The organism is Ruegeria sp. AJ12 (genome assembly GCF_056536245.1).
Window position 1 is genome coordinate 338,188 of the sequence record NZ_JBQFJJ010000001.1, and the last position, 106,813, is coordinate 445,000.

The 106,813-nt window shown below is 57.2% G+C and carries 96 protein-coding genes and 2 tRNA genes (2 of these 98 running past the window's edge); 51 read left to right on the forward strand and 47 right to left on the reverse strand.

The genetic code is table 11. The annotated features are described in order from the left end of the window. A protein-coding gene (locus tag ACR3E0_RS01705; RefSeq protein WP_480475574.1) for an MFS transporter crosses the window boundary here: on the forward strand, positions 1 to 919 show its 3' portion. 323 nt of this gene lie to the left of the window's left edge; the window shows 919 of its 1,242 coding nt (coding positions 324-1,242); the start codon falls outside the window, past its left edge; it ends in the stop codon at positions 917 to 919. On the opposite strand, the gene hslV is transcribed toward ACR3E0_RS01705, so the two are convergent. After that, positions 916 to 1,467 (reverse strand): ATP-dependent protease subunit HslV, encoded by a 552-nt coding sequence (hslV, locus tag ACR3E0_RS01710; RefSeq protein WP_480475576.1) that lies wholly within the window; start codon positions 1,465 to 1,467, stop codon positions 916 to 918. The genes ACR3E0_RS01705 and hslV overlap by 4 nt on opposite strands. Before the next feature lie 197 nt (positions 1,468 to 1,664). Here hslV and ACR3E0_RS01715 point away from each other — a divergent pair, with 197 nt between their 5' ends. Next, on the forward strand, positions 1,665 to 1,859 hold the full coding sequence (locus ACR3E0_RS01715) for a DUF1127 domain-containing protein (RefSeq protein ID WP_480475578.1): 195 nt from the start codon (positions 1,665 to 1,667) through the stop codon (positions 1,857 to 1,859). A 268-nt stretch (positions 1,860 to 2,127) separates the two neighbouring features. Here the strand turns inward: ACR3E0_RS01715 and trxA are convergent, their stop codons facing one another. The 8 genes from trxA to regB form a co-directional block, all read right to left on the reverse strand. Continuing rightward, positions 2,128 to 2,448: a thioredoxin gene (trxA, locus tag ACR3E0_RS01720; protein WP_480475580.1), complete on the reverse strand. Its 321-nt coding sequence runs from the start codon at positions 2,446 to 2,448 to the stop codon at positions 2,128 to 2,130. 60 nt (positions 2,449 to 2,508) lie between these two features. Continuing rightward, positions 2,509 to 5,868 (reverse strand): double-strand break repair helicase AddA, encoded by a 3,360-nt coding sequence (gene addA / locus ACR3E0_RS01725; RefSeq protein WP_480475582.1) that lies wholly within the window; start codon positions 5,866 to 5,868, stop codon positions 2,509 to 2,511. Next, positions 5,865 to 8,789, reverse strand: a complete 2,925-nt coding sequence (gene addB / locus ACR3E0_RS01730; RefSeq protein WP_480475584.1) for a double-strand break repair protein AddB — start codon at positions 8,787 to 8,789, stop codon at positions 5,865 to 5,867. Before addB ends, addA begins: the two co-directional genes overlap by 4 nt. Next, complete coding sequence (locus tag ACR3E0_RS01735; RefSeq protein WP_480475586.1) at positions 8,782 to 9,468, reverse strand: nucleotidyltransferase family protein; 687 nt, start codon at positions 9,466 to 9,468, stop codon at positions 8,782 to 8,784. Before ACR3E0_RS01735 ends, addB begins: the two co-directional genes overlap by 8 nt. After that, a complete protein-coding gene (locus ACR3E0_RS01740) occupies positions 9,465 to 10,469 on the reverse strand; it encodes an aminoglycoside phosphotransferase family protein (protein WP_480475588.1) in 1,005 nt (334 codons plus the stop codon). Before ACR3E0_RS01740 ends, ACR3E0_RS01735 begins: the two co-directional genes overlap by 4 nt. Then, positions 10,466 to 10,939, reverse strand: a complete 474-nt coding sequence (gene tsaE / locus ACR3E0_RS01745) for a tRNA (adenosine(37)-N6)-threonylcarbamoyltransferase complex ATPase subunit type 1 TsaE (RefSeq protein WP_480475590.1) — start codon at positions 10,937 to 10,939, stop codon at positions 10,466 to 10,468. Before tsaE ends, ACR3E0_RS01740 begins: the two co-directional genes overlap by 4 nt. A gap of 41 nt (positions 10,940 to 10,980) precedes the next feature. Further along, positions 10,981 to 12,489: a PAS-domain containing protein gene (locus ACR3E0_RS01750; protein ID WP_480475592.1), complete on the reverse strand. Its 1,509-nt coding sequence runs from the start codon at positions 12,487 to 12,489 to the stop codon at positions 10,981 to 10,983. Between the two features lie 66 nt (positions 12,490 to 12,555). Continuing rightward, positions 12,556 to 13,953, reverse strand: a complete 1,398-nt coding sequence (gene regB, locus ACR3E0_RS01755) for a sensor histidine kinase RegB (protein ID WP_480475594.1) — start codon at positions 13,951 to 13,953, stop codon at positions 12,556 to 12,558. 92 nt (positions 13,954 to 14,045) lie between these two features. Here regB and ACR3E0_RS01760 point away from each other — a divergent pair, with 92 nt between their 5' ends. Together ACR3E0_RS01760 and ACR3E0_RS01765 are read left to right on the forward strand one after the other, a co-directional pair. After that, a complete protein-coding gene (locus ACR3E0_RS01760; protein WP_480475596.1) occupies positions 14,046 to 14,666 on the forward strand; it encodes an SCO family protein in 621 nt (206 codons plus the stop codon). An 87-nt stretch (positions 14,667 to 14,753) separates the two neighbouring features. Continuing rightward, complete coding sequence (locus ACR3E0_RS01765) at positions 14,754 to 15,308, forward strand: ActR/PrrA/RegA family redox response regulator transcription factor (protein ID WP_050604676.1); 555 nt, start codon at positions 14,754 to 14,756, stop codon at positions 15,306 to 15,308. 108 nt (positions 15,309 to 15,416) lie between these two features. Here the strand turns inward: ACR3E0_RS01765 and ACR3E0_RS01770 are convergent, their stop codons facing one another. Further along, complete coding sequence (locus tag ACR3E0_RS01770) at positions 15,417 to 16,280, reverse strand: LysR family transcriptional regulator (protein ID WP_480475598.1); 864 nt, start codon at positions 16,278 to 16,280, stop codon at positions 15,417 to 15,419. Between the two features lie 88 nt (positions 16,281 to 16,368). On the opposite strand from ACR3E0_RS01770, the gene ACR3E0_RS01775 reads away from it, so the two are divergent. Next, positions 16,369 to 17,127, forward strand: a complete 759-nt coding sequence (locus ACR3E0_RS01775; protein ID WP_480475600.1) for a sulfite exporter TauE/SafE family protein — start codon at positions 16,369 to 16,371, stop codon at positions 17,125 to 17,127. Positions 17,128 to 17,212: 85 nt separating this feature from the next. Here ACR3E0_RS01775 and ACR3E0_RS01780 read toward each other — a convergent pair whose 3' ends face one another. Continuing rightward, positions 17,213 to 17,806 (reverse strand): HD domain-containing protein, encoded by a 594-nt coding sequence (locus ACR3E0_RS01780; RefSeq protein WP_480475602.1) that lies wholly within the window; start codon positions 17,804 to 17,806, stop codon positions 17,213 to 17,215. A gap of 206 nt (positions 17,807 to 18,012) precedes the next feature. Between ACR3E0_RS01780 and ACR3E0_RS01785 the strand changes: the two genes are divergently transcribed. Both ACR3E0_RS01785 and ahcY read left to right on the forward strand, forming a co-directional pair. Beyond that, positions 18,013 to 18,327 (forward strand): hypothetical protein, encoded by a 315-nt coding sequence (locus ACR3E0_RS01785; protein ID WP_480475604.1) that lies wholly within the window; start codon positions 18,013 to 18,015, stop codon positions 18,325 to 18,327. A 102-nt stretch (positions 18,328 to 18,429) separates the two neighbouring features. Then, positions 18,430 to 19,818 (forward strand): adenosylhomocysteinase, encoded by a 1,389-nt coding sequence (gene ahcY, locus ACR3E0_RS01790; RefSeq protein ID WP_480475605.1) that lies wholly within the window; start codon positions 18,430 to 18,432, stop codon positions 19,816 to 19,818. A 67-nt stretch (positions 19,819 to 19,885) separates the two neighbouring features. Here ahcY and ACR3E0_RS01795 read toward each other — a convergent pair whose 3' ends face one another. Continuing rightward, positions 19,886 to 20,533, reverse strand: a complete 648-nt coding sequence (locus ACR3E0_RS01795; protein ID WP_480475607.1) for a DUF899 family protein — start codon at positions 20,531 to 20,533, stop codon at positions 19,886 to 19,888. A 203-nt stretch (positions 20,534 to 20,736) separates the two neighbouring features. Between ACR3E0_RS01795 and ACR3E0_RS01800 the strand changes: the two genes are divergently transcribed. Next, positions 20,737 to 21,078 carry a DUF2853 family protein gene (locus tag ACR3E0_RS01800; RefSeq protein WP_480475609.1) on the forward strand — a complete coding sequence of 114 codons (342 nt, stop codon included), beginning with the start codon at positions 20,737 to 20,739 and terminating at the stop codon, positions 21,076 to 21,078. Positions 21,079 to 21,411: 333 nt separating this feature from the next. Next, on the forward strand, positions 21,412 to 22,269 hold the full coding sequence (locus ACR3E0_RS01805; protein WP_480475611.1) for a hypothetical protein: 858 nt from the start codon (positions 21,412 to 21,414) through the stop codon (positions 22,267 to 22,269). An 18-nt stretch (positions 22,270 to 22,287) separates the two neighbouring features. Here ACR3E0_RS01805 and ACR3E0_RS01810 read toward each other — a convergent pair whose 3' ends face one another. From ACR3E0_RS01810 to tsaD, 4 genes are read right to left on the reverse strand one after another with little or no spacing between them, the layout of a single operon-like run. Beyond that, the gene (locus tag ACR3E0_RS01810; protein WP_480475613.1) at positions 22,288 to 22,710 is read right to left on the reverse strand and encodes an EVE domain-containing protein; all 423 of its coding nucleotides are present in this window, start codon (positions 22,708 to 22,710) and stop codon (positions 22,288 to 22,290) included. Continuing rightward, complete coding sequence (locus ACR3E0_RS01815; RefSeq protein WP_480475615.1) at positions 22,710 to 22,979, reverse strand: YciI family protein; 270 nt, start codon at positions 22,977 to 22,979, stop codon at positions 22,710 to 22,712. The genes ACR3E0_RS01810 and ACR3E0_RS01815 overlap by 1 nt, the downstream gene beginning before the upstream one ends. A 1-nt stretch (position 22,980) precedes the next feature. Then, positions 22,981 to 23,940, reverse strand: a complete 960-nt coding sequence (locus ACR3E0_RS01820) for an NAD(P)H-dependent glycerol-3-phosphate dehydrogenase (protein ID WP_480475617.1) — start codon at positions 23,938 to 23,940, stop codon at positions 22,981 to 22,983. Continuing rightward, positions 23,937 to 25,034, reverse strand: coding sequence for a tRNA (adenosine(37)-N6)-threonylcarbamoyltransferase complex transferase subunit TsaD (gene tsaD, locus ACR3E0_RS01825; protein ID WP_480475619.1), 1,098 nt, complete (start codon positions 25,032 to 25,034; stop codon positions 23,937 to 23,939). The genes ACR3E0_RS01820 and tsaD overlap by 4 nt, the downstream gene beginning before the upstream one ends. A 96-nt stretch (positions 25,035 to 25,130) precedes the next feature. Here tsaD and ACR3E0_RS01830 point away from each other — a divergent pair, with 96 nt between their 5' ends. From ACR3E0_RS01830 to ACR3E0_RS01880, 11 genes are all read left to right on the forward strand, one after another. Further along, positions 25,131 to 25,844, forward strand: coding sequence for a uroporphyrinogen-III synthase (locus tag ACR3E0_RS01830; RefSeq protein ID WP_480475621.1), 714 nt, complete (start codon positions 25,131 to 25,133; stop codon positions 25,842 to 25,844). Between the two features lie 54 nt (positions 25,845 to 25,898). Continuing rightward, positions 25,899 to 27,236, forward strand: coding sequence for a COG4223 family protein (locus ACR3E0_RS01835; RefSeq protein WP_480475623.1), 1,338 nt, complete (start codon positions 25,899 to 25,901; stop codon positions 27,234 to 27,236). A 10-nt stretch (positions 27,237 to 27,246) separates the two neighbouring features. After that, positions 27,247 to 28,734, forward strand: coding sequence for a heme biosynthesis HemY N-terminal domain-containing protein (locus tag ACR3E0_RS01840; RefSeq protein WP_480475625.1), 1,488 nt, complete (start codon positions 27,247 to 27,249; stop codon positions 28,732 to 28,734). A gap of 82 nt (positions 28,735 to 28,816) precedes the next feature. Further along, entirely contained in the window at positions 28,817 to 29,917 is a 1,101-nt protein-coding gene (locus tag ACR3E0_RS01845; RefSeq protein ID WP_480475627.1) for an MHYT domain-containing protein, read from the forward strand. 139 nt (positions 29,918 to 30,056) lie between these two features. Beyond that, entirely contained in the window at positions 30,057 to 30,890 is an 834-nt protein-coding gene (locus tag ACR3E0_RS01850; RefSeq protein ID WP_480475629.1) for an FAD binding domain-containing protein, read from the forward strand. Between the two features lie 14 nt (positions 30,891 to 30,904). Beyond that, on the forward strand, positions 30,905 to 31,399 hold the full coding sequence (locus ACR3E0_RS01855; RefSeq protein ID WP_480475631.1) for a (2Fe-2S)-binding protein: 495 nt from the start codon (positions 30,905 to 30,907) through the stop codon (positions 31,397 to 31,399). Continuing rightward, entirely contained in the window at positions 31,396 to 33,813 is a 2,418-nt protein-coding gene (locus ACR3E0_RS01860; RefSeq protein ID WP_480475633.1) for an aerobic carbon-monoxide dehydrogenase large subunit, read from the forward strand. The genes ACR3E0_RS01855 and ACR3E0_RS01860 overlap by 4 nt, the downstream gene beginning before the upstream one ends. 104 nt (positions 33,814 to 33,917) lie before the next feature. After that, complete coding sequence (locus ACR3E0_RS01865; RefSeq protein ID WP_480475635.1) at positions 33,918 to 34,784, forward strand: AAA family ATPase; 867 nt, start codon at positions 33,918 to 33,920, stop codon at positions 34,782 to 34,784. Continuing rightward, entirely contained in the window at positions 34,784 to 35,974 is a 1,191-nt protein-coding gene (locus ACR3E0_RS01870) for a vWA domain-containing protein (RefSeq protein ID WP_480475637.1), read from the forward strand. Before ACR3E0_RS01865 ends, ACR3E0_RS01870 begins: the two co-directional genes overlap by 1 nt. 12 nt (positions 35,975 to 35,986) lie before the next feature. Then, complete coding sequence (locus ACR3E0_RS01875) at positions 35,987 to 36,799, forward strand: XdhC family protein (RefSeq protein ID WP_480475639.1); 813 nt, start codon at positions 35,987 to 35,989, stop codon at positions 36,797 to 36,799. A 107-nt stretch (positions 36,800 to 36,906) separates the two neighbouring features. Beyond that, positions 36,907 to 37,359: an SRPBCC family protein gene (locus tag ACR3E0_RS01880; RefSeq protein WP_480475641.1), complete on the forward strand. Its 453-nt coding sequence runs from the start codon at positions 36,907 to 36,909 to the stop codon at positions 37,357 to 37,359. A 1,060-nt stretch (positions 37,360 to 38,419) separates the two neighbouring features. Here the strand turns inward: ACR3E0_RS01880 and ACR3E0_RS01885 are convergent. From ACR3E0_RS01885 to ACR3E0_RS01895, 3 genes are all read right to left on the reverse strand, one after another. Next, entirely contained in the window at positions 38,420 to 38,959 is a 540-nt protein-coding gene (locus tag ACR3E0_RS01885; RefSeq protein WP_480475643.1) for a DUF6653 family protein, read from the reverse strand. A gap of 5 nt (positions 38,960 to 38,964) precedes the next feature. Further along, positions 38,965 to 39,555: a TetR/AcrR family transcriptional regulator gene (locus ACR3E0_RS01890; protein WP_480475645.1), complete on the reverse strand. Its 591-nt coding sequence runs from the start codon at positions 39,553 to 39,555 to the stop codon at positions 38,965 to 38,967. Between the two features lie 506 nt (positions 39,556 to 40,061). Next, positions 40,062 to 40,817 (reverse strand): helix-turn-helix domain-containing protein, encoded by a 756-nt coding sequence (locus ACR3E0_RS01895; RefSeq protein ID WP_480475647.1) that lies wholly within the window; start codon positions 40,815 to 40,817, stop codon positions 40,062 to 40,064. A 122-nt stretch (positions 40,818 to 40,939) separates the two neighbouring features. On the opposite strand from ACR3E0_RS01895, the gene ACR3E0_RS01900 reads away from it, so the two are divergent. The 6 genes from ACR3E0_RS01900 to ACR3E0_RS01925 all read left to right on the forward strand — a co-directional run bounded on the left by ACR3E0_RS01900 (position 40,940) and on the right by ACR3E0_RS01925 (position 45,325). Beyond that, positions 40,940 to 41,326, forward strand: coding sequence for a PaaI family thioesterase (locus tag ACR3E0_RS01900; RefSeq protein ID WP_480475649.1), 387 nt, complete (start codon positions 40,940 to 40,942; stop codon positions 41,324 to 41,326). Between the two features lie 645 nt (positions 41,327 to 41,971). Beyond that, the gene (locus ACR3E0_RS01905) at positions 41,972 to 42,151 is read left to right on the forward strand and encodes a helix-turn-helix transcriptional regulator (protein ID WP_480475651.1); all 180 of its coding nucleotides are present in this window, start codon (positions 41,972 to 41,974) and stop codon (positions 42,149 to 42,151) included. A 158-nt stretch (positions 42,152 to 42,309) separates the two neighbouring features. Continuing rightward, positions 42,310 to 43,647, forward strand: coding sequence for an ImmA/IrrE family metallo-endopeptidase (locus ACR3E0_RS01910; RefSeq protein WP_480475653.1), 1,338 nt, complete (start codon positions 42,310 to 42,312; stop codon positions 43,645 to 43,647). After that, a complete protein-coding gene (locus tag ACR3E0_RS01915; protein WP_480475655.1) occupies positions 43,616 to 44,707 on the forward strand; it encodes a beta family protein in 1,092 nt (363 codons plus the stop codon). The genes ACR3E0_RS01910 and ACR3E0_RS01915 overlap by 32 nt, the downstream gene beginning before the upstream one ends. 73 nt (positions 44,708 to 44,780) lie before the next feature. Further along, positions 44,781 to 44,854: transfer RNA gene (locus ACR3E0_RS01920), tRNA-Gly, on the forward strand. 45 nt (positions 44,855 to 44,899) lie between these two features. Then, complete coding sequence (locus ACR3E0_RS01925) at positions 44,900 to 45,325, forward strand: hypothetical protein (protein ID WP_480475657.1); 426 nt, start codon at positions 44,900 to 44,902, stop codon at positions 45,323 to 45,325. Between the two features lie 301 nt (positions 45,326 to 45,626). Here the strand turns inward: ACR3E0_RS01925 and ACR3E0_RS01930 are convergent, their stop codons facing one another. From ACR3E0_RS01930 to ACR3E0_RS01960, 7 genes are all read right to left on the reverse strand, one after another. Continuing rightward, positions 45,627 to 46,814 carry an MBL fold metallo-hydrolase gene (locus ACR3E0_RS01930; protein ID WP_480475659.1) on the reverse strand — a complete coding sequence of 396 codons (1,188 nt, stop codon included), beginning with the start codon at positions 46,812 to 46,814 and terminating at the stop codon, positions 45,627 to 45,629. 216 nt (positions 46,815 to 47,030) lie between these two features. Next, positions 47,031 to 48,671 (reverse strand): M12 family metallopeptidase, encoded by a 1,641-nt coding sequence (locus tag ACR3E0_RS01935; RefSeq protein WP_480475661.1) that lies wholly within the window; start codon positions 48,669 to 48,671, stop codon positions 47,031 to 47,033. Between the two features lie 2 nt (positions 48,672 to 48,673). Further along, positions 48,674 to 51,097 (reverse strand): S8/S53 family peptidase, encoded by a 2,424-nt coding sequence (locus tag ACR3E0_RS01940; protein ID WP_480475663.1) that lies wholly within the window; start codon positions 51,095 to 51,097, stop codon positions 48,674 to 48,676. 466 nt (positions 51,098 to 51,563) lie between these two features. Further along, complete coding sequence (locus ACR3E0_RS01945; RefSeq protein WP_480475665.1) at positions 51,564 to 52,352, reverse strand: replication-relaxation family protein; 789 nt, start codon at positions 52,350 to 52,352, stop codon at positions 51,564 to 51,566. A 106-nt stretch (positions 52,353 to 52,458) separates the two neighbouring features. Beyond that, entirely contained in the window at positions 52,459 to 54,534 is a 2,076-nt protein-coding gene (locus ACR3E0_RS01950; protein WP_480475666.1) for a type IV secretory system conjugative DNA transfer family protein, read from the reverse strand. Further along, positions 54,534 to 55,022 (reverse strand): hypothetical protein, encoded by a 489-nt coding sequence (locus tag ACR3E0_RS01955; RefSeq protein ID WP_480475668.1) that lies wholly within the window; start codon positions 55,020 to 55,022, stop codon positions 54,534 to 54,536. Before ACR3E0_RS01955 ends, ACR3E0_RS01950 begins: the two co-directional genes overlap by 1 nt. Before the next feature lie 49 nt (positions 55,023 to 55,071). Then, on the reverse strand, positions 55,072 to 55,692 hold the full coding sequence (locus ACR3E0_RS01960; RefSeq protein ID WP_480475670.1) for a hypothetical protein: 621 nt from the start codon (positions 55,690 to 55,692) through the stop codon (positions 55,072 to 55,074). Between the two features lie 183 nt (positions 55,693 to 55,875). Between ACR3E0_RS01960 and ACR3E0_RS01965 the strand changes: the two genes are divergently transcribed. Then, entirely contained in the window at positions 55,876 to 56,184 is a 309-nt protein-coding gene (locus ACR3E0_RS01965; RefSeq protein WP_480475672.1) for an H-NS histone family protein, read from the forward strand. Positions 56,185 to 56,211: 27 nt separating this feature from the next. On the opposite strand, the gene ACR3E0_RS01970 is transcribed toward ACR3E0_RS01965, so the two are convergent. Then, a complete protein-coding gene (locus ACR3E0_RS01970) occupies positions 56,212 to 56,817 on the reverse strand; it encodes a tyrosine-type recombinase/integrase (RefSeq protein WP_480475674.1) in 606 nt (201 codons plus the stop codon). 242 nt (positions 56,818 to 57,059) lie between these two features. Between ACR3E0_RS01970 and ACR3E0_RS01975 the strand changes: the two genes are divergently transcribed. From ACR3E0_RS01975 to ACR3E0_RS01985, 3 genes are all read left to right on the forward strand, one after another. Next, positions 57,060 to 57,356 carry a hypothetical protein gene (locus tag ACR3E0_RS01975; RefSeq protein WP_480475676.1) on the forward strand — a complete coding sequence of 99 codons (297 nt, stop codon included), beginning with the start codon at positions 57,060 to 57,062 and terminating at the stop codon, positions 57,354 to 57,356. After that, positions 57,356 to 58,510 carry a hypothetical protein gene (locus tag ACR3E0_RS01980; protein WP_480475678.1) on the forward strand — a complete coding sequence of 385 codons (1,155 nt, stop codon included), beginning with the start codon at positions 57,356 to 57,358 and terminating at the stop codon, positions 58,508 to 58,510. Before ACR3E0_RS01975 ends, ACR3E0_RS01980 begins: the two co-directional genes overlap by 1 nt. A gap of 256 nt (positions 58,511 to 58,766) precedes the next feature. Next, positions 58,767 to 58,907: a hypothetical protein gene (locus ACR3E0_RS01985; RefSeq protein ID WP_480475680.1), complete on the forward strand. Its 141-nt coding sequence runs from the start codon at positions 58,767 to 58,769 to the stop codon at positions 58,905 to 58,907. Positions 58,908 to 59,000: 93 nt separating this feature from the next. Here the strand turns inward: ACR3E0_RS01985 and ACR3E0_RS01990 are convergent, their stop codons facing one another. The 4 genes from ACR3E0_RS01990 to ACR3E0_RS02005 all read right to left on the reverse strand — a co-directional run bounded on the left by ACR3E0_RS01990 (position 59,001) and on the right by ACR3E0_RS02005 (position 61,036). After that, complete coding sequence (locus tag ACR3E0_RS01990) at positions 59,001 to 59,429, reverse strand: hypothetical protein (protein WP_480475682.1); 429 nt, start codon at positions 59,427 to 59,429, stop codon at positions 59,001 to 59,003. A 46-nt stretch (positions 59,430 to 59,475) separates the two neighbouring features. Continuing rightward, positions 59,476 to 59,850 (reverse strand): helix-turn-helix transcriptional regulator, encoded by a 375-nt coding sequence (locus ACR3E0_RS01995; RefSeq protein WP_480475683.1) that lies wholly within the window; start codon positions 59,848 to 59,850, stop codon positions 59,476 to 59,478. 365 nt (positions 59,851 to 60,215) lie between these two features. Then, complete coding sequence (locus tag ACR3E0_RS02000) at positions 60,216 to 60,485, reverse strand: hypothetical protein (protein WP_480475685.1); 270 nt, start codon at positions 60,483 to 60,485, stop codon at positions 60,216 to 60,218. A gap of 20 nt (positions 60,486 to 60,505) precedes the next feature. Continuing rightward, positions 60,506 to 61,036 carry a DUF3768 domain-containing protein gene (locus ACR3E0_RS02005; protein ID WP_480475687.1) on the reverse strand — a complete coding sequence of 177 codons (531 nt, stop codon included), beginning with the start codon at positions 61,034 to 61,036 and terminating at the stop codon, positions 60,506 to 60,508. A gap of 339 nt (positions 61,037 to 61,375) precedes the next feature. Between ACR3E0_RS02005 and ACR3E0_RS02010 the strand changes: the two genes are divergently transcribed. Together ACR3E0_RS02010 and ACR3E0_RS02015 are read left to right on the forward strand one after the other, a co-directional pair. Continuing rightward, positions 61,376 to 64,309 carry a LysM peptidoglycan-binding domain-containing protein gene (locus tag ACR3E0_RS02010; RefSeq protein ID WP_480475689.1) on the forward strand — a complete coding sequence of 978 codons (2,934 nt, stop codon included), beginning with the start codon at positions 61,376 to 61,378 and terminating at the stop codon, positions 64,307 to 64,309. A 229-nt stretch (positions 64,310 to 64,538) separates the two neighbouring features. Next, a complete protein-coding gene (locus ACR3E0_RS02015) occupies positions 64,539 to 65,696 on the forward strand; it encodes a type IV secretory system conjugative DNA transfer family protein (protein ID WP_480475691.1) in 1,158 nt (385 codons plus the stop codon). Between the two features lie 30 nt (positions 65,697 to 65,726). On the opposite strand, the gene ACR3E0_RS02020 is transcribed toward ACR3E0_RS02015, so the two are convergent. Then, positions 65,727 to 66,484 (reverse strand): IS5 family transposase gene (locus ACR3E0_RS02020; RefSeq protein WP_480475693.1). Its coding sequence is split into 2 segments (ribosomal slippage): positions 65,727 to 66,163 and positions 66,163 to 66,484, totalling 759 coding nucleotides; the frame shifts between segments, so codons are not numbered across the junction. Positions 66,485 to 66,725: 241 nt separating this feature from the next. Between ACR3E0_RS02020 and ACR3E0_RS02025 the strand changes: the two genes are divergently transcribed. Further along, the gene (locus ACR3E0_RS02025; protein WP_480475695.1) at positions 66,726 to 68,285 is read left to right on the forward strand and encodes a recombinase family protein; all 1,560 of its coding nucleotides are present in this window, start codon (positions 66,726 to 66,728) and stop codon (positions 68,283 to 68,285) included. Here the strand turns inward: ACR3E0_RS02025 and ACR3E0_RS02030 are convergent. After that, positions 68,282 to 68,884 carry a hypothetical protein gene (locus ACR3E0_RS02030; protein ID WP_480475697.1) on the reverse strand — a complete coding sequence of 201 codons (603 nt, stop codon included), beginning with the start codon at positions 68,882 to 68,884 and terminating at the stop codon, positions 68,282 to 68,284. The two genes, ACR3E0_RS02025 and ACR3E0_RS02030, sit on opposite strands and share 4 nt — an antisense overlap. 1,265 nt (positions 68,885 to 70,149) lie before the next feature. Here ACR3E0_RS02030 and ACR3E0_RS02035 point away from each other — a divergent pair. Continuing rightward, the gene (locus tag ACR3E0_RS02035; protein WP_480475699.1) at positions 70,150 to 70,704 is read left to right on the forward strand and encodes a hypothetical protein; all 555 of its coding nucleotides are present in this window, start codon (positions 70,150 to 70,152) and stop codon (positions 70,702 to 70,704) included. A gap of 105 nt (positions 70,705 to 70,809) precedes the next feature. Here ACR3E0_RS02035 and ACR3E0_RS02040 read toward each other — a convergent pair whose 3' ends face one another. Together ACR3E0_RS02040 and ACR3E0_RS02045 are read right to left on the reverse strand one after the other, a co-directional pair. Next, positions 70,810 to 71,994 carry a tyrosine-type recombinase/integrase gene (locus tag ACR3E0_RS02040; RefSeq protein WP_480475701.1) on the reverse strand — a complete coding sequence of 395 codons (1,185 nt, stop codon included), beginning with the start codon at positions 71,992 to 71,994 and terminating at the stop codon, positions 70,810 to 70,812. A 166-nt stretch (positions 71,995 to 72,160) separates the two neighbouring features. Then, positions 72,161 to 72,247, reverse strand: a tRNA-Leu gene (locus tag ACR3E0_RS02045). Between the two features lie 208 nt (positions 72,248 to 72,455). Between ACR3E0_RS02045 and ACR3E0_RS02050 the strand changes: the two genes are divergently transcribed. Continuing rightward, entirely contained in the window at positions 72,456 to 73,439 is a 984-nt protein-coding gene (locus tag ACR3E0_RS02050) for a complex I NDUFA9 subunit family protein (RefSeq protein ID WP_480475703.1), read from the forward strand. Here ACR3E0_RS02050 and ACR3E0_RS02055 read toward each other — a convergent pair whose 3' ends face one another. Beyond that, positions 73,440 to 74,243 carry an undecaprenyl-diphosphate phosphatase gene (locus ACR3E0_RS02055; RefSeq protein WP_480475705.1) on the reverse strand — a complete coding sequence of 268 codons (804 nt, stop codon included), beginning with the start codon at positions 74,241 to 74,243 and terminating at the stop codon, positions 73,440 to 73,442. A 229-nt stretch (positions 74,244 to 74,472) separates the two neighbouring features. Between ACR3E0_RS02055 and ACR3E0_RS02060 the strand changes: the two genes are divergently transcribed. The 8 genes from ACR3E0_RS02060 (at position 74,473) to ACR3E0_RS02095 (ending at position 86,726) form a co-directional block, all read left to right on the forward strand. Next, a complete protein-coding gene (locus tag ACR3E0_RS02060; RefSeq protein ID WP_480475707.1) occupies positions 74,473 to 75,906 on the forward strand; it encodes an NAD(P)-dependent oxidoreductase in 1,434 nt (477 codons plus the stop codon). 30 nt (positions 75,907 to 75,936) lie between these two features. Further along, complete coding sequence (locus ACR3E0_RS02065) at positions 75,937 to 76,371, forward strand: GFA family protein (protein WP_480475709.1); 435 nt, start codon at positions 75,937 to 75,939, stop codon at positions 76,369 to 76,371. Then, entirely contained in the window at positions 76,368 to 80,900 is a 4,533-nt protein-coding gene (gene gltB / locus ACR3E0_RS02070; protein WP_480475711.1) for a glutamate synthase large subunit, read from the forward strand. Before ACR3E0_RS02065 ends, gltB begins: the two co-directional genes overlap by 4 nt. Before the next feature lie 184 nt (positions 80,901 to 81,084). Next, positions 81,085 to 82,038 carry a Hint domain-containing protein gene (locus ACR3E0_RS02075; RefSeq protein WP_480475713.1) on the forward strand — a complete coding sequence of 318 codons (954 nt, stop codon included), beginning with the start codon at positions 81,085 to 81,087 and terminating at the stop codon, positions 82,036 to 82,038. A 39-nt stretch (positions 82,039 to 82,077) separates the two neighbouring features. Then, entirely contained in the window at positions 82,078 to 82,812 is a 735-nt protein-coding gene (gene mtgA / locus ACR3E0_RS02080; RefSeq protein WP_480475715.1) for a monofunctional biosynthetic peptidoglycan transglycosylase, read from the forward strand. Between the two features lie 58 nt (positions 82,813 to 82,870). Next, positions 82,871 to 83,536: an FtsZ-binding protein FzlA gene (gene fzlA / locus ACR3E0_RS02085; RefSeq protein ID WP_480480916.1), complete on the forward strand. Its 666-nt coding sequence runs from the start codon at positions 82,871 to 82,873 to the stop codon at positions 83,534 to 83,536. A 76-nt stretch (positions 83,537 to 83,612) separates the two neighbouring features. Next, the gene (queG, locus tag ACR3E0_RS02090) at positions 83,613 to 84,674 is read left to right on the forward strand and encodes a tRNA epoxyqueuosine(34) reductase QueG (protein ID WP_480475717.1); all 1,062 of its coding nucleotides are present in this window, start codon (positions 83,613 to 83,615) and stop codon (positions 84,672 to 84,674) included. A gap of 48 nt (positions 84,675 to 84,722) precedes the next feature. Further along, complete coding sequence (locus ACR3E0_RS02095; protein ID WP_480475719.1) at positions 84,723 to 86,726, forward strand: hydantoinase/oxoprolinase family protein; 2,004 nt, start codon at positions 84,723 to 84,725, stop codon at positions 86,724 to 86,726. Positions 86,727 to 86,768: 42 nt separating this feature from the next. Here the strand turns inward: ACR3E0_RS02095 and msrA are convergent, their stop codons facing one another. Beyond that, positions 86,769 to 87,281 (reverse strand): peptide-methionine (S)-S-oxide reductase MsrA, encoded by a 513-nt coding sequence (msrA, locus tag ACR3E0_RS02100; protein WP_480475721.1) that lies wholly within the window; start codon positions 87,279 to 87,281, stop codon positions 86,769 to 86,771. Then, on the reverse strand, positions 87,281 to 87,727 hold the full coding sequence (gene msrB, locus ACR3E0_RS02105) for a peptide-methionine (R)-S-oxide reductase MsrB (protein ID WP_480475723.1): 447 nt from the start codon (positions 87,725 to 87,727) through the stop codon (positions 87,281 to 87,283). Before msrB ends, msrA begins: the two co-directional genes overlap by 1 nt. 147 nt (positions 87,728 to 87,874) lie before the next feature. Here msrB and ACR3E0_RS02110 point away from each other — a divergent pair, with 147 nt between their 5' ends. Next, positions 87,875 to 88,396 (forward strand): glutathione peroxidase, encoded by a 522-nt coding sequence (locus tag ACR3E0_RS02110; protein ID WP_480475725.1) that lies wholly within the window; start codon positions 87,875 to 87,877, stop codon positions 88,394 to 88,396. On the opposite strand, the gene ACR3E0_RS02115 is transcribed toward ACR3E0_RS02110, so the two are convergent. The 6 genes from ACR3E0_RS02115 to ACR3E0_RS02140 form a co-directional block, all read right to left on the reverse strand. After that, positions 88,372 to 89,259 (reverse strand): DMT family transporter, encoded by an 888-nt coding sequence (locus ACR3E0_RS02115; RefSeq protein WP_480475726.1) that lies wholly within the window; start codon positions 89,257 to 89,259, stop codon positions 88,372 to 88,374. The two genes, ACR3E0_RS02110 and ACR3E0_RS02115, sit on opposite strands and share 25 nt — an antisense overlap. A gap of 148 nt (positions 89,260 to 89,407) precedes the next feature. Beyond that, positions 89,408 to 90,307, reverse strand: coding sequence for a hypothetical protein (locus ACR3E0_RS02120; RefSeq protein ID WP_480475728.1), 900 nt, complete (start codon positions 90,305 to 90,307; stop codon positions 89,408 to 89,410). A gap of 247 nt (positions 90,308 to 90,554) precedes the next feature. Then, complete coding sequence (locus tag ACR3E0_RS02125; RefSeq protein ID WP_010442901.1) at positions 90,555 to 90,842, reverse strand: HU family DNA-binding protein; 288 nt, start codon at positions 90,840 to 90,842, stop codon at positions 90,555 to 90,557. 130 nt (positions 90,843 to 90,972) lie between these two features. Further along, positions 90,973 to 92,436: an AMP nucleosidase gene (locus ACR3E0_RS02130; protein WP_480475730.1), complete on the reverse strand. Its 1,464-nt coding sequence runs from the start codon at positions 92,434 to 92,436 to the stop codon at positions 90,973 to 90,975. After that, the gene (ade, locus tag ACR3E0_RS02135; RefSeq protein ID WP_480475732.1) at positions 92,433 to 94,235 is read right to left on the reverse strand and encodes an adenine deaminase; all 1,803 of its coding nucleotides are present in this window, start codon (positions 94,233 to 94,235) and stop codon (positions 92,433 to 92,435) included. The genes ACR3E0_RS02130 and ade overlap by 4 nt, the downstream gene beginning before the upstream one ends. A 188-nt stretch (positions 94,236 to 94,423) precedes the next feature. Continuing rightward, positions 94,424 to 95,299, reverse strand: coding sequence for a LysR family transcriptional regulator (locus ACR3E0_RS02140; RefSeq protein WP_480475734.1), 876 nt, complete (start codon positions 95,297 to 95,299; stop codon positions 94,424 to 94,426). Between the two features lie 108 nt (positions 95,300 to 95,407). On the opposite strand from ACR3E0_RS02140, the gene ACR3E0_RS02145 reads away from it, so the two are divergent. Both ACR3E0_RS02145 and ACR3E0_RS02150 read left to right on the forward strand, forming a co-directional pair. Further along, positions 95,408 to 96,163, forward strand: coding sequence for a class II aldolase and adducin N-terminal domain-containing protein (locus tag ACR3E0_RS02145; RefSeq protein WP_480475736.1), 756 nt, complete (start codon positions 95,408 to 95,410; stop codon positions 96,161 to 96,163). A gap of 20 nt (positions 96,164 to 96,183) precedes the next feature. Beyond that, entirely contained in the window at positions 96,184 to 97,173 is a 990-nt protein-coding gene (locus ACR3E0_RS02150; RefSeq protein ID WP_480475738.1) for a sterol desaturase family protein, read from the forward strand. Here the strand turns inward: ACR3E0_RS02150 and ACR3E0_RS02155 are convergent. Further along, positions 97,170 to 98,111 (reverse strand): GlxA family transcriptional regulator, encoded by a 942-nt coding sequence (locus tag ACR3E0_RS02155; protein WP_480475740.1) that lies wholly within the window; start codon positions 98,109 to 98,111, stop codon positions 97,170 to 97,172. The two genes, ACR3E0_RS02150 and ACR3E0_RS02155, sit on opposite strands and share 4 nt — an antisense overlap. 77 nt (positions 98,112 to 98,188) lie before the next feature. Here ACR3E0_RS02155 and ACR3E0_RS02160 point away from each other — a divergent pair, with 77 nt between their 5' ends. The 3 genes from ACR3E0_RS02160 to ACR3E0_RS02170 are packed head-to-tail and all read left to right on the forward strand — an operon-like array spanning position 98,189 to position 102,137. Further along, on the forward strand, positions 98,189 to 99,349 hold the full coding sequence (locus tag ACR3E0_RS02160) for an acyl-CoA dehydrogenase family protein (protein WP_480475742.1): 1,161 nt from the start codon (positions 98,189 to 98,191) through the stop codon (positions 99,347 to 99,349). After that, positions 99,346 to 101,361, forward strand: coding sequence for an acetate--CoA ligase family protein (locus tag ACR3E0_RS02165; RefSeq protein WP_480475744.1), 2,016 nt, complete (start codon positions 99,346 to 99,348; stop codon positions 101,359 to 101,361). Before ACR3E0_RS02160 ends, ACR3E0_RS02165 begins: the two co-directional genes overlap by 4 nt. Next, complete coding sequence (locus ACR3E0_RS02170) at positions 101,358 to 102,137, forward strand: carnitinyl-CoA dehydratase (RefSeq protein ID WP_480475746.1); 780 nt, start codon at positions 101,358 to 101,360, stop codon at positions 102,135 to 102,137. The genes ACR3E0_RS02165 and ACR3E0_RS02170 overlap by 4 nt, the downstream gene beginning before the upstream one ends. On the opposite strand, the gene ACR3E0_RS02175 is transcribed toward ACR3E0_RS02170, so the two are convergent. Continuing rightward, positions 102,134 to 102,766: a class I SAM-dependent DNA methyltransferase gene (locus tag ACR3E0_RS02175; RefSeq protein ID WP_480475748.1), complete on the reverse strand. Its 633-nt coding sequence runs from the start codon at positions 102,764 to 102,766 to the stop codon at positions 102,134 to 102,136. The two genes, ACR3E0_RS02170 and ACR3E0_RS02175, sit on opposite strands and share 4 nt — an antisense overlap. Positions 102,767 to 102,855: 89 nt before the next feature. Here ACR3E0_RS02175 and ACR3E0_RS02180 point away from each other — a divergent pair, with 89 nt between their 5' ends. Continuing rightward, positions 102,856 to 103,701, forward strand: a complete 846-nt coding sequence (locus ACR3E0_RS02180) for an SDR family oxidoreductase (protein WP_480475750.1) — start codon at positions 102,856 to 102,858, stop codon at positions 103,699 to 103,701. Positions 103,702 to 103,707: 6 nt separating this feature from the next. Here the strand turns inward: ACR3E0_RS02180 and ACR3E0_RS02185 are convergent, their stop codons facing one another. Then, positions 103,708 to 105,327 (reverse strand): GMC family oxidoreductase, encoded by a 1,620-nt coding sequence (locus ACR3E0_RS02185; RefSeq protein WP_480475752.1) that lies wholly within the window; start codon positions 105,325 to 105,327, stop codon positions 103,708 to 103,710. 442 nt (positions 105,328 to 105,769) lie between these two features. Here ACR3E0_RS02185 and katG point away from each other — a divergent pair, with 442 nt between their 5' ends. Continuing rightward, a protein-coding gene (gene katG, locus ACR3E0_RS02190; protein WP_480475754.1) for a catalase/peroxidase HPI crosses the window boundary here: on the forward strand, positions 105,770 to 106,813 show its 5' end (the start). 1,161 nt of this gene lie beyond the right edge of the window; the window shows 1,044 of its 2,205 coding nt (coding positions 1-1,044); its start codon is at positions 105,770 to 105,772; its stop codon lies beyond the right edge, outside the window.

A 106,813-nucleotide genomic window follows, 5' to 3' on the forward strand; every position in this document is an offset into this window, starting at 1 on the left:
TCTGATCATTGGCCGTTCGATCACCGGGTTCACCGCCGGCAATCAACCCATCGCGCAGGCGGCTATGATCGATGGGAGCACCGATGCCGCTGATCGCGATCGCAACATGGGCTACATCGTAACCGGCGTCAGCTTTGGTTTGGTGGGCGGCCCGATTATCGGGGCAGTTCTGTCTGACTCTGCCTTGCTGGGAAGCGCTGCAACCCTGAAAACGCCCTTCTACGGGGCCTTTGTTCTGGTCCTGATCGCGATCTTCCTGGTGATCGCGTTCTTTAAGGACACAAGGTCCGAGCGCGCGCCCTTTGTCTTCCGCCCGCGTGACATCACCGATAGTCTGATTGCGGTGCGCGGGCATCCGATGGTGCTGAAAATCATGCCGGTCTACGCTCTGTTCATGATCGCCAATGTGACGTTCTACGTGTTTGTCGACAACTTCCTGACCAGCGCCTTTGGCTACGGCGTGATCGGGGGCAGCGTGGCGATGGTGGTGATCGGCTTTGCTCTGGCCTTTTCCAGCACGTTCCTTGTCAAACCCGCGCAGGAGAAGTTCAGCAAGCATTCAATCATCTATACCTCGCTGGTGGTGATGGTGGTTTGCGGATTTGCCTTCGCCTTCAGCCCCAGCGGCGTGCTCAGCTATGTCCCGGTGTTCTTCTTCTACTTCTTTTTTGGTGTCTCCTACCCCACCCTGCTGGGCCTGTTCTCCTCATCCGTCAGCGAAGCGGATCAAGGCTGGGTCATGGGCGTCACGACCGCGGTCTTCTGCCTTGCGGGTGGCGTCATGTCTCTGATTGGCGGCGGATTGATGAGCATCGACATCCGCCTGCCCTACTACATCGTGATCATCACAGCGGCACTGGGCCTGATTGGAATGCACATGCGCTGGAAAGGCAAAGAGATCAAAGCGCTTTTGGCCTAAATCGATTCGACCGTCAGATTGCCGTTGGTGTAAACGCAGATGTCGGCGGCAATTGCCATGGATTGGCGGGCAACCTCTTCGGCGGATTTGTCACCATCCATCATTGCGCGCGCAGCGGCGAGGGCAAAGTTTCCGCCCGATCCGATGGCCGCCACATTATGTTCGGGTTCCAGTACATCCCCTGCCCCGGTGATCACGAGCAGGTCCTTGCCGTCGGTCACGATCAGCATCGCCTCGAGCTTTTGCAGGTATTTGTCGGTGCGCCAGTCCTTGGCCAGTTCGACCGACGCGCGCGCCAACTGGCCGGGCGTTGCCTCAAGCTTGGCTTCGAGCCGTTCAAGCAGCGTAAAGGCATCTGCGGTCGATCCGGCAAAGCCTGCGACGATCTCAAATCCGCCGGGGGACAGGCGGCGCACCTTGCGCGCGGTGCCTTTGATCACGGTCTGGCCCAGGCTGACCTGCCCGTCACCCGCGATGACGATCTGACCGCCCTTTTTGACGCCGATGATCGTCGTCCCGTGCCATCCGGGAAAATCGCTGTCTGCCATTCGGGCCTCCGTTCTTACCGGCGTTATATATGGGCCGCGCGCCGGTTCGGCGCAACCCGTTCTAAAACTGCACAAAAGATATGCACGGGACGCAATTCGGGGTTACCAGACCAGCAATTGTGAGTCCCCGGGTCCGGTACTATGTGAGGTTTACAACCGACAAGGGGTCGGCTGTTTCAAATCCAAGGACTGCGCAAATGGCAACCACTGCAAATATCCATGCGCCGCTCGGAGCAGCTACCATCCTGCACGTAGTGGACGCGTTTATCAAAACCTTCGACGATGCCGTCGTATGGAACGAAACCCGCAAAACCCGCAAGATCCTGTCGGGTCTGACAGACGCCCAGCTGGAAGATATCGGCCTGGTGCGCGCGGATATCGCAAAACTCTGATCCCACCCGGATCCACGATTTGGAACGGCCGCCCGGATTTCCGAGCGGCTTTTTCTTTGTCAGCGTTGCCGATGCCTGCCGCTCTGATCCGGTAGACACGCCTCGATGGCCGCAGTGGTCGCGGTCACGTATCGTTCACTCGAGTCTTGGTCGTGCGTGTTTCCTTGTAGACGGATTTGGTGTGTTACGGCCGTCCGAAAACTGCAACCGATCAAACAAAAAAGGCGCCCTGATCAGGACGCCCTTGGTTTCTTCGGTAGAACCCGGATCAGATCGACTCGTCAATCCAGCTCTGCAGGGCAGCCTTGGGTGCAGCACCGGCGCGGTTCGAAACCACCTGACCGTCCTTGAAGATGAACAGCGCCGGAATACCACGTACACCCATCGCGGCGGCGGCGTTGGGGTTACTGTCCACGTCAACCTTGGCGATCTTCAGTTTCCCGCCGTATTCGGTTGCCAGTTCTTCCAGTGCGGGGCCAATCTGCTTACAGGGTCCGCACCATTCGGCCCAGAAATCCACTACGACTGGGACATCCGAGTTCTTGACTTCGGCGTCAAATGTTTCGTCGGTGACGGCTACGGTCGACATTCTCTGTCTCCTGAATGAGATGCGCTTGGGAAGTGAACGTATGTGCGGCTGTGGGTGAGGTCAAGATATCTGGGTGTGGGCCAGCGCATCTGTCACAAGATCGTGTGGCAGCCACATCAGCTCGGCGGTTCGCGTCCACAAAATCGCAGTGCGAATGTCCCGGTCCGGATAGATCTGGGACAGCGCCTGCGCATAAGCTCCCATCTGCCGCAGCAGACCGTCCGGACAGGTTTCGGCCCGGTCTGGAACTGTCGCATTCGATTTGAAATCAATCACTTGTATGTCGGTATCCGTCACGATCAGGCGGTCAATGACGCCGTGCAGACGCTGCCCGTCCAGATCCGCCGACACAGGAACCTCAGCCAACGCGCCGGGGGCAAAAATGGGCTGCAAGTGCTCAACCGTCAGAACGCCGGATGCTTCTGCCAGCAATTCCTGCCGTTCCGCATCTTGCATGTCGGGTAGAACCCGAGCGCAAAGCTGCGGCCAGTCGCCGGGCTTTGCGTTAGGCAAATGTTCCAGCAGCAGATGCAAACGGGTGCCGCGTAGCTTGGCCACCTCTTCATCTTGTCCGGCATCGCCGGGCAAGGCTTTTGCCCCACCCAAGTCGGACGGGCTAATGGTCTCTGCGGTGGTCGCCGGTTCTTTTGCGGGGTGCCAAAAGTACTCCGGCAGATCCGCCACACCGCCCGACGGCTGTGGGCGCCCTTTCAACGGCAACCCATCCCAGTCACCGTGAGACAGCCGACGGACCTGTGATCCGGGCAGTTGCACGGCCCCTGCGCGGTCCATCGCAGCGTCGACCATCTGGTACCAACTGGACCCATCCGTGCCGACATCGCCCGCCGCCGCGACAATCAACCACTTTTCGGCCCGTGTTAGAGCCACATACAATAGGCGCAGCCGCTCATTCTCTTCCTTTTGACGCGCCTCGTCGCGGGCACTGGAAATCAGTCGCGGAGACGTATCCGACGGAACTTTCCACACAGGCACGCCGTCTGCCACCATGATTTCGGCATCGCGTGGTGCTTGTCGTTTGCCGGTATCCGGTAGGATGACGATGGGCGATTCCAGCCCTTTGGCACCATGCACGGTCATCACACGGATCATGTTGCCGACGCCGCTCATCTGCCGTTTGATTTCCAGGTCATCGGTCTGCATCCAGACCAGAAACCCGGTCAGACTGGGAATATCCGTCCGTTCATAGGCAAGGGCCTGGGACAGCAGCGCGTTGATCCCGTCTTCGGCCTCTGCTCCCAGCCGCCCAAGCAATTTGCGCCGCCCGTCATGGCGGGTGAGAACACGTTCGATCAGGTCGTACGGGCGCAGAAAGTCGATTTGTCCGCGCAAATCGTTCAACACGGCCAGTGTTTCAGGGAAGTCTTCGGCGCGCCTGCGCAGCGCTGCCCACAAGAACGGCTCATCCCGGCGGTGGGCCAGATCAAAAAGCTGCTGTTCAGACCACCCAAACAGCGGAGATTTCAGGGCGGTGGCCAGAGACAGGCTGTCCTCGGGTGTCGCCAGAAAACTCAGCAGGGCGGCAAGGTCTTTGACGGCCAGTTCCGCGCCCACTTTCAGGCGGTCGGCGCCTGCAATGGGAAGGCCCAGGGCTTTGCACGCCCGGATGATCTCGGCAAACAGATCGGAACGCCGCTGAACGAGGATCAGAAAGTCACCCGGCTGTATCTTGCGCCGCGCGAACCTGCCGGGCGTGTCTGTATCCTCCGGGATCGTCTCGCCCTGATCGATCATGGACTTGATGGATTGTGCGATTTGCTCAGCCAATATGACCGTGTGATGCCGGGCGCCCGGCCGGTCCACCGGGTCGGTCCAGTGGCCGTCCTCTGTGTCCTCGACCTTCTCAACCACGGGCCACAGATCGACCCGCCCGGGTAGGCCGTCTTTGAAAGCGATGTGAAGCGCTTCGTCCTGAAACCCGGCCTCGGCATGGTCTTCGAACAGAATATTCACCAACGAAAGGATCGCGCTTGAGGAACGAAAGGAATGCGCAAGCTCAGAAATCTCAAGCTTAGAGTCTGATTCTGCCAGTTTTCGCCCAAATTCAGCCTGCATCCGATCAAATGCCTGGGGGTCGGCCCCCTGAAAGGAATAGATCGACTGTTTCTTGTCACCGACGACGAAGATGGTGCGCTCAACATCCGAGCGGGCCCCCTGCCCGCTGGTGAATTCCCGGGCCAGCTTTTCGATCACATCCCATTGATCCGGGCTGGTATCCTGAGCTTCGTCGACCAGAATATGATCGATACCGCCATCCAGACGATACAGAACCCATTCCGCCACCGCCGGATCGTTCAGTACCTGACGGGCGCGCAGGATCAGATCGTCGAAATCGAGCCAACCGCGCAGCTGTTTGCGACGCTCATATTCAGGAAGAAAGGCGGCAGCAAAGCGGTGCAGTACCATGGTTTTCTGCGCAGCATGCAGGGCCAGCCGTTGTTCGCGCGCGGCCTCGATCCGCGTCATCAGCGCTTCGATCCGCGGCATCCGGTCAGCCAATGCGCCTTCGCGCAGGGCTTTGGTCGGGAAACCGCCGATCTTGGCGGAGAAGGGTTCTTGGGCAGCCTTGCCGGTCAACAACACGCTCTCCAACAGCGGCAAGGCGTTAATTCGGGCTTCTGCAAACCCGGCGAGCTTCACCGCCGCCTTGGCATTGTTGCCGCCGCTTTCGGTCAGCGCGGGCAGGATCGATTGCACCAACTCCACTTCATCACCCTGAAAGACCTGCGCGAGCAGGGCGTCCTCGTCAAATCCTTCGGGCAATCCAAAACGACGCCGCAGACTTGGCCCGTCCAAAGATTGCGCAAAACCGCCCCGCCTTTGCGTCACCGCTGCCGTCAGTTTTTCAAAGCCGGTGTCGGTGACAAACCCCGCCACATCCTCGATCAAACCGGCCTGTGGTCCTTCGGCAAAATCCTCGATGATCTCCTCACGCAGCAGGGCGGCGGCGCGGTCTTCCATCTCGGTAAATTGGGGGCTGACACCGGCCTCCAGAGGGAACCGGCGCAGCAGGGATGCGCAGAACGAGTGGATCGTCTGTATCTTCAACCCACCGGGCGTTTCGATTGCCCGGGCAAACAGCGTGCGCGCCTGAGCCAGATGTGTGGAGTCGATGACACCGGGTACGCCCAAGTCAGTCAGTTCGGCCAACAACTTATCGTCGTCCAGCATCGCCCATTCGCCAAGGCGTTTGAACAGCCGGTTCTGCATCTCACTGGCGGCGGCCTTGGTATAGGTCAGGCAGAGAATGTGCTGGGGCTGCACCCCGCCCAGCAGCAGGCGGGCCACTCGGTCGGTCAGAACCCGGGTTTTACCGGACCCCGCATTGGCAGCCAGCCAGGTCGAGGCATCCGGGCGCGCGGCCTGCACCTGCCGCTCGGTGGCATCGTTGCGCGGGCTCATGTCAGGTCCTCGGGATGGCTGTCGGCGGTGCGATCCCACTCGCCGAACCGGGCCAGGTGATCATAGTCGCCCTGATCGGTATCCTTATGCAACATACGGCGGGAGGAGAAGCCTTGATCAGGCTCTAAATAGGCTGAAAGGAGCTCCCTAAGTTCCGCCAACACCTTGTCGGTCGGTTCATCGGGCAACGGGGCCGCGACTTCCCTGTAGGTCCCGCCCATGCCGATAAACACCGCCTCTGCGACCATGGCCGGGTCGATCCCGTCCAAGCCGCCTTGTTCCGCCACGGCGGCTTCGATCAGCAGCTGTTTGTCGAACTTTGCCTGCTGGTTTTTGGTTGGTGGCGTGCCGGTTTTATAGTCGATGATCCGCAGGGCACCCCGGCTGTTCCGGTCAATCCGGTCCGCGCGACCGGTGATTGTGAAGTCAAGCGGGGTCAGTGCCAGGCGCATTGCCGCTTCGAACGCGACCGGTCCGCCGTCGTTGCGGCGCGTCATTTCAGCCCGCAGGAAATCATCCGCAATCCGGTCCAGACGCGCCAGCCACAGCTTGCGCGCCGTGGGCCATGCGACATGTTCCTCGAGCAATGTGTTGGCGCGTTTCAGAAAGTTTTCGCGGGTCAGCAGGGCGGCGTCGAGCACGCTGTCCTTGATAAACTGCTCTAGAACCTCGTGGATGACGATACCGCGCAGCCGGGCATCAGGCGCCTGTACCAGCGGGTCCAAGGGTTTCAGTCTTAACACGTATTTCGCATAGATCGCGTAGGGATCACGGATCAGCCGCTTGATGTCGGTCACGGTCAGTTGACGTGGCCGCGCCGCGATCGGCGGTCTTGGGGATGGGCGCTGGGCGGCATCAATTTCAGGCGCGTCCTCCAATGTCTGGGACCAGTTGAGCCAGTTCTGGCCGCGGGTTCGCATTGCGGTCAGCGCATCGGGGCCGCCTTGCTCCGGCAAGCCGCCGAGCAGATTTGTCAGGCGATTCAGCCAACGCGACGGAACGGTTTCCGCGTCGTCCGAGCGGGTGGCCCGTGTCAGCCAGACCTCGGGCGCGCCGATGGCCTGCTGGAAATCATGCGCAGACAGACCGATCCGGCGTTCCGGCAGCAACAGCCCGGCCTTGTCGCGCATCTGCCGGTTCAACCAGGGGTCCGGGGCGGGGGCTTCGGGCCAGCTGCCTTCGTTCAAGCCCCCCAGAATCAAAAGATCCGCGCCCTGAACGCGGGCCTCCAATGTGCCCCAGATCATGATATGCGGATGCGGCGCATCGCGATCGCGGACCTCTTCACCTGTCAGCAACGCGCCCAGCAGGTCCGAAAAATCAAGGGCCGTCATGACGCCGCCATGCTGCGCTTCGGCCTCGAGCGCTGTCATCACGGCCAATGCGCTTTGACCGGCATTCTTGTCCCAGAGTGTTCCGGGCTCACCTGTACTGCCGGTCGATATCGCCTCGGCCAGTGAACGCAGGGCCTCAACCCATTCGGCCAACGGACGTGCACCAGTAACCTGCCGGTCGCAAAACTGTGCGACCAGCCATTCAATCCATGCCTCGGGCGCATCCTTGCGGATTGCAAAGGTGGTCAGGCTGGCGGCGTCCGGAAAGGGGGGTCCGTTCCGGCGCAGATCCAGCTCCAGATCGCGGGTGTGGAGCAGATGGCTCCCGCGGTCTCCGCCATCGTGGCAGAGCGGGTGTTTGAGCAGCGTCAACAGCGCCTCGCCATCCAGCCGACGGGTGAAAAGCCCCGCGACATGACGCAAGAATCGGCCCGGAGGCGACAGTTGCAGCGGCAGACCAGCGCTGTCATCGGGCAGGATGTTCCACCGGTCCAATGCGGCGCTGACCTGCCGTGTCAGCATCCGGTCCGGTGTGATCAGAGCCGCGGTCTGCCCGGTCTCGGCGGCCTGCCGCAAGCGCAGCGCAATAGCCAGCGCCTCGGCCCTTGGAGACTGTGCCTCGATCAGGGTCAGATCCTGGGTCGCGCCGTGAAGATCGGTCAGGTCAGGCCCTTCGGTCATCCACGCGTCTGTTATGGGCGCTGGGCGTAAGGCTAATGAAACCAAACGGTTACGGGCCGGTGAGGGCGCCTGGTGATCCGTCCATGGTATAATCTGATCGGGTGCAAGCTCCAGCTCGCGCATCAGCTTGCGGAACCTGTATTGCGGGTGATCCTCGGATGTCAGAGCCTCATCCAGATTTTGCCACACGTGACTTGGTTGATCGAAATCGTATCCCGGCAGGACCAATGCCCCGTTCGGCAGCCGTGCAACCGCCTGCATCAACATCAGCGTTGTGCCGCGCGAGCCTGTTGAACCGGCCAGAATGACCGGGTGTTCTGGCGGGGTGACTTGCCAGCGGGCGATCAGGTTTTCGACCACATGCCGTTGCCGGGCCTGCACGTCCATGGCGCCAGCCTTGGTCCCGACGAAACGATCTGTGATGCCGATGAACGCCTGCGCGCGGGCCCAGTGTCCGGACATATCGCTGACATCCAGCTGGCGGATCGCGTCCGGAGACACACCTTCGCCCTGCATTTCATCCATCAAGGCAGCAAGGCTGTCGGACAGATCGAACAGCGATGATCGGGCCGCCAGATCGGGTTGCTGGTCGAGAAGCTTTGCGATCAGCTGCGTCAACTCCAGCCGACGGCGCAGCGGCGGGATGGCTGGCGGGATCTGTGCCAGATCGGCTGTCTCGCCGAGATCGGTGATCAGTGAGAGCCGGGGCAGCAGACACGGCGGTCCCTGATCGAACAGATCCCGCACACGTCTGGCCATCCGGCGGGTGTTGACCACCAGATGAACCCGCGCCAACGCCTCGGGTGGACCCGACACGCGGTCTCGCAAGCCCGCGACCAGAGCCTTGGGAAAATCCACGCCCGGTGGAACCGCAAAGACGCGAGGCAGGGCGGTTGGGTCAAACATCCGCCAACAACCCTTCGGCCAGCGCAATCCCCTCGGGCCTGCCGACATCGCACCACCGCCCGGGGTATTCCAACGCAAACAGGCGGCCCTGATCGTGCATGCGGTTCCAGAGCAGGTTCAGCGAAAACGCCTTTTCCGGAAACCTGCTCAAGCCGTCGGTCTTGAGGATTTGTGCCCCGCCATAAACAAGTCCGGGTCCCCGCGTGATCCGCCCGTTTTTGTCGGCGGTGAAATCGCCCGGCCCTGCGTGACCAAGGGTGCGATCTGTCGGGATGCACATCAACAGCGCATCCATTCGCTGTGGGCTCCAAGCGTCTTGAAGCAAAGTCAGAGGGTTGGGGCCCGCCCAGATCGCATCTGAATTCATCGTGAAAACCGGGTTGGACCCGAGCAGGGGGAGCGCCGCGCGCAGCCCGCCACCGGTTTCCAGAATGTCCGGTTCTTCCCGGGACACCACCACGCCCTTGGGGGCCAAATGTGCTTCCATCTGGTTAGCGCGGTAGTGCAGGTTGGCCACGACTTTCAGAGGGCCGTGCGCTTCGACATGCTCAAGCGCGTGGTCTATCAGCGGCTTTCCGGCCACGTTGATCAACGGCTTCGGCACATCCTTGGTCAGCGTGCCCATGCGGGTGCCAAACCCGGCTGCAAACAGCATGAGAGCGTCAGGCGACTGGGTCATGCCGCCCTCAGCTTCGCCAGGTTCTCTGGCGTGGGTTCGGGCAGGGCATCGCGCAACAGCTCTGCGACGGAAACCAGTGCTGGATGTTCCAGATCACGCATCAGATGCGTCCAGGCCGCCGGGATCAGATCGACGTAATGCGGCTTGCCGTAGTCGGTGGCCAGCCGTGCGAACCCACCCAGAATGCGCAGATTTCGCTGTGCGCCCAGCACGTTATATGCGGTGCGAAAGTCATGGTCGTCCATTCCGGCGGCTGTAAGGTAGCGGTCGATCATTTGCATTTCGATACCGACCGGAACAGCCCGACGCACATCCTGTAACAATGACATCAGATCATAGGCCGGGTGCCCCAGCATTGCTGATTGGAAGTCTAGCAACCCGACTCGTCGAACGCCGTCGCGGTCAGGCAACCAGATCAGGTTTTCGGCGTGATAGTCGCGTTGGATCACAACTTTCACGCCGGAAGTTTCGCGGTGCAGAAGGTCGGAGAACCGGTGCTCAAACCGATCGCGGGCATCCGTGTCGTATGATCCAGAGACACCCTGCGCGTATTTGGTGAATGACAGGGCGGACAGCTCGGTCATGAGGGCCGGATCATAGGATGGCAGTGACAAAGACGGCGCGTCATGCAGGTGTACCAGGACATCCGTGGCCGCCGCGTAGAGTTCGCGCTCCATGTCCGGGTGGCGCTGCAGAATGCGCGCAAACAGGTCATCGCCCAGATCCTCGAGCAACAGAAACCCGAACTCTGCGTCCTTGGCGTAAATCTCGGGCGCACTCAGGCCAATCGAACGCAGATATTGGGCCACGCGCACGAAAGGCTCGACATCCTCGCCTTTATCCGGCGGGGCGTCCATCAGAACAGCGGTGTGGCCGCTGGCCGGATCGGTCAGACGCTCATACCTGCGATTCGAGGCATCGCCGGCCAATGGCACGCGGGTCGCACCTGCCCAGGGCGTTTGTGCAATCAGGGCCTCGGCCAGCACCGTCCGGTTTGTCATGCAGCGTTCTCCAGTTTCCGCGCCCATTTCGGGTCGGACCAGGACAAGGTCAGGTGCCGGGTGTCCATCACGTCCGGGTCGGTCTGAAACCTCAAGGTCAATGCGGTTGCCGGGGCCAGCGGGCCCAGTTTATCGGGCCATTCCACCAGGCACAGTGCGCTGTCAAAGGCCTCAATCAGCCCCAGCTCTTCGATCTCCTCCGCCGAGCTGAGGCGGTAGAGATCGCAATGCCAGATTTCGCCCGCCGGTGTTTCATAGGCTTGCACCAGAGTGAAGGTTGGCGAAGGAACATCTTCGGGCTCCGCCATTCGCGATTGGATAAGGCTACGGGCAAAGTGCGTTTTTCCACTGCCGATCTTGCCGTCCAGCAGCAGGATATCTCCTGGCCCGAGGCGGTCGGCCAGACGCGCGGCAAACGCGGCGGTTTTCTCGGGGGACTCCAACGTGATCGTCAGGGGCGGCTTGGTCATGGCGCCACAATGGCCTTGCCTCCGGCCCGCTGCAACCCGGTTCAGGCGCTGATTTGCTGCATCCTTTCGGTGTCGACGGATTTCTTGTCCGCAGCAAACCTGACAATGGTCGCGCCGTTCTGCATTGGAGTGATCGTGCACTCCAAACAGGTGCCGTTGCGCATTTGAATATCCGCCGACCATTCGGTCCGGTCGTCCCGCATTTCCACAAAGTCGCGGATTTCACCCAAGACCGGCGTGGCCACGCAGTGTTCTTGCCATTTTCGCGTGACATCCATCACGGAATCGGCTTCGAACCCAACCTCATTCGCATCGGCCCACAACTGCTGGTAGGCATAGTTTGTCAGGGCCAGTGTCCCGTCATCCGAGAAAACGGCAATGGCATCGGCAAGCTTGTCCAGGATGGACTGCATCAGATCCATCTCTGACCGAAACCGACGGGTCAGGGTGATCTCGGCCGTTATGTCTTCGAACAGAAAAGCCACTGCGCCATCGGGATGGGGTCGGCCACTGACCGAATAAACCGAACCGGACGGCAGAGACCACGTCTCCTGATAGTTGCCGTCCTCAGCAGCCTCGAGCAGGTCGTTCATCTGACGGCGCCAACTGCGGTAGTTCTTGGGTTCGGGCATCATATGCTGATCCCGCAACTGGTCGAAAAAGCTGGACAGGCTGGGTCGGCAGCTCAGAAAATCAGGGGGCAGGGTGGTCAGATCAATGAGCGCGGGATTGAACAGGGCCAGTTGGCGATTGCGGTCGAATATCGCAAGCCCGATGGACAATTGGGCAAATGTCTTGGTCATCGTCTGAACGAATTTGCGCTGGGCCGTTTCGGCCTCAACGATGGCGTTGATGTCGGCCGCATAGCACAGACGGCCCTCTTCGCGCTCAATCTGTGTCAGGTCGAACCACAGCTTGTTGTGGCTGCCGTCAACGGCGACCGAGACGCGGGACTTTCCGCTCGGTCGCGCCTCGCCGTGGATCGCTGGAAACAGAGGGTCCGTCAGATCGGTATCCTGGCCCCGCGCCTTCCGGACCAGCGCGACATAGGCGGCATTGCACCACCGGACCCGTGTATTGTGATCGAGCAGCCACACCGGGTAGGGTGCCTGATCCATGGCAAGCCGGACGGGGTCATTCGGATCGCGCAAAACCGCGCTCGACGTTTTGGGCAATCCGCGCAGTTGAACGCGGACGATGCCGTCAATCCATTCACACAGCACTTCGCGCTCGACCGAACAGTCGATTGCGGACACGACCAGATTTCCATGATCGCGGATTGTTTCCGGCGTTTCAGGGAAAGTCGGGAAGTCCCGCTGCAGAAGACGCCGCAGATCGTCCCAGTTTCCAACGCATTCAAATCCTGCAAGCGCAATGTCAGAGTGGCTGATCAGCCGGTTTCCGTCGAACAGGAAAACGGCGTCGAACAGGGAAGAGGGTGAGAACAGACCGTATCCATCGTCGCGTCGTGCGCGCCGTGGTGCCAACCATTGAATCGCGAAGCAGCACGAAACCAGGCTGATCGCGGCCAGAATAATCCAGTCGGCCATATTCTACCCCATGCCTGAACGGAACTGGGCTAAACTATGCGGGTGATTGGTTAACGGTGTCTTAATCTACGCTTCGATGTGCTGATTGACGCCGGATGGCACCGGCGTATCGCCCTTTTGTGCGTCGATCAGGTTTCGCGGCCATGACACTCTGACAATTGCGCCCTTGGGTGCCGGGTGATCCGACAGATGTTGATACGGGTCCGAGCCATTGGCAAAGTCCAGCTCGGCGCCGCTGCGTTCCAGCAGGGTTTTGGCGATGAACAGACCCAAACCCATGCCTTCGTATTCCGGCCGCGTGCGCTGATCGGTTTCGGTGCGGCGTCGGCGCACAAAGGGATCCCCGATCCGGCCGATCATCTGCGATGGAAATCCGCGCCCGTCATCCATGATGATGATGGTGATCCGATCCGACGTCCATTCCGCCTCGACCCAGACATTCTCGCGGGCGAAATCCACCGCATTCTGGATCAGGTTGCGCAGACCGTGAATGATCTCGGGTTTTCGCAGGATCGACGGTTGTTGCACATCCCCGTCCTGACCCGGGCCTTCCGAAAAATTGACCGACTTGCCCCGGTCGACATGCGGTTCTGCGGCCTCGTGAACGACAGTCGACAGCGGTGCCTGCCGCAAATGCAGGTCATCTTTGCCGGCCCGGCCCATGTTGCGCAGAATGTCCCTGCACCGGTTGGCCTGTTCGCGGATCAGAGCGGCATCGTCTTTTAGATCGGGCCGGTCATCCAGCTCTTCGATCAGCTCCGAACTTGTCAGCTTGATCGTGGCCAGCGGCGTGCCCAGTTCATGCGCTGCAGCAGCGACAACGCCGCCCAGATCTGTCAGCTTCTGCTCGCGTGCCAGCGCCAAATAAGTTGCCGAAAGGGCCTCGGACATTGACTGGACCTCGGAGCTGACACGGTGCGAATAGGCGCCGATGAAGGCAATCGCGATGACAATTGCGGCCCAGTTCCCGAACAGCAGGATATCGGGGATCTCCAGCACCAGCCCGAGATCCGTGCGCAGCGGCAGGTGGAACTCTGCCAGCAGGGTCGTCAGCACAATCGCAACAGCACCAACGATCAAGGTCGAGCGCGTGCTCATGACGTTGGCCGAGATCGTCACCGGACCCACCAGCAGCAAGGCAAAGGGGTTGTTCAGCCCACCGGTGAGATACAGCAGAAACGCCAGTTGCAGCAGATCAAAGAGAATCATCAGGAAGTTCTCGAACTCGGTCAGGCGTTTGTTTCGGGGGAAAATGACGATTGCGGTCAGATTGCCAATCACCGACACGCCGATGGCCAGGTAGCACAGGCCCAGTTCCAGCTGCACGTGATAGGATTGCTGAGCCACGGTAATGGCGGTGAATTGACCGACAATGGCGACCCAGCGCAGAAAGATCAGCGTGCGCAACCGGATCCAGCTGCTGCGTTCCTGTCCGCGCCAAAAGGTGTGGTTGGAATCTGTCATTGGTCGATTATGTCCTATTGAACCGGTCCATCAAGTTGATAGGTGTCCCGGAGGAAACGATCAATAATCCCCTCTTTCTCAGGATGAGCGCCATGATCCGTGTTTATGCCATACTTGCAACTGTTGTTCTTGCCGTTGGACTTGGGGCCATGTGGCTGCTGACCGCGGGTGGCGGGTCGGATGACAAATACGCGCAATGCCGGTCGGGCCAGATTGCCGGCGGGTCGGCTGCGATTGGCGGGCCGTTTGAGTTGCTGAATGCGCAAGGCGAAACCGTCACGGACAAAGATGTGATCACGGAGCCGACGCTGGTCTATTTCGGCTACACCTTCTGCCCGGACGTGTGCCCGTTCGACATGTCCCGCAACGCCGAGGCCATCGACATTCTTGCGGAACGCGGTAAATCCGTAACGCCGCTTTTCATCTCGGTCGACCCGGATCGGGATACGCCCGAAGTGGTGGGCGACTATGCCTTTAACCTGCACGAGCGCATGATCGCGCTGACCGGAACACCTGAACAGGTCAGGGCGGCCAGCAAGGCCTACAAGACCTATTACAAGGCGCAGGACAAAAGCGATGAGTACTATCTGGTGGACCATTCCACCTTTACGTATCTGGTCACACCTGAAGAAGGGTTTCTGGAATTCTTCAAACGCGACGACACCGCCGAACAGATGGCGGACAAGGTCGGCTGCTTTCTGGACCAGGTCTAAAAAAGATACATCGGTTTGACGTTTACACCCGCGCTGCTATTACTCATGTGCAGGCCAAAAGGCATGAAATAGCAGAAAGACAAGACTATGGCGGACAGTTCTCAACTCGACATCGGCCCCGATAAATCGCTGCTGTTGGTGGATGATGACGAGCCGTTTCTGAGGCGTCTGGCCAAAGCGATGGAGAAACGCGGCTTCGAAGTTGAGACCGCAGGATCGGTCGCTGCAGGCCGCGCCATTTCAACCGCCAGACCGCCTGCGTACGCCGTGGTTGATCTGCGGCTGGAGGATGGCAATGGCCTGGACGTTGTCGAAGTGCTGCGCGAAAAACGCCCCGACAGCCGTGTGGTGGTGCTGACCGGGTACGGCGCGATTGCCACCGCCGTGGCAGCGGTCAAGATCGGTGCCACGGATTACCTGTCCAAACCTGCCGATGCCACGGACATCACCAACGCGCTGCTCGCCAAAGGCGACGAACTGCCCCCGCCACCGGAAAACCCCATGAGTGCGGACCGCGTGCGCTGGGAACACATCCAGCGGGTCTATGAGCTGTGTGACCGGAACGTGTCTGAGACCGCCCGTCGACTGAACATGCACCGCCGGACATTGCAGCGGATATTGGCAAAGCGCAGCCCGCGGTAAGGATCAGCGATTTGCACTCACTCTGAAATCGGGTTCTTTTCAGAGGATGCGTGTTATGTCTGCTAAGCGGGACTGAGCCGCCATTTGCTGCGATTGCCCTTGTGACTGCTATGGTTGTTGTCTGCAAGCCGCGTCGAGTTGCTGGATCAGCAATTTTTCTCCACTAAGACCCTCGCGTAAACCTTGGTAGGCGGAGAGTGCAACCGAAGAAAGTGCGGGAAGTTTCAACGCGTCCGCCGCAGGGATCAAGGGCGGCACAATTGTTTGAGTGGGCATGACGGTTAGGGCCAGCCCTGCCTGTACGAGCGATCTGACGCCAATCGGATGCGGGCTGAGATGGGACACTTGTCCGCGCAACCCGGCCAAATCCAACGCCCTCAACGCATAGTGCCTCAGGTCTCGGCCATCAGTGAGGAAGGCCAAGGGGATCGGTCCGTTCTGCGGCAATTCGAAAAAGGGAGAGGACACCCAGCTCAAACCCAATGAATGAACAAATCTACGCTGACTGTGACGGCCCTGATCCATCATGAAGGCAACATCAATCTCGCCTTCTTCAAGGCGTTGCAAAAGCCGGTCGCTGCGGTCGCATTGAATCTGAAGCTGAACATCCGGCCGTTGACGGGAAAACGCTCCAAGGACGTCAGCAACGATGGACATGGCCAGGGTGACGGTCGTTCCCAGTCGCAGTATTTGCCGTTCATTTGTCGTTTGCACCGTTTCAACTGCTTCTGCGGAAAGCGACAGGATACGGCGGACATAGACTAAAAACGCGTCTCCTTCCGGGGTCAGAAACATGCTCTGTCCCCGGCCACGCGATACCAGCCGCTGACCCAGTGTCGTTTCCAACTTCTTAATCTGCGCGCTGATGGCTGACTGAACTGTATGCTGCTTTTCAGCGACGGTGGTAAAGCTAAGCTCATCGGCCACCATGGCGAAAGTCTGCAGGGTGTTGAGGTCAATAGAAATCTTCATAAGTGATTTATGGAGTAATATAAGATCATTTCAAAGATTTAACTCCACGCGGTAGTCCTTTGGTCGATACCACCAACCTTGGAATGTTATGGACCACACGTTCGCATTTTACGCCGTCGCTGCATTTTCAATACTGCTGACAGGCCTTTCCAAAAGCGGTTTCGGCGGTGGATTGGGCGTCATGGCGGTTCCGATGATGTCGCTTTTTGTAACACCGCAATTCGCGGCGGCGGTGATGATGCCGATCTTGCTTGCAATGGATATCCTGATCGTCTGGCGCTATCGCCGGACTTGGAATCGCAGGATCATAGCCATCCTGCTTCCTGCGGCGCTGATGGGCCTCGTCATCGGAAGCATGACATTTCAATACGTCGAGGCTGACACCATTCGGCTTCTCATTGGGTTGTTGGCGGCCTTCTTCGTCTTGCAATTCCTCATCTCCCGACCTGACAAAGGCCGCCTTGAGACGTCCCCCAAGCCTGTTGTTTGGGGGTTGGCGGCTCTTTCAGGGTTCTCCAGTTTCATTGCCCATGCAGGTGGCCCCCCGGTGAAAGGCTATCTGTTGCGACAACAGCTGGAAAAATCATGGTTTGTCGGGACCAACACCATGTTCTTTTTCTCCCTGAACTTCCTGAAAACGCTTGCCTATGGTGCTACCGGAACGCTCTCCTTGGCCAGCCTTCAGACAAGTGCAGTTCTTTCCCCCACCCTCTTTGTAGGGGTGGTCCTGGGTGTACGCCTGCATAGATTCATTGACCAAAAAGTTTTCGTCAAAGCCGTCTATGCGTTCCTGACCCTGACAGCGACCAAACTCCTGTTTGACAGTGGTTCAGCTCTCTTATTTTGATACTGGGAAGCGATAACGGACCTTCGTTTGGACTGCGGAAACAGTCGAATTGGGCTCAGAGCGGCCATTAGGTCAATTTGGCATTCTATAACAATGCTATCAGCGCCTCATGCTTTGCCATATATGCCTCTCGCACCGCAACCGGCGGGCGCAACGCAATCTCCAACCCATCCAACACCGCGCGATCAGGTCTACCAAAGAACTTCGTCGCCTCGGCCTCGGAAAACCCCGCGATCTGCGTCGCCTCCATCCACGCGCTGATCTTGTCGGCCTTCTTGATCTGCCTTTTGACCGTTTTCGGTATCTCGGCGGGCAGGCCGAACCGGATGTGGATTGCTGCGGCAAGACGGTCATCCATTGCGCCATATCCCGGGCCAACTGCGGATTTGACGGGTGAGATCATGTCGCCGATCACATATTCCGGCGCATCGTGTAACAAGGCCGCAAGCCGCCATTTCACCGGGGCCTTTGGGGCAATCCGGCCAAAAAGTTCTTCGACCAGCAGGGAATGCTCGGCCACGGAATAGGCGAAATCACCGCGTGTCTGCCCGTTCCAGCGCGCCACAAATGCCAGTCCATGCGCAATATCTTCGATCTCGATATCCACCGGGGTCGGATCCAGCAGGTCCAGCCTGCGGCCGGACAGCATTCTCTGCCATGCTCTGGGTTGTGTTGCCATTATGCCATGCCTTGTGAAGTTGGACACTTTCATGCCGCGTTTTTATGGTAGGATGTACCTGTCTGGATCACTTGCTGCCAACTTTTTCTTGAGCATTCGTGCTTTGAACCGGCGCGTTTCGATCCCGACATAAAGAACTGAGGGGGGTGCATACTCCTCCCAGTGTGCCCCTCTCGAACCGAAACACGTATCGAAAGGAGCATGCTATGTTCAAACGTCTTTTCGCTATTGCCCTGACATTTGGAATGGCCGCAACCGCACCACCCGCCTTTGCCCAGAATTGTGCACAGCGCGAGCATGTGATCACAAAACTGCAGGACGGTTACTCGGAAGAGCTGGCCTTTGGCGGTTTGCAGAAAACACGCGGCGCGCAATCGGTCATGGAGGTCTGGACCTCAAAGGAAACGGGCAGTTACACCGTTCTGGTGACCCACGCGAACGGCATTAGCTGTATTGTCGCCGTTGGCACGGATTTTTTCGAAGCGATCCCCAAAATCAAAGCAGAGGGGACGCCCAGCTGATTTTGACGCCGGAATCCCTCGTTTCCCGCCATCCTCGTTGCCACCTGCCCCAAGGGATGCTAGGGGCAGCCCGGACTGTGATTTACCGGAGTGGAGCACCTGATGGCCGGGGACTATATCGTTAAGGACATTTCGCTGGCCGGGTTTGGCCGCAAGGAACTGGATATCGCCGAAACTGAAATGCCGGGCCTGATGGCCCTGCGCGCCGAATATGGCGAAACCAAGCCTTTGAACGGTGCGCGCATCGTCGGGTCGCTGCATATGACGATCCAGACCGCTGTCCTGATCGAGACGCTGGTCGCGCTGGGCGCGGATGTGCGCTGGGCGTCGTGCAACATCTTCTCGACTCAGGACCACGCCGCCGCCGCGATTGCCGAGGCAGGCATTCCGGTCTTCGCGATCAAGGGCCAGACTCTGGAAGAGCACTGGGACTACCTGGACAAATCCTTCCTGTTCGAAGACGGCCCCAACATGATCCTGGACGATGGCGGCGACGCAACGCTGTATATCCTGCTGGGCGCGCGGGCCGAAGCGGGCGAGGACATCATCCCGGTGCCGTCCTCGGAAGAGGAAGAGGTCATCAAGAAGCAGATCGCCAAGCGTATGGCGGCTTCGCCGGGCTGGTTCACCAAGATGCGTGACCAGATTCAGGGCGTGTCCGAGGAAACCACGACCGGTGTGAACCGCTTGTATCAGCTGGTGAAAGACGGCCATTTGCCGTTCCCGGCGATCAATGTGAATGACAGCGTTACCAAGTCCAAATTCGACAACAAATACGGCTGTAAGGAATCGCTGGTCGACGGCATCCGCCGCGCCACCGACACCATGCTGGCGGGTAAGGTCGCCGTGGTCTGCGGGTATGGTGACGTGGGCAAAGGCTCAGCCGCCTCGCTGCGCGGTGCCGGTGCCCGCGTGAAGGTGACCGAAGTTGATCCGATCTGTGCCCTGCAGGCCGCGATGGACGGGTTTGAGGTTGTGATTCTGGAAGACGTGGTCGATACCGCCGATATCTTCATCACCACCACCGGCAACAAGGACGTGATCCGCATCGAGCATATGCGCGCGATGAAGGACATGGCCATCGTTGGCAACATCGGTCATTTCGACAATGAAATCCAGGTGGCCAACCTGAAGAACCACAAGTGGACCAACATCAAGGAACAGGTGGATATGATCGAGCTGCCTTCGGGCAACCGCATCATCCTGCTGTCCGAGGGTCGCCTGCTGAACCTCGGTAACGCCACCGGCCACCCGTCTTTCGTGATGTCGGCGTCCTTTACCAACCAGGTTCTGGCGCAGATCGAACTGTTCACCAAGGGCGATGAGTACGAAAACAAGGTCTACATCCTGCCCAAGCATCTGGATGAGAAAGTGGCCCGGCTGCATCTGGACCGCATTGGCGTGAAACTGACCCAGATGGACAGCGAACAGGCCGCTTACATCGGTGTAAAGCCCGAAGGCCCATTCAAGCCCGAACACTATCGGTATTGATTTCCAACAAACTCAAAACACAAAACGGCGGCCGGATCGGTCGCCGTTTTGTGTTAGAATCTGTGGTTCAGCGGAGTGACGGAAAAAAGTCGCCCCGACCCTCAGGTGTGAAATCCAGCATGTTCCAGAGCGGCCAGGCCGCATCCATGTGCCGGGGATGCCAGTCGCTGGGTTCAAAGAACAGCTCGGAGCTCCAGAAATGGTGAATGCCGTCCTGATCCCGTTGAAAGACATTCAGAATGGGCAACTGGTTGCCATCCTCAGCTTCGGCCAGGTAGTCGCGTTGGTAAGTGGTCTGCAGGGCTGAGTAGAGCGGCAGATTATCCCAGCCCATGCGTTCTTTCAGATCACTCAGCTTTTCAGGTGTGTTCTCTGCCACGACAACAAAACCGATCTTTTGCGAAAGATGCGGGATCTGGCTGTTCAGACCATCGAGAAAAGCGGAACACATCGGGCACGGCAGGTCCGCGTTGGGGCCATACATAAGAGAATAAACCGCCAGCGTGTCATGGGATCCGAACAGGGATGACAGCCCTGCCGGTGCTCCATCCAAAGACTGAAACGCATAGTTCGTTGGAACGGTTCCCCCTTTGGGCAGCGCGCGTCGCATACTGGCAACATCTTCGATCTGGCTTCGCAGTTCCGCTTCTGCCGTCAGCAGCTTGTTGCGGGCGGTTCTGTAGGCGGGGCTTTCATTGGGCAGGGAAACGGGCATGGCAACCTCCTCAATCCATAATTTAACAATAGTGTTAAATAAAAGGATACAAAAAATCAACCGCAGTTCCGGCCGGCCTTTGCTTACGGGGAATGCTTGGAATTTTTCCCTTTGTCAGACGTTCTCTTCTGTTTAACCTGCCGGCACCTTTTCAGGCATTTGAGTAAAACGCAGCCAGAACTGCAAAAAAGGGAGAGTGTTTAATGGGAAAACGCGACGATTTGATCGCCAAGTATGCCGAGGATCTGAAGGGCAAATGCGGCATGGAACCCGATATGGACCTGCTGACCAAGGTCACGATCGGATGTGGACCGGCCATCTATGACGCAGATGCATCAACGGTCGCATCCAGTCAGGAAGGGGAACTTGAGACAGTGAAGAACAACTTCCTGATCAAGAAACTCGGCCTGTCGGACGGCCCCGAGCTGATGGCGGCGATCAACACAGCCATGGAAACCTATGGCATGTCTGAACGCAACAAGTACCGCGCCGTCGTGTATTACATGCTGACCAAACATTTTGGCAAAGAGTCGGTTTACGGCTGATCCCGATCCCGACTGTTGAACAGCGCCCGTCGAACCATCGGCGGGCGTTTTGCATTTGAGTTATAGTTTATAGACTTGGCGTTTGAACCGGCAGTCGATTGTCGGGTAACGTCTACCTGTGACCAGGACGGTCAGAACCGGGATATTCTATACGTGTGTGGTGAGTAGGGAGCACGCGGGGTAGGGAAGGTTCTGCATCGTCGGGGCCTTCCCTTTTCATTTCCGGACCTTCCGAAGTGCCGCACCGCGTATGCAAATGACTGCGGTAATTTGGGAAATAGACTAAAAAATGCTAACATCTTGTGGCTTTTACCACGGCAGGGGGACCGTATTATGTTCAGAAAGCCATTTGTTCCAGCCATTCTCGGGATCATCGTGGTTGGCGCCTGCGCCAATCTGATGTGGGTTGAGCCAAAGATCTACTTGCCGGGCGCAAACGAGATCGAAGTGGACGGGCTGGGTATCAATGGGCCCGTCGATGTTCTGCCAAGAGGGACCTCGGCGATTACAATTTCGCATGAGATCACCAATGCCGGCAGCAGTCCTGTTCCAGCGGGGTACCAGATCACCGAAACCGTCATTCAATGGGTCTTTCAGCGTAATATCACCAGCGTCGGTTGGAGCGAAGGCGACCCGGCGACCCATACAATCGTCGAGTTGACGCAAAGCGGGCCGGCCCTGGCCCCCGGCGAATCCGCGATCATTTCCTTTGGGCCGTTTGCGGTTGGCAGTTGCGGTCTGTTCGGGGAAACACTGGAATTGGACACCACAAATGTCGTCGTGGAATCCTCAAATCAGGACAATGAGGACAAGCACCTGTTCTTCGTGCCCAGCAATCAGGTCATCAACATCACGGCGAATACAATCAACGACGCCCTGTTTCACGAGGTTGGCCGTACACTCACCCATCAGTTTGTGATCGACTCGGGCGGGGCGGGCAACCAATGGCTCTATACAGGGTTTTCTTGGATCGCTACCGAAGGATCTTCGGCTGACGCGGTGCCGACCCCGACCCGGGGCGCACCTCAGGGGCCCGCACCCCAGACGATCAATATGTTCGTGACACCCAAGGATCACGATATTCCGCAGCTTGGGTTCGCACCCTCAGTAAAAGGCAAAGTCACGGCCATCTCGACCGACGGATGCGTGATCAAACAAAAGGTGGCCGAAGTTCTGATTGAGCATGGATGAGGCGGTGGTGACCGGTCACTAGTCCGCCTGCGTCTGACCCAGTCCGCAGATGACCCGCCACTCGGCATCGCCGACCGGTTGCACTGACAGCCGCGAGTTCTTGACCAGCACCATATCCGCCAGACGCTCGTCCGCCTTGATCTGGTCCAGCGTTACGGCGGTCGTGAATGGGCGCACGGCCTTGATATCCACGCATTCCCATCGCGCGTCATCGGTGGTGCTGTCGGGATGCGCCTCGGCGCACACCTCGACGATCCCGACAATCGCCTTGTCCTTTTGCGAATGATAGAAAAAGCCGCGATCTCCGATCGCCATCTGACGCATGAAGTTGCGCGCCTGATAGTTTCGGACGCCGTCCCATTCCTCACCTGCGTCACCCTTTGCAACCTGTTGATCCCAGCTCCAGGTCGACGGTTCGGATTTGAATAACCAGTATGCCATCAGCCAATGACCCTTTTCCACGGAATGAGTTCAACGGACTCGAATAGCCCGGCCATCGCATATGGATCATTCTCGGCCCAGGCCTGTGCCGCCGTCAAATCCTCGACGTCCAGTATGATCAGGGATCCTATCATCGTTTCGTCATTCAACAGAGGGCCTGCCTGCAGCACTGCGCCGGTTTCCTCGATATAGGCCAGATGGGCCGCGCGATTGTCCAAACGGGTTTGCAGGGCGCCATCCTTGTCGCGGGCGATCAGGGCGATCAGCATGTTATTCCTCCTTGAGCGGGCGATTGAGCAGCGATTGAATCGCCTCGGTCACACTGTAGGTGCCGCTGCTGAGTTTCGCCACCGTCGTACTGATCGGCATGTCCAGCCCTTCGGCGTCGGCGATGTCTGCGACGGCGCGCGCGGTGGCGACACCTTCGACCGTGGTGTCGGCGTCAAATTTCAGGTTCCGGCCCAATGCCAGACCAAACTGATAATTCCGTGACAGCTCTGATGAGCAGGTCAGGACCAGATCACCTAACCCGGACAGTCCCATAAGCGTCTCGGCGCGCGCGCCGCGCAAGGTTGCAAAGCGCTGCATTTCGGCAAATCCACGCGTGATCAATGCCGCTCGGGCGCTGTCCCCCAACCCTGCGCCGATGCAGGCGCCGCAGCCGATGGCCATCACATTCTTCAAGGCTCCACCAAGCTCGGCCCCAACCGTGTCGGTGGTGCGATACAGGCGCAAATTGGCGGTGGTCAGCTCTTTTTGCAGTTCCAGCCCCAGATAGGCGTCGGCACAGGCCAGCGTCAGGGCGGTGGGCAGGCCGCGCGCGATGTCATCGGCAAAACTGGGCCCGGTCAGAAGCGCGGGGCGCGCGTCGTCAACGGTCTGCTTGATGACCGAAATCGGACCCAATCCGGTCGACAGCTCGATCCCCTTGCAACAGGCCACCAGGGTTTTTCCCGCCAGCTGAGCTTCGTGCTCTGTCAAAGCTGCGCGCAGGTTTTGCATCGGCACGGCCACCAGAAGGATTTCTGCCTGACACGCCAGGCCGATATCGGATGTCGCCGTTATCGATGACGGCAGGCTCGCACCCGAAAGGCGCGGGTTTTCCCGCGTGTCCTGAATGTGTGCGGCCTGACCGGAATCCCTGGCCCACAAGGTCACGGACCCTTTGCCCGCCAACGAACTTGCCAAGGCGGTGCCGAATGCACCCGAGCCCAGAACCGAAACGCTCATGCCTTGGCGCCTTTCCTGCCGCCGCCCAGCATCGCGGGGCTGGTGCGATCCAGCGGCCAACGCGGACGGGCGACCAGATCAAGACCGTCCCTTGCTCCGGTGCGAAACCGTTCGATCCCGGCATAGGCGATCATGGCGGCATTGTCAGTGCACAAGTTCAGCGGGGGCGCGGTGAATCGGACGCCGAACTCTGCACAAACAGACTCTAAACCGGAACAAATAGCCGCATTTGCCGCCACGCCACCGGCGACGGCAATCACCGGGTCCGATGGGTTTTCCTGCAGATACAGCGCAATGGCCCGCCGCGTTTTCTCGGCCAGCGTGTCAACCACGGCCTGTTGAAACCCCGCGCACAGGTCGGCCCGGTCCTGACGGGTCAAACCGCCCTTTTCAGCGGCGATCTGATCGCGGGTCCGCATCAGCGCGGTCTTGAGGCCGGAGAAGGACAGATCGCAACCGGGGCGATCCAGCAGCGGACGGGGAAACCGGAACCTCTTTGAGTCTCCGGATCGGGCCTCGGCCTCAACGGACGGACCGCCGGGTTGTGTCAGGCCCAGCAGCCGTGAGGTCTTGTCAAAGGCCTCACCGGGTGCGTCGTCGATCGTACCCCCCAGCCGGGTGAAATCATCGGGACCGTGGGCGATCAGATACTGGCAATGCCCGCCAGAGACCAGCAACATAAGATATGGAAAGGCGACATCATCCGTCAGGCGCGGGGTCAGAGCATGCCCGGCCAGATGGTTGATGCCGATCAGGGGCAGGCCCGTTGCCGCGCTCAGCCCTTTCGCGCACATGACCCCCGACATCACCCCGCCAATCAGGCCGGGACCGGCGGTGACCGCAATGGCATCTATGTCGGACAGAGCCAGCCCTGCCGCGCCCAGTGCCTCGACCACGCAGATATCCAGCTTTTCCGCATGCGCGCGCGCGGCAATTTCGGGCACGACACCACCAAAGGCGCTGTGCAGTTCGGTCTGCCCGTACACGACGGACGACAGAATCTCGGCCTGCGCGCCCTCTGTCTGGCGCACAACTGCAGCTGCGGTATCGTCGCAGCTGCTTTCCAATCCCAGCACGGTAAGTGTTTGCACCATGGGTCTGATCCGTTGCATCATGACTGCCAAGCGGGGTATCACCCTGCGCGGACGCAAACAATCCCAAGGCCGAAGGCGCCGCCGTTGTATCTGTTGATGACCCGCCCGCGCGCCGCCTCGGAGAGGTTTGTGGCGCAGCTGCCGACCCGCACCATGTCCCGGGTCACCGTCATCCATTCTCCATTGCTCGACATCCGGCTGCTTGACGTGCAGGTGATCACCGGCGGTGTCCGGGGGCTGATCTTTTCCTCGGCAAATGCCGTGAACGCTGCAGCATCGCTGGGTGTGTCCCGTGAGTTGCCCGCCTATTGCGTCGGACCGGCAACAACCGGAACCGCAAAAGGATCCGGCTGGCAGGCGCAAATGGCAGGCGCAACAGCCGAGGAACTTGTCGCTGCTCTGATCCGGCTCCGACCCGAGGGTCCGCTGTTGCATTTGCGCGGAGAACACAGCCGTGGGGACGTGGCCGAACGGCTAACCGAACTGGGTGTGACGACGCGGGAACAGCCCGTGTATCAACAGCGACTTCTGCCGCTGAGTGATGAGGCGTCGCAGGCCGCCGTTGGGGAAATACCGGTTATCGCGCCAGTCTTTTCGCCACGCACCGCGCGACAATTTGCCGATGTCTGGACGGGCTCCGCACCGCTATGGCTGGCCGCAATAAGTGAGGCAACGGCCGAACCCCTTTATTCCTTGACCTATGAGCGATTGAAAATCGCCAAGGAACCGACGCCCAGGAAAATGCGGAAAGCCGTTAAAAAACTTGTGAAACATGCGATGCGGGTTGAGGGTGAGACAGGCGCGGATTAACTTGGCCACGCCCGTAATTCAGTTGTTTTTAGAATCGATAAGGGGAATGCGACGGTGGCTGGTAAGAAGAAATCCAATCAGGAACCGGTAAAAGACCCCAAATCGAACGATGCGGTCGAAGAGATCGTTGTTGACCGTGATGAGGGTTCCCCAGACACGTCCCTTGACCCGAAAGAGCTTGCAGAAGAGGTGACTTCCGAAGCCGAAGCCGAAGCCGAAGCCGAAGCCGAAGCCGAAGCCGAAGCCGAAGCCGAAGCCGAAGCCGAAGCCGAAGCCGAAGCCGAAGCCGAAGCCGAAGCCGAAGCCGAAGCCGAAGCCGAAGCCGAAGCCGAAGCCGAAGCCGAAGCCGAAGCCGAAGCCGAAGCCGAAGCCCCTCCCGTGCCGGAAGAACAAAAATCCGTTGAGCGCGTCGTCGAAAAGCGTGGCGGGTTTGTTCCCGCCCTGATCGGCGGGGTCATTGCGGCGGCCATCGGGTTTGTTGCCGGGCGCAGCGATCTGATTCCGACGGGTGCTCCGGACCCGTCCGAGGCGATTGCTGCACTTGAGGCAAAACTGACGGATCAATCTGACCAGATCGCAAACCTGTCCAAAACACTTTCGGACAACTCCGACGTCTCGGATCTGTCGGATCAGGTCAAGGCATTGGCGGACAAGCTCGCGCCGGTCGAAACCGATTTGACGTCGGTGAAATCCAGCGTCGACACCTTGTCGGGTCAGGTAAGTCCGTTGTCCGACCGGCTGTCCGCGCTGGAAAAGAACCCGATTGAGGCCAGTGTTTCCCCCGAAGCAACGGCTGCCTTTGAAGCCGAGCTGGAAAAGTTGCGCGACTCACTGGCTGCCCAGCGCAGCGAGGTCGAAAAAATGGTCGCGGACGCCCAGGCATTGGAGGCCAAGGCCTCAGCAGAAGCCCGGACGGCAACCAATGCCGCCATCCTGTCGCGCTTGCATGGCCAACTGGACGCCGGCCAGTCCTATCAGGAACTGGTGGATGAGTTGAAAGCTGGCGGAGTGGACATACCGGACGCGTTGTCAGCGCCTGCCGAAAACGGCGTGGAGACGCTGTCGTCTTTGCGCGCCTCTTTTGCTCCTGCCGCCCGGTCCGCACTGGCGGACGCGCGGGACGCGGACAAAGGCACAGGCGTGATCGCTTTCCTCCAACGTCAGACCGGCGCGCGGTCGGTGACGCCGCAGGACGGCGATGACCCGGACGCGATCCTGTCGCGTGCACAGGCGGCGCTGTCGGACGGGGATCTGTCAAAAGCGCTGAGTGAATTGAAATCCTTGCCCCAAGCGGCGCAGACCGCGATGGCCGAATGGGAGCAGGCGGCCCAAACGCGGGTGTCCGCCGTTGAGGCTGCCAATACGCTGGCTTCCAGCCTGAACTCGAACTGAAGGACCTGCCATGCTGTGGTCATTGTTTAAGATCCTTGTCTTTGTAGCGATTATTGGCCTGCTGGCCCTTGGGGCCCAGTTCCTGATGCAGACCAGCGGCGGCGTTCAGATCACGGTCGCCGGGACGGAATACACGCTGAGCCCGCTGCAATCCGTAATTGCGCTGGGCGTGCTGGTTTTTGCGGTATGGCTGTTTTTTAAGCTACTGAGCTTGCTGATCGCGACGCTGAAATTTCTCAACGGCGATGAAACAGCGCTGTCGCGGTATTTCGACCGCAGCCGTGAGCAGCGTGGTTACCAGGCGTTGGCCGATGGCGTGATGGCCTTGGCATCGGGTGAGGGTCGCGTGGCGATGACCAAGGCCAACAAGGCCGAGAAACTGCTGAACAAGCCGGAGCTGACCAATCTGCTGGTGGCACAGGCTGCCGAACTGACCGGCGATACCAAGAAAGCGTCCGAGACCTACAAGAAGCTCGTCACAAACAACGCGACCCGGTTTGTCGGCGTGCGCGGCATCATGAAGCAGAAGCTGGCCGAGGGTGACGACGAAACCGCGCGGAAGCTGGCGGAAAAGGCGCTGGCCATAAAACCCCGCCACGAAGAAACACAGGACGTTCTGTTGAAACTGCAGACCAAGGCGCAGGACTGGGCCGGTGCCCGCTCGACTTTGACGTCCAAACTGAAAGCCGGCTACCTGCCACGCGATGTCTTCAAACGCCGCGACGCGGTTCTGGCGCTGTCAGAAGCCAAGGACATTCTGGACGAGACCGCCAGTGTCGAGCAGCAGGAACACGCGATTGAGGCCAACCGTCTGTCGCCCGACCTGGTGCCTGCCGCCGCTATGGCTGCGCGTGCCTATATCGCCAAGGGCAAGCCCAGAGCGGCCACCAAAATTCTGAAAAAAGCGTGGGAGGTTCAGCCTCATCCTGATCTCGCTCATGCCTTTGCCGAGATCGCACCGGATGAAACACCTCAGGAGCGGATCAAGCGGTTCACTGCACTCACGCGTGTCCACCCGGAAAACATGGAAACCCGCCTGATTCTGGCAGAGCTGAACATCGTGGCCGAAGACTTCCCAGAAGCGCGTCGGGCGCTGGGCGATGTGGTCGAAAAGCAGGCCGATGCCCGTGGGTATACGTTGATGGCCGCGATCGAGCGGGGCGAAGGCGCAACGGACGCCGTGGTTCAGGGCTGGCTGGCCAAGGCGCTGAACGCACCGCGCGGGCCGCAATGGGTGTGCGACAATTGCCATGATATTCAGGCCGAATGGGCCCCGGTCTGCAAGAATTGCGGAAGCTTTGACACGCTCAGCTGGCAAACCCCGCAAACACCCGAAATCGCCAGTGCGACCGGCGTTCACATGTTGCCGCTGATCGTGGGCGCGTTGGAGGATCGGCCGGAACCGGTCGAGGAACCGGAGGACGAAAGCCCGGACGAGGCCGACGTGATCGAACTGGACGTGGAACCGGTCGAGGGGCAGGTCGAAAAACAGGCCTGAGAGGCCGCCCCACTGGGCAATTGTCCCAACCGCCTCTGTTTGCTAACGTCGTCCTCGCGTCGGGGAGGGCGTACACACCCAAATGCTGGACTATTCGCATAACCCTTGGCTGGTTGCGGCCTCTTTGGCCGTGGCATTGATGGCCGGGTTTACAGGTCTTTATCTCACGCATGGGGCGTCCAAGCTGGACGACCAGCGGCGCAAGTTCATCGTGGCTTTGGCAGCCGTGATCCTTGGAGGCGGCATCTGGTCCATGCATTTCGTTGCGATGCTGGGGCTGCAACTGCCGATCCTGTTTTACTATGACGCGCTGATCACCCTGATTTCGGCACTGGTGGCCATTCTGATGGTGGGGTTGGCGTTGCTGCTGTTACATTTTCGTCCCCGCACCATGCGCACCATCCTTGGTGCCGGGGTGATTGTGGGTCTGGGCATCGTGGTGATGCACTATGTCGGGATGGCCGGGATGGAGCTCTGCCGACCGGTCTACAATGTGCTGGATGTGACAATCGCCACCGTCGCCTCTGTCGTTCTGTCAGTGCTTGCGATCTGGGTTGCCTACGACAAACGCACCGAGCGCAACATTCTGCTGGGGACAGTGTGTTTCGGACTGGCGGTGTTCACGATGCATTTCGTGGCCACCGGTCTGACTGACTTCGTCGCAAGTGACAGCGCCGGCGGCGCGGGACCGGCGCTGAACAATCAGGTGCTGGCCATGGGTGTTACCGTGTCGGTTTTTCTGATCTGCGGCGCCTTCCTGCTAACCGGGATTACCTTTGTCGGTTCAGAGCCGGAGAGCGCAGTCAATCCCCACGAGCCCGATCCTGATCCGCAACCCGTTGCGCCAATGCGGGCAGGCGTCCCGTTCGAGCGTGAAGGCCAGACGTTCTTTGCAGAGCCGACGCGGATCGCTGCCGTCCGGGCCGAAGGGCACTACACTGTCCTGTACATGGATGCAGAGAAGCTTTTCTGTCCGTGGTCCATCACCGAGGCCGAGGCGCGTCTGAAACCTGACGGGTTCCTGCGGGCGCATCGCAGTTACCTGGTGAACCCGAAACACGTGTCCAGTTTCGAGCGGCACAAGGACAACGGGACCTGCTATTTCGATGACGTTGACGCATTGACCAAGGTTCCGGTCAGCCGGTCCCGCCTGACGGACATCCGCAACGCGCTGGGCCTCTGATCGCAACTCGTGCAGTCTATTCGCATTTCGTGAAACAGACTGCGCGCCCCGTTCCCCGTGGCTGGTGAGCCCGGGGTCTCAGCCGCTTTTCTAATCCCAGGTCCCCCAAGGCACATTGTCGGACCCAGGGAGGAAAAACATGATACCAGCCGGTTTTGAGTATCACCGGCCAGGCGACATCGCCTCGGCCATTGGCATTTTGCAAGAGCACGGAGACGAGGCGCGCGTCATCGCGGGTGGTCACAGCCTGATCCCGATGATGAAGCTGCGTATGGCCGAGATGGGCCATCTGGTCGACCTTCAGGCGATCGACGAATTGAAGGGCATTGAGATCGGCGGCGAGACTGTTTCGCTGGGCGCGATGGTCACGCAGCATGAGTTGATCACCCATGACGGGCTAGCGACGGCCATTCCGCTGATCCGTGAAGCCTCGTTGCAGATTGCGGATCCGCAGGTACGTTACATGGGCACAGTGGGTGGCAATGTGGCCAATGGCGATCCGGGCAATGACATGCCGGGGCTGATGCAGTGCCTGAATGCGACGTTTGAGTTGTCTGGTCCCGATGGCACCCGCAGCGTCGCCGCGCGCGACTTTTACGAGGCTGCATATTTCACGGCGCGTGAAGACGAGGAAATTCTGACTCGCATTTCGATCCCGGTCCCTGGCGCAGGCGTCGGGCAGGCCTATGAGAAGCAAAAACGCAAGATCGGAGATTACGCAACCGCCGCCGCCGCAGTGATGGTTGGCAATGGAACGGCCTCGGTGGCTATGACCAATCTCGCCGATACGCCGATCTGGTCCGAAGCGGCCAGCAGCGCTTTGGCAGGCGGAGATGTCGACGGTTGCGTTTCCGCAATGTTCGACGCCATCGACCCGGTGGCCGACAACCGTGGACCCGTCGAATTCAAGAAACACGTGGCCGCTGTAATGCTGCGCCGCGCCATCGACCGTGCGCAAAGCCGCGCGGGCTGAGGGGAGGAACACTTATGTCAAAAATGCACGTCAAACTCACCGTGAACGGCAAAGAGGTCGAAGGTTTGGCCGAGCCGCGTACGCTGCTGATCCACTTCCTGCGGGAAGATTTGAAAATCACCGGCCCCCATATCGGGTGCGAAACCAGCCACTGCGGCGCCTGCACCGTGGATATCGACGGTAAATCCGTCAAATCCTGCACCACCTTTGTCGCGCAAGTAAACGGTGCTGATATTACCACGGTCGAAGGCCTGACCAATGACGATGGCAGCCTGGGTGTTCTGCAGGAAATGTTCCGCGAACATCACGGGCTACAGTGCGGCTTCTGCACGCCGGGCATGATTACCCGCGCGCATCGCCTGCTGCAGGAAAATCCGAATCCAACTGAGGAAGACATCCGCTTTGGTATGGCTGGCAACCTCTGCCGCTGCACCGGCTATCAGAACATCGTCAAGGCGATCTCAGCCTCAGCTGATCTGCTCAATGCACAGAAGGAGGCTGCGGAATGAACGACCAGACTCTGACCCCCGAAGAACGCGCCGCCAACCTCAAAGGCATGGGCTGCGCCCGCAAGCGCGTCGAGGACGTGCGCTTTACCCAAGGCAAGGGCAACTACGTCGACGACATCAAGCTGGACGGGATGCTGTTCGGCGACTTTGTGCGCTCCCCCTATGCGCATGCCCGCGTTGTCAGTGTTAACAAAGAAGCGGCTTTGGCCGTGCCCGGCGTCGTTGCCGTTCTGACTGCCGAGGATCTGGCTCCGTTGGGCCTGCATTGGATGCCGACACTGGCTGGCGACAAGCAGATGGTGCTGGCCGATGGCAAGGTTCTATTCCAAGGCCAGGAAGTTGCCTATGTCGTTGCCGAAGACCGCTATATCGCGGCGGACGCGGTGGAACTGGTCGAGGTCGAATATGAAGAGCTGCCTGTTATCACTGACCCGTTCGAGTCGTTGAAATCCGACATCGTCCTGCGTGAGGACCTCGAGGGCCAGACTGAAGGGGCGCACGGACCGCGCAAGCACCACAACCATATCTTCACTTGGGAGCAGGGCGACAAGGACGCAACCGAGGCCATTTTGGCCGAGGCCGACGTGGTCGCCGAAGAGATGGTCTATTACCACCGGACTCATCCCTGCCCATTGGAAACCTGCGGGTGCGTGGCGTCAATGGACAAGGTGACCGGTAAATTGACGCTTTATGGTACGTTTCAGGCTCCGCATGCGATCCGCACGGTTGTGTCACTGATTTCGGGGATCGCCGAGCACAACATCCGGGTGATCAGCCCCGATATCGGCGGCGGGTTCGGCAACAAGGTCGGGGCCTACGCCGGATACGTTTGTTCGGTTGTGGCTTCGATCGTGACAGGCCAGCCGGTCAAATGGGTCGAGGACCGGATGGAGAACCTGATGTCCACCGCCTTTGCCCGCGACTACTGGATGCAGGGCAAGATCGCGGCCACCAAGGACGGCAAAATCACTGGTCTGTGGTGTCACACAACGGCGGATCACGGCGGGTTCGATGCCTGTGCCGACCCGACCAAGTTCCCGGCGGGGTTCATGAACATCTGCACCGGGTCTTATGACATCCCGACTGCTTATCTGGCCGTGGATGGTGTCTATACCAACAAGGCTCCGGGCGGCGTGGCCTACCGCTGTTCCTTCCGCGTGACCGAGGCCGCCTATTTCATCGAACGGATGATCGAGGTTCTGGCCATCAAGCTGAACATGGACGCCGCCGAGCTGCGCCGGATCAACTTCATCAGGGCCGATCAGTTCCCCTATCAGTCCGCACTGGGGTGGGAGTATGACTCGGGCGACTATCACACGGCCTGGGACAAGGCGCTGAAGGCTGTGGACTATGACGGTTTAAGGGCCGAACAGGCGCAGCGGATCGAGGACTTTAAGGCGGGTAAGACTCGCAAATTACTGGGAATAGGTCTGACGCATTTTACCGAGATCGTCGGCGCTGGCCCGGTGAAGAACTGCGACATCCTTGGGCTGGGCATGTTCGATTCATGCGAAATCCGCATCCATCCGACCGGCTCGGCCATCGCGCGGCTGGGGACGATCTCTCAGGGTCAGGGCCATGCCACGACCTTTGCCCAGATCATCGCCAGCGAGATCGGCCTGCCCGCCGATGATATCACGCTGGAAGAAGGCGACACCGACACCGCGCCGTATGGTCTCGGGACCTATGGGTCTCGGTCGACACCTGTGGCCGGTGCGGCAACGGCAATGGCGGCGCGCAAGATCCGCGCCAAAGCGCAGATGATTGCGGCCTATCTGCTTGAGGTCCATGACGACGATGTCGAATGGGACGTGGATCGCTTCGCTGTCAAAGGCGCGCCCGAGCGGTTCAAGACGATGAAGGAAATCGCCTTTGCTGCTTACAATCAGGCGATCCCCGGGCTGGAACCGGGTCTGGAGGCGGTCAGCTACTATGACCCGCCGAACATGACCTATCCGTTCGGGGCCTATATCTGCGTCATGGAGATCGACGTGGATACCGGCGAATGGGAGGTCCGGCAGTTCTATGCGCTGGATGATTGCGGCACGCGCATCAATCCGATGATCATCGAAGGGCAGGTCCATGGTGGTGCAACCGAGGCACTGGCCATCGCGATGGGTCAGGAAATCGCCTATGATGAGATGGGCAATGTGAAGACTGCGACGCTCATGGATTTCTTCATCCCCACCGCGTGGGAGACGCCGAACTACACCACCGATCACACGGTGACACCGTCGCCGCACCATCCGATTGGAGCCAAGGGTGTGGGGGAAAGTCCAAATGTGGGCGGTGTACCCGCCTTCTCGAACGCGGTGCATGATGCGTTCCGGCCCTTTGGGTTGGTGCAGAGTCACATGCCGCATGATCATTGGCGGATCTGGAAGATCGCGAATGGGTTGGGGATGCACGGGTAGTTGGGATCGAACCGGCTGACGCCGGTCCGACCAGGCGGAGGGGGCCAGCCCCCTCCGAACCTCCCCGGAGGTATTTTTGGCCAGATGAAGATTGGATCCTGGTTGTGACTTTGAGAGATGTTCAAATAGGGTTGGCCGCGCAGGGCTATGTCGCCGATGACAGGCTGGCGATGGCGCTGCATCTGGCGCAGGAGTTGGGTCGGCCCTTGTTGCTGGAAGGGCCAGCCGGCGTCGGCAAGACCGAGGTTGCCAAGGCGATTGCGGCGTGGCGCGACACGCGGCTGATCCGGCTGCAATGCTATGAAGGGCTGGATTCCAGCCACGCCATTTATGAGTGGAATTATCAGCGCCAGTTGCTGGCCATCCGTGCGAGCGAGGCACGGGGCGGAACCCGCGAGGCTGAGCTCTTCACGGACGACTATCTTCTGAAAAGGCCTTTGTTAGAGGCGATATCACAAGACAGGCCGCCCGTGCTGCTGATTGATGAGATTGATCGGGCGGATGAGGAGTTCGAGGCCTATCTGCTGGAGATCCTGTCCGACTTTCAGATCACTATTCCTGAACTTGGAACCATCGAGGCGCAAGTGCGACCCATTGTGATCCTGACGGCCAACGGAACCCGGGACTTGTCGGACGCGTTGCGCCGGCGGTGCCTCTACAGTTTCCTCGACTATCCCTCGAAGGAAACCGAAATGGCGATTCTGCGGGCGCGAATGCCAGAGATTGAAGGGGCTCTTGCGCGGCAGATCATCGAAGTGGTGCAGGCGCTGCGGAAGGAAGACCTGGAAAAAACGCCGGGCATTGCCGAGATGCTGGATTGGGCCGCGGCGTTGGCCGGGTTGGGCGTCAACGATCTGGCGAAGTCACGGGAAGAGGTTCAGGCGACCATGGTATGCCTGTTGAAAACTGCCGCTGATTATGACGCTGCTCCGCCCGAGGTGATGGACCGCCTGATTGGAAAGGTGGCGTGATGCAGGTAACGCGCTTCCCCTCTCGCGCGGCTGGCCTTGCGGATCGGATGTCAGGGTTCATTGCGCATCTGCGCCTGAACGGCCTGAGGGCCGGCCCGCGTGAAACCCAGGATGCGCTGGCGGCCTTGTCTGCGGTGGATGCAACAGATCCCGGTCAGGCACGGCAGGCTTTGCGTACCCTGCTCTCTGGGGATGCGGATGACTGGCGGCGTTTCGATGACCTGTTTGATGCCTATTGGTTCAACACGGGCAAGCAGCGCACCGGGATGGCGCAGAATACACATGTGCGGGTGCAAGCCGCGAAACCGATGATCTGGCAAGACCAAAACCAGGGATCGGAAACCACTCAGAGCGATGCAGATCAGGTGGCCACCGCTCCTGATCCGGGCAATGGGGACGCCGAGGGGATGGACGGGAAGCTGATTGCGACCCGAACGGCCAACCTGTCGCGTCGGGATCTGCGGGAGTTGATGGACGAAGAGGCTCTAAAACAGGCGGAATCCGCCGCTTTGGCCCTTGCGCGCGCAATTCGGGACCGCCGCTCCCGCAGGCGCAAGCGGGCGCTGCACGGCCCGGTGCTGGATATGCGCCGGATACAGCGGGCCAGCCTCGCGCGCGGTGGGGAGCCTCTGGATCTGTTTCGCCGCGCCAAACCGCCCCGCCCGATGCGGATCGTTGCGTTGTGCGATGTCAGCGGGTCGATGACGGTTTATTCGCGGGTCTTTCTGGCCTTTCTCAAAGGTCTGGTCGGCAGTGGCACCGAGGCAGACGCCTATCTGTTCCACACCCGCCTGATGCGCGTCACCGATGCGTTGAGGGATCACGACACCCTGCGTGCTGCGGGGCGGTTGTCACTGATGGCTGAGGGGTTCGGCGGCGGCACCGATATCTCTGGCAGTCTTCAGAGCTTCTTGGACGGGTATGGCGCGCGGGCCCTGAACGGGCGCACCATCGTTCTGATCCTGTCGGACGGATATTGCAGTTCAGATCCTGAGGCGCTCGGCGATGCGCTGGCGCGTATCCGGCGCAAGGCCCGTCGTGTTGTGTGGCTGAACCCGCTGAAGGGATGGAAGGCGTACCAACCGATAGCCGCGGCGATGCAAGCGGCCGAGCCGCATCTGGACGCGCACCTGCCCGCCAACACACTCGAAGCGCTTGCGGCGTTGGAGCCTCAATTCCGCAAGCTGTGAAAGGAGCCTGACTTGGCCAGTTTCGACATTTTCGACACTATTGAACGTTTGCGCCAGACCGGAGACGCGTTTTGCGTGGCCACGGTTCTGCGCACCGCTGACGCGACATCGGCCAAGGCAGGAGGCAAGGCGGCGATTACACGGGATGGACAGATTCTGGGCCATCTGGGCGGCGCTTGTGTGCAACGCGCGGTTCGCACATCGGCCCAGCAAGCCCTGCAAAGCGGCATGCCCCAGATGATCCGCGTCAAACCTTCAAAAAAGGTGGTGAATATGACGGACCCGGACGGCGTTCAGACCTATAAAAGCGGATGCCCATCCGGCGGGACGGTCGATTTGCTGGTTGAGCCCTATCAACATGCGCCACGGCTGGTGATTTTTGGCGAGTCGCTGATTGCGACGGCGCTGGCTGCGCATGGGGCCTTGGCAGGGTTCCGGGTTTGCCTGGCCGAAGGGGCCGATGTGACAGGCGAGTATGACCGGTTTTCGCAGGATCAGATCGGCGATCTGGATGTCCAGGCGCGTGATTTCGTTGTTGTCGCGTCGCAGGGGCGCGGTGACGGCGCGGCGTTGAAGGCTGCTTTGGAAACCGAGGCAGCACATGTTTCAATGGTGGCGAGCCGCCGCAAAGCGGATACGTTGACCGCGAAACTGACCACGCAAGGCATGGACCCACTGCGGGTCGCGCGGCTGAAATCACCGGCCGGTCTGGATATCCATGCCATTGACCCGCACGAGATTGCCCTGTCGATCCTGGCCGAAATCGTGCTGTGGCGAAACAGTGACAAATCATCGGAGGCGCCCCATGATGAAAAACTGGCTTAAACGCTTGACAGGGATCTGGCCAAAACCGTCCAGAAAGGACGATAACGAAGCGGCGGAAACCGCGCTCCGCGTCTTCCCAAGATGTTGTTGAACAAGGAAAGATCAGAATGGAACTCAGTGACGAAATCCGCATCTCGGCGCCCAGAGACGTTGTCTATCGCGCCCTGAACAACCCGGAGATTCTGCAGGAGTGCATTCCGGGCTGCGAAGAACTGACACAAACCTCTCCGGAAGAGCTTGAGGCCAAAGTCGTTCTGAAAATCGGTCCGGTAAAAGCCCGGTTTGCAGGCCAGGTCACGCTGGACACGTCCAATGCCCCGGACGGGTTCTCTTTGAACGGAGAAGGCAAGGGCGGGGCTGCAGGCTTTGCAAAAGGCGGGGCCGAGGTGACATTGAGTGAGGATGGCGACGAAACCGTACTGGCCTACACCGCTAAGGTTGATATCGGCGGCAAGATCGCGCAACTGGGCAGCCGGTTGATCGCAGGGACGGCCAAAAAGCTGTCAGGAAAGTTCTTTACCCGGTTTGGTGAGATCGTATCCGAGCAATCAGTGTCGTGAAATTTCCATGACATGGTGGGATGACGTGGAGAACGCGTCACGGGGCAGCCGGAGATCGGGCTGTTGTCAGAGGTGCTGGTTTGATTGCGCCGGGTTGGTCGGCGAGTCGGTCTTTTTGTGTCGGCCCCCGATCGGCAGATCATTCTGTTTTTCTTCAAGCGTGGCTTTGAACAGGGCCCGTAACTCAGATTTATCCAGAGATTGAAGTCTGTCGTCCAATAAAACGGGCACATGGTTTGAACTTTCAGAGGTCGTTGGGCGCACCAATTCAACCACGTTGAAGCGATCTAGAAGTGACTTGATAGGCATCGTCAGATTCCTCCCACATTGGACTTCCAAGGACTTTGCCGCTGCGAACCGGGTCCGAGCCCAACGGTGTGGCAGGCTCCAGGACGCCTTTTCCGTGAGTGACGATCCGCAGCGACAGAGGGCATTTAGGAAACGCGCCGAGATCCGTAAGGGGGAAGAAATCAGCATTTTTCGTCAGTTTTTGACTCGTCAGTCAAAAAAACCAAGCTCAGCTTACGTTTACGTCAACTAGGTGAACTATGAGGCCGAGTAAAGGACGTTACGTCAAAACGCGGTCGGTCGCCGCGACGGGTTCAACGAGCGTGGATTCCCGCCGGCTCACAGAGTTTTTGAAACGATTCACGCAGAGGGAATGACCCCATGTCGGCTCAGCAGATGAAGCACCCATGCGGTATAGGCAAACCATCTTGCGATATCGACTCCGTGTTGGAGCGGTAAGACGCTGCCCACGTCGATGGACGTAGATGAATTCAAAAGGCAACCGATGTCCCATGCAACCAAATGTCATTGCGGTGCCGTCTCAATAGAGTTGCAACGCCCAATACGAAAGCTGACCCAGTGTAACTGCTCGATGTGTCGGCGACACGGTGCTTTGTGGGCCTGTCAGCAAAGGACGGCCATTCGTGTGAAGGACGACGCGACCGTCTTGAGGGCGTACCAACCGGTCTCAGCTGTGCTTTCAAATTGGTCAATAGGGCCGGGTCATTGTCAATGTGGATCACGAAATGATCGAGGCGAAGGTCGTGAGGACTCATGGCTGGGCTTGCATCTCAAGCCGCGCGTCCCATTCTCCGCGGTCCCAAGCGGCATAAGTCGGATGTCGGCTCTTCATCTCGTCCCAGAGCAAGGCCATGCGATCAACAAACCATGCCTTGCACGCCACGGATGCGTGCCATCCCGTGAGCGCGGTCCAAAAATCGGCCCGGAGAAATCCCCAGAGGCACAACAGCATAAACAAACCAGACAGAACGGTCGTTAACAAAGCGATGCGGTACGGCTCGCTTGGAATTGGTATGATGTCGCGGTTGAGAAAGGCGCGCTCGCCCAATACGCCGCGGGCCGCCCAACTGTCTGCACGGTCCGGCGGAGCAAAGAAGCGCGGGTTGAGATAGACCCAGCCGCAGGCCAACAGGATTGGGACGATGGCCCACCATCCGATCCAATAGAGGCTCCAGAACGCAAAAAACACCGGGACAGCACCGCCAAAACGCGTGTAAACGCTCCAGGGACTGGCGTGGCGGGCCCATGTTGCATCGGACATACCCATCAGTGCTTCAGCGCGCTTGAACATGTCCATTACGTCGAGTCCCGAGTGGTGCTCGGCATGCTGTCATCGGTGAACAGCCCCTTGGCCACCAAATCTATCAAAAGGTTGCAGGTCGCCGGCCAGTCGCGCACTCCCGCGATGTTCTGATGCAGCGATAAATGTGGCAGCACGACAATCAGGCCCAGCACTGCATCCGCACTATCGCTTGTCATCTCGCCACTGCCCTGAACTTGATGCAGGAAATCCAAGAGCGGTTTGAACCCTGGGGCGGCCAAAGCCGAAACACGCTCCGCACCAAGTCTTGTGTTGATGGCGGCCAGTTCCTCGGGGTTCTCCACGATCCGTCTCAAAACAGGGTTGGTCTGATATTCGTTCATCACCCGATGCAAGAACTGCGTGAAGGCTGCGCGTTTCGAGAGGGATTCATCATGGAGTGGCGGAAGCACGCGTTCTGTAATCATTGGCCCCTCATGTGCCAGGACCTGCGCGTATAGCGCTTCTTTGCTATCGAAGAATGCATAGAACGCGCCTTTCGATATGCCGGCCTTCTGGGTCAATGTCTCGATCGGAAGCTTCTTCAGACCAACAATTGGCAAAAGAGTGCGTGCGTCTTCGACCAATTTCTTGCCGATACGATCCCGTTCATGGGAAGAGAAAGGTGCAGGCATGACGGTGTGACCATGTTTTCATATTGTATATATAGACAATGACATGGGTCGGGCAACAGGTGTCAGCAGTCGGGTCAGGTTTGTGAAGTAGAATTCCGTAACGGCCAATGATATGAGGGCGGGGCTATACCTCGCCATCCAAGAAACTCTGGATTCCTTCACTTGGTTCTGCCGAAATCCTTTGCCAACAGGCGCCGGGCTTTTGCGGGTCTCACCCAACCGGTGCGTGTTTGCCGCTCAAAGACATATGAAGCGAGCTTTGAAGTCCATGCGGAGAGTGTTCTGGGTCGTCTCGACTGACTTTTCGCTTCGCCCGGTTGCCCGCGTGAGGGCGACGAAGCCATCCTTCTGGGTGGTTTGATAATACCCCTTCGAGGAACAGAAGCCTCCCCTTTTTTGGCATGGAATCAACGGCATCAGCCCAGCACATTGTTGTGACTTTTGAACCGGCTGAAAGATTACCGCAGCAGTCGCTTCAAACAAGTTTCGCTCGTTGGGTCAACAGGAAAGAAGAGTTCCGTTCGAAGGTCTCGCAGGGTCAGGTCTTCGGCCGTATTGAACATAGCTTGCACGGACGTCAGAACGATTTGCGATCCGTCCAATTCGAGAATTGTTGGGATCGCCGGGTTCCGATTTGGTTCAGGCGGCCTTTCTGTTTGCGATTGTGCAAGCATGGTCGCAAACGCTTTGGTAGCTGGGTCCTCCCTTTTAATCCCGTCAGACATAACTCGATTGGAAAGATGGGCAACGACCTCTTTCCAATTCACCAGCTTGCCCCCAAATGTTGGATCCAAAGCAATTTTGCCAAGAAGATTGTCACCAACCGACAGGCCGATATGTTCAAACAATCGCTGACCCGGGACGTTGCACAAAACCACCTTCCAAGTCCCATCGAGCACCCACCCTGGAAATGGCGCATGATGGTCGAGCAGCCGCTGTGCGACCTGCATAAAGGGTTTGAGATCAATATCATCCAGAGGGCGACGTTGGTAGGCCGGTGCATAGCCCGCACTTATCAGCCATTGGTTGCGCGCATGTGCGGGTACAGTCAAGGTATCTGCAAGTTGCAAGACCATCTCTTTGCTTGGTTTGGCCTTGCCGGTTTCCAGATACGACAGGTGGCGGGCAGACACATTTGCTTCTAGCCCAAGCGCCATTTGACTGAAGCGTTTTTTGGTCCTCCAGTCTTTTAGAAGCTTACCGAAAGCGACCAATCATTCTCCTCCAGTGCCAGAATCCTGCCAGTACAAGGCGGCGGGTCAATAACGTCCGAGGTTATTTCCTGGGATGAAGTATCCGTTGTACCTATGCTTCGCAAAGTTGGGGGATGAGGCCCATGAGAAATCTTGCCGCACAAATGCCTTTCGCAGCTCATCTCGACATATCGGTGACCGAAGCATCCGCAGACGAAGTTCAGGGGGTGATGGTTGTCAAACCAGAGTATTGCACCGTTGGCAATGTAGCCCATGGTGGTGCGGTGGTGACGCTCGCAGATTCACTCGGTGCGGTTGGTGGGTATCTGAACTTACCCAAAGGTTCGAATGGGACAGCCACCATTGACAGCAAGATCAATTTCCTCAGGAGCGCAGAATGCGCGACGACTCTCAGGGGAGTTGCAAAACCGGTGTCGGTCGGCAAGAGAGTGTCGATTTGGCAAACGAAAGTCGTGGATGACAGGGGTCAGCTGATTGCATTGGTTATTCAAACACAATTGGTGCTTTAGATCCGTTCGTTGGAACCTATGGCAGCCAATCATGTTGGATCCAGGCAAAGCGTTGACGTCTCCAATATGTATTTTCCGATGCCGTCTCTATGGCAACCCGCAGTGAGCAAGTAAGTAGCCGTGCGCGCAGATTTACTTCACGAGTTTAGTTGCTCGGGCCACTTAAGACTGTCGGATGTCACCTTGGGTACATAGTCTTCGAAGGCTCGAGATATGCCCTCTATTGCCCCGAAATGCGCGATAGGCTCTGTATTATGGTCTTCTGCATACTGGTCCAAGCCTGATGACAAGAGGATGAATTCAAGGGCGGATTGAACCCGGCCCATGTCCATCAATGGACTGATGTATAAGATATTTTGGGAAGAAATGGTGCCAGGAGAGGACTCAATTTCTTAAAGTATGTATTTGGCAAATATGCAAAAAATTGAGTGTGGTTTTTCCTGATACCCCAAATGATACCCCCAGGCACACATCTATTAGGAGGTTCGAGTGCAGAACGATGACCCACATTCGGGGCATTTCGGGTCCTGAGGGAACATATAAGAACCTCGTCAGAACGACAATCTATAGCTATAATTGATGAACCTGGAACCGGGCAACCGCAACCGGGGCATCGCGATGCTCCTTATCAAAGGAGTTATCGTGATGAGGATACTATCGAAGAAGGCGCTCAAAGAGTTGGTTTTGTATTCGCCCCAGCACATCGCAAGACTGGAGAAAGCAGGCAAATTCCCCAAGCGGGTACAGCTGGGCTCGAACCGGGTGGGATGGGTTGAAAGCGAAGTGCTGGATTGGCTTGACGAGCGCCTACTCGCTCGAGAGTAACCACTGATGCTCCGCTTGGAGCTCGGCGGCTCGGACGTGCACAGTTCGGGTCGCCTTCAAACTAATTGAGTGATTGCTTTATTTTATTCAATTTGCCCGTACCCAACAAAATTGTTGGGAACCTTGACCACAACATAAATGTTGGGTATCTAGGCTGCATGAATACAGGCATAATACTCAACGAAAAAGAATTGCGCGAAGCCCGCGCACGCGTCAGCGCCTTCAATGAGGCATTGGCGACCGAAGAATCGCTCCGGCGGTTAGCAGATGGATTGCCCCCGGAGGTCGTGAAGCAAGTAACGGCAACCATGCGCTCTGAGCGCGATGATCTTGCTGATGCAATCTCGGCCTACGAGTCCGCGAAGGAAACAGGAAAGCCCGCACATCTGGAAAATAGGGCTGATAAAGATCCGGGGTTGATGTTGATCGTTGCCCGGATTGCAAAAGGGTACTCGCAACGTGATCTTGCGTGGCGGCTTGGCGTGAAGGAGCAGCAAGTACAGCGGTACGAGGCTGATCGTTACAACAGCATCAGCATGAAAAACTACGCGCGTGTCGCAGCGTTGTTGGGTGTCAGGCTGCGCGCGGCGATTGAGCCTGACCCACAATTTCGAGGGTTAGATAAAGTAATAGATAATGTTTCCAAATCTGACATCAGAAAGATTTTGAAGCATGGTCGCGAACACGGCTGGTTCGATGCCGAAATGACAGAAGATCAGCTTCGACGTCTAATTGCCGAAAACCGGATAGACTTTGGTAGCCCAACTCTTCTGCGAACAGGCCTAAACGTCAAAGATCACAGCGAGGATGTTTTGCTTCACGCATGGCGTGCGCGAGTCGCGACGCGTGCTGTGGACGTGATCGCAAAAGGCGTTCCAAAGTATAACCCGACAGATACAAACTGGCTGGGACAACTTTCCAAATTGAGCATTCACGGAGACGGTCCTGCGCGTGCAAGGCAGTTGTTGCTAGAAAAAGGGATTGTCTTAATTCCCGAACGGCAGATTCAGGGTTTAGCAATAGATGGGGCTGCATTCATAGTGGATGCTGTCCCTGTCGTTGGTTTAACGCTGAGACGTGACGACATTGGCAACTTCTGGTTTAGCCTTCTACACGAGCTAGGGCACGTCGTTTTGCACAGGCTTACAGGTTTGAAGGGCGGCTTCTTTGATCAGTTTCGCGAAGGCGAACCGCAGCAGAATGACATTGACGAACAAGAGGTAGAAGCCGATGCTTTTGCTTCTAACCTATTGATCCCGGATGAACTATGGCGGCGCTCACCTGCTCGCATCGCCAAGTCGCCAAAGGTGATCGAAAAGTTTGCCAAAGACCTTGGCATCCATCCCGCCATCGTTTTTGGCCGGATAAGAAAGGAGAGAAACGACTATTCGATATTCTCTCAAAAAATCGGGGGGAAAACCGTGAGGAAACAACTAATCGAGCAACCCGATAAGGAGAATAACGATGCTGCCATATCGTCCAGCACAGCGGTTTAAGCAAGGCGAATACCTAGCTTGCGCAAGAGTGCAGCCTGACATGCAGAAACACTTGAGGCCGTTCTTTATTGTTCCTCCTCCAAAAGAGAGGGACCCTGAGAAAGGTCGTCCACTTACACAAGATGAGATTGCTTATCTTTCGGGTGAACGCATCGGAAAGCATTGGCCTCTGTACCCGGCCTACCTTGACGCCCAATACGTCATCCCAGCGTTAGGAGATAAAGGCCTTATCAGGCTCTTTCAGGTGGCCCGAGCCCGTAACAAAGGCCTTATTGCCGCTGCGCCCGCGTGCGACATTCACAACCCGGTTTGGCGACAGTTGATCAGGCAAGAGACCCCTAAGTTTGCGATCCATCTTCCTTTTGAAGATTTTGACCCGGACGGGCTTGAAGAGGGGTTAAGGTCGCTGGGCGTGGACGCTCAGAATTGTGAGGTGTTTGTTGATTTCACTGGGGCTGACTTGACGCCAGATATCGCTATCGAGGCCGTTAGCGGTACGCTGGAAATGGTCGCTGATGTAGCGCCTTGGGGCTGTGTGATCTTTCAAGCATCAAATTTTCCAACAACTAACCCAGCCAGTGAAGACAGCACGTTTGAGGTTGCTCGGCATGAGTGGACGATTTTTAGACGCTTGTTGAGAGAGTGTTCGATTCCCCGCAATCGGCTTGGGTTTAGTGATTTCGGTGCTGACTGTGGCAAGATCGCGTTCCCCAAAAAAGGCGGCGGTGGCCGTCCTATCCCACACGTTCGGTATACCACAGCAGGATCGACCGTCGTCGTTCGTGGTGCATCGACGGGCGCTCAGTCTCCCAACATGCTCAAGGTGCTCAATCAACTGATTGAGCGACCCGATTTCGCCGGGCAGGCGTTCTCTTACGCTGACCGACGCATGTGGGAGGCCGCAAAAGGTATTACCTCACCAGGAAATCCTTCGATCTGGCGTGAATGGAATATGGCGCACCATATGACACGGGTGCTGCGCGACTTGGGCGCGATGTCAGGCGTGTCTTTCGCAGATGGTGCCGTAACAGAAGTTGTTGAGCAGGCCACTCTTTTTTGATGAAAGACTTGCCTAATGCCGCCTTGCTTTTGGGTTGCGAGGCGGTCGCTCTGACGGTACATGGTGGGTACTTGCGGGTGTAGCTCAATGGTAGAGCAGTAGCTTCCCAAGCTTAATACGATGGTTCGCTTCCCTTCACCCGCTCCATTTTACAGCAAGTGTTTGCAAGTTTTTTGACGGGATTTCCACCGAATGCCGATTGTTGACGACGAGAAGATTAGAGCCCTCCTGGCGGATGAGACAATCTCGGCAATCACTGTTGATACAAACATTTTCGATCAGAAGCGTCTTCAATTGAACTCCGCATCAATGAAGGCGTTAGCGACCTTAAAAGACCGCCACTTCGGCTTCTTGTTGGCGGGCACTGTTGCCAAGGAAGTTTTGGCCCATTTAGAAAAGGCAGCGGCGGAGGCCTTTCAGAATGCCAAGAAAGGTATCGGCAAAGCATTGTTCGCTTTTGAGACCGAAGTGCCGACCCGAAACGAATTGCTTGAGCTGATTACTGGGGGTCGGACACCAGCGGAAGCTGCCAGTCAACGTTGGGAAAAGTTCGTCGACGATACCGGTTGCGAAGTAATCGACGACGCAAAATTGGTCGATACGGCTAAAGCGCGTTGAGGGCACGAGCCACGTCAACCTTCTAACAAGCTATTTTACAAGGAAGCGTCCTCAAAAGAAGTTTTTAGGGCAAGAATTTCGAGGTTCTAAAGCGCAAATAGTCCGAGAACCGCTACTCGATCAGGTATCAAGTGTATTATTTTGATTGGGAACAACTCAAATGCGAACAGAAGCTTTTCAAACCCCCAGCTTCGATCTTAAAACAACGTTTGCTTCGGCCGGCATTGACAGGCCACCCAGCGATTTTGTCCGCTGGGCGGTGGAAGGGACCCAATCTTGGCCTCTGGGCTCTCTGAACTTTCTATTCAACCGCCTTCTTACAAGCATGTGACGATTTCTGTTGATTTGATTTCGGCAGGTTAAGTAACGGATCGAACGGAGTGGCCATTGGGGCGCTGACCACCTGGACACCGCAGGCTTTCGCAAGTTCGTTAATAATTCTGATCGCCCGATTGTGTCGTCTGAAAGGTGCGGGCGCAAGGTCTTCGGGGTCGGGCGCAAGTGCCGACCTTCCGTCGTCCCAATGGATCGGTATCACGCGCCTTGCATTGGAATCCAGAACCGCCGCCTTGAAAAATTCCTTAATCTTTGGCCGTAATTTTAGTCCCAAACCCCCAAGACTAAGAAATACCACATCCGCCTGTAGGTTGGGCGAGCTTAAGCGCTCTGGCTCCATGTCGGCGCTTGCCACAACGATCATAGCACCAAATTCCGTGTCGATGTGCGCGGCCATCGAATTGCCTTCCCCCAATCGCCAGATAGGCGAAGGGAAGCCAAATTCAGGCGATGTAACTTCATCAAAAAAGTGATAAAGAGGATTGTGCGAGTGAGGAGCTTCAAAAAGAGTAAGCGTAAAGTCCCGGTATTTCCTGGATACAACTATTGTATCGTGCACCTCATTGATAAGAACAGGGTCAACACTCCAGTCAAAGTATTCGGCGTGATTTTTGAAGTAACGTCGTGTTGCCTCCCGTAAATAGGTGCCAGATGTATCAGTCATCAGGGGGGCACCGGTTCGCGCGGCAATATAGGCCGAGTCCAATGCGTGATCGAAATGTCCATGCATGGCCACAACCGCATGAAGGTCTTTGCGGGATTTGCCTTTGCACAGATTTTTGTCCGGCCCGTCAGGTCTGGGTGCCACCGTTCGAAGGCACAGATAATCAATCACATCTTCAATGCGGGTCATGTCCGGGTGTATTTTTCGAAATGGTCCAACTTTCGGGCGGCTGAAAAATCCGTCAATCAGAACACGCTCGGAGTGTCCTTCAAAAAGAAATGACGAGGTTCCAAGGAAAGTTGCCAGAACGGGTTGGTCGCTGTTCTGGGCTTTAACAGGCTGAGCCAAATCCAGAAAAATCACAAGACAGGCTGCTGAAAATTTACAGATCATTGCTTTCACCAAAACTGGTTCGATGCAACTGGCCCCCTGAAACACACCGGCAGCGCTCAACCCAACATAAATATGCCTACATTCGTCCGATGCCATAGCGCCATAGTGTTTTCTCGGCCGCGCAGACCGGGCAGTTCACTCCAACGGGTGCATTTTGCCTGTCCTTTGGTCGGTGCTCATATCGCCGCGCGTGGTCGAAAACTAATTCAGGTCATCAGCTCCGGAAGGAACCAAAACATGATAGGTCATCTGACTGAGTGTGATGGACCAACAGACAACAGTGCGGATTGAAGCTGTTGCGCTTAGCTGGCTTCAGTCCGAAAAAATTGCATCCTCCTTGCCATCCGGGCTGTATTCGTCCGCCTTTGAAAACACTGGATGATCCGGTAGCAGAAATGCGGCCAGCGCGTCCACATCACCCTGAGACATCTGGCCGCCATACAAGGCCAGGTAAGTTACACCCTCACGCATGATACGTTCGTATTCCCGGGTTCCATAGGTCTCAGGCCATTCCCGATAAACGACCTGTTCATCGGACTTCATTGCCGTCGGGCTGTCGGCGATTTCATTCAGGCAACCAGGTCCGCAGTTTTCTCCGGGGACTAGACGCAGCCATTTTCGGGACCCTACCAATACCGCAAGATACATGATCTGGGCCTTCCCATGCGATACGCCCTCATCCAGCAGCATGTCATGAAAAACCGCCTGCGAATCCCACCAGCTGCGCACTCGATTTTCAACATATGTATAGTGGTCGTGGATGACTGCAGCTTTGATGTAGGACGGATCGAACGGGGGTCCGACGATCCCTTGTGCCCAGTCGGGAATCGACGCCCCGTCCGTCATACCCGATTTAACCTCTGGTCCGGCATTGGGGTCACGTTTCGATGCTTTCCAGACCAGCGCGTTTGGGTCGGTGTATGTAAGGTCATTTTTCAGATAGCACTCGCGTGCTTCTTCACAACCTTGCGGAAAGAAAACCAGATCCCCTTCGAAACCTGAGGTCGGGGCGGCAGCCACATCTTTTGGAGCCTTGCCATACATCCGCTGAATGATTGCGACATCACAGGCTGCCAGACCTCCTCGTTGGCCGATCTTGCGCGGGTCTCCTACCCAGTCCCCTTGCGGGTTCTTGCGCGGGTCAATCCTGAATACTCCACCCGGACCATGTCGCCCATAGTGCATGATGGAATCATAACAATAAGGTCCAGCGTCTTTGAATTCGGTCGGATCGGCCCGGAACTGCGCCCTTGTTTTCTTGGTTGCCTTGTCTGAGAAATGAACCTCGATGAAGGCGTCGTGGTCGAACCGAGCCTGTTCATGATGAAGGCCCAAGACGTGTCCGATCTCGTGCGCGATATTCCCTTTCTGGCACCACTCTGCCAGCTGAACCCTGCGCGGTCCGTTCCCAGGATACCCGACCCGTGTCTGGCAGCTTTCCTGAGTGGGGTGATCAAAGAACAGCACATATGCCCCCGTGGGTTTCTTCAGCTCGGAAAAGGTGATGTCCGTTTCCCGCTCCCATTCCCGAATGGCCCCGCGAATACGCGGAATCCAGGCCGAAGGAACGCTTTTGTCAATGATGTACGGCACATGCCCGTCCGGCCAGCGCAGACGCTTGTCGCGCGCCACCAGGCCAAATAGATCGACGTGGTCCTGCTCCAGACTTTGCAATGACAGGCCGGGCTGTTCGGACAGGTCCCACAAATCCTGCGCCTTACCCAGAACGATGTCCCCCTGATATACCGCCATCCCGTCATCATCGGTAACAAAGGAAAGCCTGCGCAGCTCACCATCCACATGCAAATCAACAGTTTCCAGGGGGTCAGCAGATTCGAGATATCGCAGTTCATCCGTTGCATCCGCCAGAGTGAACCCTTCGGCGGCCAAATTTGCAGCAGACCCGAACACCAGTCCCAATGTCAGTCCAAAACCGGTAAAGATCAAACGCATGGTCAGTCTCCCCCTCTGTTAAATGAAAATTTGATGTCTTGAATATCGCTCAGAAGTACAGTTTCCGATTTACCATTTACTCGGAACAGCAGATTACCCTTCGGTTTCAAATCGCAGGCTACAGTTTCCATCAATCCTCCAGGCCTCATGATGTCGACCCATCCACTTTTTTTGCCGGGATCGTAGGCTTTCGGCAGAACAAAGTACCGCAGCAAATCGTGCTGTCCCGGTTGCCCGATTTTGCACAGGTCGCCGGTGTTAAACGCTTCATTTCCCGATATTTTTTCGATCCAACCGATCAACGGCTTAGATGCGGCACCGGCCTCTGTCGGTTTTCGGGTTACGATGTCGTCATAGACCCGCATCGCGTCGATAGGATTCAGGATTCGCCCTTTGTGCACCTGCCCCCGCGCGATGGCCGGTTCCACATCAGCCGAGGCAAGCAACCTTGCGCGAACCCAAGGTGCGGACAACCGCAAGTCAGGCATGACGCTGCGTACCGAAGCAGCAACAAACGAGACAATGGGTGCCGCAAATGAGGTGCCGTTGAATGTACGGGTTTCGTATTTGCCCGTGCGTGTCGGCGCGATGGCTTCTACCTGACATCCCGGAGCTGACAAAAACACAAATTCCTCTCCGAAGTTCGAAAACCAGGCCAGCTTGACCGGATCAGAGATCAGGTCAATGCCCGCAACGACCAGCATGTTCTGCTGCCCGCCATCGTTTTTACCCCATTTCTGAGGAACAAGCTGTGTGCTCCCAACCAGTCCACCCTTCTTTTCCTTCAGATTTCCTAGGTTTCCCGCTGCGACGACATAAAGTGCACCCGCTTCGCCCAGCAGCTTGGACTCCATGCGTTTCAGTTTCGCGTCGTCCTCGTCGTAGGCGCCGAAACTCATGTTGACGATATCAGCCGCAGAGCTTGAAGCGACATTTGGAATATCACTTATCAGGCGGTATCCAACCTCGCCGACACGGGCGTCCTCGCGGTAGATCTGAAATGAATGGACATGAACTTCCAGTTTGTCGCGAGAGAACAGGTCCATCAGCCCCGGCCCTCCCATCGCCAAACTCGTGACTGCGGTTCCGTGGATCACCTTGTCGAACATACTGTCCACCAGATCGCGAACACTATCCGGTTTTGCGTGGCCATCCGGTTTTATCAATCTGCGCCAGTTACCACCGCCAAAGCTTTCTTCTTCGAACCGAGCAAAACCGCCATCTAGGATCATAAGCTTGGAATGGTTGACGAAATTCGAAACCTCTAACTTTCTGGCGATCGCATCTTCAGTGACTGCCCTGAACGTGTCACGAAACTCTTGTGTTCCCCAGTTGATCGGTGCGCCCGTGCCACAGCGGCGATCCTGGCCGCCTTCTTCAACATTCCCGATGTCGGTGAACAGGGAAATTTTGGACAACGGAGTGTGCGAAACGGGTTCGGGCTGTACTCCGTCTGGAGGCGTTGCATTGGCTTTCATGGGGACCAATGCGGTTTGATTGATCCGCTCAGTCGTCAAGTAAGCAACATTCGGGTCAATTCCGTAGTCAATGCGGACGCGACCGGTGTCGTTCAATGACCCAATGACCGATGGAGATAAAGACTCTGCTTGCAAAAATGTCCCTGCGGCTTCCCGACGGCAAAGGAACTGGCTTTCGCCACAGATTTGTTCCCAAAGCGGCACATCCTGAATACGGGGAACATCCTGTTGGTCATCTAAAGCCTGCGTGATGTCTTGAACAATGGAACGCAAATCCTGCGCACCCAACCCTGCAAGGGCTTGCTCCAGAGCGGTCTGGAGCAAATCTTCACCCACACCCGCAGCATTCAGGCCATGTGCAACTGCAAACCCTTCATAAGCGACGCGGCTTCGGTCCGTTGGGTCCACGCCCGCCATTGCGAACCTCTCCTGAAACAGAGAGGTGATATCAACATTGTCTGGTTCGGGCAAAAGGGGCCAAGGCGGCCCCGAAGGGGTTGCCAGACCTTCCAGAGACAGCCTGTTTGAACCTGAATTTTGAAAATCAAAGGCCAAGATGCTCTCGGGGTCGAATTGCCGACGGCCCAGGATGATTGACCCCACAGTTTGCGGGGGTAAGCCCGAGTCACTCGCCGCATGTTTAAGCACGCTGTCACCCGCCGCAGGCAACCGTCCGACAACGCGATTCAGCCGTTCGTCGGGCAGACAACTGGGTACAATAGTGGTTTTGGTGTTTACACGGAATTTTCCGCCATCGAGTAGCTTGCCGCCTTGCAACTTGACCGACCGTTCGAACACAAGAAGATTGTTCGGCGACACAAAGCCACATTTCTCGCGGACAAGATCGTCAATCCGCCCCGCAGTTCTTTGCGTCTCGGATGTCACGGACTGAGTGGCGATGAATTCGATGATGTCGGGACTTAGTTCATCGCTAAGCTCAATCTTCACGGCAAGCTCCTCGGCCAAACCGTGGGTTCCAAGCAGACAGACAAATACCGCAATACAAATGTTATTCAGGCAGCGCATGACACCCCCAATCAATGCTGCCATCTTAAGCGCAGCGACAGGTTCGGACAACCCGGGCGATTGTATTTCCTATTTGGGCCGAGCACTGCATACTAGGTGAGGTGGACAATACGCATATGTTGTTATGTCGAGATTGCACGTGACGGTAGCCAGTATTCGGTCTGTGGTGTTGCGAATACCCTGGCCGAATTCAGTTGTTGCCGCCTGCCGTGAATTTTGAGGTCCTGGTGGTTGGCAGCATTCAACTGATCCGGTTTGATCGTTGGTGCATGATTGGTCACTGGTCCATCGGGACGATGGTTTCTGATATTGGTAGATGGCAGCTAAAGTTAGCAAAGACGGCTTTCAGCACATCCGAGACAATCGCTTTTTTCAGTATTGCGACCACTCACAACTCCAACCGCTCCCCATGACACCCCACCCACGGTTCTTGGTGAAACCGCTCCATCTCCGCCCAACGCCAACCCGTCGGCAGCACCTTTGTCAAAAACCGATTGGCATATTCACCAGACTGGGCGCTCACCAAGTCATTGAATCGCGCCATCCGAGTCGGGCTACTAAACACCCAAAGCACCAAGGTCGTAGCCCGCAACCCGTAGTGCTGTCGATGCGCACCGGTAGCAAACATCTCGCGATACATCTGTACCGACCGTTCAAAGTTCTTTCGTGCCTTTGCCGATTGCACTGGCTCGGTGCCCCGGTCCACCTCCAGCAGGAAGGCGCGGTATCCTGCCTCATATTTGATCGCAAAGAGCTGGTCCGGGATCAGGTGTTTCGAACCGACAGGAATGGGCAATTTGGCATTTTTCCGTGCCAATATCTGATGACCGGGGATGTATTCATTTCCATTCCGCCGGGCAATGATGTCCCGCGACCCCGTGACCGCTGACACATTAAACCCATGCCACCAATGCCCGGATGGACGGATCGTTGGTTCAGAAAGGCCAAGGCCAGCCAGATGATCCTGTGCCTGCTTGGTGAGATCGTAGATGTATGGATTGAACTCCGCCCGGGCTGTATTTCGCTGTTGCGGCGGCAGCCGCAGAAACCCACTCGCCCGGAGCTTTTGAAGGTCTCTGAGCGCCGTATCCTTGCAGCGATGTGTATCGCGGGTCAGTTCGTAGAGATATTCTGAGGATTGCGGCCCGTGCCGCTCGATATGCTTGAACCAGCGCATCTCACGCTCAGTAGGTCGCAGGTCTTTGTACGCTTCAATATGATGAAACGTCGCCCGTCCCAAACTATCTGTCTGCGCTCTTGTCATGCGCCCAGACTACGCCCGATCAGAGCTCTGGCGAAGGTTTGAGCGGGTCATCGGGCTCTTTTTCTTCTGGCGGTTCCGGTGGGTCTTCGGGCTCTGGCTTCTCATTGCTGACCGTGGGTGACCATGGCTCCGCATAAGCCTCGCGACACTGTTGCCGGATGGCCTCAATCTCTTCTTTTGTGGCCCGCGGCAGGTTCTCCAAAACAAAGAACGGAAAGGACATTGGTACGGCGCGTTCGGTCAATCCCCGGATGTATGTAGCGAAGGTGCCTTTGGGTTGTTGCTGGATCATCTGCGGATCAGCCGACATCTGACTACCGAGCGCGCGAGCATCACGGGCGGAGACGCCACCCGCCAGCTTGATTGAGGTGTTGGCCTCAAACGCTTCCTGAAGGCCATTGGAGAGCTGGCCGAGGTATTGATGCGCCATCACCATGCCCACCTTGTATTTGCGCGCCTGGCTCAGAATGAGGCCTATGTTCTGATCGAAGTAATCCTGGGCTTCATCGACATAGACCATGACTGGCAGGCGGTCTTGAGCCCTCAAAGTAGCGCGTTCCTGCGCGGCCTGGGCGATCAGTGCGATGAAGAAGCGCCCGAAGATCTCGGTACCCTGTTCTTTGAGGAGGGATTTGGATGTGTTGATCAGAATAAGTTTGCCCTCATTCATCTCGGTGAACATGTCGAATTTCGATTGGGGATGCGAAAACATCCGCTCAAAGGTCTGGTTCTCGAGTACGCCATAGAGACGGCGCAGCACCTGCGTTTTGGTGTTAGTAAATTCTTTGCTGTTGAATTCACTCTCAAAGAACCGTCGCGGCGTGCCATCGAGTTTGGCGATGTATTCCTGGTATTTCGTTGTGCCATCAGGTTCCATCAGCTCGCGCAGCGTGTGAATGGTGGCATCGGGAATATGAAACATCAGCCGAGTCACATAACGAAACACCACGCTTTGCTTGGCGGTCATGCCCGCTGCGAGCAATGAGCCGAGAACAAAGTCATAAAGCTCGATGATGGAATTAGTGAGACGTTCCCGTTCAAGTGGATCGTAGTTTTCAAGCCGATCCTGTCCGACGGAGAAGAGATTGAGGCAGACCGGATAGGCGATGTCTTCAGGATCGATGAGCACGATGCGCTCGGGTGGCAGCACCCTGGCCTTGAGTATGGTGTTGATCAAATCCCCCTGGCTGTCGATCACGACGACGGTACGGTCTCGAAGCGCCACCTCTTCGAGATCCTTGGCGATGAAATATTGCAGGGTCTGGGTTTTGCCATGGCCGGACCCGGCTACCATATGCATGTGTTCAAAACGTCGGTCATCGGGAATGGCAAAGGGCGTCTTGAGCTTGAACAGGTCTTTGAGCGGTGTGCCGCGCAGATAGGTGTCGATGAGATCGTCGTTTTTGTAATCGACGGGATAGATCGGATTGGAGCGATGCGTGGCGGTGAGATTGGCATCGAGCTGCTGCCGCAGATCACGAAAGAGCATGTAGTCGCTGTCTGCAAAGAATGGCGCGATGACATTTTGCACGGTCTGGCCGAGCGGATGGGTGAACTGGGTGACTTCAACCAGAACGTCGCCTTCGATGGAGGGTACAGCGTCCGCAATCGGTGCAAGGGCTAGAGAGATGGTCTTAAGCGCCTCTGCGACCATGACGGGATCATTGCGGGCCTGACCGGCTTTGGCGAGCAGATCGCGGTAGCGCGCGCCTTCGACGGTGTTGCAGAGCGCGGGCAGCGGTGGAATCTCCGAGGAAAGCCCTTCTTGCTTGAACAATGCTTTGCCTACATCCAACAATTGCACCTTCAAAGACGGCGGCAGATCAGCGGGCCAGTGGTGGGCCAGCGCCTCCTCTATCTCGGTCTCAGACAGGTCGACGGCCCCAGCAAGCGCGTGGTTATAGAGGATCAGCGTCTCATCCCGCGCCAACTGTTCAAGCCGCTTTGGGTTCTCTTTCCAAAGGCGAAACCCGACGTATGCCGGGACCGCAAGGAGCGCCATGGCAGACACAAACACGGCCAAGCATAAGATCAGAAACAGGATCAGCAGAGTGACAAGAAGCCCGCCCCAGGTCTCTGACGCGCGCGCAGACATCAGAATTCAACCACGGTGCGGTTGGCGGTGTCCGCATTGTCATCGAGCCAGAGCTTCATCTGTGCCAATGCATCCAGAAGCTGATCTTCGTAGATCTTGGATTGGCTGGGAGTGGCGCAGAGGAAATAGTCGGTCCTGCCATCGAGAAGATGTTCCACCCGAAGTTCAAAGCGTTCATCTCTTGCATCCACTTTTGCATCGGCAGGACGACGATCCATCAGTTTGGTCTTCAGCAAATTTCGTTGCTGGATGATCTGCTTTTCTTCATGGGTGAAAGCCACCTGAAGTTGGACCTCGTAATAAGTAGTTTTGAGAATGAACCCTTTGCGGATTGTCTCATGTGTGATCGACACCCGCATGATTAACGCACCTCTGCACTGAAGGGTGGTGTGGGTGGGAATAAAGCTGCAATAGCAGGTGAAGTCGCAGAGTGGAATGAGATGGTTTTGTTCCGCACTGGTCCGGTATGAGCAGCTATGCACCCCCATACCGAACCCCCAAAGGGGTTGGGGGTCAGTATGGGGGCGATTGTCTGGCTCACGAGCGGGTCACGCCGGTGAGGACTGGCTTGGAATTATCGGTCTGATGGTCGATAAACTGTTGCGCTTCTTCCAGACTATGAAATTTGATATGGCCAACTACAAAGCGGTCATTCTCCGGCAGAATGGCTTTGCCCTTGTACTCAATTGCATCATTGGTGGGTGGTGCCAGTTTTATTGCCTCAGATGTTGGCGCTGCGTAGCTGGCTTTAGGCACGTCCCCTACCTTAGCAGGCGTGTTTGGTCGCAAATCATTTTTGGCGGCCTGCAATGCGGCATAACCCGGTTCTGCCTGCGATCTCATTCTGAGCAACTGTTTGGATATCTCGAGCTGGTCTCGTGAAATCTTGAGGCTTTGTTGCCCGTATTCGGCCGAATCCACACCAGCCCGCCCCATCTGCGCCAGCACCAAGCCAAGAAGCCCGGCAAAGGCTACGCCACCACCGGGCAAGCCTGTTGAGATGAAGATCATAAAGGCCGGTGTGCCACCAAATTGCTGGTTTGTTTCTGCTACCGCTACGAGGGCAGCAATAACTACAAATCCACCAATGAGAATGAGGCACCAAGCCAAGAATTCGAGAATACTGAAACAGCGGCGGGCAGCTTGATATGAGCGCATAATAAGTCCCTCAAAAAAATATCCGTAGATGCTGCAATCTCGACATAGCGCTTGTCAACAATTTGGGTGTATTGCGGGTTTCCCCAAATTTTGCGTCGCCTGCTGCGTATCAATTTATTTACACATCTTCGCCACCCAGCTAACGAAGCGTCGGGGATAATCATCAAACAAACAGGACAGATAATGAAACTCGATAAAATGACTGTTGTTGAGCTGAAGCAATTGCAAAGCGATGTCGAAGTCGCCATTCGTGACCGCCAGAAAAAAGACCTGAAAGACGCCAAAGCCGCAGCAGAAAAAGCCGCCGCCGAGTTTGGATTTTCTTTGGCCGAATTGATGGGTTCGCAGAAGGTTGCGACAAAACCCAAGACTACTCCCAAATACCGTAATCCTAAGAATGCCGATCAAACCTGGACCGGTCGCGGACGCAAGCCGAAATGGGTGAATGATGCGCTTGCCGCTGGCATTGACATCGCCGCTCTCGAAATCTGACCACCGAGACACTCGATCAGATTTGACTCAGCTCCACATCTGATCGGCCAGTTTGAGCTGATCTGGACCCAACACCGTCGCGTAGATTGCGGTGGTTCTGATTGAGGCATGTCCCATCCAGCGTTGCAGCATATGGAGTTGCACGCCGCTTAAGGTGGCATTGACACCATAGCCATGTCGCAACCCTTTTGGGCAGGCCTGTGCACCGTCTATGCCTGCATCCTGCATCAGGGATTTGATCCAGCGATAGGCCGTGATGCGCGGTAGCATCTGCCCGTTCTGGTGCCAGAATAGTGCATCAGGTGCAGTGCCATACCCTAACAGTTCTTTGACCAACTCCGGTGGGACGGGCACTTCACGCATCACGTGCCGGTCGCGTTTTTTGAGGCTGCGGATGGAGATGATCCGGGCTTCTCTTTGTAGATTGTGCCCCATGAGCGCCCGGGCCTCGGAGAGGCGACAACCAGTGTAGATCAATGTCAGCGCAAAGGACCGCAAATCGGGTGCCGACCTGCGGGCCGCTTTAATGAAGCGTTTCCGCTCTGCTGCATTGAGATAAAGCCGCTGGTTATATTTGTCATAGAGCTGCATGCCGGGTTGTGCCTCCGGTGGATAGATGCAGGTCATACTCATTTTGATGGTGGTTTTTATTGATACAGAATTGGGAATTCTGTATCGGGCGGCGCATTGCCCTTGTGAATTAAAGACTTATTGTCCCCCGGCGCGTTTCTGTTTTGACCCTGGCAGCCGCCTATTTCCGTCTAGAGCCTTGCTCATAAACAGATTGTACAGAATTCCCAATTCTGTGTCAGCGCCCGCCAGTGGATAACCGGCCCAAACAAAGGTTCGATTGAACCGGAAAAAGGGAATTCTCCATGAAGTATAAGTCGTTTACGAGTACTACATCGGTATGTGTTTTTTTGAGTGCATTAGGACTTGCCGGGTGTGCCACCACAGGCCAATCGCCCACATTAGCGAAATACAGCGATGCAGAGATCAAGCGCTGCTACAACTCTCTCACCATAGCGGAGCGCGATGAGGCGGCACGGCGCGCTAAAGCTGATGCGACCGGCACGGCGCTCATCCCGCTGGTGGGGCCGCTCATCGCTGATCCGAAAGAAGAACTTTACCAGGAATATGAGCGAATTTGTTTGCGGAAGGGCGTCATCTGATGGCCCGGCGCTCGGCTGCCGTATTGACCGCATTGCTGGCAGTCCTGGACTGCCTTTCCACTCCAACAAGCGCCAAGACTCTGACCGATCCTCAAACAGGATGCGCTCTGACGGTCGATTTTGATGGCGTTACGAGTACGGAAATCAGGTGGTCGGGAAAGTGTGCAAACGGGGTGATCGAAGGAAACGGCACGCTCGATTGGTACGAAGGGTCGAAGCTAATCTGGCGAACACGCATTGCCCCAGGCATGCCACATAAAATCTCCAATGGGACGTTGGATTGGAATTTCGATCTCAACGACTTTGAGGTGTTTTGTAAAACTCTGGGCGGAAGCTACCGAGGTACATTTGTCATTCCAAAACGACCAATCCCTGAAGATTTTTTCTCGGGATATTGGGTAACCATGCGCGTACTCAGTTGGGCCGGGGAATATGCGGCAACGCAGTGTCCCGCGCCACTGGGGTACAGCAATATCAACATAGAAATTCTACCCACGCCTACGCCTCGCGAAAGCCTTTCACAGGGCTTTCGATCTGTAGTTCATGCTCGGAACTTTCCGAATAATCGTCTGGACTGGTTCGCCCCGCGATCAGAGTATGGCAACATACCACACGGAAATTTGTGGCGCGCTATTGAACTAGAAAACGAACAGATCGAAGCGAAACGCAGAGAAGTCGCCCATAAAGAGCGGCAAAAAATACTCCAACAACAGCTCAATGAAGCTATGGGTGCGGTGCAGAATAGAGTGCAGGCATTTTGGGCAACGGGATCTGGCGACTTGGACATCGTGGCGACCGCGCTGGAGACAGATCTGGCCAAAACACTTGGTCTCCTGGAAGCGGGTGTAGCGTTATCGGGTTTCCACAATCAGAATATTTCAACCTCAGAACACAATGGCCGCAGCTACTACGCTGTGTCAGGGTTTGCACAATCCGAATACCTCAAAGTTCAGCAGCAATTTGAAAGCAGCTCCGGATTTTCCTGGAACGGGTTTCTCAATCAGTCCAGCGGCTCAGCCTTCAAGGTGACCCAGTTCATGTGTCTATTCAGAAATGTCAGCGACATTCCGAACGCAGAGAGCTCGACTAACGTGCGGCTGGAGCGCTACTCGCCAAACCCGGTCAAACCGTTTGTCCTGCTGGCATGTGATTAATCGATGTGGTGGTCCCGAAATCTTCGGCCCACTTCTATCCTCATTGCTTCGTAAGAAAATCGCCGTCTCATGCGCCTTCAAATGCGCGGCGACACAGACGTTATGGTCACCCAGATGCTTCGAATCATAAGGGGAAAGCACGCCTCGATTCCTGCTTGATCTTTGAGATGTGCCTTTATGTTCCGCCATGTGAATATTGAGAAAATTACCTATTAACAGTATTTTAAACGCTCACAGACCGCCATAGGAGGTGAAAATGTTCTGGAAAGAAAAGCCTGGCGCTCGGCGTACACACTACAAAAAAGCCCTTAAGCAGGAAGTTCTCGGCTGGGCACGGGCAACCGGGTTCAGCAGCCTTGATCCGCTGCAGGAAAAGTATCGTCGCCGACGCAAATGAGCTTGTCGGACCGGCATAGGCCGTTTCCCAACCTGAATGAGAAAACCGCCCTTGTTGAGGGCGGTTTTTGGTAAAGAACAAAGGAACGTATCGCTAGCCGTTTGACGATTGTCTGGCGGGTTTTTGCGGCCCCTCCATCGCGGCCTCAGCCAGCGCAATGGCCTCAAAGATCATCATCCCGCGCGGCTCGGATTCGTATATCCGTCGTTTGCCGGCTGGCAGGTACCCCGCCACTTCCGGGTGTTTTTGGGCCAGATGCACGGCCTCATCATACTTCGTCAGAAAATTCTGCGGACGCGGCACGGACACGTCATAGAGCTGATGTTGGCTGGCACACTCGGCGATGGCAGCGATCAGCGCGCGGCTGCTTTCGCCTTTGCGGCATTGTGCGTCACATTTTTCCGTCACTACCACATCCGGTTGCAGCTTGGTGATGAGGACATCCGCAAATCCGGCGATCCCGGCTTCGGATTTGGTTGCTTCCACTGAAATCCCCCAGTCGAAGACTTGACCATCACTCATGTAGACATACGCGGTCTTTGCTGTTCCCACCGCAAATGACAGATAGCTACGCTTCTCCATGGTGCAGGGAAGACTCCAGGCGACGCTTCAGCTTGGCCAACGACGCTGGGCGATTAAACGTATCGGCAGTTTCCTGCGCCAGATCCGGAAGCGTGGGCAGGCGCTCTAACAAGTATTTCTGCCGCTCGGTCATCACCTCCTCAAAGAAGCTCTCGAAGGATCGGCCATAAATCAGCGACAGACTGACGATCTGGTCGAGGTTGGGGCGCTGTTTGCCCTGCTCCATATCTGACAGGGTGGGCTGGCGGATGTTAAGAAGATGCGCCAGATCATCTTGTGTTAACCCTGCCTTGCGCCGTGCCAGACGCAGGTCATGGTTGAATTGTGTTTTCATATGAATGCGTTTTAACTGATAGATCATCAGTCTAGATCACCTGGGTCGTCCGTCCTAGTATCCACGATATCGGCTGGTGCGATATGGTGCTTGGATATGGCGTGGACAGGTGCACCTGACGCAATGAGCGGGTGTTCGTGGCCCGGACCCCTTACGGGTCCGGCACCATACGCCCATCCCGTACGGGTGCGTTCGTCTCTTCCAATTCGGAGTTCGGTCGGCTCAGCAACATCTGAAACTGATGTGGGTGAGCCCCGGAGAGACAGCTGAACACGCCGGAGCTGTCCTAGCGATGACGAATTTTGCCCACCCATTCTTACATAAATCCGCACTCGAATATGAAAAACGCTGCCTGACTAGCAGGCAGCGTATCGGGTAACGTGATATGACCGTCAAAAGAGCTTGAGTTGACGGCTTTCTTCCACCAGCCGCTTCCAGACCGGATCATCCGCCGCCTGATCGAGCCAGACACGAACATAGGCTTCAACGTCATTGGGGCCGTCAATGACATCCGCGACGACAAACTGTGAGCGATAGCCGGTTGAGGTCACCGGCAGGGCATCGGCGCATTGCAGTTCGATATGCCAATGGCCGGAATTGAGCCAGTTTGCCTGACAGGACACCTCAATGCTGCGATCCTGCCAGACAAGTGAGAACACCATCTATCCATCCTTGGACATAATCAGTATTCCGATGCCAGCATGATGGTAAGTACGCGGTGTGTGAGCCCTTCATTAGCCGGGTTCTCGCTTCCGGCTTTGAGATCAGGGGAATAGTAGTCGATCTTCCAGAAGACCTTTTCCCCATCGATCTCAACCGCGCCAAAGTCATGCTCGCCCCAGGGATCGTTGTCGTCTGAGAAAGAATTGAACTCTCGGACAGCAGTGACGGCAGCTAAGGCAAACTCAGCACCGTGCTCCTGAATGCCACTGGTGATCAGAACGCGGCCATTGCCAAGCCCCGTCCTGCGGAACCGGTCATTGAGCTCCCGGATGCGTTGGCTTGGTTGTGCTTCCAGGCGCGACCAGACGAGCTTTGTGGTGCCTTCGCATTGGTGACAATGTGCATCATCGAACACATTCTCTAGTTCCCAGAGCCCGCTTTCCGGATTCCAGCAGGCCCAGGCATCCCGAGCAACTCGTTCAGAACCGCAGGTATGGCAGTGGGGCACAGAGCCAACGTCGCCTTCGATCTCTTCTTGCAAAATACCCATCATACATCTCCTTCCGATGGAGCGCGCAGGAGGGAGTTCCAACACGCTCCACGGCAGGCGATGCCGTGGAAAGATCTGTCTGGGAGTATGATGGAGCCACAGGAACAACGGCGCTAGTACTCAGCTTATCGGATCAGGTGATAGGCTAAGTGGTTTGCATCAACAGCGAATGATCTGGAAACATGTACGCTGCATCATAAGAAAATGGCCGGAATGAGTTAAAAACCTCCAAAATTGACTCAACATGTTCGGCTAAGCTAATCTCAGAACCCAATAATATTACGACCAGATGTTTACGATGCTATTTTGACTTGATGAAATTTCTCAGGGGCAAGACTCATGTTGAAATCCATTTTTTATAAAACGACAAAACTACTTTTGATGCTCACGATTGGGCTGTGTCTGTTTTCCCCATCCGCCTCAGCGTGGAAAATCGATATGCACGTCTGGATAGCTCAGCAGGTTCTTAACGATGCGCGGAAGGGTTCGATTTCAATCGAACTTGACGGAAGAACCAGACGCATTCCGCTGCCAGACAAAGTTGTGCGTGCACTACGGGCACATCCAACTCAGTTTTTAATTGGAAGTCTTGGCCCAGATGCATTCCCAGATGTGACCGCTGGCCAGTTGATAATACACCCTGCAGTCGACGGTGGGTGGGGCACCAGTGAATGGCTCCAACACATTTTGGTGGGCGAGTTGACGGATCGCGAACGAGCGTTTGCCATGGGTTACTTAACCCATGCTGCAGCTGACATCTTCGCTCATACATTCGTTAATCGATATTCAGGCGATGTCTTCGAGATCATTGAACATCCAGACGCTGCCGTACGGCATGTTCAGATTGAAAGCCTGATTTCAAATTACCTACCTCCCATTCGTGACGGAGCCACCGGTGCCGTTCGCAGTGCAGCGGACGCGATACGACCGAACGGAGAAGTGGAGTTTCCAGAAGAGTTGGTTCTTAACCGTCTTCTTATGAACGCCGAGGCGTTGCAACAATATGAGCTGTCCGGTAGCGCGCCGCATTTTGTAGCCGTCAACAATCTTCACAAGACTCTGAATGAATTTCTTGCTGAGGGCGGTCTCCTGGAGACAATAGAAGCGCTAGCCATAAAGATATTGGCTCAAATCTATCTTGAAATTGAGCTATCTGAGGAGCAGTCACGAGAAATAGCGCGATTTATTAACCAGCTAAACGAGGAATTGAACAAAGTATCACCCGATTTGGTGGACATAGGCCAAGAAGTGAACGGCTTCCTTCATGATCTAGGAAGCGTCAAGTATGATGCAGCGGATTTTATGATCGACGAAGGTCTCAATGCCGCAAGGGAACTTCGCAACGCAAAGCGCGAACTGCGAAATGCGAGAGACGATCTTCTTCGCGCGGCGGAACGACTTCGAGAACTTGATGTCGCTGGTATCAAGCCATTCGAGCGGCATCTTGGCTTCAACTGTCTCGGTGTCCGCTTTCGTGGCAAGTGCCGTGGAATTGAAGTTGACCTCGGCTTCGAGGAAGTCATTCCTGATCCACTTAAGGTTGCGAGAGAGGCATTCGATCTTGCCGACCAAGCCGTGGACACTCTTGAGGGCCAAATTTCAGACCTTGAAGAAACAGCTGCGGATCGAATGCGAGATGGCCTCCAGTTAGCGCGGGACGTTCATGAATTTCGCCGTCGCACTTTCGACGCCCTGATTGCCTTTATCGGAGATCAGGCCTTCTCCCCGCCTCACCGAAAGAATTTCGAACGGTGGAGAGATGGGATTCCAACGGCTCTTGTCGAGTTCAGCCGCGCCAATGCAGAGACAATCATCAATTCTGTTGACCCCGCGATCAAGGCGGCGCGAGATGCTGGTGATCCCGACGCTCCTGGAACCCTTGACCCAATGAAGGAGTGGCTGTTGTGCTACGGTACCGTATTACTTTCGGCACCAGTGTCAGCTACCGGAGCTATTTGTGAGGCGATAGATGACCTACAGCAGATAAAACGAGATTGGGACGAATTCTTGAGGAAAGTTGCGGAGTTTGACCCGTTGCTTGCTCTTTCCCTTGATTTAAAAGTAGAGCTTGAATGGGCGATCAACCGGCTAAAGAACGAGTTGCTTGACCAAGCAACCGGTGAGGTACTGAAAACACTAGACTCCGCGGCGAATACGCCGCTGTTTCCTCTCTACAAAGGTCTCACCGCTCACATTGAAGTATCAGATGTAAACACCGTCATGTCCCGTGATACTTCTGGGCAAGGGTTGCCGATAATCACAGACGCCGGTGATAGAATATTGGCTGAAATGGCCGTAAATGAAGGGAGTTTTGACCCAGAGGCGTTTCATGCGGCCTACAACGCAGTGCTCCTTTCAAAACTGGCAATGCTCGACAGTTCAGGTCTACAAAAGCTCGCTTCACTTGGTGGCGTTACGGACAGTGTGTTCGGTCGAGGTCTGTACGCCGACGGCACGCCGTATAGCGACAATATTCTTTTCGGATTTATTCGCGACATTGATGGTAATCATCAATGGCACGATCTCGCTCCGCCTCATCCGCGCAACTCTGACACTGGTATTGAGGCCGAGGATTTCGCAGATCGCTTTACAAATCCTGACCTTCGTTTTGGAAAGTTCGATACCGGCTGTGTGAGGCAACTTGGAATGCGACTTTGGGTCGATCCGGTGGCCCGCAAAAATCTATTCGAGAAGATGTTCAGAGGAAGAATTGCCAAGGGAATTGATAGTCCGAGCGAGCTGGGGGGTGACTTCCTTCCGGCCCTACCAACTTCGTATCCAGATCTTTTTGACGAGGGGGCGAAGTTTATGAACGACGGGCTTACGTTCAATCGTCAGATGACGCGTTTGAATTTAAGGGGACAAGGTACTCCGGGCAGCACATTAGAAGTAGAGTTGGCTGGCTGGGCGGTTACTTCGACAGAGTTCGATACACAGGGAGCAGTTGAGCACGACTTTCAAGTACCAACTCACTTGTTACCCGGATTGCTTGCCGTGATAGTCAATCCAGATCAGCGCCTAGAGACTAAGTTTGTATTTGAGGCCACGTGTGGCCAAATCAGTCAGACCCAATCCAGCAGACCGTCCCAAATTCAAGTCCAAAAGGGGAATTCGCTGTGGCGTATTTCGGAAGCCTACACCGGAGAAGGGTTGCGCTATCCTGAATTGCTTGAAGTAAACAAAGACAAGATTGAGGAACCGGATTTGATCTATCCCGGTCAAGAATTGACAATTCCATGGAATTCAATTTTTGAGCTCTCGTTGGCACACTAGATCAGGTCAATTTGACGGTTCGCACATATATCGGGGTAGATTACTCCGCTGCCACTATCTATGATTATTTCGTCACATGCCATGGATTCATTGAAAATCCCGCAGAAATGCTGGTCAGTGAATTGATCAGCGAAAACCGGTTCTTTTGCGTTTTATAGGCAGTCCGCGAACATCTCAGACGATATACTGACTGCTAGTGTAGTTGCCTTTCTCGTGAAACAATTCCGTTATGCAACGCACTGTTTCAATTCTTGGCCTCGGCTATCGCAGGTATGAAGATCCGGTTCCGTTTGGGATAAGCCAAAAAGATCGACTGCTGCATTTATACGTGATTGGGCAAACCGGCACTGGTAAAACCACTTTGCTGTCCAACCTGGCCTGGCAGGATGCAAGCGGCGGTAATGGAATATGCCTTATTGATCCACACGGTGATTTGGCTGAAAGCCTGCATGTGACTTTGGGTGTCAAACATCACTATTGGGATGTTTCCGATCCGGCTTGCCCATTGGGATATAACCCGCTCAAACGGGTCTCCGAGCAATATCGACCGTTGGTTGCGTCAGGAATTATCGAAACACTAAAGAAGCAGTGGCCAGATGCTTGGGGTGCGCGGATGGAGCATGTGCTTCGGTATGCCATTCTCGCTTTGTTGGAGCAGCCAAAGGCGGACTTCAGGGATCTACTGAAGCTTTTTGTGTACAAAGGTTTTCGGCGACAAGTGACGGAAAACGTCACTGATCCTCAGGTGCGTTTCTTCTGGAAACACGAGTATCCTGCGATGAACTACCAGACCAGTGCGGATGGGGTAGCCCCAGTGGCCAACAAGGTTGGGGCCTTCTTGGCTCATCCGGCAGTCCGAACCGCCCTTTGTGAACCGCATGAGCCACTGAGGTTTCGGGCTTTGATGGACAACGGTGACTTCCTGATCGTAAATCTAGCTAAAGGGCGTTTGGGTTCAGATATTTCCAATGTTATGGGAGGTCTGATCAGCTCAAGCATTATGCAAGCCGCCTTTACCCGGCATGGGTTGCCCGAAGCGGCACGTCGTCCTTTCTTTCTGTACGTCGATGAGTTTCATAACCTTACGACTAAATCTTTTGCAGGACTGCTTTCCGAAGCACGCAAGTATGGGCTCGGGTTGGTACTGGCCCATCAACATCTTTCGCAAACTGATACTGAAGTACGAGACGCCATTTTGGGTAATGTAGGGAGCATGGTTGTCTTCCGGTTGGGAGCAAATGATGCGCCAGTTTTCGAACGGTTGCTGCCTCCATTTTCGGCTCAGGATCTACAAAACCAGCCGAACCACCGCGCATCGGTATGGCTGATGCACTTGGGTGAACGATTGAAGCCATTCTCAGCGTCTATGTATCCACCATTTCGGTAGTTTGTATAAGCTGGCTGCTAGGGTCAGGACTCATAGCCAATAGATGACCAGAGCGGCGAGTGCGATTGCGGAGAGGAAGACCTTGGGACATCTGTCGTATCGTGTGGCAACACGCCGCCAATCCTTCAGCCTGCCGAACATGATCTCAATCCGGTTGCGGCGTTTGTAGCGGCGCTTGTCGTATTTTACGGCTTTCTTGCGCTGTTTCCGACCTGGGATGCAGGATCTTACCCCTTTGTCTTTCAACGCTTCTCTGAACCAGTCGGCGTCATAGCCTCGATCCCCAAGCAACCACTCGACCTTGGGCAAGCTGCTCAGCAACGCCCGTGCTCCGATGTAGTCGCTGACCTGTCCGGCGGTGACGAACAAGTTGAGTGGCCGCCCCTGACTGTCGCAGATGGCGTGCAACTTGGTGTTCATGCCGCCTTTGGTCCGACCGATTAGGCGCCCACGCCCCCCTTTTTGACGCCCATGCTGGTCGCTGTTCGGTGGGCCTTGAGATAGGTTGCGTCGATCATCACGGTCTTCTCTTCGCCGTGGTTGGCCGCCAGACCGGTCATCATCTGCGCAAAGATGCCTTTATCGCTCCAGCGCTTCCAACGATTGTAGAGCGTCTTGTGAGGACCGTACTCCCTCGGCGCATCACGCCACCGTAAACCATTGCGATTGATGAAGATAATCCCACTCAACACACGCCGATCATCGACGCGGGGTTTGCCGTGGGACTTGGGGAAGAAGGGCTCAAGACGCGCCATCTGCGCATCTGTCAGCCAGAATAGATCAGACATATTCACCGCTCGTTTTTACAACTGTGAATCATGCTGCCGTGCGGAAATCAATGGGTCCTGACCCTAGGCCAATAATCCTGGGTCTATATCATGGTGATATGACAGAAGATGAACACATTCAGCGTCACCTTGAACTGTGCCAGCGGGTATATGAACGTTTGTTGGCAGAGGGAAAATGGCCTTGGCCGGATTCGCAAAATTCCGAGGATTTGGTAGAGTCTGATGACAACACTGACGACGTATGAAACCGTGCTTTGGATACCTTCGAGTATCCACCCAAAAACAAGGCGAAGGTGTATCACTCGAAGCACAAAAAGACGCCATCACGGTCTTTGCGAGTCAAAATAACCTGTCGGTCATCAAATGGTTTGAGGAAAGGAAGACGGCAGCAAAACACGGTCGCCCGATCTTCAATCGGATGCTTCGCCAATTGAAGCAGGGCAAGGCCTCCGGCCTCATCATGCACAAGATTGATCGTTCGGCACGCAATCTGCGCGATTGGGCGCTTGTGTCTGAGTTACCGAACCGAGGTATCGAAATCTTCTTTGCTACTGAGAGCCTCGATTTTCGATCCAGAGGTGGCCGTTTGGCTGCCAACTTGCAGGCCGTTATTGCTGAGGACTACATTTTTAATCTCAGGGAAGAGACAATCAAAGGAATGAACGGCCGCCTGAAGCAGGGCCTGTATCCTTGGGGGGCTCCACCTGGATATCTCAATTGTGGGGGCGGAAAACCCAAAATTCCCTGTCCAAAGACGGCTCCTCTGATCAAACATCTCTTTGAGCTCTACGCTACACGGCAGTACTCATATAAAAAACTACTGGAGGAAATGCATCATCGTGGGCTCCGCAATTCCAAAGGTGGCCGTCTGACATTGAATGGCCTCGGGACAATTCTACAAAATCCCTTTTATATCGGCCTCATATACGTCAAGAGCTCTGGAAAAACCTACGAAGGCATCCATGAACCTATCATACCTGTGGCGACGTGGAAACGTGTGCAGGACATTCGGCAAGAGCGTTGTGGTCCAAAATCAACCCGGCACAACCACCTGTTTCAGGGGCTATTTCGCTGTGGATTGTGTGACAATCCAATGGTGCCTGAAAAGCAAAAGATGCACGTATATTATCGGTGCAAAAAGGCCTGCTGCCCGACCAAAACTATACGTGAAGAAGTGCTAGACGAAGCCATACGAAACGAGCTTCAGAAACTGGTTTTAAACGCGCGCGCCCGTAAGAAGGCTGATGCGATGGAAGCACCTGAGACGATAGTATCGCTGGAGGAGCAGCGCGCGGCTCTGGCATTGCAAATAGCTGACGAAAAACGACGACTTGTACGTCTTGAAGACTTACTCATCGATGAAACGATTTCGCCGGAAGCCTTCAAACGCAAGCAAAACGCTGTCAAATTGCGGCTCGTCGAACTGAAGGAAGAGTTGGCCAAAATACCAGATACAACTGCTCAAAGGTTACACCAGGAGCAACTGGCCGAACTGCAAAAAAGCCTTGTTTCACTTTACGAAATCGCCAGCCGTACCGAAAAACGCACAATCATCGAAAATGTCTGGCCGAACCGTGTGGTATCGATAAAAAACCCGTCGTTTGAGCCATATTCATGGGTTGAACGGGCTAAAAATTGCTCGTCCCTCCCGGTTGGTGACCCAGAGCGAGACAAAGAGCGAACCACTCACGATATCGATGAGAGGGTGAAAAGACACTTTGAATTGTGTGATCAGGTACATCTGAGGTTAATTTCAGAGTCGAAAAGAACAGCTTCAAAAAATGCAGACAACAAGGCTTAGTCACCTATGATGTTGACTAAAAAGTTCTTATAATACGAATATGCTGAATAGAAACTCTCTACATAGTTCAGTACTTTAACAGCATTTTGTTTTTCGAAGTTAATAAAATCCAGATCTCGATAGTTTGCTTTTATACGGTACCAATAAAAAGCATCGATGATCATCACTGTCTCACGAGATTCGTATTGTGCCTGTTCTTCCTTGTCCACTTTTGTACGCAGATTCCACTTTTTGGTTAGTTTTTGATTGTGTAATTTATATTCAGTAATTTTCGATACTACTGCGTTTACACATTTATCATCTTCCCAAAAGTCTACTTTTGTATTTTGTCCAGGTTTCAATTTTGGATACTGTTTCACCTCTGACAGTCTGTAGTTTTCATTTAGAGCATCGACAGCAAACGATAGTTTCTTTTGTTTAAATTGATCTTTTAAAACCTTTCGCATTGAAGTGTGCCCAGCTTTAGTGAAGCCGGCCTTACTACCACAGAGTTGATATACAGCTAGACTTTCTAAGTAATACAGCGAGTAGTAGCATTTTACTGGAAGCCATGGTGCAACAACGACGGCAAATTCTGGATCTTCCCTCGACAAACGCATGTCACTCTCAAGACTTCGTTGAGTTAGTTTGTGTAGGTTTAAAAATTTGTTTACTTCAGAGTCTCTAAATACCCTCTCTATTTTCTTGGGCTTTGGAATTTTTGATTCAAAGAGTAATCTGTTTATACAGTTTATGTAGTTCTTGTGTGTAGCAAAAGCTGCTTTTTCGTACAGATCTTTGTGTGAAACTATCATTGTGCAGAGTATAACAAAAGACAAGAAAACCACCCTATTGGGTGGTTTTCTTGACTAGTGTGCAGTTTATGTTCCGAGCCGATACGGTGGCTTCTAGTCAAATGCTAAAAGTGTGTTGTGTGACCCAGAGCGGGACAGAGGCCGAACTGCTCACGATATCTGTCAGTATGATATGAAGCTAGTTCAACCATTGATTGAATTGTTAAAGCGTTGGGGTGGCACCAATTAAAGTTATTCCCTTCAGCGTATGTTGTGGCGGGATGTCGGCACGATCTTAGAGGCAATTCGCCAGTTCGAATTGTGACCCTGTTGGTGGGCTTACCCGAGCTACATTTCGACAAATATCGGCCCAGGTTATGAGCTGGCTTCTAGCCGGAGCCAGATTTTTTTATGCGGGCTAACCCAATCAACATTAAGAACCATTGCGCCGTAACCAATTTCACTGTGACGTCGGAGAGAAGCACAAAAGCGTAGATAGAGTTGTTAAGTACAAAGATGGATGTCCTCAGTGTCGAAACGCAAAAACTGGCGACCAATAAATCGGTCGCCAGCATTAGCAGGGCATTCTTCTATGCAGGTCTACTCATAATCCAAACCAGCAATCTTAGGGCCAACATTGTTGGTCATGCCGGAGCCTGAGTGATTCGCGGTATGTGGTGGATCTGACCCCGACACCGCTATATCGATCTCTCTACAAAGCTTAGTAGTTTCATCAGTTCCGGCCACCATCAATTGCCGACGATCACCGTGCAGAAGTAGTATTAGCTCTACACAAAGTAAGCACATTGCTTATCTCCAGGTGCAGATATTGCCCCCGAGTGCATTTTCTGCACTAAATGTTACCATTTTTCGGCTCAGCGTGCTAAACTTACTGTAGGTGCTTCTGTCGCTCTTTGGCGAATGCGCCTAAAATTGCTGTTGCTTATCAGCGAACTGGTGATCTGTGCACGCTGCACCGATCTCGGGTTGGGACTAGTGATCCCATAATGACAGTTTAACAACTGACCAGATTCAATCAAGGCATCCTCGGTAAATCTTGCCGAGGGTGCCTATTTTCGTATTATTGGGGAATGAAATCCACTGCGCCCCGTAGACTACACGAACTTCTTAAGGAAATCAGAAAGACTGGATTTCGGATCTCAACCAATGAGATGGCGGATCTGCTTAATGGTGTGGTCCGTATGGGGCCGGACGCGCCTCTCATCTACTTCAATGGTCAGACGGTAAAAAACATAGAAGCCGGTAGGGTCGACATAAAATACATTCATCTAGAGTGCTACGCCAACCTATTCTCCGTCCCGGTGGGCGCATTATTATTAGTTTCGAGATTTCAAAGAGAAACAAGTGAGCGTATTGAAGACTTCATTAGCGCGTTCACAACGGTTTTTTCGCATACTGCACAACGTAGAGAAATTGTTACTTCGAGGCACCTAAGTATCTTAGGCGAAGCGTTGGCTTGGACAAATGATTTCGGACAAGCATTTCCACTCACACTGCGCAGCCCAGGTACCAAAAGGCCACTAAGCAACCTAGAACGGCTTGAAAGACACAAGTCCGCCCAAGATCGCCTTGGTTCAAGTCAAATTTCAGGCTTGGAGTTGTGGGAACACAGCCTAAAGCGTTGATACAGAAGTAGCTTTTAACAACGAGGAACAATAATTTCTAAATTCGGTTGAATGTAAATAGAAGTATTCAACAAATGATCCCTTCTTCTTGATTGGAGACGTCGACTACGAAGCCCTGACCTCATCACAAACTTCGCCCCAAGCCTGCATCAATTCCAGACGTTGTTTCCAATAGGTAGCTCGGTTGTAGGTGCGCCGTATGGCGTTTTTGTCCTGATGCGCTAAGGCCGCTTCGATTACTTCGCCGTCGTAACCTCGGTTATTGAGTATCGTGCTCGCGGTCGAACGAAATCCATGGGCTGTTACTTCTTCCTTGGAATATCCCATCCGCCGCAGAGCTGAATTGAAGGCGTTTTCTGAAAGCCATTTTCGGTTCGAGTTAAGTGAGGGAAAGAGCAATTCCGCGCCCTCTACATCAATCCAGTTGTGCTTCACAATTGCCAAGGCCTGATCAGACAACGGCACAACGTGGTCGCGACGCATCTTCATGCGCTCGGCGGGAATCGTCCATTTTCGCTCTTCCAGATCGAATTCTTGCTGCCTGGCTCCTCGTACTTCGCCGGGTCGGGTCATCGTCAGGATTTGAAACAAGATTGCATCCTTGATCACCCCTGCACCGGAGTAATCATCGAGGTCACATAAAAACTGTCCGAACTGCTTTTCATCCGTGATGGCGGCTCGGTTGGTGACCTTCACGGGCAGCAACGAGCCTTTGATGACCTGGGTAGGGTCATTGTCAGTACGGAGAGTAACGACAGCATGACGAAATATTCCAGAAATGGTACCTCTCAGCTTCTTGGCTGTTTCCCGTCGCCCGCTTTGTTCTATCCGCTTTAGAACGTGGAGAACCTCAGCCGCTGTAATTTCCCGGATTGGCCGATGGTGAAGCTCCGCTGCCAGCGTGTGTACGTGCCAGATCTTCTTCCGCATCGTTGCATCGGCAAGCTCTCGGTCGTACGCCATCTGCAGGTATTCCTCAGCCACCAGTAAGAAGGTGTTGCGCGCCTGCGTTTCTTTCTCAATCTGGTTGAGACGCCGTTGCACTGCTGGATCATGCCCGTCGGCCAATTGATCGCGGATTTTGTCACGCTTCCCACGCGCATCTTTGAGAGAGACATTGGGATACGCACCATGTGCAATCGTGCGTTCTTTCCCGGCAATCTGGTACTTCTGACGCCAGAGCTTTGAACCATTCGGCTTCACCAGAACAAACAGCCCCAGCGAATCATACATTTTGTATGGTTTGTCTTTAGCCTTTGCTTTCCTGATCTTAACATCCGACAGAGCCATGTGGGGTATCACCTCCCAGACCGGGTTCCTGTACCCCTGTTTGGTACCCCAAAACTGTGGGGTATTGGGTGGGGTACTACGTTCCACCATGTTCAGAATGGTACCCGCAATTCGGCCAAAAACTCAATGTAATTGAGCGTTTACGAGCATCTATGTTCGGAAGAAATGGTGCCCAGGAGAGGACTCGAACCTCCACGTCCATACAGACACTAGCACCTGAAGCTAGCGCGTCTACCAATTCCGCCACCTGGGCAGGTGTCGTGGAGGCGCGTTTAAGCCGACTGGCGAAGGGCGTCAACCGGATTCGGGCGGTTTTTGAAAGTTTTTTGACCTGCTGGGAGCCTGCGATGAACCGTGCGGGTGCGGTGGCCTGTATCGACGTTCACGCGTCGAATTAGCGCCTTGTTCGCCGGTCGCCAGAACGCTACTGCTATGGGGCGTCTACTCAGCAGGAGCCCCTCATGTCGAAACTGGTCACGATATACGGTGGATCGGGATTTGTCGGTCGTTACATCGCCCGGCGTATGGCAAGCGAAGGCTGGCGCGTACGGGTTGCGGTGCGGCGCCCGAACGAGGCCATGTTCGTCAAGCCTTATGGGGTTGTCGGTCAGGTTGAGCCGGTCTTTTGCAATATCCGGGACGATGCGTCGGTCGAACTGGCGATGCGCGGGGCAGACGCGGTGGTGAACTGCGTCGGCGTTCTGAACGATCTGGGTGGCAACAGCTTTGATGCGGTACAGGCGGATGGCGCCGAACGGATTGCGCGGCTGGCGGCAGAACATGGGGTCACGCGGATGGTTCATATCTCTGCGATCGGGGCAGATGCCGAGTCCGACAGCCAGTATTCCCGCACCAAGGCACAGGGCGAAGCCGGGGTGTTGGCGCATATGCCCGCAGCCGTGATTTTGCGGCCTTCAGTGATTTTCGGAACCGAGGATCAGTTTTTCAATCGCTTTGCCGGGATGGCCCGTTTGGGGCCGTTTCTCCCGATTGCAGCGGCGGAAACAAGGTTCCAGCCTGTCTATGTCGATGACGTCGCGCACGCGGCCATGCTCGGTGTGCTGGGCAAAGCGGATCCCGGCGTCTACGAGTTGGGCGGGCCGGAGGTGAAAACGTTCCGCGCGTTGATGCAGCAGATGCTGGCAGTCATTCATCGCCGCCGCATCATCATCGGTATGCCGTTAATAGTGGCGCGGATCATGGCGGGTGTCTTGGACATCCTTAAGTTTGCCAGTTTCCAATTGTTCCCGAACAACATCCTGACGCGCGACCAATTGAAGAATCTGCGCCGCGACAACGTCGTATCCGAGAGCGTCAAAACCTTTGCCGATCTCGGGATCGAGCCTGTCGCGCTTGAGGCGATCTTGCCGGAGTATCTGTGGAAGTTCCGCCCGTCGGGACAGTACAATGAGATCCAAAGTTCAGCGGAAAATCTGCGAAACTGATCAGACGTAGGCGATCACCAACAGCACGATCCCAAGGATGACCCGATAGATCACGTACGGTGTGAAGCTGACGCTGTGCAGCAAGCGCATCATCAGGCTCAGCGCCAGCAGGGCGGATACAAAGGCAAAAACGGCAGCAATCGCGCCATCTTTGGCGAGTTGCGCGTTTGCATCGCGTATGACATCCGCTGACAGCAGAACCCCCGAGGCCAGAATTGTCGGGATGGACATCAGCATGGCGATCCGGGCTCCGTCTTCCCGGGTGTAACCCAGATGTCGCGCGCCGGTGATTGTTATGCCGGAACGGGATGTACCGGGAATCAATGCCAGAACCTGCCACAACCCCATGATGATCGCGTCGCGCAGGCCCCAGTCCCCGGCCTCCTTTGTTTGAGGGCCTTTCTGATCCATCCAGTATAGCAGCAACCCGAATCCCAGCATTGTCCAACCGATCACGGCAATCGAGCGCATGGCAGCGTCCAGCCCGGTCAGATGCAGGAAAAGGCCGGCAATCACGGTCGGTACGGTTGCTACGATCAGACCCAGCGCCAACCGGGCCTGCGCGGTATCGGTGCGCCCTGAGAGGGCCCGCGGAATGCCTGCAATCGCCTGCTTCACATCAGACCGGAAATACAGAACAACCGCGCCCAGCGTGCCGACATGCACCGCAACATCGATCGCCTGTCCCTGATCGTCCATACCGGACAGATTGGGCAGCAGGATCAGATGACCCGAAGAAGAAATCGGCAGAAATTCGGTCACACCCTGAATTACTGCCACGAGAATCAAGTGAAACAGACTCATCCGCTCGTCGTCCTGCCGTCACGCGTTGTTTGCGTTCAATGGGTATAAGTGCGGCTGAAAAAAGGAAAGCACCCAGATAGGTCCGAATCGGAACTAAATTTCCAGAAAAAAGTCGCTCATTTGTTGATATCCGAGCGTATTTCCAATAATAGGTCAGCATAGGTGACTTTTCATCCGAAAGATCATCCTTTAAAGAATTCCGACCAAGCCAATTCATGGAGTCTGACCCGTGGCCAAGCAACCGATGCTCAAATTTGTGCAGATCGATCGCGTCATGCCCGAAAAGCGTGCCGCAGATGACCGCAAGGAAGACTTTGATGAGATCTATGCTGAATATGCCGCTGCCAAGGCCGAAGAACAAGCCAGCCGGTGCAGCCAGTGTGGCGTTCCCTATTGTCAGTCGCATTGCCCTTTGCACAACAATATCCCCGACTGGTTGCATCTGACGGCAACGGGCCGTCTGGAAGAGGCGTACGAGACCAGTCAGGCCACCAACACGTTTCCGGAGATCTGTGGCCGGATTTGCCCACAGGACCGCCTGTGTGAAGGCAATTGCGTGATCGAACAGTCGGGTCACGGAACCGTCACCATCGGAACCATCGAGAAATACATCACCGATACGGCCTGGGACAAAGGGTGGGTCAAGCCTGCGGCACCCGGTGCCGAGCGCAGCGAAAGCGTCGGTATTATAGGGGGCGGTCCGGGTGGTTTGGCGGCCGCGGATATGCTGCGGCGCGCGGGTATCCAAGTCACTGTGTATGACCGCTATGACCGGGCTGGCGGGTTGATGATGTACGGAATTCCGGGGTTCAAGCTGGAAAAGGACATTGTTCAGCGTCGCAATGACCTGTTGACCGAGGGCGGGGTCGAGTTTGTTCTGAATTGCGATGTGGACGCAGAGAAGTTTGAGGATATCCGGTCGCGGCACGACGCGGTGATCATTGCGACTGGCGTCTATCAGTCCCGGGATCTGACAATGCCCGGCAGCGGGCTCGCAGGCATCGAAAAAGCCATCGACTACCTGACCGCCTCTAACCGGAAAAGCTTTGGCGACATTGTCGAGGATTTCGACAATGGGCGCCTGAATGCAGATGGTAAAAAGGTTGTCGTCATCGGCGGCGGCGACACGGCGATGGATTGTGTGAGAACGGCAGTCCGACAGGGTGCTATATCCGTCAAATGCCTGTATCGCCGCGACCGCGCCAATATGCCGGGCTCGCAACGCGAAACGCAAAACGCCGAAGAGGAAGGCGTGATCTTTGAGTGGCTGAGCGCCCCGAAAGGGTTTACCGGAGATGCCTCGGTATCCGGCGTGATGGTCCAGAAGATGCGGCTGGGACAGCCGGACGCCTCGGGCCGTCAGGCCCCCGAGGTGATCGAGGGCGCGGATTATGTCGAAGACGCCGATCTGGTCATCAAGGCGCTGGGATTCGAACCCGAAGACCTGCCCACCTTGTTCGGCCAGCCCGATCTGCCCGTGACCCGTTGGGGTACCGTCAAGGCGGCGTTCCAGACCGGTGAGACCGAGATGGACGGCGTTTACGCCATCGGTGACATTGTGCGCGGTGCGTCTCTGGTCGTGTGGGCGATCCGCGACGGGCGTGACTGCGCCGATGCGATCATCGAACGCCTGAACACCAGGGCTGCCGTGGCAGCCGAATAACCCCGCAAGCCAGCGACAGGAGGGACAGGAATGCCCGAATTGCAAGGTCAGTGCATGTGTGGCGCGGTCACGGTGACAGCCGCTCCGGCGAAGGATTCGCTGGGGGCGTGTCATTGCGATCAGTGCCGCCGCTGGACCAGTTCGATGCTGGTCACATTCCCGGCTGAACCCGGCTTTGCCGCGCTGGGCCCGGTGAAGACGTTTACCTCGTCCGAATGGGCCGAGCGCGCGTTCTGTTCAGAATGCGGGTCTGCGCTTTGGTATCGGATCACGTTGCCGGGTGAAATGCACGGCCAGACGCAGATGGCAGCCGGGCTGTTCGAAGACACCGGCCATTCGCTGAAACTGGAACTTTATATCGACAAAAAGCCCAAAGGCTATGCCTTTGCCGGAGACCGCAGGCAAATGACCAAGGCCGAGGTCGAAGCCATGTACGCCCTGCCCGAAGAAGGAGACAGCCAATGACAAGATATGATGCCAACTGGGTTCGGGCCGAAGAAACCAAGCGCAAATGGATGGCTGAGAACGGGCTGTATTCCGAACAGGACGAGCATTCGTCCTGCGGCGTCGGTCTGGTCGTTTCGGTCGACGGGAAGAAAAGCCGCAAGGTGGTCGATGCCGGGATTGATGCGCTCAAGGCGATCTGGCACCGCGGCGCGGTGGATGCCGATGGCAAAACCGGGGACGGCGCGGGCATTCACGTGCAAATTCCGGTGCGGTTCTTCTATGACCAGATCCGCCGCACCGGTCACGAGCCCAATCTGGACGAACTGATCGCCGTTGGTCAGGTGTTTTTGCCGCGCACCGATTTCGGCGCGCAGGAACAGTGCCGGACCATCGTCGAGACCGAAGTTCTGCGCATGGGGTATTACATCTACGGCTGGCGTCACGTGCCGGTCGACGTTACCTGCCTGGGCGACAAGGCCAACGCGACCCGACCAGAAATCGAGCAGATCCTGATCTCGAATTCCAAGGGCGTGGACGAAGACACATTCGAACGCGAACTCTATGTCATTCGTCGCCGCATCGAAAAGGCCGCTTCTGCCGCCGGTATTTCGGGGCTCTACCTGGCTTCACTCAGCTGCCGTTCGATTATCTACAAAGGCATGATGCTGGCCGAGCAGGTGGCGGTGTTCTATCCCGACCTGATGGATGAGCGGTTTGAAAGTGCCTTTGCCATCTATCATCAGCGGTATTCAACGAATACCTTCCCGCAGTGGTGGCTGGCACAGCCCTTCCGCATGCTGGCGCATAACGGCGAGATCAACACGCTCAAAGGCAACATCAATTGGATGAAAAGCCATGAGATCCGCATGGCGTCTGCGACATTTGGCGACTACGCCGAAGACATCAAGCCGATCATTGCAGGCGGATCGTCGGATTCTGCAGCATTAGACTCTGTTTTCGAGGTCCTGGTGCGCGCCGGGCGCTCGGCGCCGATGGCCAAGACTATGCTGGTCCCGGAAAGCTGGTCCAAGCAGGCCGTCGAGCTGCCGCAAGCCTGGCGGGACATGTACTCCTATTGCAACTCGGTGATGGAGCCCTGGGACGGTCCGGCCGCGCTGGCGATGACGGACGGTCGGTGGGTGTGCGCGGGTCTTGACCGGAACGGGCTGCGCCCAATGCGGTATGTCGTGACGGGTGACGGGCTGGTGATCGCCGGATCCGAGGCAGGCATGGTGCCGATTGATGAGGCGACCGTCGCTGAGAAAGGGGCTCTTGGCCCTGGTCAGATGCTGGCCGTGGACATGAAGAAGGGCAAGCTGTTCCGCGACAAGCAGATCAAGGACAAACTGGCCGCTGCCCTGCCGTTCAGTGACTGGGTCAGCAAGATCAACGATCTGGACGAAGCGCTGGCCGGGGTGACCGAGACCCCGAAGTTTTCCGGCGAAGAACTGCGCAAACGTCAGATCGCGGCGGGCTACACGGTAGAAGAGCTGGAACAGATCCTTGCCCCCATGGCCGAGGATGGCAAAGAGGCGCTGGCCTCAATGGGCGATGACACACCCTCGGCGGTTTTGTCGAAGCAGTATCGTCCGCTGAGCCATTTCTTTCGCCAGAATTTCAGCCAGGTGACCAACCCACCCATCGACAGCCTGCGGGAATACCGGGTGATGTCGCTGAAGACGCGGTTCGGGAACCTGAAAAACGTGCTGGACGAAGACAGCAGCCAGACCGAGATCATCGTGCTGGAAAGCCCGTTTGTTGGAAATGCGCAATGGGACGAGCTGGTGGGCCACCTGAACGCGCCGCTGGCCGAGATCGATTGCACATTCGAACCCGGTCGAGGAGCTCTCAGCGCCGCTTTGGCCCGTATTAGAGCCGAAGCAGAAGAGGCCGTGCGGTCCGGAGCCGGGCATCTGGTGCTCTCGGATATGAATTCCGGAGCTGATCGCGTCGCCATGCCAATGATCCTGGCCACCAGTGCGGTGCACTCGCATCTGACGCGTCAGGGGCTGCGGACGTTCTGCTCGCTGAACGTGCGCTCGGCGGAATGCGTCGATCCGCACTACTTTGCGGTCCTGATCGGCTGCGGCGCGACCGTGGTGAACGCTTACCTCGCGGAGGATTCACTGGCAGACCGCATCGAGCGCGGCCTGCTGGACGGAAGCCTGACCGAGAATGTCGCGCGTTTTCGGGAGGCCATCGATCAAGGTCTGTTGAAGATCATGGCCAAGATGGGGATTTCGGTGATTTCCTCGTACCGCGGCGGCCTGAATTTTGAGGCCGTTGGTCTCAGCCGCGCGATGGTCGCCGAATATTTCCCCGGCATGACCAGCCGCATTTCGGGCATCGGTGTCACCGGTATTCAGGCGAAGGCCGAGGAAATCCATGCCAAAGGATGGGAGAGCGGTCTGGATGTTCTGCCCATTGGCGGCTTCTACAAAGCGCGACAGACGGGTGAGACCCACGCGTGGGAAGCGACCTCGATGCATATGATGCAGATGGCCTGCAACCGTGCGTCCTACGAGCTGTGGAAACAGTATTCGGCCAAGATGCAATCCAACCCGCCGATCCATCTGCGCGATCTGATGGATTTCAAACCGCTGGGCAAGCCGGTTCCGATTGAAGAGGTCGAGTCAATCACCTCGATCCGCAAGCGGTTCGTGACGCCCGGTATGTCGTTGGGCGCCTTGTCGCCCGAGGCGCATAAGACGCTGAACGTCGCGATGAACCGGATCGGTGCGAAATCCGACTCGGGCGAGGGTGGCGAAGATCCGGCGCATTTCGTGCCCGAGCCCAATGGTGACAACCCGTCGGCCAAGATCAAGCAGGTGGCCTCGGGCCGGTTCGGTGTGACGGCCGAGTACCTGAACCAGTGTGAAGAGCTGGAGATCAAGGTCGCGCAGGGTGCAAAACCCGGTGAGGGTGGCCAGCTGCCCGGCATGAAGGTCACCGACCTGATCGCGCGTCTGCGGCACTCAACCAAAGGCGTGACGCTGATTTCGCCGCCGCCGCACCACGACATCTACTCGATCGAGGATCTGGCGCAGCTGATCTATGACCTCAAGCAGATCAACCCGCGCTGTAAGGTGACGGTAAAGCTGGTGGCGTCGTCGGGCGTGGGCACAATTGCCGCCGGTGTGGCCAAGGCAAAAGCGGATATTATCCTTATTTCGGGTCACAATGGTGGCACAGGTGCGTCCCCTGCGACCTCGATTAAATATGCCGGTCTGCCGTGGGAGATGGGTCTGACCGAGGCGCATCAGGTCCTGGCGATGAACAACCTGCGGGACCGCGTGACTCTGCGGACCGACGGGGGTTTGCGCACCGGTCGTGACATCGTCATGGCCGCGATGATGGGGGCCGAGGAATACGGTATCGGCACCGCTGCGCTGATTGCGATGGGCTGCATCATGGTACGCCAGTGCCAGTCGAACACCTGCCCGGTCGGGGTCTGTACACAGGATGAAAGCCTGCGCGCCAAGTTCACCGGTAACGCGGACAAGGTCGTCAACCTGATCACCTTTTATGCCCAGGAAGTGCGCGAGTTGCTGGCCAGCCTGGGAGCGCGCTCGGTGGAGGAAATTATCGGTCGCGCCGATCTGTTGGATCAGGTCAGCCGCGGGTCCGCGCATCTCGATGATCTGGACTTGAATCCGCTGCTGATCACCGTCGATGGTGCCCATGACATCGTCTATAACCGCGACAAGGATCGGAACGCGGTGCCGGATACGCTGGATGCCGAGATCGTCCGGGATGCCGCACGGTTCCTGAAAGACGGTGAAAAGATGCAGTTGTCCTATGCGGTCCAAAACACGCACCGGACTGTGGGCACCCGTGTCTCCAGCCATATCGTGCAGAATTTCGGGATGCGGAACACGTTCCAGTCGGATCATCTGCACGTGAAACTGCAGGGCTCGGCCGGTCAGTCGCTGGGCGCGTTTGCGGCCCCGGGCCTCAAGCTCGAAGTGTCAGGCGACGCCAACGACTATGTTGGCAAAGGCCTGTCGGGCGGCACGATTGTTGTGCGCCCGCCGCAGGTCAGCCCGTTGAAGGCAGACGACAACACCATCATTGGCAATACCGTGCTCTACGGGGCGACCGACGGGCACCTGTTCGCCGCTGGTCGCGCGGGTGAGCGGTTCGCCGTGCGGAACTCGGGCGCAAAGGTTGTGATCGAAGGCTGCGGGTCAAACGGGTGCGAATACATGACAGGCGGGATTGCCGTTATCCTGGGCGAGATCGGCGCCAACTTTGGTGCCGGGATGACAGGCGGAATGGCGTACCTGTACGATCCCGAGGACAAGGCGGAACTGCTGATGAACATGGAGACACTGGTCACATGCCCCGTTACGGTCGATCATTGGGAGGCGCAGCTGAAATCCCTGATCGAACGCCACGCATCCGAAACCGGTAGCCGCAAGGCCGTGGACATTCTGCAGCACTGGGATGTTGAAAAGACCAACTTCCTTCAGGTCTGTCCCAAAGAGATGCTGAACAAGCTCAGCTATCCGCTCAGCACCGAAACGGCTGCGGTTCCGGCGGAATAGGCCCGTTTCAGAAAACAGCAAAAGGCCCCGCGTGTCATTTGAATCACGCGGGGTTTTCTAATGCCTGGACAATTGTGGCCTTAATCTTGCTTTTTTGCACAAGTCACGCCTAGCTTCGGCCACAGTTTGTTCAGGAATAGCAGGCATACTGCGTTCCAGCGTGTGAGTGTGTAGGAGCAGTTGAATGCCGACGACATATATTGATCAGTTCTTTGTGCTGGATCCGGCCAATCCGGGCGCCAATGGAACGGTCGTAGGTTCGACTCTGACGGTCGAGAAGTTCAACATTGTCGATCAGAATGACGATGAGCTGATCAACCGGCTCAATGATGATTCAGTCGATGGGTCGGATATCACCGCAAGCTACTTTAACGATCAGGTGACGATCCTGCTGGATGATGGTGTCACACAGGTCACATATACCGGGGTCACCTTCTATCTTGCCGACGGGCGTGAAGTGTTCACCCCGACAGATGGGCAGGTTTTGCAGAGCGGAACGTTTGTAAGTTCCTCCTTCACCGATACCAGCGACAGTGGTGGTTCGTTTGGATCAGTCGACATCAACAATGACGATCTGGGGCCGCCCTGTTTTACGCCGGGTACGCTGATTGACACTCCGGAAGGATTGCGTCGCGTCGAGGATTTGAAACCCGGCGATCTGGTAAACACCGTCGACAACGGACCGCAGCCACTGCTGTGGGTTGGAAAGACAACCGTCCCTGCCGAAGGTAAATTTGCGCCAGTCAGAATTGAAGCGGGGGTGTTGGGGCTGGATCAGCCGCTGACTGTATCGCCGCAGCACCGGATGCTGATCGCTGACTGGCGGGCCCAGTATCTATTTGGCTATTCGGAGGTGCTGGTCGCGGCGCACTGTCTGGTTAACGGGACCACCGTCACCCGGGTCGAAGGTGGCGACGTCGAATATATTCACCTGCTGTTTGCGCAACATGAAATCATCATGTCGAACGGTGCCAAAAGCGAAAGCTACTACCCCGGCCACGCCGTGCTGCAGCCCGAGCGTGAAACGCAGATGGAGATCCTGCAGCTATTCCCGGAACTCCGTGGCCGCAGACCGGTACTGCCTGAAACCGCCCGCCCGGTTGTGCGTCCGCGCGATGCGCAGGTCATCGAGATTTAAGCCGTTCCAAACGCGCGGCATGCGTCGTATAGCAGGGGTATGGCAAAGAAAGCAGCGCGCAAAACGCGTGGAAAGAAAACCAGGGCATCAAAGGCGAAAAGACTGTCGATCTCGCGCATTCGCCGCTGGCTGACGCGCGGTCTTCTCGCGTGTATTGCATTCGTCGTCGGGTTGGTTCTGCTCTTCTCGGTTGTGAACCCACCTGTGACCCATACGATCTGGTCCGAATGGCGCCGTTTGGGCAAGATCGAACGCGACTGGGTGCCGATCGAAGAGATTTCACCGGTTATGGCCCGGTCGGTTGTTGCGGCCGAAGACGCGAATTTCTGTTTGCACTGGGGGTTCGATGTCGAAGCCATACGCGATGCGCTGGAAGACGGCGGCGCGCGCGGGGCTTCGACCATCACGCAGCAGGTCGTCAAGAATGTGTTTCTCTGGCAGGGCCGCAGCTGGGTGCGTAAGGCACTGGAAACGTCGCTCACGCCGGTGGTTGAGATTTTCTGGAGCAAGCAGCGTATTCTCGAGGTGTATCTGAACGTGGCCGAAACCGGCACCGGTATGTTCGGGGTCGAAGCCGCGGCCCAACGCAACTTCAACGTCAGCGCCGCACAGATAAGTTCGGTTCAGGCCGCGCGGATCGCCGCGATCCTGCCGTCACCGCGCAAACGATCAGTGACAGACCCATCCGTTTTCACACGCAGGCGCGCGGCATCCATCCTTGAAGGAGCGGCCACCATCCGCGCAGATGGCCGCGCTGATTGTTTCGAGGATTGAAACCCCTGCCCCGCCAAGGCTAAAGCTGGAAAGAAACTACTGGTTCGATTGGAAGTTCATGGCGCGTCTGTTTCACGTTCCCTTATCCCCCTATTGCCGCAAGGTCCGACTGTCTCTGGCGGAAAAGAAGATCGAAGTGGAGCTGGTCGAGGAAAAGTACTGGGAGCAGGACCCGGATTTCCTGCGCCGAAATCCGGCTGGTAAAGTTCCGGTTTTGCGTCTGGACGGACAGATCATGTCGGAAAGCGCAGCGATCTGTGAGTACATCGAAGAAACCCGGCCCGAACCGCCCCTGATGCCCAAAAAGCCCGAGGCTCGGTTCGAAGTGCGCCGCCTTGTCGGGTGGTTCGACGACAAGTTCCACCACGAGGTCACCTCGAAGCTGTTGTACGAGCGCGTCAACAAAAAGGTGACCGGTCAGGGATATCCCGATAGCAAAAACGTCAAACAGGGCGCGAAGGCCATTAAGTACCATCTGGACTATATGGCGTGGTTGCTGGATCATCGCCGCTGGCTGGCCGGGGACAACATGACGCTGGCCGATTTTGCCGCCGCGGCGCACCTGTCTTCGCTGGACTACATTTCCGACGTCGACTGGAACCGCAATCCGGGAGTCAAGGACTGGTATGCCAAGATCAAGTCCCGCCCGGCCTTCCGATCCATTCTGGCGGATCAGGTGCCCGGGTTCCGGCCACCGGCCCATTACGCCGATCTGGATTTCTGATAAGGTTCGCAAAAGGGGCTGTCTGCCCCCTCTTGGCCCTTTGGGCCAATTCACCCCCGAAGGTATTTTTGGCCAGATGAAGAGCGGATCGGGTTTGAAGGACAGACTGGTGGCACAGGCGCTGAACGAAGGGTTCGTGTCCTGTCGGATATGTCGTCCAACGGATGTTCCGCATGTACCTGCCGGGTTGAAGGCGTTTTTGGAGGCCGGGTACCACGGCCAGATGGGGTGGATGGCCGAGCGTACCCATTGGCGCGGTGATCCCTCGGCACTCTGGCCCGAGGCGCAATCGGTGATTATGCTGGCCGAGAGCTATACGCCCGAGCACGATCCCACCGATATTCTCAATCACGCGCACAAGGCGGCGATCTCGGTCTATGCCCAGAACAGGGACTATCATGATCTGGTCAAAAAGCGCCTGAAACGGCTGGCGCGATGGCTGATTGCCGAGGCGGGGGGCGAAGTGAAGGTGTTTGTCGACACCGCCCCCGTGCCGGAAAAGGCATTGGGCCACGCGGCAGGTCTGGGCTGGCAAGGCAAGCATACCAACCTGGTCAGCCGAGAATGGGGAAACTGGGCCTTTTTAGGATCTGTTTTCACCACTTTGGATCTGCCCGCAGATGCGGCGGAGATTGATCATTGCGGGTCCTGCCGGGCCTGTCTGGACAGTTGCCCGACAGATGCGTTTCCGGCGCCCTATCAGCTCGATGCCCGGCGGTGTATTTCTTATCTGACCATTGAACATAAGGGACCGGTTGAAGAAGAGTTGCGCGCCAAGATGGGCAACCGGATCTATGGCTGTGACGATTGTCTGGCGGCATGCCCGTGGAACAAGTTTGCGGTGGCGGCCAGTGATATCCGCTATGCCGCGCGCGACGATCTGAAAGCCCCGTCCTTGTCCGAGCTTGCCGCATTGGATGATGCCGCGTTTCGCAAGAAGTTTTCCGGCTCGCCCATCAAGCGGATCGGCAGAGACCGGTTTGTGCGCAATGTCCTGTATGCCATTGGAAACTCCGCTCAGCCGGACCTGCGGCCTGTCGCGCAGGCGCTGGCGGACGATCCAGATCCAACGGTGGCCGATGCCGCGCGCTGGGCGGTGAAACGGTTGCCCCAGGTGCCGCAAACAGACTGGACGTGACGATCCAAACCGCTACACCCATGGCCAGCGAACAATCAGGAGGACCCGATGGCTCTGGCTTTGGGGGTGGATACAGGCGGCACTTACACCGACGCGGTTCTGATCCGGGATGAGAAAGAGGTGATTGCCTCGGCCAAGTCCTTGACCACCCGCGCCGATCTCGCGATCGGTGTGGGCAAGGCGATCTCGGCGGTTCTGGCCACCGCGCAGGTCGCGCCAGAGCAGATTTCCATGGCATCGCTGTCAACGACGCTGGCCACGAACGCCCTGGTCGAGGGACAGGGCGGCCGTGTCGCGCTGATCTATGTCGGGTTCAAGCAAAGTGATCTTGAAAAGCATGGTCTGAAAGAGGCGCTGAAAGGAGATCCGGCGCTGGTCGTCGCAGGCGGTCATACCCATGCCGGAGGAGAAGCGGCAGCGTTGGATGTACCGGCCCTGGAGGATTTTTTAGCCTCTCATAAAGGCATTTCGGGCTACGCCGTGGCGTCACAGTTCGCAACACGCAACCCGGCGCATGAACTGGAGGTGGCGCGGATCATATCGGTCATAACAGGCGCGCCGGTTACCTGTTCACACCACCTGTCGGCCAAGCTGAACGGCCCCAAGCGGGCTGTCACGGCGGTGCTGAATGCGAGGCTGATCGGGATGATCGATCGTCTGATCGGACGCGCGCAGGATCAGCTTTTGGCCTTGGGGATCACTGCGCCAATGATGGTGGTGCGCGGGGACGGTGCGCTGATGAGCGCGGAGCAGGCGCGGGAACGGCCGATTGAAACGATCCTCAGCGGTCCGGCGGCATCAATCGTGGGCGCACGCTGGCTGACGGGCGCCGAGAATGCGCTGGTGTCGGATATCGGAGGCACAACAACCGATGTGGCGCTGATCCGGGACGGTAAACCCGCCATTGATCCGGCAGGGGCGCGGGTTGGCGGGTTCAGGACCATGGTTGAGGCTGTTGCTATGCGAACCCACGGTCTTGGCGGCGACAGTCAGGTTCATCTTGTGACCGAAGGACTGGGCGGCGGCGTTTATCTGGGCCCACGGCGGGTGTTGCCGGTCTCGCTGATTGCGGTTGAGGCGCCGGAGACGGTGCACGCGGTTCTGGACGAGCAACTGCGTGCGACAACCGCCGGCGAGCATGACACACGCTTTGCGCGGCGTGTTCCGGGGATACGGATGGACGGCATTGGCCCGCGCGAAGAGGCGTTGTTGGACCGGTTGGGCGATCTGGTCTTACCGCTGAGTGTCCTGTTGCAAACCCGAATGGAGAATGGCGCGCTGACCCGGCTGGTGGATCGGGGGATCGTTCAGGTCTCGGGGGTGACACCCTCGGATGCCAGCCATGTGCTGGGTCGGGTCGATGCCTGGGATGTGGACGCGGCGCGCAAGGCTCTGGAGTTGGTCGCGCGCAAGCGGGTCGGGTCCGGGGATATGTTGGCACGTTCGCCGCAGCATCTGGCGCAGATGATCGTGAATCAGCTGACAGAACAAACCAGTTTGACCCTGTTAGAGACTGCTTTTGCCGAAGAAGCCGACGATTTCGGACTTCCCCCACAGGATCTGGCCCGGCATGTGCTGACGCAGCGCGGCCTGGGGCAGCATCGCGGGTTGCTGGCGCTGGATGCCGCATTGAATGTGGACGTTGTAGGCCTTGGGGCCTCGGCACCCAGCTACTATCCGGCTGTTGGGGATCGATTGCGGTGTCGCATGATCCTGCCCGAACATGCAGGTGTCGCCAACGCAATCGGCGCGGTTGTCGGGCGCCTGACTTTGCGGCGGAGTGGAACCGTGACATCCCCGGCCGAGGGGCGCTACCGCGTGCATCTGGAAGACGGACCGCAGGACTTTGGCGCATCTGACGAGGCGCTCGCGCTGCTGGAGTCCGTGTTGCGCACAGAGGCCGAAGGTGCCGTGCGCCAGGCCGGTGCCGACGATATTCGTGTTGTCGTGGATCGTGACATCAGGACCGCGCGGGTCGAGGCGAAGGATGTGTTCGTCGAGGCCATGATCACCGTTGAGGCCAGCGGTCGGCCTCGGGTTGCCGTGGGCTAGCCCCCCTGCGCAGACATCAGAGGGGCCGGGGCAGGCGGTGCGTTACTCGGCAGCGCTGGCGCGCTTGGGAAGAACCCAGTCCTGCCGCGGGAAATGACAGGTATAGCCGTGCGGGATGCGCTGCAGATAATCCTGATGCTCGGGTTCGGCTTCCCAGAAGGATCCGACCGGCTCAACCTCGGTAACGACCTTGCCCGGCCACAGACCGCTGGCGTCCACATCGGCGATTGTGTCCTGTGCCACCTGTTTCTGGGCGTCATCGACATAGTAGATGGCCGAACGATAGCTCATCCCGATGTCATTGCCCTGCCGGTTCACGGTTGTCGGGTCGTGTATCTGGAAGAAAAACTCCAGCAGATCGCGATAGGTGATCCGCGCCGGATCAAACCAGATCTCGATCCCCTCGGCATGGGTTCCGTGGTTGCGATACGTCGCGTTGGGCACGTCACCGCCGGTATAGCCGACGCGGGTGCGATGAACGCCGGGCAATTTGCGGATCAGATCCTGCATGCCCCAGAAACAGCCTCCGGCCAGTACAGCGCGTTGTTCGGTCATCAGATGTCCTCCACATGGATCAGGTATTCGCCGTAACCCTCGGCCTCCATCTCGTCGCGATGAATGAACCGAAGCGCGGCAGAGTTGATGCAATAGCGCAGCCCGCCCTGTTCGCGCGGACCGTCCGGGAACACGTGCCCCAGATGGCTGTCGCCGTGTTTCGAGCGCACTTCGGTGCGGATCATGCCCAGGGTCGTATCACTGAACTCTTCGACATGTTCGTGAATGATGGGCTTGGTGAAACTGGGCCATCCGCAGCCGGACTCGTATTTATGCGTCGACGCAAACAGTGGCTCGCCCGACACGATGTCGACATAGATGCCGGGCTCTTTGTTGTTCAGAAGCTTGCCGGTTCCCGGGCGTTCCGTGCCACTGCGTTGGGTGACGTGGAACTCTTCGGGTGACAAGGCGGCAATGGCCTCGGGGTCTTTGGTATAGCGGGTCATGGCACTTTCTGTTGTTCTTTTCTGCTTGCGCCATAACTTGGGTGTAGAGGCGCCGAAATCAAAGCCATATTTCACGGGCCTCGCAAAGACGTGCGGGTGATCTGCCAACTCGGCGAGCGCGTATTGACCATAAAGGGAGGTGAAGGGATGTTTCGACTGTTTGTTTTGATTGCCCTAGTTCTCGTGGGGCGCGTGGTTCAGGCGGCCCCGCTGACCGGCGAGTTTCCATCCATTGATGGCGGCACATTGTCGATCGAAGACTGGCGTGGACAGCCGGTTCTGGTGGTCAACACCGCGTCGCAATGCGGGTTTACCGGTCAGTATGAGGCCTTGCAAAAGGTGCACGAGGCCTATTCAGAGCGCGGGCTTGTGGTGCTGGCCGTTCCGTCGGATTCGTTCAATCAGGAACTGGGTTCGGCTGAAGAGGTCAGGCAATTCTGCGAGATGAACTATGGCCTTACCCTGCCGATGACTGACATCACGCCGGTCAGGGGCGCAGATGCGCATCCGTTTTACAAGGCTGTCAAAGCACAGACCGGGTTTGTGCCCGGATGGAACTTCAACAAGATTCTGGTTGGGCCGGATGGGGCCGTGGTGGCGACCTTTGGTTCGAACGTCAAACCGGATTCGCAAAAACTGCTTGGTCAGGTCGACGCCCTGCTGCCCTGAGCGGGTTGTCTTGACAGTTGCACGGCCAGAATACCCAGCGTGGTGATGCCCACGCCCAGGGCATCCAGTGGCCCCAGCTTTTCGCCCAACAGGATTGCGGCGATTGTGACGCCGAAAACAGGGTTCAGGAAGTGAAACGTGGCTGCCCGAACCGCGCCAATCCGGTCGAGCAGCAGGAACCAGATCAGCGTCGCCAATAGGCCGGGGAACAGCGTGGTGTACGTAAAGGCCAACAGCAGGGGCACGGTCGGGTGGATGTAAATGGTCTCAAAGACGGGCGCGGCGACAAACAGCGCGGCTGATCCGACGAGCATCTGCAATCCAACCACCATCATGAAGTTGCCGCCGGACGTTGCGCCCCGCACGGCAAGGGTGGCAAAGGTCAACGCCAGTGCACCCAAGCCGCAAAGTACGACGCCGAACATATCAACGCCCGCATCGATCCGACTGCTCATGATCAGGGCGACGCCGGCAAACCCGGCCACCAACCCAACAACACCGACCGGGCGCAACCTTTCACCCAAAAGCAACCAGCCCGCCAGCGCGACCAGCAGCGGCATCGTCGAGGCGATGATGGCCGCGACCGAGGCCTCAACCGTCTGCATAGCATAGAAATTCAGACCCAAATAAAGGGCATTCTGGCAGATTCCGAACAGGATGGTTGCGTACCATTGCGACCGGGTCAGACGCCAGCTCTGACCCATTGCCCGCGCGATGGCGACCCCCAACAGACCGGAAATCAGAAATCGAAGAGCCAGCGAAAACAGGGGTGAGGCATCGGCCACGATGATCCGCGCGGATGTAAAAGCGGACGACCAGATCAGGGCAAATACCAGCCCCATGGCGATGGCGCGCAGATCCATGGAGACCCCCCGAAACGTTGCGCGGACTGTTCCCGATTTTCCTGCGGGCCGCAAGCGTCCGGCACCAAAAAAGACCTCGCACTTTGTGCCGTTCAGAGCGCCTGTTTTGACCAAGTCCCCGTGTACCGATCACCGACCGGGCGGCAATTCAAAAGCGAAAACGGAAGGCCAGCCCCACAATGGGCGCCGTTTCATAGCTTTGTCGGCTGATTTCGTTTCCGTTTGCATCGTCCAGGGTCAACCGTCCGTCAAACTCGGCGCCGGCAAACACGTTCAGCGACACCGCCGGATTGGGATTGTAATCAAGTGCCAGAACAACGGGAACGCTGCGGTCCTCTCCGACACCGTTGGGTGCGAGCCCGGCATCGTCCAGGCGGAACTGGATCCTCTCTGACCGAGCCGCCAGCGACAGGCTGAGCGCATCGCTCACCGCATAGCTCAGGGTCAGCCCAGGGCCCCTGGTGGCGCCGATTCCGGTACCGGTATTTAGATTCCATCGATCATTGATGTCCCAATCCACCAGAATAGCAGGGAAAAAATCCGTTCCCCCGTCTTCCAGTTGAGAGAAAGCCCCGAAAGCCGGGCCAATGGTCAGGTTTTCGCTGACCTCCCACGCAACACCGGCAAAGATCCCGTAGGTTCGGCCGTCAGACGCATCAGCGCCGCTTTGGTAATCCCATCTGACTTGCGGGGACACGAACATGCGCGCTGTTTGACCCAGACGAAATTGCATCGGAGCCGAAACACGAACATCACGAATGTCGGTCCACGGCTGGTTTGCCGCTTGGCTGAAGTCATAATCCAGACGTCCAACGCTGGCGGACAATCCAAAGGATGCGCCGTTGCCGGTGTTGTACAGCGTACTTGCGCGTAAAAAGGCCCGGCTCGAGGTGAAATCGCCGCCGCCGCTCAAGGATGCGCTGCCCTGATACGCGGCCAGCCCATCGATTTGGCTGCCCCAGCCCTGCGGTTGTTGTGCTGAAACAGCCAACGGGAAAAAGGCCAGGACCGCCGCCGTCAAAATTCGAATTGAAGCGAAAGATGTCATCGTGTCCCGTGCGGCGGTTTTACGTTCAAGTACTTTAGTTAAACCATGCCGACAGGCTGTCCAGAGCGTGAGTTTGAACTGCGTCAACATTGCACCAATGTCCCGGAGTCCCATCACGGCCGTTGCGGGTTTTGCGGCTGCATTGCGATCCAGTCCCGGCCCTGTGGGGGGCCCATCGTAATTGCACCTGGCAAAAAAATAGGGCCGCGAGACCGCGACCCTTGGTCTTGTCATGTGACTGCTGAGTTCAGCCGTTCACGCTGTCCTTAAGAGCCTTGGCGATGGTCATCTTGACCACTTTGTCGGCTTCTTTTTTGAACTGCTCACCGGTGGCCGGGTTGCGCACCATGCGCTCGGGGCGCTCGCGGCAATAAATTTTGCCGACGCCAGGCAGGGTTACGGCACCACCGGCGGAAACTTCGCGGGTGATCAGGCCAGTCATGGCCTCCAGTGCCGCGTTCGCGGACTTCTTGTCGGTTCCCATTTCCTCAGCGAGAGCAGCCACCAGCTGAGTCTTTGTCATAGGCTTTGCCATTTCTTGGTCTCCTTAACGTGCCCGATAAATAGGGCCTCACCGCGTAACTTTAACGGGATATTGTGGGTGAACACAACGAATAGTAGCGTAGAAAACCCTAAAAATATGGGGAATTCGTTGCTTTTTTACGTCAGAGGAAGGCGGTTTCGTCGAAAGACCGCAATTTCCGGCTGTGCAAACGCTCTAACGGCATGCCGCGCAGGTGTTCCATCGCTCGTATCCCAATCGCCAAATGGCGGCTGACCTGGGTTGTATAGAAGGACGACGCCATGCCGGGAAGCTTTAATTCGCCATGCAGGGGTTTATCCGATACGCAGAGCAGCGTTCCGTACGGCACGCGGAAGCGGTACCCGTTTGCGGCGATGGTTGCGCTTTCCATATCCAGCGCAATGGCCCGCGACTGGCTCAGCCGCTGCACAGGGCCGGACTGGTCCCGCAACTCCCAGTTGCGGTTGTCGACCGATGCAACGGTGCCCGTGCGCATGAGCCGCTTGAGCTCATAGCCCTGCAACTCGGTGACTTCGGCCACGGCTTGTTCCAGCGCCACCTGAACCTCGGCCAGCGGCGGGATCGGAACCCAGACCGGCAGGTCATCGTCCAGCACCTTGTCTTCGCGCAGATAGGCATGGGCCAACACGAAATCCCCCAGCGCCTGCGTGTTGCGCAGCCCGGCGCAGTGGCCAACCATCAGCCAGGCATGCGGGCGCAAAACCGCGATATGATCCGTCGCCGTTTTGGCATTCGACGGGCCGACCCCGATATTGACCAGCGTGATGCCGGAACCATCCGCCCGTTTCAGGTGATAGGTCGGCATCTGCGGCAGTTTCAGCGGCTGCTCCAGCGCGTCTTCTGGTCCGGTGATCTCAACATTTCCGGTCGAGACGAAACTGACGTAACCACTGTCCGGGTCTGCCAGTTGTTCCCGCGCATAGGCTTCGAATTCCGAGACATAAAACTGGTAGTTGGTGAACAGCACATGGTTCTGGAAGTGGCTCGGGTCGGTGGCCGTGTAGTGCGAAAGGCGGGCAAGGGAGTAATCGACGCGTTGCGCTGTAAAGAGCGACAACGGTCCGCCGCCATCCTCGTGATCATGGACACCGTTGACGATGTCGTCATTGGTTGTGGTCAGATCCGGAACATCGAATACGTCGCGTAAAGTGAACCCTGCCGCACCCTGATGCGGCACCACCAGATCGGGGTTGTTGGCCACCGCAAAATGAACCGGGATTGGCGTGTCCGACGCGCCAATGGTCACCGGCTGATCGTGGTTCTTGATCAGCAGCGCAATCTGTTGCGTCAGGTAGGATCGGAACAGGTCCGGCCGTGTCACCGTTGTGGCATGCATGCCCGGTTCCGACACGTGGCCAAAGCTGAGCCGGCTGTCGACCTGGGCGTAAGACGATGTCTTGATGCGAATTTCCGGATAGTAGGCCCGGTGCCGTGCGGCCGGAGCCCCCTTTTCCATCGCTGTCGCGAAGCTATTGCACAGGAACTCCGTGGCCTGACTATACAACTGCTCAAGACGTGCAACGGCGGCTGCGGGATCGGTGAACTGCTCCGGTTCGGGAATGTCGGGTGTCTTTATTGTTGTCATGCCAGTGGTTCCAGAAGCTCGATCTTTTCAAAGGTGCGCACATCAACCAGCCCAAGGTCCGATATCCGAAGTTCGGGGATAACGACAAGCGCCAGCAATGAGTGCTGCATATACGCATTGTTGAGCTGACAGCCGCAGGCCTGCATCGCCCTGACCATGTCTTCGGCCCTGGCGGCAACGTCTGCGGCCGGACTATCGGACATCAGACCGGCGATGGGCAATTCGACCAGGGCCAGTTCCTCGCCATCCCGAAAGATGGTGATGCCGCCACCCACCTCGGCCAACCTGTTGGCCGCAAGCGCCATCTGTTCACGGTCGGTGCCAACAACGATCATGTGGTGGCTGTCATGGGCAACGGTTGACGCCATCGCCATTGGGCCCTGGTACCCAAAGCCCGAAACAAAGGCATTCGTCACGCCACCGGTGGCCCGGTGTCGTTCGACAAGGGCGATCTGACAGACATCACCCTCGGCCTCAACCAACCCGCCAATGATGGGAAGCTCTGCCTTTAGCGCTTTTGTCGGTGCCTGGTTTTCGACGACACCGATCACGTTGGCCTGTACCCGATTTGCCCCGGGCGGTGCCGCGATCTCGAAGTCGGCCTGGGTTAAAGCATGCCCCAGATGCACGGTGTTTCGCGCCTTGTCCGGCCAGTCCAGATGCGGGCAATCCACGGTGATCACCCCATCTTCGGCGACCACCTGCCCCCGGGCAATGACCATCTCGATCGGCAGGTCCGTCAGGTCCGAACTGAGGATGATGTCTGCCCGCCGCCCGGGCGTGACCGAGCCGATCTCACGCTCCAGGCCGAAATGCGTGGTGGTGTTGATGGTGGCCATCTGCAAAGCGATCAGCGGGTCGCATCCACAGGCGATAGCATGGCGGACCACGCGGTTCATATGCCCGTCATTCACCAGAGTGCCCGAGTGGCAGTCATCCGTGCAAAGAATAAAGCTGCGCGGGTCCAGGCCTTTTTCCGTCACTGCAGTAATCTGGCTCTCGATATCGTACCAGGCCGAACCCAGACGCATCATGGACCGCATGCCCTGACGCACCCGCGCAATGGCGTCTGCTTCACAGGTGCCTTCGTGGTCGTCTGCAGGGCCGCCAGCTACATAAGCCGCGAAATCCGGCCCTAAATCAGGGGATGCGTAATGTCCCCCGACGGTTTTGCCCGCCCTCTGTGTCGCGGCCATTTCTGCCAGCATCTTGGGGTCGCCGTGAATAACGCCGGGAAAGTTCATCATTTCGCCCAGCCCGATGATACCGGGCCACGACATGGCCTCGGTCACGTCTTCCGGTGTGATTTCGTAGCCCGTCGTCTCCAGCCCGGGGGCCGATGGCGCGCAGGACGGCATCTGGGTGAAGATGTTGACGGGTTGCATCAGGGCTTCGTCATGCATCATGCGCACGCCCTCAAGCCCCAGCACATTCGCGATTTCATGCGGATCGGTGAACATGGACGTTGTGCCGTGTGGAATAACGGCCCGCGCAAATTCGGCAGGGGTCAGCATGCCGGATTCGATATGCATATGCGCGTCGCACAGTCCCGGCAGGATATAGCGCCCCTGTGCCTCGATGATCTGGGTGTCCGGCCCGGTGCAATGCGTGGCATCCGGTCCGACAAAGGCGATGCGCCCGGCGGCAATGGCCACGGAATGATCCGGCAGCAATTCCCGACTGTGCACGTTGACCCAGATCCCGCCGCGAATGACCAGGTCTGCAGCTTCGCGCCCGGCAGCAACTGCAATCAGACGGGGGGCGACATCGGGCCAGCTTGGGAAGGGTGTCTGTTCCATGGCTCAACTTTCATGAATGCGCGGTCGGGTGCAACCCCGGTAATTCGGTATCATGAAAGGAACTTAAAACGCAGGTCCCGTTTCTTTTTATGCGCGGCCGCGGCGTGTCAGCGCCGCCCGGCCCAACCAGAGGGATTGCCCCGAAAGGGGCAATGAAGATGGGCGGGAGCCCGCCCGATACCATCCTTTTAGAGATCGCGCCGAAATTCGCGGCGCACCCACTTCGCAAAGGCCACAGCACCGGGTGTTTCTTCGGCCTGTGGTGACAACAGCAGATAATAGGCCTCGGGCATTGGGGCTTTGTGCTCGAAAGGCACAACCAATCTACCTTGCGCGATCATCCGGTCTGCAATGGCATCATGGGCCAGACACAATCCGCCCCCGGCTTGTGCGGCCGACAGGCAGACAAGATAGGTCGTGGCATACGTTATCGGCGGATTTTCCCAGGTTAGAGCCTGTTCGTCGGCCCAAGCTGCCCAGTTGGACAGCAGGTTTGAGCAATCGTACAGCGGTTGCTGCTGAAGCGTGTCCAGTGTGACCTCGAAATCCGGGGCGCAGACCGGGTAGTAATACTCGGTCCGCAGCAATTCGGTCCGGACCGTGTCGGCGGGCCGTAAGGAAAAGCGGATCTCTACCGCTGCCCCTTCGGCCATTTCCCGAGGCTCCCAAAGTTCGGTGAAGATGTTGAGCTGCACCTCCGGATGTTCTGCGCGAAAGGCGGGCAGGCGCGGGGCCAGCCAGTTGACCGCAAAGCTTATGTTGCACTGCACCTGCACCGCATTTTGCTGGGCGCCGGTAACGGCCTGTGTCCCGCGCACCAGTGTTCTGAAGGCGTCGCGCACCACTGGCAGATAGGTGATGCCCGCCTCGGTCAGCTCCAGCGCCTTGGGTCGCCGCAAGAACAAAGGCCGCCCCAGATGGCTTTCAAGGGATTTGATCTGCTGGCTGACGGCGCTTTGCGTCATGTTCAGATCGCGCGCCGCGCCGGTAAAGGAGAGATGGCGCGCGGCGGCTTCGAACGTCCGTAACCAACCCAAGGGTGGTAGCTGTTTCTGCACTCCCATAACCTCATCATAAGTTTTACTAATGAGATAGTTGCGTTTTTTTCGTTGGTCAATTTCGGGAACCGGGTGCAGGCTTTGGGTCAACCCGGCCAGCACAGGAGGTCTGCCATGAGTGTCGCCAGTCTTCGCCCGAATATCGACCACTGGTCCGAGCGTGTGGATATGGCCGCCACGTTCCGTTGGACCGAACGCCTGAATATGCACGAAGCCGTCGCCAACCACTTCAGCCTTGCGGTGAACGAAGACGGCACAGAGTTCCTGATGAACCCCAACCAGATGCATTTTGGCCGCATCCGGGCGTCGGATTTGCTTTTGCTGGACGCCGGTGATCGGGACGTGATGACCCAACCGGGCGCGCCGGACCCGACCGCCTGGGGGCTCCACGGGTCCATTCACCGGCACTGCCCACATGCGCGCTGCGTCATGCATGTCCATTCGATCTTTGCAACGGTTCTGGCGTCGCTGGCAGACAGCACGTTGCCCCCCATCGATCAGAACACGGCAACATTCTACAATCGCTATGTCATCGATCAGGAGTTCGGGGGACTGGCTTTCGAAAGTGAAGGTGAACGCTGCGCCTCGATGCTGTCTGACCCAAAAAAGAAGGTCATGATCATGGGCAATCACGGGGTCCTGGTGATTGGCAGCGACCCGGCAGATGCGTTTAACAGGCTCTATTATTTCGAGCGCGCGGCCGAAACTTACATCCGTGCATTGCAGACCGGCCAGCCGTTGCGGGTTCTGTCGGATGAGATCGCCGAGAAGACCGCACAAGAGCTTGACGATTATCCCGATCAGGCCGAGGCCCATCTGCGCGAGATCAAGGCGATGCTTGACGCGGAAGGCTCGGACTACGCGACCTGACAGAAATCAGGGTGACGACCATGACCGAATCCGCGCATGATCCCGAAGCCGCCCGCTGGAACTACCACCCCGAAGGTCCGGTGGGACTGAACCCTCTGTTCAGCTGGCCGCCGCGCCCCATGGCTGTATTGAGGTGGTATAGCGGTGCGTGGCTGCAGATCACCTCGCTGACTCTGTGTCTGGTGATCGCCGTGATAGCTTATGTGCTCTTTTTCCCTGAATTAGAGTCTATGAAGAGCTTCTCACCGGGTTGGATGTTCCGCATCTGGCTTTTGAACATGGTGCCGCAAATCCTGGTCGCGGGCGGCCTGCATTGGTGGCTGTACATGCGCAAAGGACAGGGCATGTACAAAAAGTTCGACCGCCGGGACCTGACCCGCGACAACGGGAACTTTACGTTTCGCAATCAGGTTCTGGACAACATATGGTGGACGCTGGGCAGCGCCATGACCGTGGCGACGATCTATCAATGGGTGATCTACTGGGCGATGGCGAATGGCTGGGCACCGACCATCACCTGGGCCAGCGCGCCGGTCTGGTTCATCATCTGGATGCTGTTCATCCCCATGTGGTCAGGCTTGCATTTCTATTGGGTGCACCGGCTGGAACATCATCCCAAGCTCTACAAACACGTGCATGCCGTACATCACCGCAACGTCAATATTGGCCCGTGGTCCGGAATTTCGAACCATTGGTTCGAAAACCTCCTGTATTTCACGACCTATTTCATCCACCTGATCGTGCCGTCGCATCCGCTGCATCTGTTGTTTCACAGCTATTTCCAGCAGATCAGCCCGGTTCTGTCCCATTCCGGGTTTGAAAAGCTCAAGGCCGGAGACACCGAGGCCGCCCGCGTCGGGGATTTCTTTCACCAGCTGCATCATCGGTATTTCGAGTGCAACTATGGCACCTCGGAAATCCCGTTCGACAAGTGGTTCGGCACCTATCATGACGGCTCGGCCGAGGCGACGACACGGACGCGGGCCTACAAGAAGCAGATGTATACCTAGCGCGGTCTCAGGGCACGCGGGGTTTCACCGAATTCCGCTTTGAACGCGCGTGTCAATGCGCTGGGATCCTGATATCCGGCGCGCAGGGCAACTTCTCCGATGCTCAGGTCGGTTTCGGCCACCAGCTTGCGGGCGAGGTTCAGGCGAAGACGGCGGTAGACCTGCGTAGGGCCCGCGCCCAGCTCAGCCCGCATCCGAACCGAAAGCGCTTTTTGGGACCGGCCCACCCGGTTGGCAATCTCGGACACCGGTAACGGGGCTTCCAAATGCTCCTGCATGAGAGCGAGGGCTTTGTTGACATATCCACTGGTCGCGCCCGCGCCACCGACATGGGATCGCGCGGAATCGCGGGTCATGAACAGCTGTGCCACTTCCAACGCCAAAGCCTGACCCTGGTCGCGGCCAATCAGGTGCAAAATCAGATCAAAGGCCGCCATGGCACCGGAACAGGTGATGCGATCTTGGTCGATAACAAACCTCTCTCTGACCACATCGACCTCAGGGAACCGTTCAGTAAATCCGGTCAGTTCTTCCCAGTGGATGGTTGCCCGATACCCGTCCAACAGGCCCGCCAAAGCCAGCAGCCAGCTTCCGGTGTCCAACCCGGCCAAGGCGCGATACCGGCCCGCCGCTGATCTCAGCCCCGCCTGCGTGTGCCAGTTCCCATGTGCCCGAAACCCGTAGGACGGCATCACCATAAGAACGTCTCCGCCTGCGCGTTGCAGCGCGTCATGCGGCGCGACTTGCAGGCCCGAGGATGAGGTCACGGGGCCCGGGATCAATGAAAGGAACGTCCAGTCATACAGGGTGCGACCCGACAGGGTGTTGGCGGCCCGCAACGGCTCGACCGTGTTTGCTAGGCAATGGTTCGAAAACCCTTCGAACAGGAGCACACCGATTTGCTGCGGCGCAGAGGGGGATTTAGTCCATTTCTGCATGATAAACGTCTAATCATGCATGAAGTGATTCTCAAGCGTGGTCACGATACGCGCACGCCCAGAGGTGGAGAATTCTGATGCAATATGGCCTGTCCGACGAACAGGAAATGATCGTTTCGACCGTGCGCAGTTTTGTCGAGAACGAGATTTACCCGCATGAAGAGCTGGTCGAACGGACCGGAGAGGTGTCGCAAGAGACAGCGGAAGAGATCAAGCGGAAGACACTCGAGTTGGGCTTTTACGCTTGCAACTTCCCGGAAAGCGTTGGCTGTGCTGGTCTGAACCATCTGGAATTTGCTCTGGTCGAACGGGAGCTGGGCCGGGGTTCGATGGCTCTGAACCATTTCTTTGGACGCCCGCAAAACATACTGATGGCCTGTGAAGGCGAGCAGATCGAGCGTTACCTCATGCCCGCCGTGCGCGGGGAAAAGATGGACGCTCTGGCCATGACCGAACCGGGCGCGGGGTCGGACGTGCGCGGCATGAAATGCGCAGCGGTGCGGGATGGCGGTGACTGGGTTGTCAACGGAACCAAGCACTTCATCTCGGGCGCTGAGCACGCGGATTTCATCATCGTCTTTATCGCAACCGGAGAGGACCAGACGCCAAAGGGGCCGAAAAAACGGATCACGGCCTTTCTGGTGGATCGGGGCACGCCGGGCTTCACCATCCGGGACGGCTACAAATCGGTCAGCCATCGCGGCTACAAGAATATGGTGTTGGATTTCGACGATTGCCGCCTGCCGGATTCACAGGTTCTGGGTGAGGTCGATGGCGGGTTCGAGGTGATGAACACCTGGCTCTATGCCACGCGTATCACTGTGGCTGCCATGTCCGTGGGTCGCGCGCGCCGGGCGTTTGATTACGCGCTGGACTATTCCGCAACGCGCGAGCAGTTTGGCCAGAAGATCGGCAAGTTTCAGGGTGTTTCGTTCCAGATCGCCGATATGATCACCGAGATCGATGCGGCGGATCTGCTGACGCTGGCCGCAGCGGACCGGTTGGACAAGGGTCTGCCAGCGAACCGCGAGATCGCGTCGGCCAAGCTCTACGCGTCGGAAATGCTGGCGCGGGTGACGGATGCGGCGATTCAGATCCATGGCGGTATGGGGCTGATGGACGACTATCCGCTGGAGCGGTTCTGGCGCGATGCGCGGGTTGAACGCATCTGGGACGGTACCAGCGAGATTCAGCGCCATATCATCAGCCGGGACTTGCTCAGGGCACTTGGCGCATGAGGCCACTTGGACGCCTTTTGAACCCAGACTCTCTCGCCGTTATTGGCGGCGGCGCATGGTGTGCACAGGTGATCCATCAGGCCCGCAAATTCGGGTTTGAGGGCGAAATCTGGCCGGTTCACCCCAAGGCCGAACAGGTTGGTGGGGAGCGGGCCTATGCCACGATCGAGGATTTGCCCGCGCCCCCGGATGTTGCTTTTGTGGGCATCAACCGACATGCAACCGTTTCGGCCGTCGCGGCTCTGTCTGCGGTGGGTTCGGGCGGGGCCGTCTGCTTTGCCTCCGGCTTCACCGAAGCGCACGCCGAGGATGATCAGGCTGCCGATTTGCAAACGCAATTGGTGGCGGCAGCGGGTGATATGCCGATCCTCGGGCCCAATTGCTACGGGTTTGTCAACGCGCTGGATCCGGTGGCCGTCTGGCCGGATCAGCACGGGATGGACCCGGTGGAGCGAGGCGTGGCGATCTTGACGCAAAGTTCGAATATCGCGATCAACATGACGATGCAGCGCCGCGCATTGCCGCTGGCCTTTATGCTGACCTGCGGAAATCAGGCGCAGACGCATCAGGCCGATGTTGCCTCGGCCCTGCTGGACGATGATAGGATCACCGCTATCGGCGTTCATATCGAGGGTTTCGGGGATCTGCGGAAATGGGAAGCCCTCGCGCGAAAGGCGCGGGACCGGAACGTGCCTGTCATTGCCCTGAAAATGGGGCGATCCAATCACGCGCAGGCGGCAACAATTTCTCACACGGCGTCGCTGGCGGGCAGCGATGCCGGGGCGCAGGCCTTTCTGGATCGGCTGGGTATTGCGCGCCTGTCCGATATTCCAAGCTTTCTGGAATGCCTCAAACTGTTGCACGTCACCGGTCGCCTCGACAGCAATGGGCTGGCCATGATCAGTTGCTCGGGGGGCGAGGCCAGCCTTGCAGCGGACATGGCCGAGGACCGGGCCCTGCATTTTCCACCTTTGACCGACCGTCAGACAGGTGATCTGCGCGACGCGCTGGGGCCGATGGTGGCCTTGGCGAACCCTTTGGATTACCACACGTATATCTGGCGGGACGCGCCTGCGATGACGCGGGCGTGGAAAGGCCTGGCAGGTCCGGACACGGCCATAACGGTTGCTGTCGTCGATTACCCGCACACCGACGCGACGGATTGGGACTGCGCGACGCAGGCCGCCCTGAATTGTGCGCGGGAGACCGGTCGTCCGTTTGCCGTAGCCGCAACATTGCCGGAACTGATGCCCGAGGATGTGGCGCAAAAACTGCTGGAGGGCGGAGTGGTTCCGTTTGCAGGCCTTCACGAGGCCTTGTCTGCGATTGAGGCTGCCGCACAGCCAATGCCGGTGCTGGCGGAGCCTGTATTGCTGCCCTCGACCTTGGAACCGGATCAGGTTCTGACCGAAGCAAAGGCCAAGGACGCACTGGCCGCCTTTTGTGTGCAGGTCCCGGACCGCGTTGTGACCCGTGCGGATCGCTTTGCGGAGTCGGTGGACGAATTGACCGGCCCCTTTGCGGTGAAAGGCGTGGGTCTGGCGCATAAATCCGAACATGGCGCGGTGCGTCTGGGCGTCCCCTACAGCGAACTGACCCGGATAGTGGCGCAGATCGGGACGCCCGACGTTCTGATCGAAGAGATGGTGACCGGGGGTGTCGCTGAGCTGCTGATCGGAGTAACCCGCGATCCGGCACATGGGTTCGTCCTGACGCTGGGCGCAGGCGGTGTCCTGACCGAGATCATGCGAGACACTGTGTCGGTGTTGGTTCCGTCATCCCGCGAAGCGGTCCGCGACGCCTTGGGAACGCTCGCCTGCGCACCCTTGCTGACGGGATATCGCGGCAAACCGGCCGCTGACATGGATGCCATTCTGGACGCTGTCGAGGCTGTTCAGTCCTACGTTGTTGCCAACGCGTCATGCGTCGGCGAAGTTGAAGTAAACCCGCTCATTTGCAGCCCCGATGCGGCGGTTGCAGTGGATGCGTTGATCCGAAAGGCAAGCTTATGAACCCGATCAAAACCAAACGTGATGACGCCATTTTGCATGTCACGCTGGATCGCCCCAAGGCAAATGCCATTGACTTGGCGACCAGCCGGATCATGGGCGACGTGTTCCGCGAGTTTCGGGATGACCCGGCCCTGCGCGTGGCCATTCTGACGGGCGGAGGCGAGAAATTCTTTTGTCCCGGCTGGGATCTGAAAGCCGCTGCTGACGGTGATGCGGTGGACGGGGATTACGGCGTTGGCGGGTTCGGAGGGCTGCAGGAATTGCGGGACCTGAACAAACCGGTGATCGCGGCCGTCAACGGCATTGCCTGCGGCGGTGGGCTGGAGCTGGCGCTGAGCGCCGACATAATTCTGGCGGCGGATCATGCGACCTTTGCACTGCCGGAAATTCGCTCGGGCACTGTCGCTGACGCCGCCAGCGTGAAACTGCCCAAGCGGATCCCCTATCATATCGCAATGGAGTTGTTGCTGACCGGACGGTGGTTTGATGTGGACGAAGCTCATCGCTGGGGTCTGGTCAATGAGATTGTGCCGTCCGATCAGTTGGCAGACCGGGCGTGGGACTTGGCCCGTCTGTTGGCCAGTGGTCCACCTTTGGTCTACGCGGCCATCAAGGAAGTTGTGCGCGAGGCTGAAGACGCAAAGTTCCAGGACATCATGAACCGGATCACGAAGCGGCAATTGCCGACGGTTGATTTGCTTTATGGGTCCGAAGACAATCTGGAAGGTGCCCGCGCCTTTGCCGAAAAACGTGATCCGGTCTGGAAGGGGCGCTAAATTCTCTCGAACAGGGCGATAAAGGCGGTATCATCCATGTTGGGACCTGCGGCGAGATCGCCGTAGATACGCACCTGGGGCAGGGTGAGATTGCGGATCTGATCCTGTTCCAATCCGCGAAAGGCTTCGGCAAAGCCCAGCTTTTCAAAGTGCTTTGCATTGATCGACAGCGCAAACTGTGCACCGGATCGTGCGACGCGCAAAAGGGCCGGCAGAGCCTCGGGGCCCAGATGTCCGTGGGTGAAGGTGCCGGATGAGACGATACCGGCATAGCTGTCGCGCGGAACCGGGATGCCTTGGGTCAGATCGGCCTCGATCGCGTCGCGATAGATATCCTTGAGCATGGCCTGATGCAGCATCTCTGCACTGATGTCGGTTGCATCAATCGGCCCGACCCCCAGACCGGCCAGTACGCCGCCGCACAGGCCGGTGCCTGCACCCACATCCAGAACCGGGCCCTGTCCGCCGGCGCTGACAAAGGCGCGGGCGGTGTGGATGTGCAACTGATAGTCCTCGAGGGCGGCAAAGTTGTCGTCATAGTCCCCGGCCCATTCGGCATAGAGACGTTTGTTGTCATCCGGCGAGTTCAGCGCGTAGGCCGCGTGTATGTCGGGTGTTTTCTGGCTCATACATTAAAGAAAGGCGCATCGGAGGATTCGAATCAAGTGCGTCCATGCGGCGCTTGCATCCTCGGTTCAGGCGGATCATCAAAGGGCGTATGACAAATACGCTCTTTTCATTTGGTCACGGGTATTCGGCTCAGGCCTTGTCCCGCAGTCTGACGCCAAAAAACTGGCGCGTCATCGGTACGACGCGCGACAATGCGGGCACGGATGCCATCCGGGCCTCGGGCGCTGAACCGCTGATCTGGCCCGGAGAAAAGCCAGACCTTGATGGGGTAACGCATCTGTTGATCTCGACCGCGCCTTCGGCAGATGGTGATCCGGTGCTCGCCGCGCTGGGCGATGAGATCGCGGAACGGGCCGGGCAGTTTGAATGGGTCGGGTATCTGTCGACGACTGCGGTGTACGGCGATCATCAGGGCGACTGGGTCGACGAATCGACGCCGCCCACGCCGTCCGCCAAGCGCGGCCAATGGCGATTGCTGGCCGAACAGCAATGGTCTGCCACTCCGGATCTGCCTGTGCACATCTTTCGGCTGGCGGGCATTTACGGCCCCGGGCGCGGGCCATTTTCCAAGCTCAAGCGCGGCGGCCTGCGGCGCATCATCAAGCCGGGGCAGGTATTTTCGCGCATTCACGTGGACGATATCGCGCAGATACTCATGGCGTCGATGAATGCACCGAACCCGGGTGCCATCTATAATGTCTGTGACGACGAGCCCGTGCCACCGCAGGATGTCATTGGTTATGCGGCGGAATTGCAGGGTCTGCCGTTGCCGCCGGCGATTCCCTATGACGAGGCCGATCTGACGCCGATGGCTCGCAGCTTTTATAATGAGAACAAGCGGGTTCGAAACACACGGATCAAGGATGAGTTGGGCGTGCAACTGCTCTATCCCGACTACCGCGTCGGGTTAAAGGCCTTGATGAAAAGCCGTTAGGGCGCGTTACGTTGCTGCGGCCTTGATCAGGTCGGCCGCTTTTTCCGCAATCATGATGGTTGGCGCATTTGTGTTGCCCGAAACAAGCGTGGGCATGATCGAGGCATCGACAACCCTCAGCCCGTCGATCCCGCGCACCCGCAGTTCCGGGTCGACCACTGCCATGTCGTCTATGCCCATTTTACAGGTGCCGACCGGGTGATAGATCGTATCGGCGCGCGCTCGAATGTGGCTTTCCCAGTCTTCATCGCTTTTGGCGGTGTCGGTTCCGAACAACTCTTTGTGCCGGTATTTGGCCAGCGCGGGTGCTTCGAGGATATCGCGCATCATCCGCGCACCCTTGATCAATGTCTCGAGGTCGCGGTCGTCGGACAGAAAGGCCGGATCAATCGCAGGCGCGGCAAACGGGTCGGCACTTTGCAGACCCACCGTCCCGCGGCTTTCGGGGCGCAGTTTACACACGTGGCAACTGAACCCGTAGCCGTAATGCAGCCTGCGCGCATGATCATCCACCAACGCAATGGTGAAGTGCAACTGGATGTCAGGGCGATCCAGATCAGGCGAGGTTTTCAGAAACGCCGCACCTTCGGCGAACGGGGTGGCCGCCATCGAAACACCGGTTTTTCGCCAGCGCCAGAGGTGCCCCAGCAAACGCGCAGTGCCGACCGGGCCGATGCCGAAATTGTCGGTATCCTTGCTCTTGTAGGCGAGAATGAAATCGAGGTGATCCTGCAGGTTCTTGCCGACACCCGGCAGTTCATGCCGCACGGCGATCCCGTGCCGGGATAGCTCGTCCGCTGCCCCGATTCCGGACAATTGCAGCAGTTGGGGGGACATCAGCGAACCCGCGCAAATCAATACCTCTTGCCGCGCCGAGATCTGTATGTCGGGTCCCTTGCCCTTTTTCCTGTAGATCACGCCGGTCGCGCGCTTGCCATCGAACGTCAGTTCTTTGGCGTGGGCATGGGTGATGACAGTCAGGTTGGGCCGATCCATGACGGGAAAAACATAAGCCGCGGCGGCAGAACATCTTTCACCGTTTCTCTCAGGGTCGTGGAACTGCGTGACCTGATACAGGCCGACCCCCTCATTGTCGCCGCGATTGAAATCATCTGTCCGCCGGTGCTGCATCTGCTCGGCGGCTTCGATAAAGGCGTGGGTGATCGGGCGTGGTTCTTTCTGGTCGGACACCTGCAACGGGCCACTGGACCCATGCAGGTCGTCCGCACCTTGTTCATTGTTCTCAGACCGTTGGAAATACGGCAGAACGCTGTCCCAATCCCACCCGGTGCAGCCCTGAGCGGCCCAGCCGTCATAGTCTTCACGTTGACCGCGGATATAGAGCATGGCGTTGATCGCGCTCGACCCGCCCAAGGCCTTGCCCCGCGGCTGATACCCTTTGCGCCCGTTCAGGCCCGCTTGCGGCACGGTTTCAAACGCCCAGTTTCCGATCTTGGGCCGGCCTGGCAATACGGCGACAACGGCAGATGGCATCCGAACCAGAATGTTGTTGCCATCCCCACCGGCCTCAAGCAGGCAGACGCGTTTGCCCGGGTCCTCGGTCAGGCGGTTGGCAAGGACCGACCCTGCCGATCCCCCTCCGACGATTACATAGTCAAACTCCATCCGGGATCCCTGTTTCCACGACCGGGTTGGCAGTGCCGATCAGTTCGACACGAGGCATGGTTTTCACACTGTCGCCCCAAGCCCGTATCCAATGATACGACAGTGAACGTGCGCGGCAAAATTACAATCGCCGGACACCTGTTGTGACCCAAGGTAATTTTGCGAGGCGTTGAAGTTCCACCGGCGTCGAGCCCATTCGCTGCTATAAAAGCCATAGCTCTGGGTTATGGATATCATCTAAAAACAAAACTTATTTGCATGGTTTTGGTTTGCTATATCTGAGAGGAAGCAAGACCAAAGAGTCGTTGAAGTCCTTCGCCCGCAGATCCGCTCTATCCATCCGGACCCGGCGACTGATTCCAGCGACATATCCCTGTGATCTTGTTCACGACAGAATTGACCGCGCGAAGCACCCGAAACTTTGCCAGCAATGGAGATAGACATGGACGGAAGTGACACCCCAAACATGGGCGGATGCCCGGTAATGCATGGCGCCGGTACCCGGTCAAACAGGGATTGGTGGCCCAATCAGCTGAATCTATCGATTCTGCATCAGCACGCCCCTGCGTCGGATCCGATGGGTGCAGATTTCGATTATGCCGAAGAATTCAAGAAACTGGATCTCAAGGCGCTGAAAGAAGACCTGTACGCGCTGATGACGGATTCGCAGGACTGGTGGCCTGCCGACTACGGCCACTACGGTGGGTTGTTTATCCGCATGGCATGGCACAGCGCGGGGACCTATCGGACTGCTGACGGCCGCGGTGGCGCAGGCAGCGGGTCACAGCGGTTCGCGCCGCTCAACAGTTGGCCGGACAATGGCAACCTGGACAAAGCGCGCCGCCTGTTGTGGCCGATCAAACAAAAGTATGGCAACCAGATATCCTGGGCCGACCTTATCATTCTGGCCGGTAATTGCGCGATCGAATCGATGGGCGGTAAGACCTTTGGATTTGGTGGCGGTCGCGCGGACACATGGGCTCCTGAAGAAGACATCTATTGGGGTGCAGAAACCGAGTGGCTGGCGCCGACCAACAACCCGCACAGCCGGTATTCGGGCGAGCGCGATCTGGAGAATCCGCTGGCTGCCGTGCAGATGGGTTTGATCTATGTGAACCCCGAAGGCCCTGATGGCGAGCCGAACGTGTTGGCGTCGGGTCGGGATATCCGCGACACATTTGCACGGATGGCGATGAATGATGAGGAAACCGTTGCTCTGGTGGCCGGTGGCCACACCTTCGGCAAGGCCCACGGCGCGGGTGATCCGGAGTTGGTCGGTCCCGAGCCCGAAGCTGCGCCGATCGAGGACATGGGTCTCGGTTGGATCAACAAGTTCGGCAGTGGCAAGGGCGATGACACCACGACCAGCGGTATCGAAGGCGCCTGGACGGCAAACCCGATCAAATGGGACAACGGCTATTTTGATCTGCTGTTCGGATATGACTGGAACCTGACCAAGAGCCCCTCGGGCGCATGGATATGGGAG

Coding starts and splice junctions, on each gene's coding strand:
- hslV (WP_480475576.1), bottom strand. CDS start 1,467: ATGGCAGACAGCGATTTTCCCGGATGGCACGGGACGACGATCATCGGC.
- ACR3E0_RS01715 (WP_480475578.1), top strand. CDS start 1,665: ATGGCAACCACTGCAAATATCCATGCGCCGCTCGGAGCAGCTACCATC.
- trxA (WP_480475580.1), bottom strand. CDS start 2,448: ATGTCGACCGTAGCCGTCACCGACGAAACATTTGACGCCGAAGTCAAG.
- addA (WP_480475582.1), bottom strand. CDS start 5,868: ATGAGCCCGCGCAACGATGCCACCGAGCGGCAGGTGCAGGCCGCGCGC.
- addB (WP_480475584.1), bottom strand. CDS start 8,789: ATGTTTGACCCAACCGCCCTGCCTCGCGTCTTTGCGGTTCCACCGGGC.
- ACR3E0_RS01735 (WP_480475586.1), bottom strand. CDS start 9,468: ATGACCCAGTCGCCTGACGCTCTCATGCTGTTTGCAGCCGGGTTTGGC.
- ACR3E0_RS01740 (WP_480475588.1), bottom strand. CDS start 10,469: ATGACAAACCGGACGGTGCTGGCCGAGGCCCTGATTGCACAAACGCCC.
- tsaE (WP_480475590.1), bottom strand. CDS start 10,939: ATGACCAAGCCGCCCCTGACGATCACGTTGGAGTCCCCCGAGAAAACC.
- ACR3E0_RS01750 (WP_480475592.1), bottom strand. CDS start 12,489: ATGGCCGACTGGATTATTCTGGCCGCGATCAGCCTGGTTTCGTGCTGC.
- regB (WP_480475594.1), bottom strand. CDS start 13,953: ATGACAGATTCCAACCACACCTTTTGGCGCGGACAGGAACGCAGCAGC.
- ACR3E0_RS01760 (WP_480475596.1), top strand. CDS start 14,046: ATGATCCGTGTTTATGCCATACTTGCAACTGTTGTTCTTGCCGTTGGA.
- ACR3E0_RS01765 (WP_050604676.1), top strand. CDS start 14,754: ATGGCGGACAGTTCTCAACTCGACATCGGCCCCGATAAATCGCTGCTG.
- ACR3E0_RS01770 (WP_480475598.1), bottom strand. CDS start 16,280: ATGAAGATTTCTATTGACCTCAACACCCTGCAGACTTTCGCCATGGTG.
- ACR3E0_RS01775 (WP_480475600.1), top strand. CDS start 16,369: ATGGACCACACGTTCGCATTTTACGCCGTCGCTGCATTTTCAATACTG.
- ACR3E0_RS01780 (WP_480475602.1), bottom strand. CDS start 17,806: ATGGCAACACAACCCAGAGCATGGCAGAGAATGCTGTCCGGCCGCAGG.
- ACR3E0_RS01785 (WP_480475604.1), top strand. CDS start 18,013: ATGTTCAAACGTCTTTTCGCTATTGCCCTGACATTTGGAATGGCCGCA.
- ahcY (WP_480475605.1), top strand. CDS start 18,430: ATGGCCGGGGACTATATCGTTAAGGACATTTCGCTGGCCGGGTTTGGC.
- ACR3E0_RS01795 (WP_480475607.1), bottom strand. CDS start 20,533: ATGCCCGTTTCCCTGCCCAATGAAAGCCCCGCCTACAGAACCGCCCGC.
- ACR3E0_RS01800 (WP_480475609.1), top strand. CDS start 20,737: ATGGGAAAACGCGACGATTTGATCGCCAAGTATGCCGAGGATCTGAAG.
- ACR3E0_RS01805 (WP_480475611.1), top strand. CDS start 21,412: ATGTTCAGAAAGCCATTTGTTCCAGCCATTCTCGGGATCATCGTGGTT.
- ACR3E0_RS01810 (WP_480475613.1), bottom strand. CDS start 22,710: ATGGCATACTGGTTATTCAAATCCGAACCGTCGACCTGGAGCTGGGAT.
- ACR3E0_RS01815 (WP_480475615.1), bottom strand. CDS start 22,979: ATGCTGATCGCCCTGATCGCCCGCGACAAGGATGGCGCCCTGCAAACC.
- ACR3E0_RS01820 (WP_480475617.1), bottom strand. CDS start 23,940: ATGAGCGTTTCGGTTCTGGGCTCGGGTGCATTCGGCACCGCCTTGGCA.
- tsaD (WP_480475619.1), bottom strand. CDS start 25,034: ATGGTGCAAACACTTACCGTGCTGGGATTGGAAAGCAGCTGCGACGAT.
- ACR3E0_RS01830 (WP_480475621.1), top strand. CDS start 25,131: ATGACCCGCCCGCGCGCCGCCTCGGAGAGGTTTGTGGCGCAGCTGCCG.
- ACR3E0_RS01840 (WP_480475625.1), top strand. CDS start 27,247: ATGCTGTGGTCATTGTTTAAGATCCTTGTCTTTGTAGCGATTATTGGC.
- ACR3E0_RS01845 (WP_480475627.1), top strand. CDS start 28,817: ATGCTGGACTATTCGCATAACCCTTGGCTGGTTGCGGCCTCTTTGGCC.
- ACR3E0_RS01850 (WP_480475629.1), top strand. CDS start 30,057: ATGATACCAGCCGGTTTTGAGTATCACCGGCCAGGCGACATCGCCTCG.
- ACR3E0_RS01855 (WP_480475631.1), top strand. CDS start 30,905: ATGTCAAAAATGCACGTCAAACTCACCGTGAACGGCAAAGAGGTCGAA.
- ACR3E0_RS01860 (WP_480475633.1), top strand. CDS start 31,396: ATGAACGACCAGACTCTGACCCCCGAAGAACGCGCCGCCAACCTCAAA.
- ACR3E0_RS01870 (WP_480475637.1), top strand. CDS start 34,784: ATGCAGGTAACGCGCTTCCCCTCTCGCGCGGCTGGCCTTGCGGATCGG.
- ACR3E0_RS01880 (WP_480475641.1), top strand. CDS start 36,907: ATGGAACTCAGTGACGAAATCCGCATCTCGGCGCCCAGAGACGTTGTC.
- ACR3E0_RS01885 (WP_480475643.1), bottom strand. CDS start 38,959: ATGTTCAAGCGCGCTGAAGCACTGATGGGTATGTCCGATGCAACATGG.
- ACR3E0_RS01900 (WP_480475649.1), top strand. CDS start 40,940: ATGAGAAATCTTGCCGCACAAATGCCTTTCGCAGCTCATCTCGACATA.
- ACR3E0_RS01905 (WP_480475651.1), top strand. CDS start 41,972: ATGAGGATACTATCGAAGAAGGCGCTCAAAGAGTTGGTTTTGTATTCG.
- ACR3E0_RS01910 (WP_480475653.1), top strand. CDS start 42,310: ATGAATACAGGCATAATACTCAACGAAAAAGAATTGCGCGAAGCCCGC.
- ACR3E0_RS01915 (WP_480475655.1), top strand. CDS start 43,616: ATGCTGCCATATCGTCCAGCACAGCGGTTTAAGCAAGGCGAATACCTA.
- ACR3E0_RS01925 (WP_480475657.1), top strand. CDS start 44,900: ATGCCGATTGTTGACGACGAGAAGATTAGAGCCCTCCTGGCGGATGAG.
- ACR3E0_RS01930 (WP_480475659.1), bottom strand. CDS start 46,814: ATGGCATCGGACGAATGTAGGCATATTTATGTTGGGTTGAGCGCTGCC.
- ACR3E0_RS01935 (WP_480475661.1), bottom strand. CDS start 48,671: ATGCGTTTGATCTTTACCGGTTTTGGACTGACATTGGGACTGGTGTTC.
- ACR3E0_RS01945 (WP_480475665.1), bottom strand. CDS start 52,352: ATGCGCTGGTTCAAGCATATCGAGCGGCACGGGCCGCAATCCTCAGAA.
- ACR3E0_RS01950 (WP_480475666.1), bottom strand. CDS start 54,534: ATGTCTGCGCGCGCGTCAGAGACCTGGGGCGGGCTTCTTGTCACTCTG.
- ACR3E0_RS01955 (WP_480475668.1), bottom strand. CDS start 55,022: ATGGGGGTGCATAGCTGCTCATACCGGACCAGTGCGGAACAAAACCAT.
- ACR3E0_RS01960 (WP_480475670.1), bottom strand. CDS start 55,692: ATGCGCTCATATCAAGCTGCCCGCCGCTGTTTCAGTATTCTCGAATTC.
- ACR3E0_RS01965 (WP_480475672.1), top strand. CDS start 55,876: ATGAAACTCGATAAAATGACTGTTGTTGAGCTGAAGCAATTGCAAAGC.
- ACR3E0_RS01970 (WP_480475674.1), bottom strand. CDS start 56,817: ATGAGTATGACCTGCATCTATCCACCGGAGGCACAACCCGGCATGCAG.
- ACR3E0_RS01975 (WP_480475676.1), top strand. CDS start 57,060: ATGAAGTATAAGTCGTTTACGAGTACTACATCGGTATGTGTTTTTTTG.
- ACR3E0_RS01980 (WP_480475678.1), top strand. CDS start 57,356: ATGGCCCGGCGCTCGGCTGCCGTATTGACCGCATTGCTGGCAGTCCTG.
- ACR3E0_RS01985 (WP_480475680.1), top strand. CDS start 58,767: ATGTTCTGGAAAGAAAAGCCTGGCGCTCGGCGTACACACTACAAAAAA.
- ACR3E0_RS01990 (WP_480475682.1), bottom strand. CDS start 59,429: ATGAGTGATGGTCAAGTCTTCGACTGGGGGATTTCAGTGGAAGCAACC.
- ACR3E0_RS01995 (WP_480475683.1), bottom strand. CDS start 59,850: ATGATCTATCAGTTAAAACGCATTCATATGAAAACACAATTCAACCAT.
- ACR3E0_RS02000 (WP_480475685.1), bottom strand. CDS start 60,485: ATGGTGTTCTCACTTGTCTGGCAGGATCGCAGCATTGAGGTGTCCTGT.
- ACR3E0_RS02005 (WP_480475687.1), bottom strand. CDS start 61,036: ATGGGTATTTTGCAAGAAGAGATCGAAGGCGACGTTGGCTCTGTGCCC.
- ACR3E0_RS02010 (WP_480475689.1), top strand. CDS start 61,376: ATGTTGAAATCCATTTTTTATAAAACGACAAAACTACTTTTGATGCTC.
- ACR3E0_RS02015 (WP_480475691.1), top strand. CDS start 64,539: ATGCAACGCACTGTTTCAATTCTTGGCCTCGGCTATCGCAGGTATGAA.
- ACR3E0_RS02025 (WP_480475695.1), top strand. CDS start 66,726: ATGAAACCGTGCTTTGGATACCTTCGAGTATCCACCCAAAAACAAGGC.
- ACR3E0_RS02030 (WP_480475697.1), bottom strand. CDS start 68,884: ATGCGTTTGTCGAGGGAAGATCCAGAATTTGCCGTCGTTGTTGCACCA.
- ACR3E0_RS02035 (WP_480475699.1), top strand. CDS start 70,150: ATGAAATCCACTGCGCCCCGTAGACTACACGAACTTCTTAAGGAAATC.
- ACR3E0_RS02040 (WP_480475701.1), bottom strand. CDS start 71,994: ATGGCTCTGTCGGATGTTAAGATCAGGAAAGCAAAGGCTAAAGACAAA.
- ACR3E0_RS02050 (WP_480475703.1), top strand. CDS start 72,456: ATGTCGAAACTGGTCACGATATACGGTGGATCGGGATTTGTCGGTCGT.
- ACR3E0_RS02055 (WP_480475705.1), bottom strand. CDS start 74,243: ATGAGTCTGTTTCACTTGATTCTCGTGGCAGTAATTCAGGGTGTGACC.
- ACR3E0_RS02065 (WP_480475709.1), top strand. CDS start 75,937: ATGCCCGAATTGCAAGGTCAGTGCATGTGTGGCGCGGTCACGGTGACA.
- gltB (WP_480475711.1), top strand. CDS start 76,368: ATGACAAGATATGATGCCAACTGGGTTCGGGCCGAAGAAACCAAGCGC.
- ACR3E0_RS02075 (WP_480475713.1), top strand. CDS start 81,085: ATGCCGACGACATATATTGATCAGTTCTTTGTGCTGGATCCGGCCAAT.
- mtgA (WP_480475715.1), top strand. CDS start 82,078: ATGGCAAAGAAAGCAGCGCGCAAAACGCGTGGAAAGAAAACCAGGGCA.
- fzlA (WP_480480916.1), top strand. CDS start 82,871: ATGGCGCGTCTGTTTCACGTTCCCTTATCCCCCTATTGCCGCAAGGTC.
- queG (WP_480475717.1), top strand. CDS start 83,613: ATGAAGAGCGGATCGGGTTTGAAGGACAGACTGGTGGCACAGGCGCTG.
- ACR3E0_RS02095 (WP_480475719.1), top strand. CDS start 84,723: ATGGCTCTGGCTTTGGGGGTGGATACAGGCGGCACTTACACCGACGCG.
- msrA (WP_480475721.1), bottom strand. CDS start 87,281: ATGACCGAACAACGCGCTGTACTGGCCGGAGGCTGTTTCTGGGGCATG.
- msrB (WP_480475723.1), bottom strand. CDS start 87,727: ATGACCCGCTATACCAAAGACCCCGAGGCCATTGCCGCCTTGTCACCC.
- ACR3E0_RS02110 (WP_480475725.1), top strand. CDS start 87,875: ATGTTTCGACTGTTTGTTTTGATTGCCCTAGTTCTCGTGGGGCGCGTG.
- ACR3E0_RS02115 (WP_480475726.1), bottom strand. CDS start 89,259: ATGGATCTGCGCGCCATCGCCATGGGGCTGGTATTTGCCCTGATCTGG.
- ACR3E0_RS02120 (WP_480475728.1), bottom strand. CDS start 90,307: ATGACATCTTTCGCTTCAATTCGAATTTTGACGGCGGCGGTCCTGGCC.
- ACR3E0_RS02125 (WP_010442901.1), bottom strand. CDS start 90,842: ATGGCAAAGCCTATGACAAAGACTCAGCTGGTGGCTGCTCTCGCTGAG.
- ACR3E0_RS02130 (WP_480475730.1), bottom strand. CDS start 92,436: ATGACAACAATAAAGACACCCGACATTCCCGAACCGGAGCAGTTCACC.
- ade (WP_480475732.1), bottom strand. CDS start 94,235: ATGGAACAGACACCCTTCCCAAGCTGGCCCGATGTCGCCCCCCGTCTG.
- ACR3E0_RS02140 (WP_480475734.1), bottom strand. CDS start 95,299: ATGGGAGTGCAGAAACAGCTACCACCCTTGGGTTGGTTACGGACGTTC.
- ACR3E0_RS02145 (WP_480475736.1), top strand. CDS start 95,408: ATGAGTGTCGCCAGTCTTCGCCCGAATATCGACCACTGGTCCGAGCGT.
- ACR3E0_RS02150 (WP_480475738.1), top strand. CDS start 96,184: ATGACCGAATCCGCGCATGATCCCGAAGCCGCCCGCTGGAACTACCAC.
- ACR3E0_RS02155 (WP_480475740.1), bottom strand. CDS start 98,111: ATGCAGAAATGGACTAAATCCCCCTCTGCGCCGCAGCAAATCGGTGTG.
- ACR3E0_RS02160 (WP_480475742.1), top strand. CDS start 98,189: ATGCAATATGGCCTGTCCGACGAACAGGAAATGATCGTTTCGACCGTG.
- ACR3E0_RS02165 (WP_480475744.1), top strand. CDS start 99,346: ATGAGGCCACTTGGACGCCTTTTGAACCCAGACTCTCTCGCCGTTATT.
- ACR3E0_RS02170 (WP_480475746.1), top strand. CDS start 101,358: ATGAACCCGATCAAAACCAAACGTGATGACGCCATTTTGCATGTCACG.
- ACR3E0_RS02175 (WP_480475748.1), bottom strand. CDS start 102,766: ATGAGCCAGAAAACACCCGACATACACGCGGCCTACGCGCTGAACTCG.
- ACR3E0_RS02180 (WP_480475750.1), top strand. CDS start 102,856: ATGACAAATACGCTCTTTTCATTTGGTCACGGGTATTCGGCTCAGGCC.
- ACR3E0_RS02185 (WP_480475752.1), bottom strand. CDS start 105,327: ATGGAGTTTGACTATGTAATCGTCGGAGGGGGATCGGCAGGGTCGGTC.